This window comes from Leptospira kmetyi serovar Malaysia str. Bejo-Iso9 (genome assembly GCF_000243735.2).
GTDB classification, from domain to species: domain Bacteria; phylum Spirochaetota; class Leptospiria; order Leptospirales; family Leptospiraceae; genus Leptospira; species Leptospira kmetyi.
Genome location: NZ_AHMP02000001.1, coordinates 140,344 through 255,686 on the forward strand (window position 1 = coordinate 140,344; position 115,343 = coordinate 255,686).

109 protein-coding genes (2 of these 109 only partly in view) are annotated in these 115,343 nt (G+C 44.6%); 48 read left to right on the forward strand and 61 right to left on the reverse strand.

The features are described 5' to 3' along the window. The 12 genes from LEP1GSC052_RS00680 to LEP1GSC052_RS00735 form a co-directional block, all read right to left on the reverse strand. Positions 1 to 236: the 5' end (the start) of a hypothetical protein gene (locus tag LEP1GSC052_RS00680; protein ID WP_020985406.1), read on the reverse strand. The gene continues 403 nt to the left of window position 1, outside the view; the window shows 236 of its 639 coding nt (coding positions 1–236); the start codon lies at positions 234 to 236; its stop codon lies off the left edge, out of view. Positions 237 to 238: 2 nt separating this feature from the next. Then, entirely contained in the window at positions 239 to 961 is a 723-nt protein-coding gene (locus LEP1GSC052_RS00685; protein WP_010572428.1) for an LA_1694 family PerA/PerB upregulated protein, read from the reverse strand. Next, a complete protein-coding gene (locus LEP1GSC052_RS00690) occupies positions 952 to 2,373 on the reverse strand; it encodes an LIC10707 family hydrolase (RefSeq protein WP_010572427.1) in 1,422 nt (473 codons plus the stop codon). Before LEP1GSC052_RS00690 ends, LEP1GSC052_RS00685 begins: the two co-directional genes overlap by 10 nt. Positions 2,374 to 2,391: 18 nt before the next feature. Further along, positions 2,392 to 2,991, reverse strand: a complete 600-nt coding sequence (locus LEP1GSC052_RS00695; RefSeq protein WP_010572426.1) for an LIC_10705 family lipoprotein — start codon at positions 2,989 to 2,991, stop codon at positions 2,392 to 2,394. Positions 2,992 to 3,028: 37 nt separating this feature from the next. Then, a complete protein-coding gene (locus LEP1GSC052_RS00700) occupies positions 3,029 to 3,574 on the reverse strand; it encodes an LIC_10705 family lipoprotein (protein WP_040912679.1) in 546 nt (181 codons plus the stop codon). 26 nt (positions 3,575 to 3,600) lie between these two features. Next, entirely contained in the window at positions 3,601 to 4,266 is a 666-nt protein-coding gene (locus LEP1GSC052_RS00705; RefSeq protein WP_010572424.1) for an LA_3478 family PerA/PerB upregulated protein, read from the reverse strand. 16 nt (positions 4,267 to 4,282) lie between these two features. Beyond that, on the reverse strand, positions 4,283 to 5,008 hold the full coding sequence (locus tag LEP1GSC052_RS00710; protein ID WP_010572423.1) for a hypothetical protein: 726 nt from the start codon (positions 5,006 to 5,008) through the stop codon (positions 4,283 to 4,285). Further along, positions 4,999 to 5,313 (reverse strand): hypothetical protein, encoded by a 315-nt coding sequence (locus tag LEP1GSC052_RS21560; RefSeq protein ID WP_010572422.1) that lies wholly within the window; start codon positions 5,311 to 5,313, stop codon positions 4,999 to 5,001. The genes LEP1GSC052_RS00710 and LEP1GSC052_RS21560 overlap by 10 nt, the downstream gene beginning before the upstream one ends. A 243-nt stretch (positions 5,314 to 5,556) precedes the next feature. Then, entirely contained in the window at positions 5,557 to 6,507 is a 951-nt protein-coding gene (locus LEP1GSC052_RS00720; protein ID WP_020985373.1) for a bile acid:sodium symporter family protein, read from the reverse strand. Between the two features lie 197 nt (positions 6,508 to 6,704). Continuing rightward, on the reverse strand, positions 6,705 to 7,862 hold the full coding sequence (locus LEP1GSC052_RS00725) for an aminotransferase class V-fold PLP-dependent enzyme (RefSeq protein ID WP_010572420.1): 1,158 nt from the start codon (positions 7,860 to 7,862) through the stop codon (positions 6,705 to 6,707). A gap of 9 nt (positions 7,863 to 7,871) precedes the next feature. Beyond that, a complete protein-coding gene (locus tag LEP1GSC052_RS00730) occupies positions 7,872 to 8,729 on the reverse strand; it encodes a ferritin-like domain-containing protein (RefSeq protein ID WP_020985407.1) in 858 nt (285 codons plus the stop codon). A 62-nt stretch (positions 8,730 to 8,791) separates the two neighbouring features. Then, the gene (locus LEP1GSC052_RS00735) at positions 8,792 to 9,418 is read right to left on the reverse strand and encodes a lysoplasmalogenase (protein WP_040912680.1); all 627 of its coding nucleotides are present in this window, start codon (positions 9,416 to 9,418) and stop codon (positions 8,792 to 8,794) included. Positions 9,419 to 9,507: 89 nt separating this feature from the next. Here LEP1GSC052_RS00735 and LEP1GSC052_RS00740 point away from each other — a divergent pair, with 89 nt between their 5' ends. The 14 genes from LEP1GSC052_RS00740 (at position 9,508) to LEP1GSC052_RS00805 (ending at position 25,257) form a co-directional block, all read left to right on the forward strand. Further along, entirely contained in the window at positions 9,508 to 10,497 is a 990-nt protein-coding gene (locus LEP1GSC052_RS00740; protein WP_010572417.1) for a TerC family protein, read from the forward strand. Positions 10,498 to 10,587: 90 nt separating this feature from the next. Then, positions 10,588 to 12,474: a methylmalonyl-CoA mutase family protein gene (locus LEP1GSC052_RS00745; RefSeq protein WP_010572416.1), complete on the forward strand. Its 1,887-nt coding sequence runs from the start codon at positions 10,588 to 10,590 to the stop codon at positions 12,472 to 12,474. After that, positions 12,471 to 14,669 (forward strand): methylmalonyl-CoA mutase, encoded by a 2,199-nt coding sequence (scpA, locus tag LEP1GSC052_RS00750; protein ID WP_010572415.1) that lies wholly within the window; start codon positions 12,471 to 12,473, stop codon positions 14,667 to 14,669. The genes LEP1GSC052_RS00745 and scpA overlap by 4 nt, the downstream gene beginning before the upstream one ends. 14 nt (positions 14,670 to 14,683) lie before the next feature. Next, positions 14,684 to 15,736, forward strand: a complete 1,053-nt coding sequence (gene meaB, locus LEP1GSC052_RS00755) for a methylmalonyl Co-A mutase-associated GTPase MeaB (protein ID WP_010572414.1) — start codon at positions 14,684 to 14,686, stop codon at positions 15,734 to 15,736. 306 nt (positions 15,737 to 16,042) lie between these two features. Next, on the forward strand, positions 16,043 to 16,420 hold the full coding sequence (locus LEP1GSC052_RS00760; RefSeq protein WP_020985379.1) for an LIC20211 family lipoprotein: 378 nt from the start codon (positions 16,043 to 16,045) through the stop codon (positions 16,418 to 16,420). Continuing rightward, positions 16,392 to 16,988, forward strand: coding sequence for a hypothetical protein (locus LEP1GSC052_RS00765; RefSeq protein ID WP_010572412.1), 597 nt, complete (start codon positions 16,392 to 16,394; stop codon positions 16,986 to 16,988). The genes LEP1GSC052_RS00760 and LEP1GSC052_RS00765 overlap by 29 nt, the downstream gene beginning before the upstream one ends. 1 nt (position 16,989) lies before the next feature. Further along, positions 16,990 to 17,376, forward strand: a complete 387-nt coding sequence (locus LEP1GSC052_RS00770) for a hypothetical protein (RefSeq protein ID WP_010572411.1) — start codon at positions 16,990 to 16,992, stop codon at positions 17,374 to 17,376. Positions 17,377 to 17,384: 8 nt separating this feature from the next. Further along, the gene (locus LEP1GSC052_RS00775) at positions 17,385 to 19,913 is read left to right on the forward strand and encodes a TonB-dependent receptor plug domain-containing protein (RefSeq protein ID WP_084492185.1); all 2,529 of its coding nucleotides are present in this window, start codon (positions 17,385 to 17,387) and stop codon (positions 19,911 to 19,913) included. Beyond that, positions 19,913 to 20,431: a hypothetical protein gene (locus LEP1GSC052_RS00780; RefSeq protein WP_010572408.1), complete on the forward strand. Its 519-nt coding sequence runs from the start codon at positions 19,913 to 19,915 to the stop codon at positions 20,429 to 20,431. Before LEP1GSC052_RS00775 ends, LEP1GSC052_RS00780 begins: the two co-directional genes overlap by 1 nt. A 93-nt stretch (positions 20,432 to 20,524) precedes the next feature. After that, entirely contained in the window at positions 20,525 to 21,139 is a 615-nt protein-coding gene (locus LEP1GSC052_RS00785; protein ID WP_020985448.1) for a MotA/TolQ/ExbB proton channel family protein, read from the forward strand. A gap of 22 nt (positions 21,140 to 21,161) precedes the next feature. Further along, positions 21,162 to 21,566, forward strand: a complete 405-nt coding sequence (locus LEP1GSC052_RS00790; RefSeq protein ID WP_010572406.1) for an ExbD/TolR family protein — start codon at positions 21,162 to 21,164, stop codon at positions 21,564 to 21,566. Positions 21,567 to 21,586: 20 nt separating this feature from the next. Next, positions 21,587 to 22,225: an energy transducer TonB gene (locus LEP1GSC052_RS00795; protein ID WP_010572405.1), complete on the forward strand. Its 639-nt coding sequence runs from the start codon at positions 21,587 to 21,589 to the stop codon at positions 22,223 to 22,225. 161 nt (positions 22,226 to 22,386) lie between these two features. Then, positions 22,387 to 22,845, forward strand: a complete 459-nt coding sequence (locus tag LEP1GSC052_RS00800) for an LIC_20196 family exoprotein (RefSeq protein WP_010572404.1) — start codon at positions 22,387 to 22,389, stop codon at positions 22,843 to 22,845. Positions 22,846 to 22,857: 12 nt separating this feature from the next. Beyond that, entirely contained in the window at positions 22,858 to 25,257 is a 2,400-nt protein-coding gene (locus LEP1GSC052_RS00805) for a C1 family peptidase (protein WP_010572403.1), read from the forward strand. 141 nt (positions 25,258 to 25,398) lie between these two features. Here the strand turns inward: LEP1GSC052_RS00805 and LEP1GSC052_RS00810 are convergent, their stop codons facing one another. The 3 genes from LEP1GSC052_RS00810 to LEP1GSC052_RS00820 all read right to left on the reverse strand — a co-directional run bounded on the left by LEP1GSC052_RS00810 (position 25,399) and on the right by LEP1GSC052_RS00820 (position 28,671). Then, on the reverse strand, positions 25,399 to 26,757 hold the full coding sequence (locus tag LEP1GSC052_RS00810) for an EAL domain-containing protein (RefSeq protein WP_010572402.1): 1,359 nt from the start codon (positions 26,755 to 26,757) through the stop codon (positions 25,399 to 25,401). Between the two features lie 100 nt (positions 26,758 to 26,857). Further along, positions 26,858 to 28,276 (reverse strand): UTP--glucose-1-phosphate uridylyltransferase, encoded by a 1,419-nt coding sequence (locus LEP1GSC052_RS00815; RefSeq protein WP_020985439.1) that lies wholly within the window; start codon positions 28,274 to 28,276, stop codon positions 26,858 to 26,860. Next, positions 28,264 to 28,671 carry a hypothetical protein gene (locus LEP1GSC052_RS00820; RefSeq protein ID WP_010572400.1) on the reverse strand — a complete coding sequence of 136 codons (408 nt, stop codon included), beginning with the start codon at positions 28,669 to 28,671 and terminating at the stop codon, positions 28,264 to 28,266. Before LEP1GSC052_RS00820 ends, LEP1GSC052_RS00815 begins: the two co-directional genes overlap by 13 nt. Positions 28,672 to 28,722: 51 nt before the next feature. Between LEP1GSC052_RS00820 and LEP1GSC052_RS00825 the strand changes: the two genes are divergently transcribed. Then, on the forward strand, positions 28,723 to 29,697 hold the full coding sequence (locus tag LEP1GSC052_RS00825; RefSeq protein ID WP_010572399.1) for a lipase family protein: 975 nt from the start codon (positions 28,723 to 28,725) through the stop codon (positions 29,695 to 29,697). 61 nt (positions 29,698 to 29,758) lie between these two features. Here the strand turns inward: LEP1GSC052_RS00825 and LEP1GSC052_RS00830 are convergent, their stop codons facing one another. Genes LEP1GSC052_RS00830 through LEP1GSC052_RS00845 form a run of 4 tightly spaced genes read right to left on the reverse strand, consistent with a single transcriptional unit; the run spans position 29,759 to position 34,672 of the window. Next, positions 29,759 to 30,673 carry a hypothetical protein gene (locus LEP1GSC052_RS00830; protein WP_010572398.1) on the reverse strand — a complete coding sequence of 305 codons (915 nt, stop codon included), beginning with the start codon at positions 30,671 to 30,673 and terminating at the stop codon, positions 29,759 to 29,761. Positions 30,674 to 30,717: 44 nt separating this feature from the next. Next, the gene (locus LEP1GSC052_RS00835; protein WP_010572397.1) at positions 30,718 to 31,293 is read right to left on the reverse strand and encodes a FlgO family outer membrane protein; all 576 of its coding nucleotides are present in this window, start codon (positions 31,291 to 31,293) and stop codon (positions 30,718 to 30,720) included. Further along, positions 31,293 to 33,449: a 7TM diverse intracellular signaling domain-containing protein gene (locus tag LEP1GSC052_RS00840; RefSeq protein WP_010572396.1), complete on the reverse strand. Its 2,157-nt coding sequence runs from the start codon at positions 33,447 to 33,449 to the stop codon at positions 31,293 to 31,295. Before LEP1GSC052_RS00840 ends, LEP1GSC052_RS00835 begins: the two co-directional genes overlap by 1 nt. Next, positions 33,446 to 34,672 carry a TraB/GumN family protein gene (locus LEP1GSC052_RS00845; RefSeq protein WP_010572395.1) on the reverse strand — a complete coding sequence of 409 codons (1,227 nt, stop codon included), beginning with the start codon at positions 34,670 to 34,672 and terminating at the stop codon, positions 33,446 to 33,448. The genes LEP1GSC052_RS00840 and LEP1GSC052_RS00845 overlap by 4 nt, the downstream gene beginning before the upstream one ends. A gap of 189 nt (positions 34,673 to 34,861) precedes the next feature. Here LEP1GSC052_RS00845 and LEP1GSC052_RS00850 point away from each other — a divergent pair, with 189 nt between their 5' ends. The 4 genes from LEP1GSC052_RS00850 to LEP1GSC052_RS00865 all read left to right on the forward strand — a co-directional run bounded on the left by LEP1GSC052_RS00850 (position 34,862) and on the right by LEP1GSC052_RS00865 (position 37,774). Beyond that, on the forward strand, positions 34,862 to 35,368 hold the full coding sequence (locus tag LEP1GSC052_RS00850; protein WP_020985435.1) for a chemotaxis protein CheD: 507 nt from the start codon (positions 34,862 to 34,864) through the stop codon (positions 35,366 to 35,368). Between the two features lie 7 nt (positions 35,369 to 35,375). Beyond that, entirely contained in the window at positions 35,376 to 36,227 is an 852-nt protein-coding gene (locus LEP1GSC052_RS00855) for an HDOD domain-containing protein (RefSeq protein ID WP_010572393.1), read from the forward strand. Then, positions 36,224 to 36,763 (forward strand): shikimate kinase, encoded by a 540-nt coding sequence (locus LEP1GSC052_RS00860; RefSeq protein ID WP_010572392.1) that lies wholly within the window; start codon positions 36,224 to 36,226, stop codon positions 36,761 to 36,763. The genes LEP1GSC052_RS00855 and LEP1GSC052_RS00860 overlap by 4 nt, the downstream gene beginning before the upstream one ends. A gap of 114 nt (positions 36,764 to 36,877) precedes the next feature. After that, positions 36,878 to 37,774 carry a tyrosine-type recombinase/integrase gene (locus tag LEP1GSC052_RS00865; protein ID WP_010572391.1) on the forward strand — a complete coding sequence of 299 codons (897 nt, stop codon included), beginning with the start codon at positions 36,878 to 36,880 and terminating at the stop codon, positions 37,772 to 37,774. A gap of 9 nt (positions 37,775 to 37,783) precedes the next feature. Here the strand turns inward: LEP1GSC052_RS00865 and LEP1GSC052_RS00870 are convergent, their stop codons facing one another. From LEP1GSC052_RS00870 to LEP1GSC052_RS00890, 5 genes are all read right to left on the reverse strand, one after another. Next, positions 37,784 to 39,241 carry an MFS transporter gene (locus LEP1GSC052_RS00870; protein ID WP_040912628.1) on the reverse strand — a complete coding sequence of 486 codons (1,458 nt, stop codon included), beginning with the start codon at positions 39,239 to 39,241 and terminating at the stop codon, positions 37,784 to 37,786. A 31-nt stretch (positions 39,242 to 39,272) separates the two neighbouring features. Further along, positions 39,273 to 40,079 (reverse strand): SDR family NAD(P)-dependent oxidoreductase, encoded by an 807-nt coding sequence (locus LEP1GSC052_RS00875; RefSeq protein ID WP_010572389.1) that lies wholly within the window; start codon positions 40,077 to 40,079, stop codon positions 39,273 to 39,275. 16 nt (positions 40,080 to 40,095) lie between these two features. Then, complete coding sequence (locus tag LEP1GSC052_RS00880) at positions 40,096 to 41,199, reverse strand: MBL fold metallo-hydrolase (protein ID WP_010572388.1); 1,104 nt, start codon at positions 41,197 to 41,199, stop codon at positions 40,096 to 40,098. 82 nt (positions 41,200 to 41,281) lie between these two features. After that, positions 41,282 to 41,650, reverse strand: coding sequence for a hypothetical protein (locus tag LEP1GSC052_RS00885; RefSeq protein WP_010572387.1), 369 nt, complete (start codon positions 41,648 to 41,650; stop codon positions 41,282 to 41,284). Between the two features lie 154 nt (positions 41,651 to 41,804). Next, on the reverse strand, positions 41,805 to 43,982 hold the full coding sequence (locus LEP1GSC052_RS00890) for a 7TM diverse intracellular signaling domain-containing protein (protein ID WP_020985381.1): 2,178 nt from the start codon (positions 43,980 to 43,982) through the stop codon (positions 41,805 to 41,807). Between the two features lie 179 nt (positions 43,983 to 44,161). On the opposite strand from LEP1GSC052_RS00890, the gene LEP1GSC052_RS00895 reads away from it, so the two are divergent. After that, positions 44,162 to 44,641 carry a peroxiredoxin gene (locus LEP1GSC052_RS00895; protein WP_040912681.1) on the forward strand — a complete coding sequence of 160 codons (480 nt, stop codon included), beginning with the start codon at positions 44,162 to 44,164 and terminating at the stop codon, positions 44,639 to 44,641. Beyond that, positions 44,642 to 46,363: a M61 family metallopeptidase gene (locus tag LEP1GSC052_RS00900; protein WP_010572384.1), complete on the forward strand. Its 1,722-nt coding sequence runs from the start codon at positions 44,642 to 44,644 to the stop codon at positions 46,361 to 46,363. Between the two features lie 103 nt (positions 46,364 to 46,466). Here the strand turns inward: LEP1GSC052_RS00900 and LEP1GSC052_RS00905 are convergent, their stop codons facing one another. Both LEP1GSC052_RS00905 and LEP1GSC052_RS00910 read right to left on the reverse strand, forming a co-directional pair. Next, positions 46,467 to 47,006: a DUF1564 domain-containing protein gene (locus LEP1GSC052_RS00905; RefSeq protein WP_010572383.1), complete on the reverse strand. Its 540-nt coding sequence runs from the start codon at positions 47,004 to 47,006 to the stop codon at positions 46,467 to 46,469. 293 nt (positions 47,007 to 47,299) lie between these two features. Then, complete coding sequence (locus tag LEP1GSC052_RS00910) at positions 47,300 to 48,055, reverse strand: SDR family NAD(P)-dependent oxidoreductase (protein ID WP_010572382.1); 756 nt, start codon at positions 48,053 to 48,055, stop codon at positions 47,300 to 47,302. Positions 48,056 to 48,130: 75 nt separating this feature from the next. Here LEP1GSC052_RS00910 and argB point away from each other — a divergent pair, with 75 nt between their 5' ends. Together argB and LEP1GSC052_RS00920 are read left to right on the forward strand one after the other, a co-directional pair. Continuing rightward, positions 48,131 to 49,003, forward strand: coding sequence for an acetylglutamate kinase (argB, locus tag LEP1GSC052_RS00915; RefSeq protein WP_020985441.1), 873 nt, complete (start codon positions 48,131 to 48,133; stop codon positions 49,001 to 49,003). Positions 49,004 to 49,112: 109 nt separating this feature from the next. Next, positions 49,113 to 50,861, forward strand: coding sequence for a GAF domain-containing SpoIIE family protein phosphatase (locus tag LEP1GSC052_RS00920; protein WP_040912682.1), 1,749 nt, complete (start codon positions 49,113 to 49,115; stop codon positions 50,859 to 50,861). 72 nt (positions 50,862 to 50,933) lie between these two features. On the opposite strand, the gene LEP1GSC052_RS00925 is transcribed toward LEP1GSC052_RS00920, so the two are convergent. Further along, positions 50,934 to 52,229, reverse strand: coding sequence for an ATP-dependent 6-phosphofructokinase (locus LEP1GSC052_RS00925; RefSeq protein WP_010572379.1), 1,296 nt, complete (start codon positions 52,227 to 52,229; stop codon positions 50,934 to 50,936). Between the two features lie 107 nt (positions 52,230 to 52,336). Between LEP1GSC052_RS00925 and LEP1GSC052_RS00930 the strand changes: the two genes are divergently transcribed. Beyond that, positions 52,337 to 53,281 (forward strand): LIC_20087 family outer membrane protein, encoded by a 945-nt coding sequence (locus tag LEP1GSC052_RS00930; RefSeq protein WP_010572378.1) that lies wholly within the window; start codon positions 52,337 to 52,339, stop codon positions 53,279 to 53,281. Positions 53,282 to 53,380: 99 nt separating this feature from the next. Here LEP1GSC052_RS00930 and LEP1GSC052_RS00935 read toward each other — a convergent pair whose 3' ends face one another. The 5 genes from LEP1GSC052_RS00935 to LEP1GSC052_RS00955 form a co-directional block, all read right to left on the reverse strand. Further along, complete coding sequence (locus LEP1GSC052_RS00935; RefSeq protein ID WP_010572377.1) at positions 53,381 to 53,710, reverse strand: hypothetical protein; 330 nt, start codon at positions 53,708 to 53,710, stop codon at positions 53,381 to 53,383. Positions 53,711 to 53,755: 45 nt separating this feature from the next. After that, the gene (metH, locus tag LEP1GSC052_RS00940) at positions 53,756 to 57,502 is read right to left on the reverse strand and encodes a methionine synthase (protein WP_020985455.1); all 3,747 of its coding nucleotides are present in this window, start codon (positions 57,500 to 57,502) and stop codon (positions 53,756 to 53,758) included. 52 nt (positions 57,503 to 57,554) lie between these two features. Then, a complete protein-coding gene (locus LEP1GSC052_RS00945) occupies positions 57,555 to 57,854 on the reverse strand; it encodes an indolepyruvate ferredoxin oxidoreductase subunit alpha (protein ID WP_040912630.1) in 300 nt (99 codons plus the stop codon). A gap of 80 nt (positions 57,855 to 57,934) precedes the next feature. Next, the gene (ahcY, locus tag LEP1GSC052_RS00950; RefSeq protein WP_010572375.1) at positions 57,935 to 59,245 is read right to left on the reverse strand and encodes an adenosylhomocysteinase; all 1,311 of its coding nucleotides are present in this window, start codon (positions 59,243 to 59,245) and stop codon (positions 57,935 to 57,937) included. 1 nt (position 59,246) lies between these two features. After that, positions 59,247 to 60,224: an ArsR/SmtB family transcription factor gene (locus tag LEP1GSC052_RS00955; protein ID WP_040912683.1), complete on the reverse strand. Its 978-nt coding sequence runs from the start codon at positions 60,222 to 60,224 to the stop codon at positions 59,247 to 59,249. A gap of 272 nt (positions 60,225 to 60,496) precedes the next feature. Between LEP1GSC052_RS00955 and LEP1GSC052_RS00960 the strand changes: the two genes are divergently transcribed. The 8 genes from LEP1GSC052_RS00960 to LEP1GSC052_RS00995 all read left to right on the forward strand — a co-directional run bounded on the left by LEP1GSC052_RS00960 (position 60,497) and on the right by LEP1GSC052_RS00995 (position 67,809). Then, positions 60,497 to 61,111: a TetR/AcrR family transcriptional regulator gene (locus LEP1GSC052_RS00960; RefSeq protein WP_010572373.1), complete on the forward strand. Its 615-nt coding sequence runs from the start codon at positions 60,497 to 60,499 to the stop codon at positions 61,109 to 61,111. An 11-nt stretch (positions 61,112 to 61,122) separates the two neighbouring features. Continuing rightward, a complete protein-coding gene (locus tag LEP1GSC052_RS00965; RefSeq protein ID WP_020985404.1) occupies positions 61,123 to 61,548 on the forward strand; it encodes an acyl-CoA thioesterase in 426 nt (141 codons plus the stop codon). A 258-nt stretch (positions 61,549 to 61,806) separates the two neighbouring features. Then, on the forward strand, positions 61,807 to 62,799 hold the full coding sequence (locus LEP1GSC052_RS00970) for an LEA/WHy family protein (protein WP_020985408.1): 993 nt from the start codon (positions 61,807 to 61,809) through the stop codon (positions 62,797 to 62,799). Between the two features lie 163 nt (positions 62,800 to 62,962). Then, complete coding sequence (locus tag LEP1GSC052_RS00975) at positions 62,963 to 63,478, forward strand: LB099 family protein (protein WP_010572369.1); 516 nt, start codon at positions 62,963 to 62,965, stop codon at positions 63,476 to 63,478. Between the two features lie 20 nt (positions 63,479 to 63,498). After that, positions 63,499 to 64,065: a tetratricopeptide repeat protein gene (locus LEP1GSC052_RS00980; RefSeq protein ID WP_010572368.1), complete on the forward strand. Its 567-nt coding sequence runs from the start codon at positions 63,499 to 63,501 to the stop codon at positions 64,063 to 64,065. Positions 64,066 to 64,223: 158 nt separating this feature from the next. Next, complete coding sequence (locus LEP1GSC052_RS00985) at positions 64,224 to 65,621, forward strand: polysaccharide deacetylase family protein (RefSeq protein ID WP_243397132.1); 1,398 nt, start codon at positions 64,224 to 64,226, stop codon at positions 65,619 to 65,621. Positions 65,622 to 65,665: 44 nt separating this feature from the next. Further along, positions 65,666 to 66,412, forward strand: coding sequence for a class I SAM-dependent methyltransferase (locus tag LEP1GSC052_RS00990; RefSeq protein WP_010572367.1), 747 nt, complete (start codon positions 65,666 to 65,668; stop codon positions 66,410 to 66,412). Beyond that, complete coding sequence (locus LEP1GSC052_RS00995) at positions 66,409 to 67,809, forward strand: chromate transporter (protein ID WP_020985421.1); 1,401 nt, start codon at positions 66,409 to 66,411, stop codon at positions 67,807 to 67,809. The genes LEP1GSC052_RS00990 and LEP1GSC052_RS00995 overlap by 4 nt, the downstream gene beginning before the upstream one ends. Here the strand turns inward: LEP1GSC052_RS00995 and LEP1GSC052_RS01000 are convergent. Beyond that, entirely contained in the window at positions 67,800 to 70,739 is a 2,940-nt protein-coding gene (locus tag LEP1GSC052_RS01000) for an adenylate/guanylate cyclase domain-containing protein (protein WP_010572364.1), read from the reverse strand. The two genes, LEP1GSC052_RS00995 and LEP1GSC052_RS01000, sit on opposite strands and share 10 nt — an antisense overlap. A gap of 194 nt (positions 70,740 to 70,933) precedes the next feature. Here LEP1GSC052_RS01000 and LEP1GSC052_RS01005 point away from each other — a divergent pair, with 194 nt between their 5' ends. The 4 genes from LEP1GSC052_RS01005 to LEP1GSC052_RS01020 all read left to right on the forward strand — a co-directional run bounded on the left by LEP1GSC052_RS01005 (position 70,934) and on the right by LEP1GSC052_RS01020 (position 75,581). Next, on the forward strand, positions 70,934 to 72,655 hold the full coding sequence (locus tag LEP1GSC052_RS01005) for a sensor domain-containing diguanylate cyclase (RefSeq protein WP_010572363.1): 1,722 nt from the start codon (positions 70,934 to 70,936) through the stop codon (positions 72,653 to 72,655). A 108-nt stretch (positions 72,656 to 72,763) separates the two neighbouring features. Next, positions 72,764 to 74,701, forward strand: coding sequence for a long-chain fatty acid--CoA ligase (locus LEP1GSC052_RS01010; protein WP_040912632.1), 1,938 nt, complete (start codon positions 72,764 to 72,766; stop codon positions 74,699 to 74,701). Between the two features lie 174 nt (positions 74,702 to 74,875). Then, positions 74,876 to 75,289 carry a DoxX family protein gene (locus LEP1GSC052_RS01015; protein WP_010572361.1) on the forward strand — a complete coding sequence of 138 codons (414 nt, stop codon included), beginning with the start codon at positions 74,876 to 74,878 and terminating at the stop codon, positions 75,287 to 75,289. A 52-nt stretch (positions 75,290 to 75,341) separates the two neighbouring features. Then, a complete protein-coding gene (locus tag LEP1GSC052_RS01020) occupies positions 75,342 to 75,581 on the forward strand; it encodes a hypothetical protein (protein ID WP_010572360.1) in 240 nt (79 codons plus the stop codon). Here LEP1GSC052_RS01020 and LEP1GSC052_RS01025 read toward each other — a convergent pair. The 16 genes from LEP1GSC052_RS01025 to LEP1GSC052_RS01105 all read right to left on the reverse strand — a co-directional run bounded on the left by LEP1GSC052_RS01025 (position 75,578) and on the right by LEP1GSC052_RS01105 (position 90,915). Next, complete coding sequence (locus LEP1GSC052_RS01025) at positions 75,578 to 76,120, reverse strand: DUF6817 domain-containing protein (protein WP_040912687.1); 543 nt, start codon at positions 76,118 to 76,120, stop codon at positions 75,578 to 75,580. The two genes, LEP1GSC052_RS01020 and LEP1GSC052_RS01025, sit on opposite strands and share 4 nt — an antisense overlap. A gap of 13 nt (positions 76,121 to 76,133) precedes the next feature. Further along, positions 76,134 to 76,586 (reverse strand): EamA family transporter, encoded by a 453-nt coding sequence (locus LEP1GSC052_RS01030; protein WP_010572358.1) that lies wholly within the window; start codon positions 76,584 to 76,586, stop codon positions 76,134 to 76,136. Between the two features lie 42 nt (positions 76,587 to 76,628). Beyond that, entirely contained in the window at positions 76,629 to 78,188 is a 1,560-nt protein-coding gene (locus LEP1GSC052_RS01035) for an NAD(P)/FAD-dependent oxidoreductase (protein WP_010572357.1), read from the reverse strand. A gap of 46 nt (positions 78,189 to 78,234) precedes the next feature. Then, positions 78,235 to 79,416: an MFS transporter gene (locus LEP1GSC052_RS01040; RefSeq protein ID WP_010572356.1), complete on the reverse strand. Its 1,182-nt coding sequence runs from the start codon at positions 79,414 to 79,416 to the stop codon at positions 78,235 to 78,237. A 136-nt stretch (positions 79,417 to 79,552) separates the two neighbouring features. Then, positions 79,553 to 80,689: a hypothetical protein gene (locus tag LEP1GSC052_RS01045; protein ID WP_020985429.1), complete on the reverse strand. Its 1,137-nt coding sequence runs from the start codon at positions 80,687 to 80,689 to the stop codon at positions 79,553 to 79,555. A 118-nt stretch (positions 80,690 to 80,807) separates the two neighbouring features. Then, positions 80,808 to 82,046, reverse strand: a complete 1,239-nt coding sequence (locus LEP1GSC052_RS01050) for an RNA polymerase sigma factor (protein WP_010572354.1) — start codon at positions 82,044 to 82,046, stop codon at positions 80,808 to 80,810. Between the two features lie 42 nt (positions 82,047 to 82,088). Beyond that, the gene (locus LEP1GSC052_RS01055; RefSeq protein ID WP_010572353.1) at positions 82,089 to 82,445 is read right to left on the reverse strand and encodes a YciI family protein; all 357 of its coding nucleotides are present in this window, start codon (positions 82,443 to 82,445) and stop codon (positions 82,089 to 82,091) included. A gap of 4 nt (positions 82,446 to 82,449) precedes the next feature. Continuing rightward, the gene (locus tag LEP1GSC052_RS01060) at positions 82,450 to 83,394 is read right to left on the reverse strand and encodes an alpha/beta hydrolase (RefSeq protein WP_010572352.1); all 945 of its coding nucleotides are present in this window, start codon (positions 83,392 to 83,394) and stop codon (positions 82,450 to 82,452) included. A gap of 134 nt (positions 83,395 to 83,528) precedes the next feature. After that, positions 83,529 to 83,960 carry a hypothetical protein gene (locus tag LEP1GSC052_RS01065; RefSeq protein ID WP_010572351.1) on the reverse strand — a complete coding sequence of 144 codons (432 nt, stop codon included), beginning with the start codon at positions 83,958 to 83,960 and terminating at the stop codon, positions 83,529 to 83,531. A 121-nt stretch (positions 83,961 to 84,081) separates the two neighbouring features. Next, complete coding sequence (locus LEP1GSC052_RS01070; RefSeq protein ID WP_020985399.1) at positions 84,082 to 84,678, reverse strand: dihydrofolate reductase family protein; 597 nt, start codon at positions 84,676 to 84,678, stop codon at positions 84,082 to 84,084. 621 nt (positions 84,679 to 85,299) lie between these two features. Beyond that, entirely contained in the window at positions 85,300 to 85,521 is a 222-nt protein-coding gene (locus LEP1GSC052_RS21565; protein WP_010572350.1) for a FlgO family outer membrane protein, read from the reverse strand. A 183-nt stretch (positions 85,522 to 85,704) separates the two neighbouring features. Next, positions 85,705 to 87,282, reverse strand: coding sequence for an ATP-binding protein (locus tag LEP1GSC052_RS01080; protein WP_010572349.1), 1,578 nt, complete (start codon positions 87,280 to 87,282; stop codon positions 85,705 to 85,707). A gap of 511 nt (positions 87,283 to 87,793) precedes the next feature. Next, on the reverse strand, positions 87,794 to 88,180 hold the full coding sequence (locus tag LEP1GSC052_RS01090; RefSeq protein ID WP_010572347.1) for a type II toxin-antitoxin system death-on-curing family toxin: 387 nt from the start codon (positions 88,178 to 88,180) through the stop codon (positions 87,794 to 87,796). Beyond that, on the reverse strand, positions 88,177 to 88,389 hold the full coding sequence (locus LEP1GSC052_RS01095) for an AbrB/MazE/SpoVT family DNA-binding domain-containing protein (protein WP_010572346.1): 213 nt from the start codon (positions 88,387 to 88,389) through the stop codon (positions 88,177 to 88,179). Before LEP1GSC052_RS01095 ends, LEP1GSC052_RS01090 begins: the two co-directional genes overlap by 4 nt. A gap of 321 nt (positions 88,390 to 88,710) precedes the next feature. Then, positions 88,711 to 90,135 carry a hypothetical protein gene (locus tag LEP1GSC052_RS01100; RefSeq protein WP_010572345.1) on the reverse strand — a complete coding sequence of 475 codons (1,425 nt, stop codon included), beginning with the start codon at positions 90,133 to 90,135 and terminating at the stop codon, positions 88,711 to 88,713. Between the two features lie 561 nt (positions 90,136 to 90,696). Beyond that, complete coding sequence (locus LEP1GSC052_RS01105) at positions 90,697 to 90,915, reverse strand: helix-turn-helix domain-containing protein (RefSeq protein WP_010572344.1); 219 nt, start codon at positions 90,913 to 90,915, stop codon at positions 90,697 to 90,699. Positions 90,916 to 91,168: 253 nt separating this feature from the next. On the opposite strand from LEP1GSC052_RS01105, the gene LEP1GSC052_RS21740 reads away from it, so the two are divergent. The 3 genes from LEP1GSC052_RS21740 (at position 91,169) to LEP1GSC052_RS01120 (ending at position 93,157) form a co-directional block, all read left to right on the forward strand. Further along, positions 91,169 to 91,339, forward strand: a complete 171-nt coding sequence (locus LEP1GSC052_RS21740) for a hypothetical protein (RefSeq protein WP_341853227.1) — start codon at positions 91,169 to 91,171, stop codon at positions 91,337 to 91,339. 629 nt (positions 91,340 to 91,968) lie between these two features. Then, the gene (locus LEP1GSC052_RS01115) at positions 91,969 to 92,265 is read left to right on the forward strand and encodes a helix-turn-helix domain-containing protein (protein ID WP_244265261.1); all 297 of its coding nucleotides are present in this window, start codon (positions 91,969 to 91,971) and stop codon (positions 92,263 to 92,265) included. Then, on the forward strand, positions 92,237 to 93,157 hold the full coding sequence (locus tag LEP1GSC052_RS01120; protein WP_010572341.1) for a reverse transcriptase family protein: 921 nt from the start codon (positions 92,237 to 92,239) through the stop codon (positions 93,155 to 93,157). Before LEP1GSC052_RS01115 ends, LEP1GSC052_RS01120 begins: the two co-directional genes overlap by 29 nt. A 369-nt stretch (positions 93,158 to 93,526) precedes the next feature. On the opposite strand, the gene LEP1GSC052_RS01125 is transcribed toward LEP1GSC052_RS01120, so the two are convergent. The 9 genes from LEP1GSC052_RS01125 to LEP1GSC052_RS01175 all read right to left on the reverse strand — a co-directional run bounded on the left by LEP1GSC052_RS01125 (position 93,527) and on the right by LEP1GSC052_RS01175 (position 102,354). Then, a complete protein-coding gene (locus LEP1GSC052_RS01125) occupies positions 93,527 to 94,225 on the reverse strand; it encodes a toll/interleukin-1 receptor domain-containing protein (RefSeq protein WP_020985366.1) in 699 nt (232 codons plus the stop codon). Positions 94,226 to 94,747: 522 nt separating this feature from the next. Next, positions 94,748 to 95,164: a hypothetical protein gene (locus LEP1GSC052_RS21570; protein WP_010572339.1), complete on the reverse strand. Its 417-nt coding sequence runs from the start codon at positions 95,162 to 95,164 to the stop codon at positions 94,748 to 94,750. Positions 95,165 to 95,513: 349 nt separating this feature from the next. Continuing rightward, positions 95,514 to 95,960, reverse strand: a complete 447-nt coding sequence (locus tag LEP1GSC052_RS01140) for a hypothetical protein (RefSeq protein WP_010572338.1) — start codon at positions 95,958 to 95,960, stop codon at positions 95,514 to 95,516. Positions 95,961 to 96,390: 430 nt separating this feature from the next. After that, on the reverse strand, positions 96,391 to 97,389 hold the full coding sequence (locus tag LEP1GSC052_RS01145) for a tyrosine-type recombinase/integrase (RefSeq protein WP_020985400.1): 999 nt from the start codon (positions 97,387 to 97,389) through the stop codon (positions 96,391 to 96,393). A gap of 465 nt (positions 97,390 to 97,854) precedes the next feature. Beyond that, positions 97,855 to 98,859, reverse strand: coding sequence for a patatin-like phospholipase family protein (locus tag LEP1GSC052_RS01150; RefSeq protein WP_010572335.1), 1,005 nt, complete (start codon positions 98,857 to 98,859; stop codon positions 97,855 to 97,857). 347 nt (positions 98,860 to 99,206) lie between these two features. Beyond that, positions 99,207 to 100,622, reverse strand: coding sequence for a high affinity choline transporter 1 (locus tag LEP1GSC052_RS01160; RefSeq protein WP_020985497.1), 1,416 nt, complete (start codon positions 100,620 to 100,622; stop codon positions 99,207 to 99,209). A gap of 138 nt (positions 100,623 to 100,760) precedes the next feature. Next, positions 100,761 to 101,096: a hypothetical protein gene (locus tag LEP1GSC052_RS01165; RefSeq protein ID WP_010572333.1), complete on the reverse strand. Its 336-nt coding sequence runs from the start codon at positions 101,094 to 101,096 to the stop codon at positions 100,761 to 100,763. 100 nt (positions 101,097 to 101,196) lie between these two features. After that, positions 101,197 to 101,550, reverse strand: coding sequence for a hypothetical protein (locus LEP1GSC052_RS01170; RefSeq protein WP_010572332.1), 354 nt, complete (start codon positions 101,548 to 101,550; stop codon positions 101,197 to 101,199). 102 nt (positions 101,551 to 101,652) lie between these two features. Then, positions 101,653 to 102,354, reverse strand: coding sequence for a nitroreductase (locus tag LEP1GSC052_RS01175; protein WP_010572331.1), 702 nt, complete (start codon positions 102,352 to 102,354; stop codon positions 101,653 to 101,655). A gap of 107 nt (positions 102,355 to 102,461) precedes the next feature. On the opposite strand from LEP1GSC052_RS01175, the gene LEP1GSC052_RS01180 reads away from it, so the two are divergent. The 9 genes from LEP1GSC052_RS01180 to LEP1GSC052_RS01220 all read left to right on the forward strand — a co-directional run bounded on the left by LEP1GSC052_RS01180 (position 102,462) and on the right by LEP1GSC052_RS01220 (position 113,009). Then, positions 102,462 to 103,046 carry a TetR/AcrR family transcriptional regulator gene (locus LEP1GSC052_RS01180; RefSeq protein ID WP_020985495.1) on the forward strand — a complete coding sequence of 195 codons (585 nt, stop codon included), beginning with the start codon at positions 102,462 to 102,464 and terminating at the stop codon, positions 103,044 to 103,046. Positions 103,047 to 103,140: 94 nt separating this feature from the next. Then, a complete protein-coding gene (locus LEP1GSC052_RS01185; RefSeq protein ID WP_010572329.1) occupies positions 103,141 to 103,410 on the forward strand; it encodes a metal-sensitive transcriptional regulator in 270 nt (89 codons plus the stop codon). A 173-nt stretch (positions 103,411 to 103,583) separates the two neighbouring features. Then, positions 103,584 to 103,808 carry a YgaP family membrane protein gene (locus LEP1GSC052_RS01190; RefSeq protein ID WP_010572328.1) on the forward strand — a complete coding sequence of 75 codons (225 nt, stop codon included), beginning with the start codon at positions 103,584 to 103,586 and terminating at the stop codon, positions 103,806 to 103,808. Next, positions 103,805 to 105,229, forward strand: coding sequence for a TolC family protein (locus tag LEP1GSC052_RS01195; RefSeq protein WP_010572327.1), 1,425 nt, complete (start codon positions 103,805 to 103,807; stop codon positions 105,227 to 105,229). The genes LEP1GSC052_RS01190 and LEP1GSC052_RS01195 overlap by 4 nt, the downstream gene beginning before the upstream one ends. Next, positions 105,219 to 108,395 carry an efflux RND transporter permease subunit gene (locus LEP1GSC052_RS01200; protein ID WP_020985362.1) on the forward strand — a complete coding sequence of 1,059 codons (3,177 nt, stop codon included), beginning with the start codon at positions 105,219 to 105,221 and terminating at the stop codon, positions 108,393 to 108,395. The genes LEP1GSC052_RS01195 and LEP1GSC052_RS01200 overlap by 11 nt, the downstream gene beginning before the upstream one ends. A gap of 274 nt (positions 108,396 to 108,669) precedes the next feature. After that, positions 108,670 to 110,160 carry a SpoIIE family protein phosphatase gene (locus LEP1GSC052_RS01205; protein ID WP_010572326.1) on the forward strand — a complete coding sequence of 497 codons (1,491 nt, stop codon included), beginning with the start codon at positions 108,670 to 108,672 and terminating at the stop codon, positions 110,158 to 110,160. After that, positions 110,157 to 111,611, forward strand: coding sequence for a tetratricopeptide repeat protein (locus tag LEP1GSC052_RS01210; RefSeq protein ID WP_020985485.1), 1,455 nt, complete (start codon positions 110,157 to 110,159; stop codon positions 111,609 to 111,611). Before LEP1GSC052_RS01205 ends, LEP1GSC052_RS01210 begins: the two co-directional genes overlap by 4 nt. After that, the gene (locus LEP1GSC052_RS01215; protein WP_010572324.1) at positions 111,608 to 112,600 is read left to right on the forward strand and encodes an LB_137 family protein; all 993 of its coding nucleotides are present in this window, start codon (positions 111,608 to 111,610) and stop codon (positions 112,598 to 112,600) included. The genes LEP1GSC052_RS01210 and LEP1GSC052_RS01215 overlap by 4 nt, the downstream gene beginning before the upstream one ends. Positions 112,601 to 112,610: 10 nt before the next feature. Further along, complete coding sequence (locus tag LEP1GSC052_RS01220) at positions 112,611 to 113,009, forward strand: STAS domain-containing protein (protein WP_010572323.1); 399 nt, start codon at positions 112,611 to 112,613, stop codon at positions 113,007 to 113,009. A gap of 104 nt (positions 113,010 to 113,113) precedes the next feature. Here the strand turns inward: LEP1GSC052_RS01220 and LEP1GSC052_RS01225 are convergent, their stop codons facing one another. The 3 genes from LEP1GSC052_RS01225 to LEP1GSC052_RS01235 form a co-directional block, all read right to left on the reverse strand. Further along, the gene (locus LEP1GSC052_RS01225; protein ID WP_010572322.1) at positions 113,114 to 113,506 is read right to left on the reverse strand and encodes a hypothetical protein; all 393 of its coding nucleotides are present in this window, start codon (positions 113,504 to 113,506) and stop codon (positions 113,114 to 113,116) included. Positions 113,507 to 113,590: 84 nt separating this feature from the next. After that, a complete protein-coding gene (locus tag LEP1GSC052_RS20635) occupies positions 113,591 to 114,541 on the reverse strand; it encodes a DUF1554 domain-containing protein (protein WP_167593872.1) in 951 nt (316 codons plus the stop codon). A 463-nt stretch (positions 114,542 to 115,004) separates the two neighbouring features. Beyond that, positions 115,005 to 115,343: the end of an EAL domain-containing protein gene (locus LEP1GSC052_RS01235; RefSeq protein WP_040912637.1), read on the reverse strand. It continues 1,260 nt past the right edge of the window; only the last 339 of its 1,599 coding nucleotides appear in the window; its start codon lies beyond the right edge, outside the window — the gene reads right to left on this strand; the stop codon is at positions 115,005 to 115,007.

The following is a 115,343-nucleotide window of genomic DNA, read 5'->3' on the forward strand; positions in this document are numbered from 1 at the left end:
TCGAGATGCCCCACTCCCGGACCGGGAACGTTGAGAAAACCCGCTTTGACGTCCTCGCTTGCGTCCGTAAAATTCCAAGAACTTGTAGAATAAGGAACGGGATTGCAAGGAAGGTCGGCCGTCGTTAAAAATAAAAGTTTCGTATAACTTTCCGTAAGCGGTTGATCCGATTTCCCGGGCGAACATCTCAAAAGAAGGAAGAGAATCAAAATATAACTAAGAAAATTTTTGAACATTCTCATTTCCAAGGACAAATCGGATATCCGCTTCCGTTTTGATAGGCGCAGGTGATTCCTCTTACCAATGAACCGTTTTGTATGTTCTGCGTCAGCGCGATTAAGTTCGGATTCAAATTCAAATCGTTTTTGCAAGTCGCGCTTGTGGTCGGAATGAGCGCAAGCTCCGCTTCCAGGCCGTCGAGCTGTGACATTTCTTCGGAACTGAGCAATCGATTGAACCCGCCTCCGATAAACGGCGTTGTTTGTAATCCGAGTTCTTTACAGCTTTTCTGATTTGTGAATTGAAATTGAGATTCCAAGTTTGCTCCGTCGAATCCGAAAGAATCTTTCCAAAGCATGGACGCGGGCGTTTGTAGATTGGAATATTTTATGAATAACGGACCGGTTGCGGCCGCACAATTGGAAAAGTTGATACTGATAAAGTTCAAATCGTCTCTTCGATTTTGTAGGATAGTCGGCGTTTTGATGTTGTTGAAAAAGTCGAGATTGCATCGTTCCTTTTCCAGCTCGTAACAAGTCGTGATTTTGCCGCTTGCAATCTGTGTGTTGACAAGGCAAGCCTTGATGACGGGGATTTCCGGCTTGGGTGTTACGTGTAACTGTCCTTCGATTAGGGCGAGCTGCAGATTCGGATTGGATGCGTTTTCCTGAATACAATGAAACAGGAATGCGCAAACCAAAAGCGAAAATCGCTGAATGCGGAACTTGAAGTTTACCAACATTTTCCCGTGAATAAACAGATCAGAAGCAAAATGTCGATTGGAAGCGGATCGACTTGGACTGGTTGTGGAGCTTGTTCTTCCGGTAAAGAAGTTACAACAGTATCGTCTCCGGGAATCGAAACCGCTCCGTTGTAATGGGGAGGACCGTTCTTAAGAGAATTGTGCCAATCGAGTTGAGTGACTTTGGAAGCTAAGGCGCCCGCCCACACCGTATAACCGATATAGTTCAAATGGCCGACTTGGTCCTGATACAACCAAGGATTTGCAACCCAACATTGGCCGAAATGGAAACAATCATTTTGACGAATGAATAAGTGATACATGGGGAGAAAATGAACTTTGCCGTATTTTGCATTCACTTCCTCAGCGGTCTGTTCGAGCAATCCTTGCGAGAAGAGCATCCCTAAACTCGTAACCATACTGATATTGTTTTTGATCGTATGCAACCAGAGCCAATACCATTCGTCTTGGTTTGTGGGCGAAATTCCCGTGTTTTTGATTTGTATATGCAGTATTTCTAATTCTTCAATACCCGTTTGGATTTGAATTGTCGCCAAAGCATTATTATACGCTTGTTTGATTCCGATGATCGCCTGGACAAATTCTCCGTGCAGCTCGTTCATATCGATCGGCATGAATAACAACCCGAGCCACCCGTACGGAAGCAAAGCGACCGCAGCGGCTTCCGCATCTTGCAACATGGCTTTTTGCTGCTCTTCGTGTAGCTTGTCCATATTGTATGAGAACAAACCGTCGGGATGAGTCGCTAAAGGCACAAAGTAATTGTTTATATTTCCGAGCGTTGGACTGTAGGAAAGGTTGGGAAAATTACCCATCACCAAAACGTTTTTGTCTCTTCTCGGGTTTCTCAATTGATAGAGAATGGATTTCGTATTGAACGCGACTCTTCCGACTACGGCGCTGAATTTCCAAGGCATAAAGGTAAGCATGATCGAATTGTGCCAGAAGTCATTGCCTCCGATTTCGAAGGCAACATTCGGCGCTGTTTTGAAGTTGATTCTGCGTTCGTATGAATAAGCACAATCTCGAATGAAGTTGTAAACATTTTCTGTTGTATATCCCCCAATTGCAAGATTTTGTACATTCCAAGCAATTCCGAAGTTCATTAAGGTTAGATATTTATCCCAGCCGAAATAACCATACAATCCTTCGTTTACAAAATCGCCTAAACTGTCTCCATACATAGTTAAGAATGTTTTATCTGGTTCAAAGGACTCTGGGTTTAAGTCGTCGAATTGTGTATTACAATTTGTTTGAACGAGAAAATGATCAAACGTGTGACTTTGGTCAGGTAAAAGAAACGTAAAGCTATTTTTATCCGCAAGTAGAGGTTTATTTAATAAACCAAATAATATCAATATGAACGAATACTTAATTCCAAGTTTCTTCATTTAAAAATTCTCCTTTGGTTATTGTGGCGGATCTTGCGCCGTTGGTGTTGTGAGAGTAATTGTGCCAGAACCTGAAAGAGCTGTTAACTTTGTAAAAAATCCAAATCTTCGAGGTGGCAAAAGAGGGACTTTTAGATTAATTCGAAGTGTTTCAAGTTGTCCCGAAAGCCCAGAATCGCCGTCTGCTTTATAATCTAGCGAACTATCTCCGCAATACGGACTTGTTAGTTTAATATTTTGTCCTGTATTCTCTTGTATTGTAAAAGTAAAATATTCTGAAGAGCCGCTATATGATTTTACAGAATTCAGTCTCGCCCTATTATCAAAAAGATAAGTATCTCCCGCTTGCATGAAGCGCATGTAGGTTCCCGGCTCTAAAATTGGAATTTGATCCGTGGGTGGACAATATTGATTAAAATCTAAGTTCGGAGCGATAAAGAAAAAACCATAGGTGAGTAAGAAATTATTATCTAACCCTGCGGTAGTTCCTCGATTTGAATCTTCGAGTTTTAAGTTGTCACATTGTATTGCTAGGAAACCTGCAATTACTACGAACAGAATTTTCTTTAGCATGATCATCCCTCTCAATTTGATTGTAACGGTATTTAATAAATTCATAATTCTTTTTTCCTTGTTCAATTTTCGTTTTAGAATATCAATGTGGCGGGTCTGGCGCAGAAGGAGTTGTGAATGTAATTGTTCCCGATCCAGATAATGCTTTCAGTTTTGTGAAAAATCCCAATCTTTTTTGGGGTAGAGGAGGTACAGTTAGATCAATAGATACTGTCTCCAGTTGACCCGACATTCCTGAATCGTCATCGGCACTATATTCGTTGGGATTATCTCTACAATAAGGACTAACGAGTCTTATTTCTTGCCCTGTGCTTTCTTGAATGGTGAACGTAAAAAATTTTGATGAGCCGTAAGTATCTTGGAGTGCGTTTAGTCTTGCTCTATTATCAAAAAGATATGTATCCCCTACTTGCATAAAACGTGAGTACGTTCCCGGCTCTAAAATTGGAATTTGATCCGTGGGCGGGCAAAATTGATTGAAATCTAAATCCGGAACAATAAAAAACAATGAGTAAAAAGCAGTGAACTCCCGATGGTATTGAGCAACGCCATCATTACCATCGTCCATAGGATTACAATTGAGCCCCATCCAACATGTAATTCCCATTAAGAACAGTTTATGGAACATTCCCTTCTTGCTAAAATGAAACCGTTTCATAAGGAAGTAATTCCTCTCCGAATCAACTCTTCGTTCACCTTTTGGCGGATCGCCACCGCCTTGGTTCGACTCATGTTGAGAATCGAAATCGGAATTCCGTTCGCGTTGCTACCGTAATCGATCATAAATCGGATCATTACTAGACTTAGAGTAAAATTCTCCCGTACCTTGATCAGCTGGGGAACAGTCATGTTTTTGAGATCGCTTTCGATCCTGCCGTAAAACGCGTCCGCAGCGAGACTTTCTCTTTGTAAAACTTGTTGTTCGGTGCTTGCAACCGAAACGTTGTAGGATTGTCCTTTGATTTCGGTTTCCACTTTCGCTTCCAGTTCCGCATCGGTGAGTTCTCGATTGAACAACACATCCTTAGATGCGATTGAAGATTCTTGCACGAACTTTTGATCGAGTTGTCCGTTTTCGTTCATCATTCGAAACGATTCTTCGATTGCGGCTCTTTCGTTGTCCGAAATGGCGGGTAAGGTTGCGAGAGGAGAACCCGGCGGCGGCATAGGAATTCCAAGGTCTTCCGGAGTATACGGGGTTACGTTCGCGTTAAACAAAGGGGGCAGTTTTCCCGAGTTCGATTTGATACAATTTGCGGCGACGGATAAGAATATTATAAAAGCTATATATTTTAATTTGAGAATGTATCGTTGATTCATGTTTGTCTCGGTCCTTTTAAAAGTTATGGGTAATGCCGAATTGGATTGTGGGAATTCCGGAAGAAGATCTTAACTGCGGCGCTTCTCCGATCGGTCTTAATTCCCGATTCGGAATTTGCAAATCCTTGTAATTTTCGTTTCTACCAAAACGAACGAAAGCCTTGATGGTGGTGAAAGCGAAAAAACCCGCCGTGACGGCCGCTAGGGCCTGATATCTCGTATAAGAATTATGGAATGCGTTTTTTTCCTTATCGTTAAAGCCGGAATAAGAATTCTTTAACGATTGGTTTTGCTGATTTGCGTCGGCATACGCCGCGGCCGTGAGTAGAACGAGTCCGATTTTAATCCAAAGCGTATAAGAATCTTCGAATTGTCCGTTTGTCGAAACGCCTTCTTTCGGAAATCCTCTCCACTGAGTGTCCGCAGATGCGTTCCAATACAATAAGGATTGTCCGGCGCTGCGGATCGCGGAACCATTCTTTATCTTTTGATAATATTCTTCGGAGACAAAATCGATTACTTGTTCTTTTTGGATTTTTTTCCCGACCTTGGAATTTCGGATGAAGTAGTAGTCCGAAAATTCTCCCACTTCTCCCGACAAAGCCGAACCATCTTTTAAGATTAGAATTCCGTTTCGAAAGCGGGTATTCTCCCCAACATTCTCTCCGAAGAGGTTTGTCGCACAACCGACAACAAGTACAATCAGAATGACAACGGGTCCGAAGGCGTTTTTCAAAACCATCGGATCGCCCCCGCGTCCACTCGGGTTTCTTTGTAGCCGTTGTTCGTTTTTTCTTTAAAGAGAATCCATTTCTTTCCGTTTTCCGCTCGCGTCGTGTAAGAAAGGAATCGAATCTTTTTTCCTTCTAAAAAGTCGGGCGGATGTGGAAGAACGAAAACGGTGGAAACGAACTCTTGAGGATCTTTTGTGCTCTCTTGTTTCTGTACAATCGGGAGAGTTACAGCTGTTTCTTGTGTTTCCTTAAGGATTGTATAGCCTAGAAAAAAATTGGCAAATATGGAAACGAGGAAAAATATATTTAGCAAGATTGTCTTTTTTTTCATAGGGGTGCAAGCAAAACTAACGTTTTTGCATATATTTTAAAATATATATCCTTTTCACAGAGAAATTAGGACAAATATGTTGAAATTGTTCTATTGCTTGGTTGGTGAAACTAAGTGTTTCGAGCTAAGGGGACGAAATAGCTGCTAAGTTGTGCGAGATGTTTTGAGGAATGGAACGTTAGTTGCGGTTGGGATCGTAAAAACGAAGAGAGAATTCTTACTCGCTTATTCCGCTTCTTCTTTCGCCGATCGTCTCCAAAAAGCCGCGAGCAAACTTCCGATAAGAGAATGAACCAAACTGGAAATCGCCGCGGGAACGGCGACTAACGGATCCGGAAAATTATTTCTGGAAAGAACGACGCCCAAACCGGAGTTTTGCATTCCCACTTCGATGGAAATCGTTCTTGCGGTTTTTTGTTTTTTAATGAGAAGCCATGAAAGCAGATAACCGAAAAAGAAACCCGACGCGTGTAAGCTGACGACTGCGACGATCAAAATTCCCGCGGATTGAAGAATCTTATCCCGACTCGCTCCCAAGATCGAAGAAACGATCATCGTAATCAAAAGAACCGCAATCAAAGGAGAAACGATCTGAATTTTTTGGGAAACGTCGGGAAGATAAAAGTTCAGCAAAACTCCCAGAGCGACTGGAAGAATGACGACTTGAAACGTGTCGAAAAAAAGTCCGCTCGCGGAAGCCTCCACTCCTTTTCCGATTAAAAAAAGAGTGAGAAGCGGAGTCATAAACACGGAAAGAATCGTGGAAGAAGCGGTCATCGAAACGGATAAGGCCAAATCTCCCTTGGCGAGATACGTAATCACGTTAGACGCCACACCTCCGGGGCAACAGGAAACCACGATCAATCCCGTCGCAAACGGAGCGGGAAGATCGAGCAACACCCCGATCGCCCAACCCGAAATCGGCATTACGGTATATTGTAAAACGACTCCCGCAAAAACGGGAATCGGAGTTTTGAAGACGTCCTTGAAATCTTGAGGTAAGAGCGTGATTCCCATGCCGAGCATAGTAAACCCGAGTCCGTATGTGATCCAAGGACCTTTAAACCAAGTAAACCAATGCGGAAAGAAAAAGGAAAGAATCGATCCGGTCAAAACCCAGACCGGAAAGAGTAAGGTACCGATTTCTCCGATCTTTTGCACTTTGTTCGTCTTCATCGAGTTTAAGGATTAAAAGGAAGAATTTCCGTAGATGTTCCGACAAGAATCAAAGTTTCTACTTGCAAAAAGTATGATTTTCTGATAAAGAAAAAACTCTCGTAATTTTTCCACCACCCACCCCTCCGCCCAAAGTAAGGGTGGGGCCGCACTTTTACTAAAAATTGTTGGACAACCGACAAATTGGTCCTCGAGAATCAACCGGAGAAAGAACCGAGCAGTTCTACGACCCGATCAAGCTGGTCTTTGCGATTGTAAATATGAGGGGAGAATCTTACCTTTCCGAGACGAAGCGCACACATCACTCCGTTCTTTTTTAGATAGGTTACGAGTTCGTCCATCGGGATTCCTTCTTTGTGACCGACTACGATTCCGGTTCTATTGTCCGGAAAATGATCGAGTTCCATCTGAAATCCTACATTCTTCATTCCTTCCGAAAGATAATCGGCGAGTTCGTAGATTCTTTCCATAACGGAATGAAATCCGATCTTTTGAAGCATCTCTAACGTGGATTGAAAATAAACCCAGTCGATAAAATTTCCCGTGGAAATCTCGTAACGGTCGGCTCCGCTTTTCAGTTCGGCGCGATATGGAAGATAAACCTCGTCATTGATCACGGACCCGGTTCCCTTAAACGGAAAGGAAAGTGTGTCGATTCGGTCTTGTTGGATGTACAACATTCCCAAACCGAGAGGACCCAAAAGCCATTTCCAAGCCGGAAAGGCGATGTATTTCAGTTTCATCTTACGGACGTCGACGGGAACCAATCCGATTCCCTGCGCTCCGTCTAAAACGAATTCGATTCCTTTGGAATCCAAGAACGTTCCGATTTCTTCTAAAGGAAAAGGCATTCCTGTACACCAGTGAACCGCGGAAAGAGCTACGATTTTCGTTTTAGGGCTGATCGAAGATTTTAGATTCTCCAGAAACTGATCCGGAGTCGATGCCATTGGAATGAATCCTAACGTAACGCCTTTGTCTTTCCAGTGCTCCCAAGGATAAATATTACTCGGATATTCGTTTTCTAAAAGGAGAATCTCGTCTCCGCTTTTCAGTTGAAAGCCGAGGGATAAAAAGTTCATCCCCTCGTTCGTGTTGTGGATGATACAAAGTTCTTCCACGTCGCAGTTGATGAGTCCCGCCACGATCTTACGAATCGCGTGTTTGACGGAAGCGTATTTGCGCACTTCCGTAAGGCCTCCTTTTTTGGAGTAACCTTCCATGTATTCGCCGACCGCTTGGATCGTATCCAAATTGCAGGGAGTGGTCCCGCAATTGTTCAACCAGATCATCTCCTGATTTACGGGATATAGATCTTGGATTTCTTTCCAATCGGTGATCGTGGTGGATTGCATTCTTACCGATTACCTTTTTTTCTTGGCCTTTTTTGCCGCGACTTTCTTTTTAGGCGCCGCTTTTTTCACTGCTTTCTTCACCGTCTTTTTCGGTTTTGCGGCCGCCTTTTTGACTGCGGCTTTTTTCTTCGGAGCCGCCTTCTTCGCTACCGGTTTGCTCGCGGATTTTTTAGGCGCCGCTTTTTTTGCAGTGGCCGTTGCGGCGGGTTTCGGAGCGGGCGCTGGTTTGGAAGCGGCCGCCGGTGCAGGTTTTGCGACCGGGGCTGCCGTCTTCGGCTTCTTAGGCGCCGCGGAAGTTTTTGCGGGTTTGGATTCCGCTTTCGCAACTTCTTCGGCTTGTTCGTCCCAGAAAAAAGTTCCTTGGCCGGAACCGGATTGATCCAATCCGTTTAACTCGGTTTCCAAAAGAGATTGATAGTTGTGATTGTAGTCTTTCAGTTTTACGAAAAGGGATTTGATGTTCACGTCGTCGAACTTGTTCGCGAGTTTTTCGTAGAAGGAAACTGAATTCTCCGCTTCGCGAATCGCGAGCTCAAGAGCTTCGTGCGCGTCCTTGCTTCCCGGACCTGCGATCGTTCTTTCCACTTTGTTCATCAGTTTTTGAAGAGTGGAATCGTGAAACTTATGAATCGCGGTGAGTTGTTTGAGGTTCGGGAGTTCCGATCCTTCCGCTTGCTCGTACAATTCCGTGATGAATTTGATATGATCGTCGACCTCTTCCGCCAATCTTTCGAAAAGCTCTTTGGTGTTGCCGGGAGAGAGCTTTTCGTAAGTGCTCATATAAAATTCGAAGTAATCTTTTTCGTGCTGAATCGCGGCGGCGACAGCTTCTAAAAATGTGGTTTCTTTTAAGGGTTTAATATTCATATAAAGATTTCTCCCGATTTCTTTGCTATCTTAGTTATGTTACGGACTGAATCAATAATTATTTAATTTTCTTCCACGGATTCATAGATGAGAAACTGCGCGGCGTAATACGTGGACATGATCCAAATTCCGAGAAGCGGAATCGGAAGCGCGGCGAATTTTCCCATCGCGATAAAACTGTCCGATAAAATAAAAAGAGAAGATCCCGCAAAGGATTTCCAAAACTCGGGACGAGGACATTCTCTCGAAGCCGCTCTCCAACCCATCACGCAGATCGCGCTCACATACGCCGCCACGGGAACGTAAAGAGAACTTCCGATTCCGGGAAGAATCCAAGTGTAAAACGAAATTCCGAACGCGAAGTAAGGAATCAATCGTACGAGGTTGACCGGGTTTCCAACGGAGAATCCGATCGAATACAAAATCTGAGCCACGAGAAACGAACCGAGTCCGAAGACGAAATAATTTCCCGGAAGACCCAAAAACGTATCTCCGAATAAAGAAAAGATCAAACCCGCAAAGATGTATTTTCCGGCTCTGTCCTTCCATTTGCCTTCGAAGAAAGAAAAGAAAATCAGAATGAGAATCGGAATTACTTTGGTCGCCAATTTGAGAGCGATTTCTCCCGGTAAAAAATAGGTAACGAGCAACTGGATCACTGCGGTAACGGAAAATAAGAGTAAAATCATCTGAGCCTTCTTTCTGGGAATTGGGATTGTAATTTTGTTCGGAGCCGGGAGTTTTGTCATCAAAGAATCGGGAAAAATAAAGAGGGAATATGGGATATTGGAGTTCTGGAGAATCGATCTTAGTCGTTATCTTTACGGTGGTTTTAGGTCTTCTCGTCTATTTGGATCTCTTTGTTCTTAATAAAAGAGCGCACAAAATTCCTCTCCGAGAATCGGTCTATTGGTCTTTATTCTGGTTCAGCCTCGCGATTTCGTTCAGCATTTTGATCTACGTTATGGACGTTTCTACCGAAGATCCTTCTCGCGGAAAAACGAAAGCGCTCGAGTTTATCACCGGTTATCTTCTGGAATATTCCCTTTCGGTGGACAATCTTTTCGTCTTTATCATGATCTTTCAGAAGTTTCGGATAACGCCTCAGTATCAACCTCTGATTTTGAAATGGGGAATCATCGGCGCGTTGATCTTCCGCGCGATCATGATTTTTATCGGCGCGGGTCTCATCTCTCAGTTCAACTGGATTCTTTACTTGTTCGGAATTCTTCTTCTTTACACCGCGGTGAAGATGTTCGTTCACGAAGAGGAAGAGGATTTTCATCCCGAGTCTTCTCCCGTGATCAAGTTTGCGAAGAAGATTCTTCCCATGAGCCAGAACCATCATCCCGAAAAGTTCGTGGTGACCGAACACGGAAAATATCTTTTCACTTCCACGTTCATCACTCTTTTGATCGTCGAGTTCAGCGATATCATGTTCGCGCTCGATTCGATTCCCGCGATCTTTTCGATCACGACGGACGCGTTCATCGTTTATACTTCCAATATCTTTGCGATCCTCGGACTTCGTTCCCTTTTCTTTATGCTTTCCGGAGTGATGGAACTTTTTATCTTTTTGAAAAAGGGAGTTTCGATTCTACTCGCCTTCGTGGGAATCAAGTTGCTTCTTCCTCTTTTTTCTCCCTATGTTTTCGGGCATGAGATTCACATTCCGATCGTGATTTCTTTGGCGGTGATTGTGGGAACTCTAACGCTTTCGATTTTGGCCTCGGTTCCCCACTATCTCAAAACCAAAAATGAGAACTGAAAGAGGGTTTTTGACTTTACACCGGAGTCTTGCGAGGTTCCCTAGAAAGAGAACCTTGTAGAAGCCTCTCAAAAAAAGAGAAAAATCAAAATGGCAGACCAGAAACTATTTACGGATTTCCCGCCGGTCAATCGGGAAGCCTGGATTGCACTCATCCAAAAAGACCTCAAGGGCGCGGACTTTGAGAAGAAGTTAGTTTGGGAAACCGGAGAAGGATTTAAGATCCAGCCGGTTTATACCAAAGACGATATCGCCGACAAAGAATGGCTCACATCCAATCTTCCCGGAACCTTTCCGTTTGCGAGATCCACCCGTAAACTCGTTCAAGACTGGAGCGTCCGTCAGGACTTCGATTCTTCGAGCGTGGCCGAAGCCAATCGATTGGCAAAGGAAGCCGCGAACAACGGCGTAACCGCGATCGGATTTATCATAGAAAACAAAACCTCTCCGCAACGCGGAATTCCGGTGAACTCCGCAAAGGATTTGGAAGCGCTCATCGACGGACTTCCCTTCGATCAAGTCACGCTTCACTTTATCGCGGAAGAACGTTCTCCCGAAATTTTTTCCTGGCTTCCGAAGGGCAAGGTGCTTGTGGGCGGACTCGGATACGATCCGTTTCGGATTCTTCTCAAACATGGAAAGTCCGGAAAACATTCGATCCGATCCTTGAAAGAAATTTTGGAAACCTTCGCGTCTTCTTGGCCGCATTACAGAGGTTTGTCGATCTATTCTTCCACGTTCCGGGACGGCGGCTCCACGATCTCCGAAGAACTCGCGTTTACGTTGGCCGCGGCGGCCGAGTATGTGCAACAACTTCGAGAAGCGGGAATGTCCGTGGACACGATCTCTTCCCAGTTGATGTTCGAATTCTCCATAGGACCGGATTACTTTTTGGAAATCGCAAAGTTCCGCGCCGCGAGAATTCTCTGGGCCGAAATTCTAAAAGAGTTCGGACCCAAGGAAGAATCTTCTTCGCACGCGTTCTTAAGCGCGCAAACTTGCAGATACAATTACAGCGCCTACGATCCGAACGTAAACATGCTTCGCGCTACGACGGAAGCGATGTCGGCTGCGATCGGAGGTTGCGAAGTCATCAGCATTTCTCCATACGACAGCGTTTTGAAAACGGGAGATTCCTTCTCTCTGAGAATCGCGCGTAACATTCAACTTTTGATGAAACACGAATCGCATATCGACAAGGTCGTCGATCCTTCCGCGGGTTCGTATTATCTCGAATCCCTCACCGATTCGATCACGAAAAAGGCTTGGGAAATTTTCTGCGAAATCGAATCTGTCGGTGGGTTTTTGGAAGCGGTTCAAAAAGGAATCGTTCAAAAAAAGATTTCCGAATCCAGAAAGAAAAAGGAAGAAAACTTCGCGAACCGTAAGGAGATTCTTCTCGGAACCAATCAATATCCGAACGGAGAGGATAGAATTTCCGTTCCCGAGTTGAATCTGCGTAACGCGTTAGGCGACATCGAAAGCATTTCCGGTGAAATCACCTGCGAAAGAATTTCGGAATTCCGCGCCGGCGCGGGAATCGAAGAGATCCGTTTGAAAACCGAAGCCGCCGCGAAAAAATCCGGTAAAACTCCGACCGTTCTTCTTTTGCCGATGGGCGATCTCAAAATGAAAAAAGCGCGCGCGATCTTCTCGCAAAACTTTCTCGCATGCGCGGGAACGAAGGTCGTCGATCCGGGAAGTTATGCGACACCGGAAGAAGCGTTGCAAGGTTTGAAAGAAACGAACGCGGACATCGTCGTTTTCTGCACGAGCGACGAGGAAGTGGCGGGTTTTGTGGATTCTACGTTCGCGCTTTTGAAAAGGCAGAATTCGAACCTTCTCGGAATCGTTGCGGGAAATCCGACCGAACAAATCGATTCTCTGAAATCTAAGGGAATCGAATTTTTTATCCACGTCAAATCCCAACATTTAGAAACTCTGAAGTCGATTCAGAAAAGGCTGGGCATCCAATGAAACGTCCGAGTTTTGATTCAAAACGTTATGCGTCACAGAGCAACGGAAAAATTTCCAAATCCGATTGGGAAAAATCCGCGCTCGGGGATCTGGGTTTAAGTTCCATCGAACAAACCCTTTGGAATACTCCCGAAAAAATCCCGGTCAAACCGGTTTATACCGCGGAAGACATCGCGAAGATGGAGCACCTCGACTACGTCGCGGGAATTCCTCCTTACTTACGCGGACCGTATTCCACGATGTATGTCCAACAACCTTGGACGATTCGTCAGTACGCGGGCTTTTCCACCGCGGAAGAATCGAACGCATTCTATCGTAGAAACTTAGCCGCAGGACAAAAAGGTCTTTCGGTCGCGTTCGACTTGGCGACTCACAGAGGATACGATTCCGATCACGAACGTGTGGTCGGCGACGTCGGTAAGGCCGGTGTTGCGATCGACTCGGTTCTCGATATGAAGATTCTTTTCGATCAGATTCCTTTGGACCAAATGTCCGTATCGATGACGATGAACGGCGCGGTGATTCCCGTGCTCGCGTTTTATATCGTCGCCGCGGAAGAACAAGGGGTCAGCGCGGATAAACTTTCGGGAACGATTCAGAACGATATTCTCAAAGAATTTATGGTGCGGAACACGTATATCTATCCGCCCGCGCCTTCGATGAAGATCATCGCCGACATTTTCAAATACACTTCGGACTTCATGCCTAAGTTCAACTCGATTTCGATTTCGGGTTATCACATGCAGGAAGCCGGAGCGACTGCGGACATCGAACTCGCCTACACTCTCGCGGATGGTCTGGAATATCTCAGAACCGGGATCAAAGCGGGAATGGACGTGGACACGTTCGCTCCCCGTTTGTCCTTTTTCTGGGCGATCGGAATGAATCACTTTATGGAAATCGCAAAGATGAGGGCCGGTCGTCTTCTCTGGGCGAAACTCGTAAAACAATTCAATCCTAAGAATTTAAAATCCCTCGCGCTTAGAACACACTGCCAGACTTCGGGTTGGAGTTTGACCGAACAAGATCCGTTCAACAACGTCGCGCGGACTTGTATCGAGGCGCTCGCCGCGGCTCTCGGCCACACGCAGTCGCTTCACACAAACGCGCTCGACGAAGCGATCGCGCTTCCGACCGACTTCTCCGCGAGAATTGCAAGAAACACGCAGATCTTTTTGCAGGAAGAAACGAACATTCACCGTGTAGTCGATCCTTGGGGCGGCTCGTATTATGTGGAAGCCCTCACACATTCTCTCGCGCACCGCGCTTGGGAACTGATCGAAGAAGTCGAGAAGTTAGGCGGAATCGCAAAGGCGATCGAAACCGGAATTCCAAAGATGAGAATCGAGGAAGCCGCCGCCCGTAAACAAGCAAAGATCGACTCGGGAAGAGACGTGATCGTCGGAGTCAACCGATACAAGGCCGTCGAAGAAAAACCCTTAGACATATTAGATATCGATAATACAGCCGTCCGCGAATCCCAAATCCGCAGATTGCAGGAACTGAAAAAAAATCGAAACAACGCCTACGTGACCGCCGCTCTGGATGCGATCACAAAATGCGCCGCAGGGGGAGAAGGAAATCTTCTCGCGCTCGCGGTGGACGCGGCCCGCAAACGAGCTACGTTAGGCGAAATTTCCTACGCTATGGAAAAAGTATTCGGAAGATACCAAGCTACGATCCGTTCGATTTCGGGGGTTTATTCTTCCGAGATCGAAGACGATCCCGATTTCAAAAGAGCGAAAACTCTTTCGGACAAGTTTGCGACTCTGGAAGGACGTCGTCCGAGAATCATGGTCGCCAAGATGGGACAAGACGGACACGACCGAGGTGCGAAGGTGATTTCGACCAGTTTCGCCGATATGGGATTCGACGTCGATATAGGACCTTTGTTTCAAACTCCTGCGGAAGCCGCAAAACAAGCCGTGGAAAACGACGTGCACATTCTCGGAGTTTCGAGTTTGGCCGCGGGTCATAAAACCCTCGTTCCACAAGTGATCGGCGAACTGAAAAAACTCGGAAGAGAAGACATCATGGTCATCGCGGGCGGAGTCATTCCGCAACAAGACTACGACGTTCTTTACAAGGCGGGAGTGACGGGGATCTTCGGACCGGGAACTAAAATTTCCAAAGCGGCCGCGGACATTCTCGAACTTCTCATCAAAGATTTAGAAAATTCTAAAGTAAACGCCTAAGGAAGAATCGTCCCTTGAGCTCTGGAGAACAATCCGGGATTCCTTCCGGCGGAGGAATCCGATCGACTGGAATCTCCAGAAAGGCATTGCCTTCCGCGGAAGAATTCGTAAAAGGAATTCTTTCCGGAGATAGGGTGATGCTCAGTCGCGCAATTACGTTAGTCGAAAGCGCGCGTCCCGATCACAAAGAACTCGCCGAAAAGATCGTAGACGCTTGTCTTCCGCATTCGGGCAATTCGATTCGAATCGGAATCACGGGAATTCCCGGAGTCGGCAAAAGTACGTTCATCGAATCCTTCGGTATGAACGTGATCTCTCATGGCAAAAAACTCGCGGTGTTGACCATCGATCCTTCGAGTCAGATTTCGGGAGGAAGTATTCTCGGAGATAAAACGAGAATGTCCGAGCTTTCCAGAAACGAATCCGCGTTCATCCGCCCTTCTCCCTCCGGAGACTCGTTAGGCGGCGTTGCGCGTAAAACGAGAGAAACGATCTATCTTTGCGAGGCGGCCGGTTTCGATACGATCTTTGTCGAAACGGTCGGAGTCGGACAATCCGAGACGGCGGTTCATTCGATGGTCGATTTGTTTTTGCTTCTTCTCATCGCGGGCGCCGGCGACGAACTCCAAGGAATCAAACGGGGAATCATGGAAATGGCGGATCTGTTCGCGGTCACCAAAGCGGACGGAGACAACAAGATGCGCGCCGAAAGGACGAGAATCGAAACACAATCCGCGATTCATTTTTTTCCCGCACATGAAAACGGATGGATTCCGAAAGTTCTTTCTTGTTCTTCCCTCAACGGAGAAGGAATCGGAGAAATCTGGAATCAAATTTTGGAATATGAGAAAACCTTAAAGTCCAACGGGCATTTCGAAATCAGAAGAACGAACCAGGCCAAGTATTGGCTGGAAGAAACCGTCTCCGAACATCTCATCGGCGATTTTTATACCCGTATGAAGGATCTCTACGGCGACATGGAAGACAAAGTTAGTCGTCACCGCATCAGTTCTTTTCAAGCCGCCGAAAAACTCATTCAAGAATACAGAAAACGCATTCAGGAATAGATCCTTTCGGACCTGTAGAAACCGGAATTCGTTCCCCAAAACCTAGTTTCCCGCCGAACGAAACGGATTTTTCGAACCCTATTTTTTCCCGAATTGGAACTTTTTTTCTATGAGATTGTCATTCCTTTTCCAAAATGAAGAATACAATTTACATAGAAGGAATCGATCCGTTTAAGCCGGTAAAAAATTTATTCTTGCATGTATATCTGACAGATACTATCTGGTAGATATACTGCTTCCGAAAACAATATAGATATAAAACTATTCGGAAGTAAATCGGACTTAACAGGGTTGCAGGCAGGTACCGTGAAAGTTATTCAAATTCTCTCCTTATTCTTCGTTTCATTAACGTTGTTTCATTGCGCTACGTCTTCTGCGGGAATTGCGACGAGCAATATTCCCGTCGCGGATCGCAAATACAAAGTGATCGGTCCCGTGGAAGGTCACAAAACCTGGAATACTTTCGACATTGCAATCGTGGGAGTTCCCCTCTCCGAGCCCCCGATCGACAAGGTGGTCACGACGATGTTGACCGAAAAGGAAGCGGACGCTCTGATCAATATCCGCTATTGGACGGACAAATACATTCTTCTTTTTATCACCATCAACAGACTGCATATCAATGCGGAAGCGATCAAATTCGAGGATCAACTCAATGACCAGAACGGTAAAAAAAGAAAATAAGCGCATAACGTTCTTTGCGATCATTCTCTTTTTCGTTTTGGGAAATTGTATGGGTGCGACTCTGTTCGAACCCGGTGGAAGAGTTCGCGGTCCGGCGCTTTACGAATCGGCGACGATCATCCGTACTTCCGGCTACGACATTCTGGAAGAATCGGAAGGAGAATCCTCCACGTTCTTCTTATTCGGAATGATCCCGGTCACCAATCCGATTAGCATCGATTATGCGCTGAGTCAGGCGGTTCAAAAAGTTCCCGGCGGAAGAAGTCTCGTGGGAATCAAGGTCTGGCACGAAACGCACGTTATGTTTCCTCTCGGCACGGTTTCCGTTTTGAAAGTGAAGGGAAACGTGATCGGCAACAAGGAAGAATCGGAACGATTGAAGCTCGAACTTCAAAAGAAAGAAGCCGCGGAAGCGGCGGCCAAAGACGGAAAACAAAACGTGGAATCTTCTCCGTCGTCTTCCCCTTCCTCTTCGGGAGGAATTTCGGTGGGCGGCGGCAAACGTTCTTCGGATTCCGGTTCCCAGGAATCGGGCGGCATTTCCGTCGGCGGGAAAAAGAAGGATTAGTATGTTCTTATATCGTTCATTCCATTCTTTGAATATTCTAAAAAGAAAGAATGTTTTCTTCGTTTTGTTTTTGCTCTTCGGCTTCGCGTTTTTCAACTGCGTGAGACCGGAGGTCGTTTCGCCGAGCGATTCTCAGAGTCAGATTTATGCGGCCGCGAGTTATCTCGCAAACAAATGCGGAACCCCGATTCCCGCTCCGTTTCCGGTCGTTTTAGAGGACGTTCAACAAAAGAACCTGGATCTTTGTACGATCGCGATCACAAGATCGGAATGCCCTTTCGTTTCGTATCCGTTCGCATGTGTTCTTCTTTACGTGGACAAACCTCTGGACGATATTCCCTGGTATCTCAACTTTCAGGAAACATTCGTAAAAACTAAAATACAGTAAGGCAGATGATGAAACTTATCAGAAACATATTGATCATTCTTCTCGCCGCTCCTGCATCGGAACTCTTTGCGGAAGTTTCCTTTCGCGCTCGGGTTTATTCCCGTACTAAGAATTCGGGAGAAGCCAACATCACGGTTCGACTTTCCGAAACCAAAAAATTCTATCAAACCGATGCGGAAGGTTATTTCGAAGCCGTGCTTCCTTCCGCCGGGACTTATACCTTTCGGATTTTGAGAGATACGGGTATGCAGGAGATTCGTCAAGAAGTCGGAGACACTTCGGAGACGGTCGTTCTTTATACGGACAAGTCCGTTTCTTCGAGCGGAATTTCCAAAGGCGGAATCAACGTAACAGGTGAACGGGAAAAACAAACGATGTCCCGTACTAAACTTCGTTTCGAGGAGATCAAACGGATGCCCGGTACTTTCGGCGAACCTCTTCGTTCCATCGAAACGATTCCCGGCGTGGTTCCCGTTTCTGCGTTCGGCGGGGGCGCGAGCAATTACGTATTCCGAGGCGCGGACCCGAACACGAACCTTTATCTTTACGACGATCTTCCGATTTTGTATCCGTTTCACTTCGACGGTTTGACGGCGACCATCAACGGGAACCTGATCAAATCCATGGACGTTTATACGGGAGTTCTTCCCGCGAATTTTAACAACGCACTCGGGGGGGTGATCGAAATCGAATCTCCCGATAAGGTGGAACGTTCCCAGGGAAATTTTTTGACTTCCCTTTGGGCGGCTTCCGCGAACTATCAAACCACGTTTGCGGGCGGGAAAGGTTATATTCTCGGCGCGGTGAAAGTCGGTTATATCGATAAGACCTTCGAAACGTTAGGCAACCTTTCCGGCGGAAGTCTTCTTCCCGACGGCGTAAGGCTTCCTCGTTATACGGATTCTCAAGTGAAGATGGTCTATAACTTCAACGATCATCATCAGATTTCGTTTTATTCCTTAACCGCAAAAGACGACTTCGCATTAAATCCTCCCGCAAAACCGCAGAACGATCCGACCAAGGATCCTTTCGCGGCGTTTGCGGGCGGGAATCTTTCCGCGGGTCAAGGATATCGTACACAAGCGTTTCGTTATATTTGGAGACCGACCGAAAAATTCTCCAATCGAATCACGTTTATCAGTTACGATCCGTTCGTCGATTTTAACGTTTCGCTCGGTTCGGTAAAAGGAAAACAACGCGGAAGCGGGGCTTACAACGGAATCCGACAAGATGCGTATTGGGATCCGAACAAACATTTCACGTTGGAGTTCGGTTCCGAAATTCGTTTTCTCAACTACAAAACGACGGGAACCACGATCCAACAAACCGATCCGAACAACCCGGACCCGAACCCGTATGATACGGCGACTCCGGATTTTAGAACCGTTCCCGATACGAACCGAGTTCAGAGCAAATACTACAACGCTTATACGACGATGAAGTTTAAGTTCGGAGGTTTGCTCATCGAACCCGGCGCGAGATACGATTACATTCCTTATATTAAGAACGGAGCGCTCGGTCCTAAGACGCAGGTTTCTTATAAGTTCGAAGGAATCGGAAAAGGAACGACCGTTTTCGGGGGCGCGGGAGAACACTATAACTTTCCGTTGACGACTCAATTCTCCGAACAAAGCGGAAATCCTCACTTGAAGTTTCAAAAGGCGTTTAAATACGGCGGGGGGGTCGATCAACAGGTCACTTCCGATTGGCAGGTAAAGGGAGAAGTTTTCAAACAGGAATTTTCGAACCTGATCGTGGACGATCCTTACATCACGAGTTTTATAGGAACCAATCCGGATCAGTACGGAAAAGTAACTCAGCCGTACATTCTCAACAAACCCCTCAACTATTCCAACAACGGAACGGGTCATTCTCGCGGTTACGAATTGTTGGTCCGTAAGACAGCCGCTCCGGGAACAAGAGATTGGTTCGGTTGGATTTCTTATACGTGGTCTCAGACATTCAGAAATTCTAATATTTATAAACCGGACGCGATTATGGATCCCGTTGCGACCGGACCGGAACAAAGATTGCTCGCGCAGTCCTATCACAACTCGAAAGAAACCCTTTATGCTTACGATCGCACGCATATCATCAACATGGTTTTCGGTTGGAGATTCAGTCAGGATTGGCAGTTCGGTGCGAGATGGTCTTACTTGACCTCGACTCCGATTACTCCGATCGTGGGAGACGACGGCGGTAGATTCTCGAATCCGGCGAACAATCAAACGATCTGGGTTCCCGTTTCCGCAAACAACCCGTATCTTGCGGATTACACAAACACGAAACGACTCGCGGATTATCATAGATTGGATATTCGGATCGACCGGTTTATCAACTACGAATGGGGTTACGTGAACACATTCTTCGAAGTCATCAACGTTTATATGAGGCAGAACGTTTCGGGTCAGGACTTCGACGTTACGCGTCCTTTCTCGGCTACGAACCCGAAACCGAGTCAGACGTTCGGAACTCTTACGTTGCCCGGAGGAACGGTCATTCCTTTCTTCAACGTAGGGATCGAGGTGAAGTTCTAATGAAAAGAAATCGATTCAAGATCGCAAAAGAATGGATCGGAAATCTTTCGTATTTGCTGATCGTGTTGTATCTTATCGGAAACTGTAACAATCTTCCGAACGAAGACGACAGTTATAACCGCGACAACGAAAAAAGGGTGATTCTTCAGTATCTTCTTTTGCCTCCTACGGATGCGCTTCAGTCCTGCGTGAATTCTTTACAGGCGGCGCAAACCTGTTTGAACAAGGCTCCCGATTTACCCACTCCTCTTTCGGAAGTCGCGATCGTAACCTTATTCAGCGGAGGAGACGCTTCGATCGGAACGTTTCAAAATTTTTGTACGGGTTTGTTGAATTCTTCCACGTTCGTAAAATTTACGAATCGCGCCAAAGCCTGCGTGATGGATTGCAATCGTTCGTATTGGGTAAGTAAGAATTCTGCGGGAACCTGCGGTGAAAGCGGGCTTTCTCAGATATCGGGGTTGTCGAACGGAACGTTTTCTTGTACGAAAACATGCGTAAGCATTTCGGGACAATAAAGGATGAAAGAATCGTTCCTAAAGAGAACTCCTGAAAACTGAGTGACTTCGATGTCGGTTTTAAAAAATAAAGAATATTAGAGGATCCAGATTATGACTATGTTTTTGGTTGAATACGGCGAGACTTTCATTTTTGTCGTTATGCTCGTAGCAAGTATCGTTGCTCTCGCGGTAGGCACTGAAAGAATTTTGATTTTTCGCAGAAACCTGAGAAACACGGACGCCATTCTTCCCATCTTAACGTCCGAAATCAGAAAGGGCGATTGGAACGCGTTAAAAATAGTCGCGTCCGAAAATCCTGGAAACATCTACGCAAAATTTTCACAATTCTCGGCGGAACACTACGAGGTCGGTCACGACGCTCTTTCCGAAATGCAGGAAGGAAAAATCATCGGAGAAAGAGTCGATCTCGAAAATCACCTTCCGATTCTAAATACTCTCGGTAACAACGCGCCCTTTATCGGTCTTCTCGGAACGGTTCTCGGGGTCATCAAAGCGTTCTACGGTTTGGGAACTTTGGGAAGCACCGGAGCGGAATTCGTGATGAGAAGTATTTCCACCGCCCTTCTCGCAACCGCCGCGGGTCTCGGAGTCGCCATTCCGGTCGTAATGGCGAACAACTATTTTACGCGAAAGTTGAAAGTGATTCAGGCGAATTTAGAGATTCTTTCCAAAGAGTTTCTTGCAACTCTTTCCCGCAAGAAATAGACTCATAAGGAGAACGTGAATTATGGCAGGCTCTGCTCCCTCCGGCGACGGAGAAGAAATAGGCAATATCAATATCACTCCGATGGTGGACGTGATTCTGGTTCTTCTGGTGATCTTTATGGTGACCGCGAACTTCTTAAAGAAAGAATCGATCAACATCAATCTTCCGAAGGTGGAAGCGGCGGATCCGAACGTAGCACAATCGGTTCAGGTCGCGTTGACCAAGGACGGAAAAATTCTTTTGGAAGGATCGGACACTTCCATCGAAAAATTGAAGGCTCATTTGGAACGCGATTCCAAAATCAGGCCGAACATGCGTCTGACTCTTTCGGCGGATTCTTCCCTGCCGTATGGAAAGATCGCGGAAACGATGGGCGTCATCCGCAAAGCCGGAGTTACGAAGATCGCGCTTTCGGTTAAACGTTAGGCGAAATAGGTAAGGTTTTCATGGTAAGCGTTCCCGAAATCAAACAGAAGATCGTCCAATTCGGATTGTTCCGTTTTTGTCTGATCGCTTCCTTCGTTTTACATTCCGTAACGATCGGAGCCTACTTCATCGCGACGTATATTCCCGACGCGGAAATTTCTTCCGATGATCTGGAAGCTCAGGACGTGGAAGTGGATCTGGAAGACATTCCCCCCGAATTGATCGGTGGAACTTCTTCTCCCGCGCCCGTTGAAAAACAGGAATGGGTGGAAGGTTCCAATCAGAACGCGGACGATCCGATCGACGAGGATCTCAATCCGAACGCCCTTTCCGGGAACGGAACCGATAAGGACGGATTCTTATTTTCTTATAACGGAGATAAAACTCCGACTCCGATCATCGATTTCGATCTTCGGGACTTTTTTCCTCCGCAGGCCAAGTCCGCGGGAATCGTTTCCAAACAGGTTGTGGTCATCGTTCAGATCGACGAACAAGGAAACCTACAAGGCGCTAAGATCGCCTCCGGAAAAGCGGGATTCGGTTTTGACGAAGCGGCGATTAAGATCGTCAAACTCGCTCGTTGGAGTCCCGGATACGTTCAGGGAAGACCGACCAAAATGTCGCATCGGGTTCCGATTTCGTTCAATTTGGAAGATTGATCGTTTCGATTTTTGAAAGTTCCCTCTTTGCGAATTTTTTTTCGTTTTCCGATTCAAGAAACGAAACGGGACTCGTTTTCAAAATTAAAAAATTTCTTGCGGTGAAGATTTAAAAGTTCATACTTCATTCTTGGTCGAAAATCGACCAGCTGGAGACAAAGATGAATTTGAAAGCGTTTGCTTGGATCGGTTTATTATTTCTTACTTTGCCGATTCTATCGGTACCCACTCCTCCTTCCTTGGAAAACCAAGTTAAGAATTCCGATTATATCGCGTTGACTCGCATCACGAACGTCCGCGAGAAAAAAATTTCCGAAACTTCGATTTCGGTCACCGCCACGGTCGAAGTTTTGAAACCTTGGAAAGGCGCGGAAAAAATTCCCGCTAAGTTCGAAATCGGTTTTATGATTTTCCCCGAGCTTTTGGGAAAATGGCTGAAGGCCGCTCCTCCCGAAGGAGATTACATTCTATTCTTAAATCAAAAAACCGTAAAGGACAGCAAGGGCAACGAGTCCTCTTTGATCGCTTTATACGAACCGCATCCTTTCGCGTTTAAGGAATATTCCAGAGAAACGGAAGACAAGATCCGCGAAGTCATTCAATCCCAGAAAGGGAATTAAGAGAATTAGTATATGAGAATTTTAAAATATTCTATTTTATCGTCGGTTTTACTTTTTTGCGTTCATACTTCGATCTTCGCACAACCTTCCTTGCGCGGTCTCGGAATGAAACAGGAATCGTCCGAACTTCTTTCTTCCTTAAAGGAAACGAATCCGTACGGAATCTCTCACAGAGGACTCGCTTCGAGCGTGGATCTTTCTTCTTCCATGCCTCCGGTCGGAAATCAAGGAGAACAAGGCAGTTGTGTCGCTTGGTCCACCGCATACGCGACCAAAAGTTTTCAGGAGTACATCGAACGTAAGGGTTCCAAGGATTGGTCTTTGAGAACTTCGGACGGCGCTCCGAATTACGGAAAAATATTCTCCCCCGCGTTTATCTACAATCAGATCAACGGCGGACGCGACAACGGATCCTTGATCTCCGACGCGATGCGCGTGATGGTGGAAATGGGAGCGGCTCCTTGGGAAACGATGCCTTACAACGCCGCCGATTATAGAACTCGTCCTCCGCAAGCGGCGATCGACGCGGCTTCCAAATACAAGGCGAAGGAATTCTTACGCGTAAAAACGACCGATATGAGCGAGGTCAAGGCCCAGCTTGCGGAAGGGAAACCGGTGGTTGCGGGAATTTTGGTGTATGAAAATTTCTTCAATCTCAAGGGAGATCAGATCTACAAAGAAGGTTTGGGGAAAACCTACGGAGGTCATGCGATCGCGATCGTCGGTTATGACGATTCCAAAAACGCGGTGAAGTTCATCAACTCTTGGGGAACCGATTGGGGCGATCAAGGTTACGGTTATATCGATTATCGTTGGTTTACCCGAATCTGCCAAGGCGCGTTCGTAATGATCGATCAGGTGGAAACCGTCAGCGATCAGGGAAAACCGGATTCCAATACTCCCGAACCTACGAGTGTCGCGAGTGATTCCAATCCCGTCGCGCCGTCTTCGATCACGGCTTCTCAGGGAAGTTTTACGGATAAGGTTTTGATCAACTGGGAAATCGTTCCCGGCGCGATCGGTTACGAAATACATAGAAAGGGTCCGGGAGATTCCGACTTTGCAAAGGTGGGACTTTCGGGAACGAACAGCTTTAACGACGACGGGGTTCAACCCAATCTCGCGTATCGTTATAAGATTTTGACTTTGACGGATTCTTCCTCTTCCGATTTGTCCCAAGGAGAAGTGATCGGTTTTGCAAAAACGGAAGAATTAAAACCTCCTCCCAAAGTGTTGGGCGTCAAAGCCACTCAGGGTCAATACGACAACAAGGTGGAACTCGCTTGGGAACCGGGCGATTCTTCCTCCGAATATCAGATTTTTAAATGGAATAAAACCCAGAAGAGATACAACCCGATCGGAAATTCCAAGATCAACAGTTACGTGGATAACTCCGCCGCGAAAAAAGGCGTTGTGGAAATCTACGTCGTGTCTGCTAAGCTGAACGGCAAAACCGGAGAACCTTCCGATGCGGCGAGCGGTTTTACGGCTCAACCGAAAACCCCGCCTGCAAAACCCCTGGGACTGATCGCGAGCCGAGGCTCTTATCAGAACAAGGTGGAATTGAAATGGCAAAAAGTTTCCGGCGCTTCCAAATACTACGTGTTCCGATACGTTAAGTCCGGTTGGATCGGCGGCGGAGCTTGGGAAAAAATTTCCGAAACGGGAACGGAAGAATTCATCGATGAGAATCTTCCCGCACGTTATGCGTATTACTCCGTAACCGCCGTGAACACGGACGGAAAGAACGGACCGTTCTCCAGTTTTGCGTACGGTTTTACGGACCCGAACAAACAAAGAGGAGTAAAACTCGCTTCCCCCGAAAATTTGAAAGGGGTTTTGGACGCGAAGACGGCCAAGATCAGTTTGACCTGGGATAAGATGAAAGAAGCGTCCGAATATTACGTTTTTCGCAAGAAGAGAGGAGAATCCAAATGGACCTTCCTCGCCTCTTCGGGTAACAAAAATTCTTTCGTAGCCGACGTTCCCGAAAAGGAAATTCTCTTTTTGTATTCGGTGACTTCCAAAACGGATCTGGGCGGTGAAAGCGGAAATTCTCTTCCCGTTTCCGCAGTGCTTTCGACGGCGGTGACCGCTCCGAAAAAAAGAACGTTCGGCGGAGATTCGAGTCTTGAAAAATTCAAAGGTCCTTGGACCGCGATGGCTTGGGACGGAAACAACGGAGTAAGTCAGGTTCTTTTGGAAATCGAAAGTTCGGATAACGTCAATTACACGGTGAAATTCAATAAGAAGAAGATCTTCGAAGGAAAATACGTGGAAGAATCCCCGATCATCGACAAGGACGGAAAGTTCAAAATCGAGATCGAAAAAACGGGAGACGCCCTTTCGGTTACGATGAAGGATCCTTCGATCGTAAATCAGAAATCCAATCTTTCTTTCTTAAAAGAATAATCGAACTATACGATTCGCTCGGTTGCAAAAGCCGAGCGGATTCGATTCGAAAGTTTCGAGTTGATTGTCGTCGATCGATTGAAAACCGAAACTCGCTTGCAAAAAAGATAAAGGCCTCGTTCCAAACACGGGGCTTTTGATTTAAGGAACGAGCCCGAGTTCCTTGGCGAGTTTAAAGATATTTCCCTTTTCTTTCAATTTCAACAGAAGTTCGTCCGAATTCAGAATCTTATTCACGACCGATTCGGGAAGATTCTGCATATCCATAAAGATTTCCTTATATTCTTCGATCGAAATTTTCGTACAGAAAAGATTCGCCTGGAAATAATAAACCTGGTGGGTGATTAAAAAGTTCAAAGAATCGATGTCTTCCAAGGCTTCCGCGGTGATGATCGCTTCCCTGTTGTCCGAAAGTCTTCTGCAATAATCGATAAAGGCGAGGTTGTCCAAAAATTTCGTAAGATCCTGATCGGCCTTGAATTTAAAACTGATCGGATCGAGTTTGAATTCCTTGATCATTTCTCCGAGATCCAAAACGATCTGGTGGCTCTGACTTTTGACTCCGAAGTCGTCCGCGGCGAAACTGATTCCGAAATTCCAAAATCTTCTGCACACGCTTTTCAGAGTGATCTCCGCTTCCTCATACGGTTTTTCGATCAGTTCCATTCTTACGAGAGCCGGGTTAAGGTTTTGATTGAGAAGAAGATTGTGAAAACGAGTCACCTTTTCGTCGGTATCGAACGTATCGATCAGGGTTTGCGGCGATATGTTGAATTTCAAAAGACCGGGAGCTCCGTTGCAGCACATGGTCAGTTTTTCCAAAATTAAAAGTTCGATTCGGTTCAAATCCTGATCGTGAGGAATGTCCCGAATGAGATCCGCATAACCCGCGTAAGCTTCTCCGCCCACAAAAACCTCTCCGCCCTTCATCGAATACATATGGGTTTTGTGATTGTAGTGGATGATCGGCTGGATCACCGCGTCCGCTTTTTCGCCCGCGAAATAATCGTTCACACGATTGAGATACGTCCAACTCCAACGGATGAGATTGTCTTTGAGATTTTTGAGAGAAGAAACTTCCAACTCGTGAAAGATTTCGTCGACATAAGAGATAAAATTACACTGGGTTCTTGCGATTCCGAAATCGAAGTTCATCGATCCGTTTTTGATCGAAACTTCCCGGAATCTTCCGAGAACCGAATCGAAGTTTAAAAATCCGTTTCCGTTCGAGCCGTTGACCTGAACGGGCGCGACTCCGATCAGAAGATTCTTCTTATCTCCGTAACAGTAATAAGAATAATGATTCTCCGCGCCGGGATGTAGTTCCGAAATTTTGATCGGAACCAGTTGAAGAAAGTCGAGAAAGGATAAGGATTTGATGTCTTGAAAGCGAAGTAGAACGATCGGTTTGCCCCGATTCTCGTTGATAAAGACGTTTTTAAATTGTTCAATTTCTCCTTCGTCAAAGGAGCGGATCTTCGGACTTTTAGAAGTTGTCATTTTAGCCTTTGTTATGCAAAAGATCCGTTGGTTATCGGATGAACGTCCGTTAAGGAACGTCTCGATTAAAAGATCCGATGAACGAATTTCTTTGTAAAGCCTAAAAGGAATATTTTCCGGATTCCAAAGTTCCCATTTTCAAATCTGATATTTTCTTCAGTGTCGAACCCGTGTTTTGAACGACAACGTTACCCACGATTGTGACCTTTTGATCGAATAATACCTCGCCCTGGACGGTCAACGAGGTGCATTGCACTAAAGAAGGAATCTCAGGAAAGAGTCGATTGAAGTCTTGGATCTTTTTATAATGTTTCTCGTCCAGGGTAATCAACACTTCGCCTAACCCCGATTTCTTTCTCTCTTCGGACATCGTGATCGAAAAGTTTTCCAGAAGACGATACGCGTCCGATCTTCGCACGAGATAGTCTTCGCATTTTTTTACGGGAGCGAATCGGTCCCGAGGAATGATGATTCCTTTTACCTTGTTGAAATTTCGGATCGCGGAGCCCATCGCGGTTTCGAGTTGTAGGACTTCCTTTCCGTCGATCGTTTTCGGATTTACGATCAACGAAAGTTCGAAGTTTCCTTGAAGAATTCTTTCCCGAAGGGCGACCAGATCGATCCATAGATTGTTCGTAGAAAACGTTCTAAACTTGCCGAGTCCCTCGAACTCGTGCATATGATCCTGCGGAACCTGAGCCGTTTCCAACAATTGATAGTTTTCCGGTTTTCCGTTTACGATTCTTCTGTAAATCGCTCCGCCCTTTTTATCGGCGAGAGTTTTCGGAGTCATCTCCATACAGAATTCCAGTTTTTCCTTCAACATATAGGAAAGAATTCCCGGATGAACCGTTGCGCCTAAGTTATCTCCGTTGGAAACGAAAGCGATCTTATATCCGCTTTCGATCAACGTGTCCAGAAGTCCGGTTTCCAAAAGCGAGATCCAAATGTCTCCGTGACCCGGCGGACACCATTCTTCATCCGGATTTTTGCACGTAATCGGTGTTAGGTCCTCTTTCAAAAGACGGGGCACCTTATGTTGTAAAAAGGACGTGGGAAATTTCTGCACGAATCCGATCCGTTTCAATTCCGCCTGACTTTCCTTTTGTGTGTTAAAGCTGTCCATCAGGATCAAAGGAACGGAAACGTTATACTTCTTTTGAATGACTTCGGATTGTTTCGCGAAAATTTCCAGAAAGGACATTCCTTCCTTAAGCGGTATGAGGGATTTCGGACCCGAAAGTCCCATCGAGGTTCCGAGCCCCCCGTTGAGTTTGATGACCACGAGATTTTTAAGAATTTCCGGACCGGGAGAATTCTCCGCTTCGATTTGTTCCAAGGTGATTTCGTCCGAAGCCGGATCGAGGTCGCCCACTTCTTCCCAACGAACCATTCCGGTTTCGCCGTTTCGAACCTGATCCGTTTTTTTCAAAAAGTCCTGGATGAAGGTGGAAGACATACCTTCGGAAGACATTTTTTTTAAGATCGATTCTTCCGATTTTGCTTTTATCGAATCCATCGCACCACCGATTTGCTGTTGTATTGTTCGTCGAACTCGGTGAACTCGATCGAGAATTTCTCGGAAGGGTTCGATGGTTCGTAAAAAAGTTTCGCTCTTACTTCTCTTCCTTTGCCGGGAATTTCCTTGGGAGCCTCTTCGCTTTCCGCATATAAGGGAAGAAAAACGAGATACGTATAAATGTAAACGGTTCTATCCGAAGTTTTTTTATAAACCAAAACGCCTTTTCCGGTCAGATCGCGTTTTAGAAGTTTCGTATAGGCGACGGGAAATAACTTTCCCCAGGCTTCTTTGAAATTTTTCTCCATACCGGAATGGGTCGGGATATTTGAATAGACAGCCGAAGGCAGGATGAAAAAAATCCAAAGGGAAAGAATCAGCTTCTTTGTTTTCATGAAAGACTCTGACAGTCTTGTCTTTTCACCCCATAACTTCAAGCCATTCTCATGAAAAAAATCATATCCGCTCTTAGAACGTTTCTCTATTTCCTTTCGGAAATTTTAGAATTTATCCTTTCCGTAATCTCGTCCTTTTTTCCATCCAACGTAGATCCGAACCTTTCCCGAGGCGATCTCTACATCGTAACCGGTTATCTTTCGGGGACCCTATTCTATTCCAAACTTCGCAGAGCCTTGGAAGCCAAGGGTTATCAGCCGAGAATTTTGAAAGTTCCCTCCCTGTTCTTCAATACGAAAAAGGCCGTGGAAGTTCTTGCGAAACAGATGGATCAGATTCCGTCGAAGTCGGTTTTACTCGCGCACAACACGGGCGGGCTTTTGACCTTGCTTCTTCCCGATCGAAGCCGTCAAAAAATCCGCGGACTTGTCACTTTGGGAACTCCGTTTCGAGGAAGTCATTTGTTTTCCGTTCTTCCCGTCGGCGGGTTTCGTTACGGTTCTCCGTATTTGAAAGAACTCTTCAAAACGTTTTTGTTTATGGACCGATTTCATCCGCTCGCGCCTTTGAAAGAATTTATTTTTCTTCCCGCTTCTTCTTCCGTTTACGGTGAAGAACGGGATCTTTGGTTCGATATTCCGGGGAACTACAATCAGGTGCGTAAAGCGGAGAATATTCGTACGATTCTGGAATTTTTAGTGTTTCATTATCCGAGCTACGCAGCCAAAGAATCGGAAAAGACCGCCGCCTTAGCGGCGTTAAATGCTTCCAAATCGCAGACAAAACGGATTACAAATGCCGTGGAAACTGTGAACGGCAAAAAAGGAATCGTTAAGACTACGACTGCAAACTCGGCAAAGGTTCGGTCGAAGAAATCGGTTTCCAAACAAAAAACGAAGTCTGTCGCAAAACAAAAGTCGGGCCTTTCTGCGAAGAATCCACCGAAAAAGAAACCCCCTTCCGTTTCGGCAAAAGGGAAACCCGTTCATTCAGGTGCATTCGCTAAAAAGAAAAAGAAACGTTAGACGAAATTAAAAAGTTTGCTGCTTCGATCTTGAACAGAGATAGGAGACGAAGTTATGCGCGTCACAAATCGCCAATTTGAATACATTTAAATCTGGAAGAATCAATATTCATAACTTTTGAAAGAAAGCTGACTCGATCAAAGCATCGCGGATCCAAAATGATTACTTCCTCAATTGAAGTATTTTTTGCTACAAAAAGTATGCTATTAAGCTCGCAATCATATTCATTAAAATTGACTCCCCAAATAAAAAGTCTTTTAACATTTTCGAGCCAATTGACTGCTAAATGATGATTGTGATTTAATTCATTGTAAACATTAAGCTTTCCAACGATCAAATGATGTTCGTTGGAAATGTCATAGACTTTTTTCCTCTGAAGTATTTCCAATATGTTCTCATCTATTGATAATTCAGTAGGCAAAATCAGACTATGAGGAAGCCCAACTCTTCCGTGCAGTTGGATTAGATTAGGAAATTCATTTTTTCTGCTCCAGAATAACTCATCCCAGTTTAGAGTTATATAACCTGTATTAAAAAAAGAATTCTCCGTTCCAATGTGATCAAGTAAACTTTTTAAATCTTTCCTTAAGCTAATTGATCTATCATTTTCGGCTTCCTTAAAGTTTCTGCATAGCTCGTTCTTAAATTCATTAATTTCTTCAAGAGTAGGCAAGAGATAAACTTTTTCAGGGCTTCTTAAAAATCCATTACGTAAAATTCGGAAAACAAAAGATATAACGGATAAGCAATACGAAGCGGTTGATGACGTTGGGTTCCTGAATAATGGTGATTGAAATTCGCTACTCAGCCATTTATGTTCACGCAAGGTCTTTAGAACAGGTTCCCAACCGTTCATTACTGCTCCATTCCCTATGATTACGAGATGTTCATATCCTTTAGGTTTAAAATCTAGATCTTCAGGAGATTTTAGAAACCTTACCAAAGGAAATTCAGATAGCGGATATAGATTTTCCATACTTTATAATGGCGCCTAATGTAACTTCCGCGTTGATCGGCGTTTTACTTCGAGGTTTTTGGAATCGCAAGCCGAGATTGATCATACAGAGTGTCGTCCGAATCGAAAACGGATTCGGATACGGCGAGAATTTCGCCGGACCGGAGAGAAACCACTCGAATCTGAAGCAAGAACGTCTGATCGTTAAACTGAACCGTTCCCAAAACCAGAAGATCCACACCCGCTAACTTTCCGATTTCCAAATTCTCATCCGAAAGAACGAGCCCCGTCTTTTGAAAACTTTGCTCGTCGATCAATCGGTTGAGTTGGGATTTTTCCACGAGGACTATTTTTCCCGGTTCGGACATCTGCGGCAAAAGTTGAGAAGCGATCGTAACACCCAAAACGGTGGAAGCGCCGACTTCGTTTAACAACGGAAGAATGGCGAGTTTCAAAGCGTTCTTTTTATCCGGGAAGGAATTCTCACGATTGGCCGCGATCTGTTTTTTTAAGCTGGAAGAAACCTCCGCTAAAACCTCGTTCAAAGGTTTGGGAAGATTTCGTTTAGATCCGCGTCCTGCGCTTGCGCAATCCACAAGCAGAATCAAAGATAGAAATATAATAAAAATTGAATGTTTCATTAGAAATATTTCACCAAGGTGACTCGGTTCCCCGTGGAATTAAACTTAACGACGTCGAATGTGGAAAGAGCGAACGCGATTCCCCTGGTTTGCAAAGAAGTGGTTTCGTCCGTTTTGGAAAGCGCCTTTCGAACGATTCTCGCGTGATTGAATCCCTTCCCTTCGTCCGTGATTCTATAACCTACTTTCTGTCTGGAAAGAAAATATTCCACGAGAATTTTTTTATCCCTATAATACGGATCGTTTTGCCGGGTAAGAATAAACTGAAAGTAATTTCCGTTCTTTAAGGATCTCGCTTTGTCCTCGTTGGATATGTTTAGGTTTCCGTGTTCGATCGCGTTGATGAGCATTTCCCGGAGACTGGTTCGGATGGAAAGTGTGATCGTCGGATCGGTAAATCGTACTAGGTTGAACGTAAGTCTTTGGCTGAGAAGTTCCGCGTTTTGCAAATAGTTGTTCATGGAAAAAACGATTCGTTCCTCGTCCAAAAATCTTCCCATCAGATCCTGATCGGGTTCGAACGCCCTCCCCAAAATGTCGCGTCCCGATTCGTGTTCCAAAATCTGAAGACGAACTTGGAGTTCCTTCGGTTCCTTCAGATATTTTTGAACGAAGTCCGCACGAAAATAAACCGGTTTTCCCGTGGAGGACAATTCCTCCATTCTTTCCATCACATACAGTTTTTTGAATGCGTCTTCGAGTCCGCCCGTGTTGTACATGAGTTCTAAAAAATTCTTTCCGATCACGTCCTGGGGTTTGAATCCCAAAAACGTGGAAATGGATTTGTTGCTTCCCGTGATCGTTCCGTTGGAATCGAGATCGAAAAGAAAATCCTCTTCTCCTTCGTAAAGATTCTTGTATTGAACCGCGGATTGTTCGTGTCTTTGTTTGAGAAGATTCAACGTAGTCGCTTGGGTTTCCAAGTTTAAGGAAAGTTGTTTGATCCGATCCGCGAGTCCCAACGAAAGAAGAGCGACCTCGATCGCCGAACCGATCTGCAATCCCCACTGCGTGAAAAAATTATCCGGAAAAATTCCGAACGCCTTCATCGCGTATAAAAAACTTCCCAAAATCAAAACGAACCAAGCCGTTAAAAAGAATCTCGCGGGGCGATGTCCTTTCCAAACGCATTGAAGGCTGTTGACTAAAATCAAAGCGAGAACGATCAACAAAACGAGAATGCTCGAAACCACGCTGAACGTATAACTGAAAAAGGTCAAAGAACCGATACAGCCGAACGCGCAGATCGCCATGATCGGATAGTAGAAACGGTTCGTGATCGGAGTGATCTTGGCGGATTCCAAAAACGATTTTCCGAAAAGACAGGCCGCCAAAAAAGCGGAGAACATAAAAAACGGAAGGCTTACGTTTCCCCACTGCGGGTTATTCGGCCACAAAAATTGAAAGGACAATCCGTTCAACGTAAGCTGAAACAGAATATCAAAAAAGATGAATATACTATAGTAAAGATAACTTCTATCCCGAGTCGTCAGCAAAAGAAACAGATTGTAGATGAACATCACGGTCATGGTTCCGTAATAAAAACCGAGCGCCGTGTATTCTTTCGCGGTTTGTTCCAAAAACTCGGTTCTGGAATACGCGGACAAAGGAACGATGATCGAACTTTTCGATTCGATCCGAAGGTAATAATCGTTTTTGGAAAGCGGAGGTTCGCTCAACTGAAACGGAAAGTTTCGATTCTCCGCAAGCCGGGAAGAAAACGGAAGTTCGTCTCCGGAAACAACCAAAGGCTCGTTCCCGTTTCGAACCGAATAAAATTGCAAAGAATCGATCAAACTGTATGAGAAAAGAAGAACCCAGTTCCTCGTTCCTTTTTCGGGATTGGCGACCGGAATCCTTACCCAAATCGCCGCCTCCGAATATCCAAGACTGTTGTTAAAAAGAGGAATGGATTTTCCGGAACGAAACACTTTTTGAATTTCGGGAAAGGAAAGTTTTCCGGACTTGTCCTCGTAATACGTTAGATACGGTTGAAGATCCCAGTCTTCCATCACAACGTTCGGTTCGAACTCGGAAGAATGCGCTCGATCGGTTTCGTTTTGGGAAACGTCCTGAGAATGGACAACGGAAAGAACTCCGGAAAAAGCCAACGTCAAAAAGAAGAAGGCGATTTTTTTCCGGAGTTTTAAAATCACAACAAACCTTTGAGAAAGCGGAAGAAGTCCGCGGTTACGATAAACGTTCCGATGCTGCTTCCGATTTGAGGAAGCATAAACACGAGAAAGATACGGATCACGTTGTTCTTCCAATATCCTTTCCAGTGTTCCGAATCCTGGGCGATTCTTTCGAAATCCTCCACAAGAGGTTTACGAAGCCAAGACTCGCATAACGCGGCGACCCAACCCGGTTTGATGATCGGGTTGAAGTTTCCGACGGGAGCCGCCAAAAACGCGAGAATCACGGACAAAGGATGTGCGAGAGAGATAATGGCGCCTAACGCGGCCAATCCGCCTTTGACGAGAATCCAACGAAGAACGAAATCTTGTCCTTGTTGTCTTCCTCCGAAATAAAAAACGGTCAGGATCAAACCGAGAAAAATTCCGGGAACCAGCAGTCCTTTCCAACGGTCGAGCGCGGTTTTTTGAGGAAGATGGTCGAGTGGAGCGATGTCCCGTTCTTCCTGGATCTGATTTACGATTCCTTGTAAATGACCCGCGCCGACAACCGCGAAAATTTTCTTTCCTTCCTTTGCGGAATCCCGGATCTTTTGAGCGAGATAAGAATCTCGTTCGTCGATGATAACGTTCTTAATGGATTCATAACGTTTCGGAAGTTGGGAGAATAGATCCTTGAGGACGTCTTCCGATTTCATCTCTTCGATTTTTTCCTCGGAGATATCCTCTTTCACGAACAAGGAAGTCAACAGAGCGGAAAGAAGAAGCATACGATTGAAAAATCCGATGTTCCACCAGGCTCTTTTTAAGGTTGTCGAAACTTCCCGATCGATCGGAACGATCTTCGCTCCGATTTTTTCGCCTTCGAAGATCGCCATTCTCATCTCGTCGCCGGGACGGATGGAACCCTTGCCGAGTTTTTTCTGAAACGCGGAAAGAATCAGACTCGAAAGAAGAAGATACATTTTTCTTTCTTTAAAAACTTTGAATATATCCAGTTTCTTCCAGTGTTCGCTGTCCTTTACGGAACGCATTCTGGAATTACAGAGTTCGACGCAAACCGTGTCCGGCTTTTCTTCCCGGATGATTCTTTGCACCTCGTCGATACTTTTTTGGCTGATATGAGCCGTCCCGAGAATCGTAACGGTCGCCTTGCCGAGTTTGATCGTTTCGATCGGTTCCGAACCGGAAACTTTTTTCTTACGTTCGGGTTTTGTCTTTTCTTTGAGTGATGTTTTTGCCATTCCAAAAGCAGTGTATGAACCGAGACCGAGGGAGTAAAATGAAATTCTACCGTTTCGGATCCGAAACTCGGTTCCGTGGTAATCGCTTCTTTCGAACGTCTCAAAAAAGTATTGAAGAATTCGAGACGATCCAATATTGTCTTGTTACTCTTTTTAGAACTAGAACTAATACCGGGATATCTGGATCAAATGCTCGCAAAAGGATCGAAAGTAGTCAACGTAGGAATCGCGGACATACAAGCCGCCCAATCTCCGGAGATTTTAAGAACCACTTTGGGTTCCTGCATCGGAGTCGTGTTTTACGCTCCCGAGAAAAAGGTCGGGGCGATGGCTCACTTTATGCTCTCCAAGGATCCGGGAGGAAAAGACTCCCAAAAGAATCCTTTCAAATACGCCGAAACGGCCATTCCCTTATTGATCAAAAAGATGAGCGAAATGGGTTGTAATCCCGGAGATTATTCCGTGAGACTCTTCGGCGGCGCCTCCATGTTCAAGGGGGTTCAATCAAGTTTTCTACAAAATATCGGAGAGCAGAATATTCTTACCGCGAGAGCCATCTTAGAACAAAGTAAAATTCCATTGATCGTAGAAGACGTCGGCGGCAACGACGGAAGGACCATCAGTTTGTACTTGGACGACGGTCGCGTTCTTTTAAAAAAAGGCGGGTTTGAAAAGTACCTCTATAAGGTCAGGTAAGAAAAAGATGAAAGAAAAAATAGACCAGCTCTTTTTAAACGACGCTCAACTTCCTAGAATCTCATCCGTAGTAACGAAAGTGATGCAGATGGTTCAAAAACAGGACGTGGCGATTCCCGATCTTGCAAAAGAAATTTCGAACGATCCCGGACTTACCACCGAAGTGATCAAACTTTCCAACTCGGCTTATTACCGGGCGGCAAAGCCGATCAAAACCGTACAGGAATCCTTAATGACCTTGGGAATCAAAACGGTAAAGGATATCATTCTTCTTACCGCGGCGAGAGGGATCTTAAAAAAAGATCTCAAAGGATATCAAGTAGAAGCGGAAGACAACTGGATTCATTCGTTGACGGTCGCCGAACTTTCCAAAAGAATCTGCGAACAAAAAAAACTCAAAGTAGGATCGGATCTCGCGTTTACAGGCGGACTTCTGCACAATATCGGCAAGGTCATTCTCGCGGATTTTTTTCCCACGGTCATCGTCAATCTCAGGGAAGAATTAAAAGCACATTCCTCTTCCTTTGAAGAATTGGAACGAAAACATTTCGGTTATTCTCACGAGGAGACGGGCGCTAAACTATTAGAAAAATGGAATTTTCCAAAAGAATTAGTTCACGTCGCTCTCAACTATGGTCATCCCGAAGACGAGAATGAATTTCCCGAATTGGTTGCGGTGATTCACGTATCGCATTCCATTTCGGTTGCGGCCGGAGTGGGAATCGACATCGCCGGTTTGTCGACTCCGATTTCCAATAAAGCTTTGCAGATTTTAGGAATCACCGATTCTGACTTGCAGATGTATTACACGGTTCTTCCGGAAATACAGAAACATATCCGTGAGTTAATCCAGGCTTGAAAAAAAATTTCGCTTTGATCGGCCCGAGAGGGGTCGGAAAATCCAAGGTCTCTCGCAAACTTTCCAAAATAACGGGAATGCCCGTGGTTTCCACCGACATGATCGCCGTGTATGAGATCGGCGGGATTTCCATTCCGGACTTCATCCAAAAAAACGACGGAGATTGGAGAGCGTTTCGCGATTTAGAATTTAGAATCTTAGAAAAACTAAAATCTTCGCAAGGAATCATTCTCGATTGTGGAGGCGGGATTTTATTTGATTTGGATGCCAAAGGAAAAGAAATTCTCAGCACTCGAAAAACCGAACTTCTAAAATCGATCGCGACCGTTTTCGGTTTGTCTCGTCCCGTTGAGTCTTTGGTTGAAAAAATCCAAAATGATCCTACCCGGCCTCCGCTCAGCGCCGTAACTTCCTACCGAAATATCCTCGAAAGCCGTCTTCCATTCTACCGAAATGCCTCCGATTTTTATCTGGATATAGATGATTTGAAGGTCGAAGAGATCTGTTCTAGAATTCTGCAGAAAATCGAATATTGAATTGACACATTTTAGCGATATTTGGTTCCCTTTTTTCAAAGCTTTTAGAAAAAGAATACAAAACCGTAGAAAGGCAACTAACGAGCCTCAAAACGGGATTAACAGGGAAGAAAGATGTCAGAATTGGAAGTTCCAAAAAAGAACAAAAACTCGATCGAAAGACTCACGAAGATTATCCGCCAGAGAAACTATAAAAAAGCTACGGCTTATACTTACCTAAAATATAATATAGATTTTCTGCATTTTGCGGATAAACCCGCGGAAAAGATAACCTTAAAGGATCTGAACCGTTATATGGATCACTTAAGGAAGAGAAAAGTGTCCTCTTCCACCATCCAAATCAACGTAAGCTCCTTGAAAATGTTCTTCGAAGACGTGATGAAGATGGATCTGTTCCGCGATTTTCAAAGACCGGTGCGGGAATACAACAACCCGAACGCGATCACTTATAAAGAAATGCAGAATATTCTAAGAACTGCATCTATCAACGCGAAACACGAACTGATGTGCGGTCTCGTATATTTCGGAGGACTTCGCGTCGGAGAATTGATTTCGCTTCGATGGGCGCATCTCGATTCCAAAAGAAAATCGATTCAGATCAAATCGTCCGCGCTCGCGCAACCCAGAACGGTGGAGATCCCGGCGGAACTCGGAGTTCTCATCAAAAAGTATGAAAGAGAGGCTTTGACTTCGGCGAATTCCTATCTGTTTCCGGGAAAGAGTATGGGATCTCATACCACTTCGAGAAACGTGGAAAGAATCATCTCCGAAATCGGAAGAAGCTCCGGAATTCCGAGCCCGGTCACCGTATTTACTCTGAGACACAGCAGAGCCTTACATTTGATTGCGGACGGTTCTTCCTTAAATCACGTAAAGGATTTTCTCGGTCATAAAACTCTGGCGAGCACGGAGTCTTACATTCCGGTTAAGAAAAATCTCAGAGCCTCGGTGCGGGAAAAATCGAGACAAGACGCTTTGAAGAACATCCGTAAAAAGTTCAGAACCGGTTAAAAATATATATTAGAAATCTTGAGTGAGTTCCTTCCGCGTCGACTTGATCCTTATCTCTCTTCTTTTTAAAAGGAGAGATTGAATTCTTTGATGTCTTTCCTTAGTAAGAGGCATTCCTAAAAAAACAAAAGCTCCCAATATAAAAAAACTTCCCACAACAGGACCGAAAAGAATCGAAAGACGAAAACCGAGTTCCGGGATCTGATCGGCGGAGCCTTCCTGATATCCGATGCCGCTCAAAAGAATTCCTCCCAAACCGAGACCGAGCGCTCTTGCGACCTTCGTCGCCATTTTCCAAAGCCCGAAGAACCACCCTTCCCTCTTTTCCCCGGTGATCAGTTCGTCGTAGTCCACGATGTCCGCGACCAAGGAATCAAAAAGTAAAATCGCACCCGCAAAAAAACCGCCGAACACCGCGACGAACAAAATCGGAACGATTCCCCTTTCCGGAAATAAGGGATAGACGATCATGGTCATAAGTCCCAAAAGGAAAACTCCCCAAAATGCGGGCCATTTTTTCCCGAACTTTCCCGCTAAATAAACCCAAAGAAGAATGGAAAGAATCAAACAGATCACGAACGGAACGAGGATCATCAGACCGATTTCGGCTTCGGTTAAACGAATTCGATATTTGTAATATAGATTCACGATCGAGGAATTGAAGGTTCTTCCGAACGTGGCGATGATAAACGCGCCGATCAAGGGTAGAAAATAACGGTTTTTGAATACGCTTTTTAAACCGGAGAATCCGATTCGTTCGTTTTTGCGAGGATCGGTTCCGGCTTTAACGGACTCGGGACTTTTTTCGAAATCGGAGACGGTTTGATCCCTTCCTTTGGTTGTGAAAAAAGCGATCGCGCAGGTTACGATCAAAATTCCCGCGATCGCGATCGAAGTATAATTTCTCGTGATCAAAAGGCGGGACACTTCGTCTTGTACGGGGAACAAAGCAGAAAAAACGGAGGGTAAAATCAAAACGAGGATAAAACCCACGTTGCTAAAAAAGAATCTCCATCCGAAAATTCGGGTTCGTTCGCTCGGAACGAAGGTCATCTCTCCTCCGAGCGCGATATGCGGAACCGCAAGAATCGTCATCGAGGTGTTTACGAGAAGATATACGAACAAAAGAAAAAAGAACTTCCGGGTTTGGGTTTCCAAAGAAGGCGGAGAAAACATTAGAAAAACGGAAAGTGCCAAAAGGATTCCGCCGCTTAGGATATACGGTCTTCTTTTTCCGAGTTTGGTTCGAGTATGATCGGAGATATAACCCATAAGCGGGTCCGAGATCGCGTCCCATAAGACCGCGATTGCAAGTGCGATTCCGGCTAACGAGGCCTTGAGCCCCACAGCCGTTACGAAAAATTCTAAAAGATAAATCTGCGCTAAAACCTCTACGGCGGTGATTCCGATTTCGGCCACCGCGTATCCGGCCATAATTCGTGTGGGAACAGACTGGGAAGTCCGCATGGTAAACTCCGGAAGAATTCTTACTAAGCGGTTAGCCTTTCGTATAAACCGCTTGTTTTTTTAGACCTTTTTTGCGAAGCAATGGTCCGAGGCTTCCGGTCATTGCCGGAAATAAATTTCCGATCTTTGCGAGAATTCCTCTGCTTCCCGGAATCAAAACCTCGAGCGGTTTTTTCGTAAGAACTTTCCCGAGAATGATTTTGGAAACCTCTTCGACGGTAAGAACCTTGTTCCCCGAAAAAGTCATCGAAGCTTGTTCGTAATCTTTTTGAAGATCGAGCATCGGAGTTTTGATTGCGTCCGGACAAACCACCGTTATGTGAACGTTCTTTTCCTTTAACTCTTGCGCGATCGCAAGGGAGAATCCTCGGACCGCGAACTTAGAAGTGGAATACAAGGAAATTCCCGAAATCGGAGCCACTCCGGCCAAGGACGCGATGTTTACGATATGACCCGCACCGTCCGCGACCATACGAACCGCGGCTTCTCTCGTTCCATACATAACGCCCTTCGCGTTGATATCCATATGACGGTCGATCTGATTTGCCGGAACCTCGTAGATATAACCGGGTAAAAGATAACCCGCTACGTTTAAAAGCGCGTCGATTCGTCCCCATTTTTTATAGGCGAGATCCATGACTTTTTTCCAATCGGAAGGAGAAGTAACGTCGAGTTTGGAAACGAGAACTCGTTCTTTTTCGTTTTTCCAAGGAGTCGAGAATTTTTTGAGTTCCTTCTCGTTGATGTCCGTGATTAGAATCGAATGTCCAGCGGCGAACGCTTCTTCGGCTAATTTTTTTCCGAGTCCTCCCGCGCATCCGGTGATGAATAAAATCATATTCTATTTTCCTTATTTAGGTTACGGGAGAACCGAACGACAATCTTCCGAAGCTGAAAGTCGGAGCCGTTCCGGGAAAAAGCCAATAGCTCGTCATCTCCGAAGAAGGCATAACGTTGTAAAAGTCGGGGTTGCGCGAGGAAATTCCCGCCATTTCCTTTTCCTGAACCATGGAAATATATTGTTCCAATCCGATTTCGAGGGTGTTCCCGTTTAAGATCACTTCCATACCGGTTGCTTTCGCGTATTTTTTAACACCCGGAATGCGCGACTTCAAAGGAGAATAACTATCGGCGCTCACTCCATTCTCGCTTGAAACAAAAATCCCTTCGGGCGTATGAGCCACCAAAGAATGATTGCCCGCGGTATGTCCCGGCGTGCGGATCAGCGCAACTCCTTGTCCGAGTTCGACGTCTCCGTCCAGAACGACGATTCGATTGCTCGCCACTCCTCCGGTTCCGTTCGGACAATACCAATCGGATTGTGGAGGAAGAAGTCCTTGTACGGAATCCCATTCCTGTCTCATCACCAAAAGTTTTGCGTTCGGGAAATATCCTTTTTCGCCGTTGGCGCCCAACCATTTGCGGATGTCTTGTGTATGAAGATGATCGTAGGAGATGTAGTCCACTTTCTCGGGAGAAATTCCCGCGTCTTGCAGACATTCTTCCACGGTGTTTAAGATCGGTGCGATGATCTTTTTACCGATGGATTGAAGCGGTCCGAAACTTTCGGAGAGTCTTTTGAAAAAAGGAGTTTCCGCGTTTCCGTCGAGATCCGAAGGGGAAAACAAAAGTGTTTTGATTCCTTCGGAGGTTCTATACTGAACGATAAAAAGCCGGTTCAGTATGTGCATGTATGGAGTCGGAAGGCTGTAAGCGTTCAAGAGCGCATAACGTGTAGGATACGGAACTCGTACCAGATCGTACGACCTGTAAAAAACCACCTGGGAACCGGATAACATCTTCTCTCGAAACTTGCGGGCCCGGCGACGAACGTCTTCCAGACGGTCCACGGGATGTGGTAGATCCCTCGATCCTAAAAAGTCGTGAATCGGTTTCAGCGAAGAATCTTTTTTTGTCTTGGAAGCGGAAGCGGTTTTAGTTGCGGAAGCTTTAGCCATCTCTTTTGGTTCCTTCGGATATGCGATTCGTATCCTACTGTTTTATTTTTTGAAAGTCAATTCAATCGTTCCAACGAAACGATTAGAAAGGTTTGTAGAGAACGATATACGAAACTACGACACCTAAAAGAGGAAAGCCGAACCAGAAGACCTTTCCCAAGCTCGGTTTTTTATAAACCGCGGTTAGAAGTCCGCCGTATGCGAGCCAGATCACGAATTTCGCGATCACCCAACCCGGCCAGGGCCAAAGGATTCCGAGTCTTGCGAGCATTCCGAATCCGCCTAACAGGATTAAGAAGAGACCGATCCCGTGTGTGATTGCCACGATTTTTCGATTGGAGAATTCTCGGCCGCCTCCGTTAAGAACGTGAAGCGTCACTCCTCCGAGTGCGGTGAAAAGCAGAAGGATTCCGAAAATGTGGACCATTTTATAGACTGTGTAAGAAATCATAAACCAGCGTTTCCTTTTTGAAAGTCGTTGTTTTCAATTTTAAAATAAGAGTCCGCCGCGCTTGCGCGGCGGTCGCAGAGTCGGATGTCCGCTCGCGGCAATCCAATCTTTCGGGGAGAATGGACTTTGGCAACGATTGTTTCGGAGGAATAGTTTACTTTTCGAGGAGATGTTGAACTCCGATCCAGTTTCCGGTCGGAGGCGAGGCGATGTATTCCTGACAACGTTTGCGATACAAAATCGAAACGATATCCTCGGGAAAAACCTTTAGGGCTTGTTCGAAGTTGATCAGCGCCTCTTGAAAGTCGGCGACTTTGTAAAGAATGATCCCTCTCGTAATCAAAGGAAGAGTCGTGTCCTTGAGTTTACGGATATGAGGCGCGTCCGCTTCGTACACTTCGTAGATGATGATCGGATCGGTTTTTCCTTTGACCACGACGGAATCGATTTCACGGATCGCAAGACCATCGGCGATCGTCATCGAAGAAAGAGTATTCTTCGTAATGAGGATATCGGCGCGGTAAAGGTTCGTTAAACTTTCCAAACGAGAAGCCACGTTAACCGTATCACCGATCACGGTCGTATCGAGTCTGGAACGACTTCCCACGGTTCCAAGCATCAGATTTCCCGTGTTGATCCCGATTCCGATTTTTAAACCTCTAAAGTGAGAATCTTTTGCTTCCGCGTTGATCGCCTGCACTTTCTTTTTCATCTCGATCGCCGCAAGAATCGCCTTGTCCGCCGAGGTTTTACCGTGAAGGTTCGGGTTCATCGCTTCGCCTTCTCCGGAAAAAAGCGCGAGAATTCCGTCTCCCATAAACTTATCCACAAACCCTTCGTGTCTTTGAATCACGGGTTCCATACTCGCGAGATAATCGTTGATAAAACGAAAGTTTTCTTCCGGAGTCATCTGTTCCGAAATGGTGGTGAACGAACGAATGTCCGTAAACAAAACACTCATCTCTTTTAGAACAGAATCTCCCAAATTCACTTCCACCGCGGAATCTTTTCCAAGAACGTTTAAGAATTGAACCGGAACAAAACGAAAGAATGCGTTCTTCTGTCTCGCGAGTTCGAGTTTCTGTTGACTGAGTTCTATGTTTAAGTCTTCGGATTGACGATACAAAGAGATAAAACGGTTCGCGAGAATGGTGGTCAACGCGACTACGAAAAGAAAATACGCGAACTGAGTAAAACGAATTCCCGATTGAAAGAAAACGGAATCGATCACGTCGTAAACCGCGATAAACACGACCGTAAACATGCTCGTCGCCAAAAGAATCGCGTCCTTCTTTCTCAGATAAACCGCTTTGCTCATAAAATACAGAAGATACAAAAGCGTGGGAAGAATGGAAATCTGCCAAAGACGAAGACTTGTCATCGTATAACGGAACGGTTCCACGAGCGTAACCGCCGCGATGATTAGGTTTAAGATGAGAATTCCGAAAAGAACCTTCGAAAACTTGGCTCTTCCGTAAAAATAATCCTGCATAAACAGAAGAAACAAAGGAGATAAAAGCGAAACGGTCGCGTATTCGATTCTTGTAATCCAGGTCGTATCGTGGATCACGTCGAACGCGATGTTCGATCTTGAAAGGGAATATAGCGCCATAAAAACGCTGAAAATTCCGAAGTACAGATTGTATCGATCCTCTCTTCGTTTTGCGTAGATCAAAAGATGATACAAGCCGAAGAAAACGTAAATCGTATTCAAGCAAAGGTTGACTAACGTTGAAATTTCGCCGGAAAGTTTTTGTTCGGTCGTGATCGAATAATCTCCGTCGATATAAAAACCCAAGTCCACGTTTTTGGAAAGTGCCGAAGCCGGAACGTCGCCGATCAAACGGAAGGTCAGAAGATTCTCCCCCGGTTTTAAAAGACTCGAATCGACCGGAAGACGAAAACTTCGGATCGTTCTCCGCAGAAGCATTTCTTTTCCGGAAGAATCCAGATGAACTTCCCGAACGAGAGAATGTCCGTTCAGAAAAATCTCCCAGTTTTCGCCGATGGATTCCAGATATAAAAAGATGGGTTTGTAGATTTTGGTTTTGGAAAGATCTTCTCGGATTTGAAACCGGGTTTGAAGCGTAAATTCTTTCAAACCGACTCCGACCGGAGTTTCGAAAATTTCGTTTAAGACGATCGGAAAGTTCGAGATTTTTTTTGCGTTCGGAAGGGAAGAATCGATTCCGTTCGGATATTCTTTTTTAAAATCGTCGACCGCGATCCAAATTCCTTTTCTTAAGTCGATGGGCTTCCAGGATTCTTCGTTTTCGGAAAAAATCAAAGAAGGAACAATGAGTACACAAAGGAAGAATAGGATCGTTTTCAAAGTAAATGTTTTCCGTTTGGGGAGAATCTCGTTCTCAGAAGAGAAGTATATGGATTAGAAGTTTAGATTGTCTAATTTTCAACATTTTTATTCGAATCCGCTCCAAATCTTTTATTTCGAATCGAAAAGCGGTTGCAACACGGTCGAATTCTATATTTTTACATTCGGAGGAAAATGGAATGTCAGATTCAGTATTAGGAACAAATCTTCCCGCGCTCAGCTTGGAAAGTACGGAAGGAAAGAGCGTAAAACTTCCGGACGATATCGCGGGTTCTTGGACTCTTCTTTATTTTTATCCGAAAGACGATACTCCGGGTTGTACGAAACAAGCCTGCAGTTATCGGGATCATATCGGAGAATTCAAAAACATCGGAGCCAAGGTATACGGAGTCAGTTTGGACGACTTGAGTTCTCATGAGAATTTTATTCAAAAGTATTCTTTGAATTTCCCGCTTTTATCCGATCCGGATCACAAGCTCAGCGAAGCGCTGGGAGTTTACGGAGATCAGGAATGGAGAGGAAAAGTTTTTAAGGGACTTTCTCGGGATTCTTTTTTGATTTCTCCGGAAGGAAAGGTTCAAAAGGTTTGGAGAAAAGTTGACCCGACGACAACGGTGGAAGAAACTCTCCAAGAGATTTCCAAAGTCAGCGGTAAATGATTGTCTAAACTTAAATTTTTAGTTCAGGAATATCAACTCACAGGACACTATCTTCAAGTCGAATTGGAGATAGCGTCCGCTCAAAAAGAAACGATTCTTTCTCTTCCCGTTTGGTCGCCCGGTTCTTATATGGTTCGGGATTATTCCAGACATGTCCACAAAATGGAAGCGTTCGTTTCGGGAAAGAATGGAAAGAGTTTGGAAGTGGTTCCGATCGGTCTCGATTCTTGGAGCGTGAAATCCGAGGGAGAATCCTTTCGCATCCGTTACGTGGTTTACGGTTACGATTATTCGGTTCGTTCTAATTACTTCACGACTGAATTCTGTCTTTTACATCCGCCCGCCTTGTTTTTATATCCCCGAGACCTGGAAGTTTCGGAAATTACATTAGAAATTTCGAATGCTCTTCCCTTTGAGTTTTGTCATTCCGGTTTGGCCGGTAAGGGGAAGAAGCGCGGTTCGACCGATCTCGACGAGTTTTTGGACGCACCGATTCTTTTGTCGAACCGCGCGGCGATTCCGTTTCGGTCCGGAGAATGCGATCACGAAATCGTTCTCGAGGGAGAATTGTCCAAATCCGTCCAAAAAACTTTGATCGCGGATCTTCAAAAAATTACGGAAGAGCAGATCCGCGCGTTCGGCGGATCGCCGAACGCGCGTTACTTGTTTGTTTTGATCTTATCCGAAGGGGCTTACGGGGGTTTGGAACATCTCAATTCTTCCGTAAACATGTATGATCCGTTGAAGGCGCTTTCCAAAGACGGTTATTTAAAACTTTTGGAGCTTTTATCGCACGAATACTTTCATCTTTGGAACGTAAAAAGAATTCGTCCGATCGCTCTCGGACCATTCGATTATCAGAAGCCGAGTCTTACGAAAGAGTTGTGGATCGCGGAAGGAATCACTTCGTTTTACGACGCTTACTTTTTGGTAAGAACCAAACATTTGAGCGCGGAATCGTATCTCGCAAAGGTAATGGAAGATCTCCAGAGTTTGGAAAAGTCCGAGGGAGAATCTTGGATGAGCTTGGAAGATTCTTCCTTTACCGCTTGGACAAAATTTTACAACCGTCCGAATGATCCGAACGCGAACAACACGGGAGTTTCGTATTACGTCAAAGGCGGGATCTTGGCTCTTGCTATGGATCTTTATCTTTTGTCCGAGACCTCGGGAAAATTCTCCCTTTTGGATGTGATGAACGAGGTCTATCAGACTTTTTTTGTCGGTAAAAAACGGGGTTTTACGAAAATCGAATTCTTTGAAGCGGCTAAAAAGAGGACCGGTGTCGATCTTAAGTTGGAATTCGGGGATTATTTGGATAAGCCGGTCGTGATTCCGATCGAACGGTATTTCCACAAAATCGGTGTGAAACGATTGGATTCTAGTCCGGGTGTGGAACTCGGTTTTACCACGAGAGAAGAAAGAGGAAATCTGATTCTCAGCAAGGTGGATTGGAAAGTTTTGGATCCTTCCGTCGATTTAAGTCAAGGCGACGAATGGATCGCGTTAAACGGTAGTCGAATTCATTCCGGAAATCGTAAGGATCTTTTGAAACAATTTAAGGCGGGGGATAAGGTCGAACTTTTGATCGCTCGCAGAGGTAAAATTTTGAAACGAAAGTTGAAACTTTCGAAACGTTTCCAATCGAGTCAGTTTAAGTTCGAGGAACATCCGTCGGAAGATCAGGTTCGTTTGCGGAATTTATTTTTCGGGCTTGGTTGAATTTGAAAATCGGATCCAACCTTTTTTTGGAGTTTGTGATTTCGTAGCGTTGCGTTGAACGCGTGGTTGTATATCGGGACTTTGTTGTGTTTCTTCCGTTTTTTCAGGAAGGATACCAATCTCTATAGTCCAATGTGCGGAAAATTCCGACCGGTTCGCATTGTAATCGTCTTTTGACTCGGTTGTTGAGTAGATCGAGGTGGAGAATATATTTGTAGTCTCGGTGAAACGCGGGAACTCCCGCATTCATAACGCCAACGATAGAATCCGCGACCTCTAACTCCTCCAAAGACAAAAGAAAATTAAAAAGATAACAACGAGACACCCCGTGCACCTGCGCGAGCGTTCCTAAAAAAGCCCAACTACCTGTGCTCAGTCGAACGTTGATCCTTTTCATCTTTTCCTTTCCCAAACTCGGTTGATACAACGTGGTTCGGGCATTCCTCCCCAATCTTGGGAGAGTGGTCAAATACTTACCGTAACGCTGCAACAACTGAGGAAGTCTTTTGGGAAGAATTCTCGCAACCTCGGGACTGTAACGAATCCAAGTCGCTTCAGGAATCAAAAGAGTCGCGGTAATCAAAGTTCGCTGTTGCATCGGAGATTCGATTTCTTGATTCGAATCTAAAATCAGATAACCCATACAAGATACGGTTTTGAATCAAGTTCGGAAACATCGATTTTCAAAACGAGAACGCGGATTTTCAAAGAAAAATATTACAAAAAATTAAAAAAGCCGATTGGAACGAAGGGAAACAAAACGATAAATCGCAAACAGCGGAAAAAGAATCAATGCTCAATAACAAATCAAAGAACGATGCAAACGAATCGCAAAAAAGAATTCAGGCTTCTTAAAATTTTAAAGTTCATATCGAACATATCCGGCATAGGCCCGGCCCTGACCGCTGCCCATACCCGGAACACCCCAAGTCCGGTTTAAATCGCAGTAATTCCGCCATCAACGGCCCAATTCGCACCATTGATATAAGAAGATTCTTCTTTTAACAAAAACGAAACGACTCGCGCGATCTCCGAAGGCAACGCGATTCTACGAGAAGGAGTCATATCGATGATCTTGTTTCTATGATCGGAAACCTGATCCTCCTGAATCCCCATCGAAGTTTCCATATAACCCGGACTGACCGCGTTAGACGTAATCCCGAAGGAACCCCATTCGTCGGCGAGAGAACGAACAAAACCGATCAAGGCGTGTTTGGAGGAAGAATACGCCACGGAATTCGCGGCTCCGATCAGGGACAAGGAAGAAGCGACGAACACCATTCTCCCTAAATTCAATTTTTTGAATATAGGCAAAAGTGTTTTGGAAATCAAAAACGCGGATCGGATATTGATCGAAAAAATGCGATCCCATTCCTCCGAACCGACTTCGATGATCGTATGATAAGGACCGCCGTAACCCGCACAATGAATAAAACCGTACGGAACCCAACCCTCGGAAACGACCGAATTCTCCCATTGAAGCAAAGAAGAAGAAAGGTTTTCATCGTTCGTCAAATCCGTTCGGATAAAAAATTCTCCGGAAAGAATTTGTTTCGGAGCCTGAACGTCGAAGTTCGTAACGGAGTAACCTTCGGTTACGAGAGATTCCACAAGAGCGCGTCCGAGTCCTCCGCTTCCTCCGGTGAGAATCACATTCTTCTTTCCGATCGTTTCCTGATTTTTCGAAGACACTCTATAACCCCTTTGTAACCTTCCGTTCCGTATTTCTGGATGACAGAGGGACACACAAGAATTCTTTTGTTTCTCATGGAAAAACTTTTAGAAAGAGTCAATCATATCCTCGAAGCCCTACCCTATATCACGAAGTATTCGGGCAAGACGGTTGTGATCAAATACGGCGGGGCCGCAATGGCAAAGGCCGATCTAAAAGAATCTTTCGCAAGAGATATCGTTCTTTTAAAATACGTGGGAATCCATCCGGTGATCGTACACGGAGGCGGACCCGAAATCAATCGTCTCTTGGAAAGTTTAAAAATTCCCACCGAGTTCGTACACGGACATAGAGTTACGGACGCTCAAACCATGGACGTCGTCGAAATGGTTCTTACCGGAAAGGTGAACAAACAAATCGTTTCTATGATCAATTCTCAGGGCGGAAAGGCCGTGGGAATTTCGGGCAAGGACGGAAATCTTGCAAAGGCCGTAAAAACTCCGATCGAGATCGAACTGGAAGGAAAGGAAAAACAACTGTTCGACGTAGGACTTGTCGGCAAAATCGAATCCGTTAATCCGGAAATTCTTCACAACCTTCAGAAGGAAGGATTTATTCCCGTAATCTCCCCCGTCGCGGAATCCGCCGAAGGAGACAGTCTCAACATCAACGCGGATACGTTCGCCGGTGAAATCGCGGGCGCGTTAAAGGCGGAGAAGTTGATTCTTCTTACGGATACGGAAGGAATTCTCATCGACGGAAAACTGGCCACGGGTCTGAACCGAGGCAAAGTGAAGGATTATATTCGAAAGGGAGAAATTTCCGGCGGAATGATTCCGAAAGTGGAATGTTGTCTAACCGCGATCGATCAGGGCGTGAGAAGAACCCATATCATCGACGGAAGAGTTCCGCATTCCATTCTCATCGAGATTTTTACGGATCAAGGAATTGGTTCTTTAATCGAATAATTTTTTGCAAATTTTCGATCTTTCAATTGTTATCGAAACTCCTTGACAGGGAACACTTTCTTGTGTCCAATGATTGAATTCTTCTTTTTACGGTCCGTTAACCCCCTTTATGAGTGAAAGGCAACTATCCTTATCCCTAATTTCAGATATTACGGCGAGAATCAATTCGACCGACGACCTGGAAGAACTTCTCGGCATCATCATTGAAACAACGAAGGACGTTCTCAACACGGAAGGATGTTCGCTTTTGTTGTATGATCGGGACGAAGACTGTCTCGTTTTCAACGTAGCCAAGGGAACCAAGGGAGAATCCTTAACGGAACTGAAAGTTCCCCGAGGAAAGGGAATTGCCGGAATGGTTTTGGAAACTCTGGAACCCGTGATCGTAAACGACGCGGCGAACGATCCCCGCATTTATAGAAACATCGACGAAACCGTCGGATTTGTTACGAACAACCTGATCTGCGTTCCGATGAGCACCCAAGGGGAAATCCAAGGAGTTCTCGAAGCGGTCAATTCTTTGGGAAGAAGCGAATTCACGAACAAAGACATTAAGGTTCTTCAATATCTTTCCGACCTCGCCGCCATCGCGATCAGAAACCGAAGATTGATCCGCGATTTAAAAAGCCGTGCAAACGAATTGGATTGTTTGTTTCAACTCAGTCAGGCGATTTCAAACATCGCGGAGATGGATCAATTTTTAAATCTTACGGTTCATTCCATTTCGGAAGTAATGGGCGCGGAACGGGTTTCTCTGATCTTCTTCAACTTAAAGAGCGGAAAATACGAACTCAAAAAAAGCATAGGCTTTAGTCTCGAAGACGAAGAACATTTCATCAACGAGAAAGAAGGTGTGATCAAAAAGATCATCGAAACCGGCGCTCCTTTGCTCGTTCAAAACAATTCCAACATCATGGAAGAATGGGTTCGTCCCGAACGATACAAAACGAAATCCTTCATTTCGGTTCCGATCCGTCAGGACGGTAAGATCATCGGAATTCTGAACTCCGCCGATAAAAAATCCGGGGACAGTTTCAACAACGCGGATCAAAACGTTCTCAGTACGATTTCGAATCAAATCGCAGAAGCGTACAATTCTCTTCTTTCCAAGGACCAAAAGGAAAAACTCAATTCGATTCGAAGAGATATGCAGATCGCTTCTCAGATTCAGGTGAATTCTTTACCGAATATTCCGAAGAAGATCCAAGGTCTCGAACTCGAAACGAGTTATATCGCGTCGAAAGAAATCGGCGGAGATTTTTACGATCTGATCTATCACAACCCCGACGAAGTGAGCGTGTTGATCGCGGACGTTTCCGGTAAAGGAATCGCCGCCGCGCTTTTTATGGAATTTTCCAAAACGATCATCGCCGGAGAGGTTTCCCGGAATTCTTCGACGAGCATCAGTTTGATGAGTGCGAATCGGATCATTCAGGAAAAATCCGGTTACTTTATGTTCGTTACCGTGATGCTCGCGAGAATCAACATGGCGAAACGAAGAATTCGTTATTCAAGCGCGGGTCACAACGAACAACTTCTTTACAAGGCCAAAGAAAAAAAGGTAGTAAGTCTTTCCGGAAAAGGAATGCCTCTCGGAATCAAAGAATCCGAAATTGACGAACACGAAATCGATTATTCTCCCGGCGATCTTTTGATCCTTTATACGGACGGGGTCAGCGAAGCGATGAACGAATCGAACGAGATGTACGGTCTTGAAAATCTTACGAGACTGATCGAACGAAACGGGGAGATGCCTCTCGGAGCTTTGAAAGAATTGATCATCGATACGACCGACGCCTTTCGTGGAGAAGCCGATCCTCACGACGACTATACCCTCTTTATGGTTCGTCTTCCTTAAATCTTTCCGAAACGAAACGTTGCGTCGTATGATCGCCGCCGCACACTTTGGAAACGCGGCGGCGGCCCCGCATCAACGAGCTTCCATATGCGCCGGTTGTCCCGTCGAAGCCAAAAGAGATCTCCACAAAGTACTCCGATCGGGTTGTAAGACTTTTCTTTCCTGAATCGCCACCGAAATCGGAAGATGCGTGAACACGTTATTCCACATTCCCACGACCATATCGGTTTTACCAGCCATCGCCGCGTGAACCGCGTTCTGCGCCAAAAATCCGCAGAACACGGAATCTTCTGCGTTAGCCGGAATCGATCGAATGATATAACTCGGATCGATGTACTTTATGTTTACGGGAATATTTTCCTTTTTGAAAAATTCTCCCATCGTGTTCTTTAAGAAAACGCCGATGTCTCCGAGTTTTAGATTTCCGGACGCGTCGCGTTCCTCGGTTACGTCAAAAAATTTTTGACCGGCTCCTTCCGCTACGATGATGACCGCGTGTCCTTTCTTTTGGATTCGTTTTTTTAAGTCGTCCAAAAACGCTCCGTTACCGTTTAGATCGAAGTTCACTTCTGGAATCAGACAATAGTTTACGTTTCTCGACGCGAGCGCCGCGTTCACCGCGATAAAACCGGAATGACGACCCATCAGCTTGACAAGACCGATTCCGTTCGGCGCCCCTTTGGCTTCCACGTGCGCGCACTCCACGGCTTCCATCGCCTTGGAAAACGCGGTCGAAAAACCGAAGGTTTTTTGGACATAGTTGATATCGTTGTCTATGGTTTTTGGAATTCCGATGACGGAAATTTCTTCTTTCCTTTTGGCGATCTCGTCCACGATTTCCCGAGCGCCGCGTAACGTGCCGTCTCCTCCGATACAAAAAAGCATCTTCACGCCGTAGAGGCTCAAGTAGTCCACCATCTCCGAAGCGGATTGGTTTCCTCGGGAAGAAGCGAGCATGGAACCGCCTTCTTCCACGATATGCGCCACCTTCTCGGGCGTAAGTTCGATCGGTTTATGCGAATATTTTTTTACAAGACCTTGATAACCGTACGGAAACCCGAGAATTCTCGAAACCCCGTACCGATAGTAGAGTTCCATCACGACGCCTCGAATTACGTCGTTGATTCCGGGACAAAGACCGCCGCAGGTCACGATTCCCGCGGTCACTTCCTTAGGATGGAAAAAAATTTTTTCCCTCGGACCTGCCTGTTCGAAAAAATCGGGACCGTTTTTGACGTAAGAATTCCAATCTTCCTGCGATTGAAATACCGTTCTGAATAAAAGCCTGGAAGAATCGCTAGTATAGTATTCGTAATCCGCCGGACTTGGGATCGTACATTCGCCGAAGTTTTTTATTTCTGTTTCCATCTTCTTTGCGGAAGATATTTCAGGAATTCAGGGAAAAATCACCTCATTTTGCAATTTTATACTGACAGTTCTGTTCTATTTCTATAGTCTTACAGACAGAACCGTTTATGAACAAAAAGAGATCCCTCATTCTTTCTTTATTTTTGTTTTTATTCGGGGTTTCGATTTTTTCCGTCGAGGACCCTACTTTCAGCCCGTTCGAACCGTATCATCTTTCCCGGGACTTCGATCTCAATCGTCAAAAATATCTGCAGGTTGTCGCGATCCCGTATAAAGATCCGATGGAACTCAAACTCGGACCGGAATACGATACCGCGCCCGAAAAAAAATCTCCCGAACCGACGTTTATCAAAACTCCCGGTCTTTCCTTTTCGGGAATGTTTCAACCGTTTTTATTCTCCGTCGTTCCGCACGGAAGCGTTCAATTCTTACCCGTTTCCGAAACCGTTTTTGTAAACGACTCTCCGTCCCGAAACGGAAAGCTCGTATCGGGCGCATTCTCCGAAAAAAGAACGATGGATCGTATCACGGATTCCAGAAACCAAATCCAAGGATTCGGTCTGATGAGCTGGAATACCAATCCGCTTCAAAACGGAAGTAGCTCCGGCGTTATGTTTCTTTATATGAAACGTCATGCGGGTTTGGAAATGGATTTTAACGCGAGAATGATCGGTAACCAAGCCGGGCTTGCGGTTCTCGAATCCGCAAAGTCCACGATTGCGTTCAACTACTCCGTATTTCCCGAAATCGGAGAAAGTTCCAAGATGAATTTCTTTCTTCAATTCTCCAGTATCAAACGGTTTCAGGATAGAAACCTTGGCTACGCGGGAACGACCGATCTCGGCGCGAACAACGCGCGCGGTTTAAAATCCTACGAGTACTACTTGAACCCTGGGATTTCGTTTTCTTCCAGAAACTTGAGTCTGGAAGGAATGGTAAGAGTTCCGGTTCCGACCGCCGCTCAACTCGCGGGAGAACAACACCAGTGGATGCAGGACGTTCAGGGAATTCTCGGAATCAAGTATAGCTTCTCGGAAACTTCTTCCAAATAAAAACGAAACAACATCGTAGTTATTACGTGGGCTTCGCCTCGCCGATCCCGTTTCCATCTTCCGATATTGCGCCGAATACGGCTCGTCGACAAACGACTGTTAGTGGATGATTCCCTGTTTCTTGAGGGAGAATGCAAGATCCATCTTACTGATTAAATGTTTCGCTCTTCCGAAACGGATCATTCGTTTCGGTTCGTTGTCCTGTTTCGAAGCGAATACTTCGAGACAGGTTTCGATCACCGGACAGGAGTTATCCGTACAACCGATTTCGGTTAACTTTAAAACTTCTTTCCCCGTAAGTTCGAGAGGAGCTTTGAGCCATGAAATTAGCGTCGGGTGAAAGGAGAATTCTTCCGTAGCGTTTCTCGTCTCCGAAAAAACGGGGCCGTGATTGTGCACGGAAGAATGATTTGGAACCGCCGGTTTCATAGTGTTCTAGTTAGACGAAAAATCCCGAAAGAATCTCATAACATTTTATCGAGCCACGGAAACCGCAAGAGGATCGTACGCAAGATTCGGGGCGAGCCAACGTTCCACCGCTTCCACGCTCATTCCTTTGCGAGTCGCGTATTCTTCGACTTGATCTCGGTTGATTTTTGCAACGGCGAAATACTTCGAATTCGGATGCGCGAAATAAAGTCCGCTTACGGAACTCGCGGGCCACATCGCAAAATGTTCGGTAAGAGTGATTCCCGTATTCTTTTCCGCTTGGAGCAAATCAAAAAGAACTCGTTTTTCGGTATGATCCGGCGAAGCGGGATAACCTGCAGCGGGACGAATTCCTCGGTAACGTTCGCGGATCAGATCTTCGGGTGAAAGATTTTCATCCTTATCATATCCCCAATATTCCTTACGAACCTTATAGTGCATATATTCCGCAAAGGCTTCCGCGAAACGATCGCCTAAGGCCTTAGCCATGATCGAGTTGTAATCGTCCTGGTTGTTTTCGAATTCTTTCGCGAATTCTTCCACTCCGTGTCCCGCGGTGACCGCAAATCCGCCGATGTAATCGATTCTTCCCGATTCTTTAGGCGCTACGTAGTCCGCCAAACAGTAGTTAGGTTCCGTTTCGTCCTCTTTCTGAATCTGTTGACGCAACGTATGAAACACGGTAAGAAGTTTGGAACGTTTTTCGTCTTCGTAAACTTCGATATCGTCTCCGACCGAGTTTGCGGGAAAAATTCCGATCACACCCTTGGTTCTGAAAAGTTTTCCATCCACGATGGTCTTCATCAGTTTTTGAGCGTCCGCGAAAAGTTCTCTCGCTTGTTTTCCGGTGGTTTCGCTTTCTAAAATCGCGGGATATCTTCCTTTGAGTTCCCATGCGGTGAAGAACGGCGTCCAATCGATAAAAGGAATGAGCGTCTCCAAAGAAACTTCCTCGTCGAAAACGCGAACTCCGGTAAACGAAGGTTTGTCGATCTGCGTCGTCGCCCAATCGATCTCTTCGCGATTCTCCCTCGCTTGTTCCAATGTAACCAGTTTTCTTTCGGCTCTTGTGTTGAAATAATTCTCGCGAGCGGCTTTTTGATCTTCGCGGACTTTCCGGGAATACGCTTCGTTTAAATCGGGATGAAGAAGTTGATTGACCACGTTTACTACGCGGGACGCGTCCACTACGTGAACGACCGGTTGATCGTAGGCGGGCGCGATCTTAACCGCGGTATGTGCGGAACTCGTAGTCGCGCCCCCGATCAGCAGAGGAACGTTGAAGCCGGTTCGTTTCATTTCGGAAGCTACGTGCACCATCTCGTCGAGCGAAGGAGTGATCAGACCCGAAAGTCCGATAATGCTTGCGTTATGCTTCCTTGCTTCCTCGAGAATCTTATCCGATGGAACCATCACGCCTAAATCGATCACTTCGTAGTTGTTGCACGCGAGAACGACGCCTACGATATTCTTTCCGATATCGTGAACGTCTCCCTTTACCGTTGCGATCAAAAACTTAGGACGCGCCGCGGCCGCTTCGGCTTGGTTTTTTTCCTCTTCCATAAATGGTAAAAGATAAGCCACGGATTTTTTCATCACGCGCGCGCTTTTGACGACCTGCGGTAGAAACATCTTTCCGGCCCCGAACAACTCGCCGACGATTTTCATTCCGTCCATCAAAGGACCTTCGATGACGGTTAACGGACGTCCGTATTTCACGCGCGCTTCTTCCGTATCCTGATCGATGTATTCTACGATTCCTTTTACGAGTGCGTGTGAAAGTCTTTCTTCGACGGAAGTTCCTTCTCTCCAAGCCTCTTCTTTTTTCTCGGCCTTGTCTCCGGTTCCGGCTTTGATGTTCTCGGCGAATTCCACAAGACGTTCGGTCGCGTCCGGTCTTCTGTTTAAGATTACGTCTTCCACATATTCTAATAGATCTTTCGGGATCTCTTCGTAGACCGCGAGCATCCCCGCGTTTACGATCGCCATGTCCATTCCCGCTTGGATCGCGTAATACAAGAATACGGAGTGCATCGCTTCTCGTACGGGATTGTTTCCTCGGAAAGAGAAGGATACGTTGGATAAACCGCCCGAAATCTTGGCGCCCGGGCAAACCTTTTTGATTTCGCGAACGGCCTCGATGAAGTCCATTGCGTAGTTGTTGTGTTCTTCGATACCCGTTGCGACCGTGAGAATGTTCGGATCGAAGATGATATCGGTCGGACTGAAGTTCGCTTTCGTTACGAGAAGATCATACGCCCTTTTGCAGATTCGAACCTTGTCGTCTTTGGTCGCGGCTTGTCCTTGTTCGTCGAAGGCCATCACGATCGCCGAAGCTCCGTATCTTTGGATCTTCTTCGCGTATTCCAGAAATTTTTCCTCACCTTCCTTTAAGGAGATGGAGTTTACGATCGGTTTTCCCTGAATACATTTCAGACCTTCTTCCAAAACGCTCCATTTGGAAGAATCGATCATAAACGGAACCTTTGCGATATCCGGTTCGCCCGCGATGAGATTCAAAAAGTGTCTCATCGAAGCCTCGCCGTCTAACAACGCTTCGTCGAAGTTGATGTCGATGATATTCGCGCCCGCTTCCACCTGTTGTAAGGCTACGGAAACCGCTTCCTCGAAGTTTCCTTCGATGATGAGTTTTTTGAACTTAGGAGATCCGGTTACGTTGGTTCTTTCCCCCACGAGCAAAAATCCCTTATCGGGCGTGACGTTCAAAGGTTCCAAACCGGAAAGACGTGTGAGTTCTTCGATTCGGGGAAGAATTCTCGGCTTTTTACCGCGTACGGACTTCGCCGCCTCGGCGATATGTTCGGGAGTGGTTCCGCAACAACCGCCCGCGATGTTCAACCAACCGGAACTTGCAAATTCTTGAATATACTTTCCGAATTCTTCCGGAGTTTGATCGTAACCGCCGAACGCGTTCGGAAGACCGGCGTTCGGATAACAGCTGATATAACAGGAGGAAACTCTCGCAAGTTCCTCGATATAAGGACGCATTTCATCGGCGCCTAACGCGCAGTTGATTCCCACGGAAAGAGGATTACAATGTGCGATGGAATTGTAGAACGCTTCCACGGTTTGTCCGGAAAGGGTTCTTCCCGAAGCGTCGGTGATCGTCACCGAAAGACTAACGGGGATTCTTACATTCAAATCTTCGAATACTTGTTCGATCGCGTAGATCGCCGCTTTTAAGTTGAGAGTGTCGATGTTCGTTTCAGGAAGAAGAAGATCCACTCCCGCTTCGACGAGCGCGCGTACTTGTTCGTAAAACGTCGCGACTAAATCGTCGAAGGTCACCGCTCGAAACGCGGGGTTGTTTACGTCCGGGGAAAGTGTCGCGGTTTTAGTCGTCGGTCCGATCGCTCCCGCAACAAAACAAGGTTGGTTTGGATTCGTTTTTTTGAATTTTTCGATCGCGTTCCGCGCACATACGACCGCGGCCTTGTTCAGATCGGCGACTAAGAATTCGGTTTTATAATCTCCTTGGGAGATCTGATTCGAACTGAACGTGTTGGTCTCGAGAATGTTCGCGCCCGCTTCGAGAAATTTCAGGTGAATCGCTTCGACCACGTCCGGTCTCGTCAAACACAGAAGTTCGTTGTTCCCTTTCAGAGGATGTGCGTGGTTTTTGAGAATTTCTCCCCTGAAATCCTCCTCTTGCAATGAGAATCTTTGGATCATCGTTCCCATCGCGCCGTCGATGACCAGAATTTGTTTTTCGATGAGCGAAAGGATTCCCTTAGCGGCCGGATTTGTATAGTTCTGAACTTTATAAGTCATGATAAACTTCTTCGATTTTTCTAAAAAATAGTATAACGTTATATTCTAATATTCAAAAATTTGGATCGACACATCCCTCTTTTTTTAAGGGAATCTTCACGTCCAAAATCACGGGAGAATGTTTCGATTTCACAGCATTCTCCGTCGTCCAGCGACGCCAAATCGAAGGAACCTCGTAGTCGGGGTAAATCGCTTCGACCGGACATTCGGGTCTGCACTTGTTGCAATCGATACAAACCTCCGGATCGATATAAAGACAATCGGTTCCTTCTCGGAAGGCTTCCACCGGACAGACGGCGGCACAGTAAGTGTATTTACAGTGCCTGCAGGGTTCCGTTACTACGTAAGCCATCGTTTCCGAGAAGGCCGACCTTCCGAGACGGACCATCGAACTTAAGTCGTCGGTCCGCGCTCGAAAGTCTGCGGATCAGATCAATATCTGTAATGATCCGGTTTGAAAGGTCCTTCTACGGGAACTCCCAAATAGTCCGCTTGTTTTTGGTTCAGTTTTGTTAAACGAACTCCCAACTGTTCGAGGTGAAGAGCCGCAACCTTCTCGTCCAAATGTTTCGGAAGAGTGTAAACTCCCAACTCGTATTTGTTGTTGTAAAGTTCGATCTGAGCCAACACCTGATTCGTGAAAGAACAAGACATCACGAAAGAAGGGTGACCGGTCGCACAACCCAGGTTTACAAGACGACCTTCCGCGAGAACGATGATGGATTTACCGTCCGGGAAAGTGTATTTGTCCACTTGAGGTTTGATTTCCTTTTTAGTTACGCCTTTTTCTCCGTTCAATCTGGACATTTGGATTTCCGTATCGAAGTGTCCGATGTTACAAAGAATCGCTCCGTCTTTCATCGCTTTCATGTGTTCGAGAGTGATGATGTCGTCGTTACCGGTTGCGGTTACAACGATGTCGACTTGTTCGATGATGTCTTCCACGCGAAGAACTTGATAACCTTCCATAGAAGCTTGAAGAGCGCAGATCGGATCGATTTCGGTTACGATCACTCTAGAACCGAAGTTTCTAAGAGAAGCCGCGGAACCTTTACCCACGTCCCCGAAACCGCAAACGAGAGCCACTTTACCGGCGAGCATAACGTCGGTCGCTCTTTTGATTCCGTCCGCGAGGGATTCGCGGCAACCGTAGAGGTTGTCGAATTTGGATTTTGTTACGGAATCGTTTACGTTGAAAGCGGGAACCTTCAATTCTCCCTTTTTGAGAAGTTTGTAAAGACTCTTAACGCCCGTGGTCGTCTCTTCGGAGATACCGCGGATTTCGCTTAACAATTGAGGATATTTTTCGTGAATGTAAGCGGTAAGATCTCCTCCGTCGTCCAGGATCATGTTCGGTCCTTTATCTCCGAAGAAAATGGTCTGTTCGATACACCACCAGTATTCTTCTTCCGTTTCGCCTTTCCATGCGAAAACCGGAATTCCAGCCTTAGCGATCGCCGCAGCCGCATGATCCTGAGTCGAAAAGATATTGCAAGAAGACCATCTAACTTCCGCTCCCAATTCCGTCAGGGTCTCGATCAGAACCGCAGTTTGGATCGTCATGTGAAGAGATCCTGCGATTCTTGCTCCCGCTAAAGGTTTTTTACCTTTGTATTCCTGTCTTATCGCCATAAGACCCGGCATTTCTTTTTCCGCCAGGATGATCTCTTGTCTTCCCCATTCTGCTTGGGAGAGATCTTTTACTTTATAGCTTAAGCCCTTTTCTTGTGTTGTTGCGGACATTCTAGTCCTCCTTTTTCGTTGCTTGAATGATCAAAATTTTGAAAACGTTGCCCGTATCGAATTCTTCGTGGGCGCTGACTCTAAAACCGGAAAGTTCCAACCAATCCTGTAACAGGGAATAATCGAAACCCAACCAAAGATCCGAAAAGTTATCCCTCATAAACTCTTGGTTGTGTTTTTTCAAATCGACGAGGCAGAAGGTTCCGCCGGGCTTTAGAATTTTATAAATTTCGCGAATCACCGCCGGAGGATTGGAAAGGTGATGGAGTACCATCGACGCGACCACTGCGTCCGCTTTCATCGTAGACGAAGAGGCCACATTCTCCAACGGAGAATGGATCAAAGAAACGTGCGCGTTTCCGGCGAACGCAACCTGAGCCTCTTCCACCATTTTCGGGGAAGAATCCACGCCGATCACCTGATCGGACTTGGTCAATAAATACGGAATCAAACCGCCGGGCCCGCAACCCAAGTCGTAAATCACCGAAGAAGAATCCGGCAAATAGGAAAGAATTTTTTTACGATAGATCGCCGGATCCAAAACGTCCTTTTGAATCGATTCCCAATCCTGTGCTACATTATTAAAATAGAATGTGTTTTTCTGATCTCTTCTGGAAAGAATTTCCGAAATCTGAACTTGATCCTCGGCTCGAAACGGAAGGTCCTCTTTATACGCCAAAAGAAGATCGGTGACCTCTGAAGAAAAATCGGGACTTTTCTTTTCCTCCGGAATTCGGTAATAAACCCAAGAACCTTCGCGCTCGGGGATCAAGAACCCCGCGTCGGTTAAAATTTTGAGATGTCGGGAAACCCGAGATTGGCCCATTCTCAAAACTTCCGTAATTTCTTGTACGTTCAAAGGGGATAAGGAAAGAATGTGGAGAATCCGAACTCTCGTTTCGTCGGAAAGCGCTTTGAGGGCGGAAAGAATTTGTTTCGGACCAATGCCCGAATAGATTTTCGCCTCTAAGGTTTCCACGAAGGATACAATATCAAGATATCTTGATATCTGCAAACCTTTTATTCTGAAAATCGTAACCTTTTCCTGGGAATTTGTATGAGTTCCCACAAAAGTTTTCTACAGAAAGTGCTTTTGCCTCGTTCCGAGCCCTCCCACGACCTCAGAGCTTCCCTTTTTGTGGCAGTTCCCACAAATTTCCCTTGACATTAATATGACCAGTCGCTTTAAATAAAAAACAATCCAAAGAAATCTCGGCAGACCTTTCTACAAACAACGGATTGAAACAAAGAATGAAAATTTCCCAAAAAGAATCAGAAACCAAACGAAAAACAATCCTCGAAGCCGGAATCCGATTGGTCCGACTTTATGGCCCCGACGGAATCGGAATCCAAGAAATCGCGGATGAGGCCAAAATCCCCAAAGGTTCTTTTTACAACTACTTCCCATCCAAGGATCAATTCTTAATCGAAGCGCTGGAAGAATACACAGAGAACGCGGTTCTCTGGAACGAAAAAACGATCGAAGCCGGTGGAAGAGGATTTTCATCCCTAACCTATCTCTATGAACAAAAGATTCTTTTGGAAAAGGAGCTCCTACAAGACGGACTTTCCTGTTTGATCAACGTGCTGGCACAACATTCCTCCTCGAAACGAACGGAACTGAGAAGTCGATTGAAGGTTTCTTTGGATCGAATCTCGAATGAAATTCTGAATTCTATTCAAGTGAACCGAAACGAGAACGACAAACGGAAAGACGGCGGCCTCGGATCGAACGAAAACATTCTTCATCACATTCAATTTTTGGAATCTTCTTGGAGAGGCGCGATGTTACTCGCAAGAGCGACGGGAGAAGTCTCGTATTTGGAACGGTTTCGTTCCTCGATTTCTGGAAACGGATTTTTTTAAAGAGGTAAAGAATGAAAACGGAAGAATGGAAGGAGATCAAGAAAGGTCATTTGACCCAAATCGGAGTTCGCTGGGATGAACTCGATCCGAACAACCACGTAAACAATAAAAATTTTCAAGGTTATCTGGACGAAGCTCGTATGAGAGCGATGCGCGATTGGGGATTCTCCATGGAAACGTTAAAGAAACAAGGTTGGGGTCCGGTCATTCTTTCGATCGGACTCGAATTCAAAAAGGAAATCGGTTATCCCGAAACGATTACGATCCAATCCGATCTTTTTTTAAAAAGCCCTACCCGCGCGGTTTTTGAACAAAGAATTCTCTGCCAAAACGAAACTCTTTCCTGCAACGCGAGTACGGATTGGGTGATTCTCAACTTAAACTCGAAAAGACCCGCAAAATTTTTGGAAGCGATCGGACTCGGACAATTCGTTTAACAATCTACTTTAGAATTTTTTAAAATTTAGAATCGATTTAAACAAGATCCAAGTCGATTCTAAATAAAAATTCGATCTATAACATTCTTTATAACGTTTTCACTTCTACGTTAGGCGTAATATCCGAGCATTCGCTCATGTTTAACGCGATTTCAGCGTATTTTTTCGGTTAGAGGAGGCCCTCGCTCTTCAAAATCTTTCTTTTCAATCGAATTCCATTCTTCTAAATCAGTATTTACTCAAATTGGAGGATCCTTCTTGAAATCAAAAATAACCCTTCTCGTATTCTTCTTTCTTTTGCCGATTCTAAGCGGTTGTGCGGAACTGCAGACGTTAAAAGGAAAGATCAAAACCCCCGAAATTTCCTTTGAAAAAGTGGAAATCGCCGAAATCACTCTCGAAGATATCAAACTCATCATTCAAACCGAAGTTAAAAATCCGTATCCGATCGATCTTCCCGCTTCCAGTTTGAATTTGGACGTTAAGATCGAAGGAACTCAATTCAGCAAAGTGCAACTGAAGTTGGACGCCGTGCAAGGTTCCTCCAAAAAACCGCTTCCGATCGAAGTAAAATTGAAATACTCGGATCTTGCGGCCTTGTATAAAAAGGTTCCTGGCAAAAAAGAACTTCTCATTCGTGTAGAAGGGGAAGCCGCTCTTCCGATTCCGGAGAAATATGCGATGATCGCGGGTACCGATTCCTTAAAGTTCCCGTTCCAGGATGAAAGATTGATTCCTGCGGTTCTTCCGAACATCGAAATCAGAAACTTTAAGATCATCAAACCGGACGTTGCAAAGATTACGGAATCCGCAAATAGCGAAGAACTGGCTAAGAAAGCCGTTTCGTTTTTGGACGCTCTTCTTTCACCTAAGAATAAAAAGTCGCCGGGTTCGGCTTTGAACGCCGGATTGGACGCTCTGGATATTTCCATAGACACTCAGTTCGAACTCGTCTTAAACAACAAGGCTGCTTCCGATTTACAATTCCAAGATTTGAATTTCGAACTCTTTCTTGAAAACGATAAGTTCTTAACGGGTTCTCCCGTGAACATTACGAATAACGGTAAGGAATCCATTCTTACGATTCGTACAAGCTTTCCTTTGAAGTCGGTTTCGAACTCGATAGCAAACGCGGTTACTAAACGGAGTTCTTCTTTTCGTTTAACGGGTAAAGCCGCAGTTGTATGTCCGGGAGTTTCAAGTGATCCGATCGGCTTTGGTTTTATGAAAGAAGGAAACTTTCGCTGGTAAGTAAATGATTACATCGGATGTACTTGCGATGCTTACAAATACATCCGAGAAATTCTTTTTCGTTTCGGAAAAATGTTTTCAAGTTACACATATTGTGATAAGAATAGTTCCTGAATTCGGAGAATCGAAATTCTCCGGATAGGATAAATGAGCGTAAAACAATATGGAAATCTACGAAAAAGAAAAACGGAAACTACTTTCAGCATCGACACCGGAGCAGTACATCGAGTTATCGATTAAATCGAAACTGACCGGCCCTAAAAAATCAAGTATCACTTCGGAATGGTTAACGTCCACCGGGTATACGATTGATGATATCAAGTATGCGCGTAACCGACATCCCTTCTGGAGAAAGAAGAGAAACCAAGGTTCATACGAGCGCAACAGCAAACGTCTGGAACAACACAATTATTACCGAACGGATCAGAAAATCGTTTGGGATAAAGACAAGCTCGGCAAGTTCTTCGACCTCAACTCGAAAGGTCTAACGGACCATGAGTTGGCGAGAAGTTTCAAAACTTCGATTCCGGCTGTGAATCATATCCGTAGAAAGTTCCGATTTGCTTCTCAACTTTTGGAACTCGACAGACAAAAACCGGCAAAGGGCGGAATTTTGAAACTCTGTTCCCACAGTGAATCGGTCTTAAAGAGATTGATCCGGGAGAAGGAAGGGAAATAAGCTTCCTCCGGAGGCTTTTTATGGTCCCTTTCGATCTTAGATCGAGGCTTTTATCGATTTTTACTTTTTGCTTAACGATTGCGTTGTTTTCTTCCTGTTCTTCCGAACAGGAGAAAACACAAGAGCCGATTTCCACTCGTAAACCCGAACCGAATCCCTTTCAACTGGGGAATTCCAAGTTTAAGAGCGGAGAATATTTGGAAGCGATCGAGTTTTATTCAAGGGATCTGGACGTTAATCCGGACAACCCCGTTTCTCTCAACAACAGAGGACTTGCAAAGAGCAAATCCGGAAACGAAGCGGGTGCGATCGCCGATTACAGCCAAGCCATTGAAAAACGGGAAGACTACGCCACGGCTTACAACAACCGGGGTTTCGCAAAAATTAAAACCTCCGATTATCAAGGAGCGATCGAAGATCTTTCTTCCGCGATCCGATTGAGACCGACTTATACGAACGCCCTGAACAACCGAGCGGTCGCAAACTGGGCGATCAAAGAAAAACAAAAGGCGTGCGCGGATTGGAAGACTGCAGAGATCATAGGCCATAAAGAAGCGGAAAATTCGTTCGAGAAATTCTGCAATTGAAGAACTCCGGGAATCGCTTGCCGGGGAAAGAGGCTCTAAAAGACTAACCGAAGACTCTTTTCCCGGAACTCGGAATGTACACAAAAAAACTTATTTCCAATTCAACAAGAAAAACCACTTCAAAATCCTTTTTTAAAACGCGATTCTCCCTTACGACCATCGCCCTTCTTTGTTTTGTCTCTTTTTCGATTGCGGTCGCTTCTCCCGTGGACGACTTTCTCAATCCGGAAAAGAAAAGAAAGACCGCAAATTCTTCCCCGAAAAAAGAATCCGAATCGAAAGAACCGAAAACAAACGGATCGAAACTTCCGACCGCTACGGAAGAATCTTCTAAAGAAACCGTTTCTAAAAAGAATCAAAAAGATAAAACGGAAGTAAGCGATTCCGGCTCGGGCGCTTCCAAATCGGAAGAAAAAACTTCCGAAGCTCCTTCCAAAACATCAAAGATCAAAAAAGAAAAGACGGATAAGAATTCTTCGATTTCCAAAAAGAAAAAATACGAGGACGCGCTTCCGACGGTTAAGGACGATACCCCGTCTACTCCGAGTTATGCGACCCAAGGCGTCGAATCCGTTTCCGGAGGCGGTGTTCCCGTTCTTTGTTATCATCACTTAGCCGCGGAAGGCGGTCCGATGGGCGGTTACAACCTTCATCCGAATCTTTTGGAGGAACAGTTTAAGTTTCTCAAAGCGGCCGGTTATCAAACCGTTCGTTTGGATCAGTTCTATGCGTATATCAACGGTAAAAAACCGTCCGACTTTCCCGAAAAACCGATTCTTTTGACGTTCGACGACGGTTCCAAAACGCATTTGGAAGTGTTGGTTCCTCTTTTGAAAAAATACGGTTTTACCGCTTCGATTTTTATTTATCCTTCGATCATCTCTTCCGGAAAGAAATACTATCTGACTTGGGATCAGTTGAAAAGCGCGCTCGACAGCGGCGTTTTGGACTTGGGTTCTCATACGTTGTATCATCCGAAACTTCCCACGATGAGCCGCGCGTTGATCCGCAAACAACTCTTGGAATCCAAACAGATTTTGGAAACCAAAACGGGAAGAAAGGTAGTGGATCTCGCGTATCCGTTCGGTCTTTTTGATCCGAGGGTCATCGAAGAAGCGAAGGCGATCGGTTATAGAATGGCGTTTACGGTCAACCCGGGGAAGAATCTTCCGGGAACTCCCGTTTACAACGTTCATCGTTCCTTGGTTCCTTGGGGACAATCTCAATCCGCGTTCAACTCCATTCTTACCATGGCGCCTCCCCCCAAAATTTCCATTTCGATTCTGGACGGTTCTTGGGTTAAGACCGGTCAGGAATTTAAGATTCATCTGGAAGGAGTTCAACCCGATTCGGTGAGCATCAAAATCAAAAGCAAGAACGTGATCGAACAAAATCAATCCCCCGATTATACGGTGAAGATTCCGGATTTTGCGAAAAAATCGACGTTCCTTCCTTTGATGATTCAAGCGAAGACGAAAGACGGAAAACAAATCCAATATCAATATCTTTTTATCAATCAGAAAGAATTTAAGAAACATCCCGACGGAGCGTTTTAAATTCTTACTTGAGTTCGCACGACGATCTCTGAAAGCATGGGCCTATGAGTTTCAGAGATCATTTTTCCTCCCATTCCTCTTCTTACTCCGAATTTCGCCCGGGTTATCCCGATGAACTTTTTTCTTATCTCAAAAGTCTCGTTCCGAACGGAAACGTCGTTTGGGATTGCGGAACCGGAACCGGTCAAGCCGCCGTTTCTCTCGGAGAAGTTTTTCAAAAAGTCATAGCGACCGATCCGAGCGCGAATCAGATTTCCAGCGCGGAGCCGCACAAAAACGTAGAATATCGAGTTTGTAAGGCGGAGAATTCTACATTAGAAAATCATGAAGTGGATTTGATCACGGTCGCACAGGCGTTTCACTGGTTCGATTTCGAACCCTTTTATAAGGAAGCGATCCGAGTCGGGAAGAAAGGCGGAATTCTCGCGATCTGGGGCTATAACATGCACAGAATCACGCCGTCCGTGGACGGGCTCGTGGACAAACTCTACGGAGAAATCGTAGATTCGTATTGGCCTCCCGAAAGAAGATACGTCGAAGAAGAATACAAATCGATCGCCTTTCCGTTCGAAACGATCACGCCGCCCTACTTCGCTATGAAGGAAGAATGGACCGTGGAACACGTGTTAGGTTATTTGCGGACCTGGTCCAGCGTTCAGAAATACATTCAAAAAAACGAATCCGATCCGGTTCTACTCGTGGAAAAGGAAATCCGAAACGCTTGGGGTTCCGTCTCTTCCAGAACCGTGGAATGGCCTTTGTTCTTTAAGATCGGAAGGCTTCCGGGTTGATTCCTTCCTTCGGAGAAGCGCTTCGATTTTGGTTTCAGCTCGGTTGGTCCAGTTTCGGCGGTCCCGCGGGACAGATCGGCCTGATGCACAAAACCCTTGTGGAGGAAAAGAAGTGGATCTCCGAAGATAAGTTTTCCCACGCTCTCAGTTATTGTATGATTCTTCCGGGACCGGAGGCTCAACAACTCGCAACCTATCTCGGTTGGATTTTGCACGGGGTTAAGGGAGGAATTTTCGCGGGTCTTTTGTTCGTTTTTCCGTCCGTTGCGATCTTTATCTTAATTAGTATATTCTACTTTTCTTATGGAACTGTTCCGTATGTGATTTCGTTTTTAAACGGGGTCAAACCGGCGATTCTCGCCGTGATTCTTTTGGCGTTCGGGAATCTCGTTCGGAAAAGTCTGAAATCCGACGGACAAATTCTTTGTTTTGCGTTATCCGCAATCGGAATCTTATTTTTTGAAATTTCCTATCCGTATCTTCTTTTGGCCTCGGCGTTGTTCGGCGCGATCGCTTTTCGTTTCGGCAGAAAGAAATCAAAATCGAATTCGGATGCGAACTCGGACTTTGCGGAAACCTCCGATCCAAAAACGGAAAGCCCGAAAACAAGGGAAACGATGGAAACCGGAACCTCCGCCTCGGAACGAATCGATCTTCAAACCTCGTTCGACGAAGAACGCGAAAAAAGTTCCGAACTTTTAAAAAACCTAGGACGAACCGGAAGCGTCGGTTTGATTCTTTGGGCCGCTCCGTTTTTGGGAATATTATTCTTTTTGAAAGTGGAATTCGTTTTCTGGAAGGATTTGATCTTGTTTTTCACCAAGACCGCCTTTCTCACGTTCGGCGGCGCGTACGCCATTCTCCCTTCGGTCGCGGAATTCGCGACAAAACAAGCGCGATGGATATCGACGAACGAAATGTTGGACGCGCTCGCTTTCGGCGAAAGCACGCCGGGACCTCTCGTGATGGTTTTGACCTTCGTCGGATTTTTAGCGGGAGCTCACCGGTTCGGCGGAATCGGCTCCGGTTTGTTCGGACTTTTTTTAACGGCTTATTATACGTTTCTTCCTTCTTTCGTTTTGATCTTGGGAGGAGCGAGCCTTGTCGAAAAGACGCAAGAATCGGAATGGATTCGAGTTTGTTTTCGTTACGTGACCGCCTGCGTATGCGCGGTGATTCTTTATCTCGGAGTTTATTTCGCCAAATCCATTCTGATTCTTCCGCAAACGTCCGCGGCGGATTGGATTCGAAACCCGATCGGAACGACACATTGGCTTTCTTTATTCTGGACGATCCTTTGTGTCGTATTCCTCAAGTTTAAAAAAGAATATTCGATTTTTATGATATTCTCAAGCGGCTTTTTGTTTCTCGGAATCGAAACGTTTTTTCATTTGTGAGTTCTGGTATAAACCCCGTCCCAGGTTTTTTCCGGGGGATTGTGTTTGTATTCCTCGCAACGTTCGATCAAAAGAACCGCGGCTTTGTCCCTGCTACCTCTCGTGATCTGCGAACTTTCGAGAAGTTCCTGCGCTAAGGACCATTCTCGGTTGAGATACGCTTCGAATCCTTTGGAGAATTCCAAAACGGACGCTTCCAGTCTTTCGGACACGTTATCCGGTCTTCCGATCAATTCGTAAAGTCGAACGGGTTCGTTCTTCCCTTTGACCCGGACCACGTCCAACAATCTCGTAAAAAATTCGTCCTTGATCTCGTGTTGAACCGCTTCGCTCACGAGAATGCTTACGCCGTAATCTTTTCCAGCCGCTTCGAGTCTTGCAGCGAGGTTGACCGTATCCCCCATCATCGTATAAGCCGAAATGGAATCGGTTCCCATAAAACCCACCTTTGCAAGTCCGGTGTTGAGTCCGATCCGAATCTGCATTTCCTGAGCCTCGGGGATGTAAGCCTTTTTGGCCTTCCATTCCTGTCTGAGTTTTTCGAGGGTTTCGATCATTTCCACCGAAGCGGCAGCCGCCTTAAGACAGTGTTTGTCCACTTCCACGGGAGCGTTGAAGATTCCCACGATCGCGTCCCCGATGTATTTGTCCAAAACACCCTCGTGTTTTTTCAGAATCAAGGTCATCGCGGATAGGTATTCGTTTAACAAAGACGCTAATTCGACGGAAGTTAACTTTTCGCTAATATTCGAAAAACCTGCTACGTCCGAAAAGAACGCGGTGATTCTTTTTTCGCTTCCTCGTTTGAGGGCGGCGAGATCCACCATCGCTTCGCTGACTACGACCGGATCGATCATGGTCCCGAGAATATTTTTGATCTTTTCTCTTTCCTTAAGACCGGTCACCATCGAGTTCAAAGCGACCGTAAGAGTCCCGAGTTCGTCCTTTCCGCCTTGTTCGAACTGAACTTCCAGATTTCCCTGACCGACTTCCCTCGCGTGAAAGATGATCCGTTTGATCTTTTGAACCACGAATCCGGAAATCAAAACCGCAAAAACGATCGCGGCCAAACAAATCAAAAGCGCGGTTCCGATCGCGGAATTCTTATTCTTCTGAATCATCTCGAGACCTTCGGTGCGGTCCACGATCGTTCTGGAAATTCCGGAAAGGTTTATGGAAAGAATCGCGGAGCTGACCTCGTCTCCCGAATCTCCGAGAAGAGGTTTGGAATCCAGATTCCAAAGAATCTCCTCCGCCTCTCCTCTCGAGTTCGCTATGATTCCGTACGGAATCAGTTTTTTCAACTGAGGAGTCGGAGTTTCGCTTTTGCCCGAGTAAATCCATTCTCGGATCGCGTCCCATCTTTCCTTGGAAAGATTTTGTTCCTTCGGATCTCTCAGATAATCGGAATAATTACCCGAACTTTGACTGAAGCGCAGGACGATCAGATCCTCCAAACCCGCGTTTCTAAGCTCGCCTAACGCGTCTATCAGAACGTCGGTTTCGCTCTGAATCGGAAAAGCGACCCTGGTTTTTACGGGATGTTTTTGTTTTAAGACCTTGAGTTTTTGCGCGGCCTCGACGAAATCCTTTTTATCTTCGGAGAATTCGTTGCGGAACGTTTCGAACTGCGCGTCCCTTTCCTGGATCAGTTTCGCATAACGTGCATAAAGATCCCGAAACGTTTTATCCTGAAAGGGAGGAACCGGAGGTTTTTTGTCCTTGAGTTCCTGGATTCTTTTTTTCAACGGAACGACCAAGTCGCGGATCTGGGCCGCAAAATTCGCGTCCTGTTGCAGATAACGTTTCGCGAAGTCCGGCAATTCCTCGCGGAGACGATTGGCTCTTTCGGTCGAACTTTGATTTCTAAAAATCGGAGAATACAACGTCTGCAATTCCATCGCTCCGATCGTGTATGAATTCTGATCCGTATTCTGAGAAAAATCCAAGGAAAGAATTTTGGAAAAGGAATCCTTTAGGTTCGAGTCGATGTCGCGGAGAAATATGTTCGAATTGATCGAAACGTCCTGTTTGAAAATTTTCGTATCGAAAGAGGGAGTAAGATTCTCCTTGATCTGATTGGAAATCACGGGAAAGGTCTGGATTCTATACTGGGACATGTTGAGTCCGAGTTCCTCGATCTTTCTATGTTGTTTCGGAAGGGACAACTCGAGAATGGAATGGTCCAGATGATTTCTGGCCTTTTCGATTCCGTTCTTTAAGTGATCCATTCCGTGTTCCGCGTCTTGTTTGTCCTTTTCCGAACTTTTTTCCTGAGAATGAAGTTCGTCCCATCTTTGTTTTTGTTCGTTTAAGTCCGCTTCCAAAACGGCGACTTGATGCGCCATATTTTTGAGTTTTGTGTACATCGCGTCGGAGATCGCAAGCCCGTTCGGGTCCTTCAGTAAAAACTTGGTGTTCTTTTCGAGTTCTTCGATGTCCGCCTTGGAAAGATAAACGGAATAATACGTGTCCTTAATGGACGACTTACGTTCCTTTCCCAAAACTCCGAAAAGTTTCGTCTTAAATCCGAAAAAGCTGACCTCTTTTGTTTCTTGAGTCACGACCCTCGTTCTGTATTTACGAAGGGCCTGGCTTTGACGTTTTACCCGTTCCCGAAAGGATTCGACCCGGATCAAACTGCTCGAAAGATTCTCCAGTTCGAGAACCAAACTCGAGATATAATGTCTGGAAATTGCGGCTTCTTTTTCGTAACTTTGCGTAAGAATTTCCGTCTGTTGATGAACGTCGATGGCGGAAAGAATCATCACCGTAAGAGCGATCAAGGCTCCGGTAAAAAGCGCGAGTTTTGCCCGGATTCCAAGGTAAAAAAGATTTTTAAGATTTATAAAAAATCCGAATCTCTTCTTCAATAGTTCGCCGAGAACGCCCGTTTTAGATTCTTCTGATTGGATCGGATCTGTAGCCACCTGCGGTTCCTTTTTTTAAGTCTGCTCCAGCCATTTTGGAAAATAACCGATGTGAGAGTCACGAAATTAAAATTCGAGTATAATGAATTTTCCGAGTTCGGTAAATCCGATTTTTAGAAAATAATTTCTTTTCGAAAATCTTTGACAAATCCTTTGGAGGACTCAACTTGTTCCGAATGCGAAATCCCGTTCGAATGAAATTTCCGCTTTTTATTTTCGGAATATTCCTTTCCGTTCATTCGTTATTCGCTCTTGATCCCGCGGTGATCGTCAAACCCGAGTTCCCCGGTAAACAACCTCTTATCAAATCCGTTTATCTGATACGGGATCCGGAATCCCGTTATCTTCCCGAGAATTTTTTCAACGATCTCGAAAACATTCCGGTTCGAGAGATTCAAAACTCCACCTTCGGTTTCGGATACGATCCGGTTCCGTATTGGCTGGTTTTCGACGTGGAAACTCCGGAGAAAGTAAATCAAGAATTCTCCCTCGCCTTACACTATCCTCATTTGGATCAGGTCGATCTTTACTATCAAACCTCGGCGGGACTCAAGGGAGAATATAAAACCGGAGACTCGCTTCCGTTTCGTTCCAGACCGATCGAAAACAAATTGTTCGTGTTTCCTCTGCCGATCTCTAACAAGGGTAAGGCGAGAATTTTGGTTCGGGTGTTTTCGGAAGGCGCTCTCAGTTTGTCCATGACCCTCTACGAGAACAAGGAAAGAATCCGCGAAACGAAGGTGGAACTCGCCAAAGATTCGGCCTTTTTCGGCGCGTTAGCCGTAATGGCGCTCTTCAACCTGTTTCTTTACGTCGGAATCCGCGAACGATATTTACTATATTATTCTTTTTTAATTCTCGCTGTGCTTCTGCATCAGATGATCCTTCCGGGATACGCGTTCGAATGGTTTTTTCAAAATCAGCCGATCTTTATCAATCAGCTTCATTTGGAAGCGATCGCCCTGATGATGATCTTTATGGCCTTGTTTCTCGCTTCGTATCTGGATACGAAAAAGAATTATTCCCTTCTCAATCTGTTTTTAAAAGCGTCCCTTTGGGCCGGGGTCGCCTTGGGATTTTTGATTCCGATTCTTCCCGGACGTTATCTGATTCCGTTCACTTCTTTGTTTCCTCTTTTGCAGATGACCGTGATCTTTTTGATTTCCTTTTTCAGGGCGATCAAAGGGGATCGTAAGGCGATCATCTTTTTAACGGCTTGGTTCTTCACTCTTTCGGGAGGAATCATCTTCGCACTGAGTCGATTCGGATTCTTTTTAAAGGACGCGCCCGCGATTCCGTTTTTACAAACGGGGATCATTCTCAGCGTGTTGTTTTTATCTCTCGCGCTTTCGGAAAGGATACGAACGATTCGAAAGGAAAAAGAGGAAATCGAAGAATACGCTGGCAAACTCGAAGAACTTTCGTATATGGATCCTCTCACTCGGATTTTCAATCGGAGATATTTCGACGAACAAATCCGGATGGCGTGGAGCCGTTCTTCGAGACACCATTCTCCCCTTTCCCTTCTGATGATCGACGTGGATTTTTTCAAACAGTTCAACGATACGTACGGTCACGTGGAAGGAGATCGCGCCTTGATCCGGGTAGCAAGGGAGATCCGCGCGAGTCTGAGAAGATCGCATGATATGGTCACTCGATACGGCGGGGAAGAATTCGCGGTGATCCTTCCCGACACTCCGATCGACGGGGCGGTCGTTGTCGCATTAAATATTCTCGAGAAAATCGAAGCGATGGAACTCACGCATATCAAAAGTCCGTTCGCGAAGATTACGGTTTCGATCGGGATCGCGTGCACCGTGGAATCGGACGCGGCTTCGGTTCAGGATTTGATTTCCATCTCGGATCGCAATCTATACGAGGCGAAATCCTCGGGAAGGAACCGAATCCAACACTAAAGACTCGGCGTTTTCATTCTTGCAACGATTGCGGCTTGATTCGGAATTTCTAAAGAATCAAAAATTTTCTCGACTGAATGAAAGGTTTTCTTAGAATCCTTCCCTGCTATGAAAACCAATCCCATTCCGAAAATCCAATCCAAAACCCTATACCATGTTATGAAAGCTTCTGCGGAAACGTTCGCGGATCATACGGCGCAATATTACAAACCGGACGGTAAGAATTATCAGGCGAATAGTTTCAAAAACCTTTATGAAACGGTTCAACAAATCGGCTCGGGTCTTATCTCTTTAGGGCTGGAACCCGGAACTCCGATCGGTCTGATCGCGGACTCGGGCGCGCGTTGGCTTTGGTGTAGTATGGGAATTACGAACATCGGATGTGTGGACGTTCCGAGAGGAACCGATTCCACGGGAGAAGATCTTCGTTATATTCTCAACCACGCGGAATGTTCGATCGCGTTTTTGGAAAACGAAGTCGCATTAAAAAAGGTGCTCGCGCAGAAATCGGAATTTCCGCATCTCAAAAAGATCGTTCTGTTCGATCAGAAGGGAACTCTCGAAAACACGGAACCCTTCGAAATCATTTTGTTAAACGACTTGATTCAGAAAGGAAAGGCTTGGATCCAAAGCAAGGGAAAGGACGAGTTTCACAAAAGAGGTTCCGCGATCCGCGAAGAGGATCTCGCGACCATCGTGTACACTTCGGGAACAACCGGAAAACCGAAAGGCGTGATGTTGTCCCATAGAAACATCGTGTTCAACGTCGACAGCGCGTTGTTAGGCGACGACCTCAACGTATATCCGACCGATCGAAGTATGGCGTATCTTCCCCCTTGGCATATCGCGGAACGATTGGTCGAAACCATCTGCGTGCGCGCCGGAGGAGCCGAGGCTTTCACTTCCATCTCCACGCTCAGTCAGGATCTGTCGGATATTAAACCGACATTGCTTCTTTCGGTTCCGAGGGTTTGGGAAAGTCTTTACAACAAAATCCACGATAAGGTCAGAGGAGCTTCCCCCGTTCAACAGGCTTTGTTCGGAGCGTTTAAGGAAATCGCGATCACGTATTACAAACATATCTCGCGCTTGCAAGGTTTGGAATATTCGTTAACGGAAGAATCCACGTTCGCTTCTCTTTGGCAGAAATTCATCTCGCTTTGGATCGTGATTCTTCTTTGGATTCCGAATCAGATCGCACAACTCGCGTTCAACAAAATCAAACAAGGATTAGGCGGAGAATTGAGATTCGCACTTTCCGGCGCGGGCGCATTGCCTCAATACATCGATACGTTCTTTAACGCGATCGGAATTCCGATTCTCGAAGGATACGGAATGACCGAGTTGTCCGGTATTTCCACCCGAAGAATTTTAGGCGAGATCACGGTGGGAACGCTCGGACGTTGTATCCCCGGAGTTCAGATCAAACTCATGGACGAAAAAGGAAAAGAGATCACCAAACCCGGAGTCAAGGGAATCGCTTGGCATAAGGGCGATCACGTCATGAAAGGTTATTACAAGGAACCGGAAAAGACGAAGGAGATTTTGAGTTCGGACGGATGGTTGAACTCGGGAGATCTTTTGACTTGGACGACTTCCGGAGAATTGAAGTATTCCGGAAGAGCCAAGGATACAATCGTTCTTTTAGGCGGGGAGAATTTGGAGCCCGAGCCGATCGAATTCGCTCTTGTTCGAAGCCAATTCATCCATCAGGCTATGGTGGTGGGACACGATCAGAAAACTCTCGGAGCGTTGATCGTGCCGAACGAGGAAGCTTTGGAAAAATATCTGAAGGAACTCCGCTCCAAAATGTTAAGCGAAGTCCGAAATTTGAACGGAGACGCGGACGTGATCGCACTTTTCAAAAACGAGATCAAGAACCTAGTCTCGAGCGAAAACGGTTTTAAAAATTTCGAAAAGGTTTCCAACTTCCGGATTCTCGATAAAAAATTCGAACCCGGAGAGGAACTGACACAAACCATGAAAATCAAACGGAACGTGGTGGCGGATAAGTATAAAAACGAGATCGAAGAGATGTATCGTTGAACTTTCACTCGTCTTTTTAAAAAAAGAGCGAAGTGTTTCGAAAGGATAGCCCGTTGGAAACCTTGGTTTTCATCGGGCTTTTTTAATACGAAGCGCTCGTAAAATTCTTTCCTAAGTGTAACCCTTTTCGAGAAAGACTCGAAGAACTCCGAAGAATCCTAAGGAGAAATATTCTTGTTCCAATCCGAGTCCTTTCCCAAAAAATTCTTACTTTATATTCCACGCGCCGCGGTCGCATTCATATTTTTACAAACCCTATTCTACAAATTCACGGGCGCGCCCGAATCGGTTTTGATCTTCACGAAACTCGGTATGGAGCCTTGGGGAAGAATCGGCACGGGCGTTTTAGAACTGATCGCGGCGGTTCTTTTATTCGTGCCGGGATTCAACTGGTTCGGTTCCCTGCTCGGACTCGGGTTGATGTCGGGTGCGATTCTTTCCCATCTATTCGTGATCGGGATCGAACAGGAAAACGACGGAGGCCTTTTATTCTTCTTGGCTCTTGCAAGCGCCGCGATTTGCGCCCTTCTCCTTTGGACGGAAAGAGAGACCCTAACATCCGTTCTGCGGAAACGATTTCAAAAATAGCTTTCCGAAATTCTCAAACCGGTTAAACTCTCGCAAAAGCACGGAGGTTTTTATGGGAGAAGAACAGGCGAAGATTCACGCGTTGAATAAGATCGTCTCCATCATCGACGAAAAGGCTTCGATTTACAGAAACGAAAGAAAGTCGATGCCTTCCGCGAGAGCGATCGCCGAAAAAAAACTGATCCTCGATCTGATCGACGACGGAATGAAACTCGCAAAAACGATCCAACCCAAACCCGCCGATTTGATTCGGGATTTGGAAACCCTGAACAAACAGTTTATGAATCTCTAATATTCCAAAAAAACGGATTTGCACAGATTCGAGGCGTTTTTTGAAAGATAAGGATCCATTCTTTCGAACAAATCCTTGAGTTCCGATCCGTATTCTTTCAGAAACACATCGTCTGTAGTTGCGAGTTGAAGTTCGTTGGCCGCCGTTAATTCGCAGAGTTCGTTTAACATTCTTCCTTCTAAAACCCGGACTTCGTCCGTAATCCGATTCTTATGTAGAATCGGTTTTCCGTTTCCGAATTGAGCGTAAAGATGATTCCGATCGCAGGTTCCATAAAGATAGACTAACGTTTCCGCTTTGCTTCCGATCAAGTTCTCCACTTCTTTACGAGCGGTCGTTTCCAAAAGAGAATCCTGAAAGGCAAACGTTCCATAAACAGCGTGATAGAGACCGGCATTGCATAGATCGATTGAGGAACCCCACTCCTCCAAGATGTAAAAGGTCCCGATCAGATGGGTCAGAAGATCACCGTGTAGATGTTCTTTCCCCTGAGCGTGTAAACTTTTGAGTTGATCCAGAAGGATCGGATCCGGTTCCATTCTCATTCAAAAATCATTTCGAAACGTTTTGTCCGAGGTTAAAAAGAAGAATCGCCGCGAACGCGGCCAGGATCGAAAAATAATGATACAGGTTTAAACGTTCCGAAAAGAGAAACGCGCCCACGAAGATCGAAGTCGTCAAGATCGACAAAACGGCGTATAAAATATAATACGAAGTTCCGTATCTGCTATAAAGAAGATAAAATCCCAAGAACGTAAAGTAAAGCCCCGCTCCGCTCAACCAAAAATAAATCCGATTCTGAGAAAGATAATTCTTCCAATCCCCGGGTTTGTAAAAGAACAGGGATACGATCAAAAGAAAAATACAAACGATCAACGTGGGAATCAAAAACAGAAACGGCCCCGCAGTCGGCGCGGATTTTTTCTGACCATACGCGTAGAATGCGTTTCCGATCGCGGCGATCAAGGCGAAAAGAAACGGAAGAACCGCGGAACTCAATTTCATATTAGAATCTCCTCATATACCCCGAAGGTCAGAAACGTTTCGTCAACTCGCCTTCGCGGAAGCGCAGGCCGTCGCAGATCGGATTCCATCCATGGCGGCGGAAACGATTCCTCCCGCGTAACCCGCGCCTTCTCCGCAGGGATACAAACCTTGAATCCGAATATGTTGTAAGGTTTCTCCGTCCCGCGGAATACAAACCGGAGAAGAGGTTCTTGTTTCGGGAGCGTGAACGATCGCTTCGTTCGTAAGATAACCTTTCATAGAACGATCGAATTCCCGAAAACCTTTCCGTAAAGATTGATAAACGAAGTCCGGAAGAACCTCTTTCAACTCGACAGAAGTGATTCCGGGCGTATAAGAAGTTCTCGGAAGATCGGAAGAGATTCTTCCTTCCACAAAGTCCGTAAGTTTTTGAGCGGGGGCTTTTTGAGTACGACCCCCGGCGATCCAAGCCTTATGTTCGATGGCCTTTTGAAATTCCATCGCGGCCAAGGGACCGTGTTTTGCGAACGGTTGAAAGTCCTCCATTCTCAACTCGACTACGATCCCCGAGTTCGCGGAAGGCCGCGCCCGTTTAGAAGAAGACCAACCGTTCGTAACGATCTCTTCCGGTTTCGTCGCACAAGGAGCGACAACTCCTCCGGGACACATACAAAAAGAATAAACCCCTCTCCCCTCGACCTGTTTCACCACGCTGTAAGGAGAAGGAGGAAGATAAGGATCGCGCACGTCGCAACGATATTGAATCGAATCGATCAAGGACTGTTTGTGTTCCACTCGAACGCCGACCGCGATCGGTTTGAGTTCGAGTTCGATTCCTTTCCGATACAACAACTCGAAGATATCTCTCGCGGAATGACCGGTCGCAAGGATTACGTTTTTTGAATGGAACTTGTCCCCATCCTTCGTAACCACACCTTGCATCTGATTTCCGTTTAATAAAAAGTCGGTCACTCTTTTTTCGAAATGAACTTCACCGCCCATCTCCACGATTTTTTCGCGGATTCGTCTTACGATCTTAGGAAGTTTATTGGTGCCGATATGAGGATGCGCTTCGACGAGAATATCCTTGTCCGCTCCGAATCCGACGAGCCACTCGAGAATCTGCCGAACGTTTCCTCTCTTTTTGGATCTTGTGTAAAGTTTACCGTCCGAGTAGGTTCCCGCTCCGCCTTCTCCGAAACAATAATTGGAATCCTCGTTTACGTTGTGATGAATATTCACTTCTCGTAAATCGAAAGGTCGTTTGGAGACGTCTTTTCCTCTTTCCAAAAGAACCGGTTTTAAACCGGAAAGAATCAATTGAAGACAAGCGAAAAGCCCCGCTGGTCCGGCGCCGATCACGATCACCTCTTCCGCGTTCGAAACATTCGGAAAGTCCGGAAGAAGAATCGGCTTCTCTACGAAGTCCTCTCGGATAAAAACCAAAACCTTAAGATTGTAATAAACCGTTCTTTGTCTCGCATCGATGGAACGTCCGAGAACTTCGATGTGACGAATCTCACTCGAATCGATTTTTATCTTTTTCGAAACGTAGTTCTTAAGCGCCTCGTCTTGTCCCGCAACTTCCGGGACAACGCGAAGCTGAAGTTCCTGGATCATAATATACTTGTTTTCGATCCGACGACTTCAGAACAATCTCAATTTCTCAAGGTTCGGGCAACTTAGGCAGGAAAAGTAAAATCAAACAAGCCGCCAAATGCAAACAACCCGCAAATAAACTCAAAGCGAAAAGGCCGTAGTTCAAAAACGGAGCGATGAGCGCGGTTCCGCCCGAAGTGACCGTAATGATCGAAAGAAGAATCAGGGAAGAAGCCCGGTTGTCGTCTCCGTTCGCGGAGATGATTCCTCTTAAAAATCCGGTCGGTCCGCGAAGTCCCAAGCCGACGTTCATCAAAGGAAAAATCATAAGAACAACATTCGGATCGTTGTTTCCAAAAATTGAATATACTACCAAAAGAATCGAAGAGATCAAAGAACAAAAGGTTCCGATCGTAATCAAACTTTCCGGTTTGAGTTTTCGACTCAGAACGGAAGGAGATAAAACCGCGCCCGCGATAAAAAACGCGACTCCGATCGTTTGCATCTGCGCGAACTTGGAGATATCCGAGTGCATCGTTTTCACGATCACAACCGGAGCGCCGAAAACGAAAACCAACAAACCGCCTAAGTTCAAGGCTTGGCTGAGAGAATATCTTTGAAAGACGGGGGATTTTAGTAAGGAAAGATAAGATCCTCGTTTTCCGTTCGATGGAACGCCGACGCTGTCGATGCGAATGAACAAAAAAACAAGCGCAAGAAGAATGGAAAGAGATGCGGTGAGAAAAAAAGAATACTTCCAAGTCCCGAAAGTCAAAAGCCAAACTCCTAAAATCGGAGCCAGCGCGGGAACCAAAGATTCCACGCTTCCCAACATTCCAAGAGCCTTGGTCGCTCCCTTTTCGTCGTAAAGATTTTTTGCGATCCCCGGAGCCAGAACGGCGGGTGCGGAAGAGAAAAGCCCTTGAAAGAATCTGCAAAGAATCAGAACGTCCAGATTCTCCGCAAAGGAACAAACAAAGGAAGCAATGGCGTATAACGTAAGCGAGAAAAAAAGAAGAGAAGAAGTTCCGATCTTGGACGAAACGTTTCCGAAAAGAATCATCCCGAAAGCGGTTCCCGCGATAAAGGACGCGATCACAAACTGGGAACGCGTCTGATCGCCGCCCAAAATTTCGGGTAAGGAAGGAATGCTCGGAAGAACCAAGTCGATCCCGGAAAGTCCCAAAACGGAACCGAGTCCGAGGAGCATACAAATCAAAAATGCGTTTTTATTTTTTACGGCGTTCATTCCGACAATTATCCTTCTCCGATGAATTCAAACCAAAGATTGAAATCTTATCGGAGAAAGCAAGAACTTAGAATGAATTAGCCTTCTTTGTTTTTAATCGTCTTATAAAAACGAATCGATTCGAAAAAGAAGGGGTTTAGGAAACGGAAAGTCTGACCGCGGCCTTGTCCATTAGCAGTTTCATACATTGATTGTCGTTATCGATCGCCAGTAGCCAAGAACAATTATTTCTTCCCGTTTTAGAAACAATTCTTTTACAAAGCGGACAGGTTTCCAAATTCTCATTCTCAAGTATTTCAAAAGCGGTAGTTTTTTCAAAAAGTTCTCTTCTCGGAGGAGAAGTCACTTCATAGACTTCCTTGAGTTCGTTGTTCTCGTTGAATTCAATTGAAATGATTCCAATCTCGTTCGCGCTACAGAGTTGTTTAAACGTTTCAAAACGATCCTTATCGTGGAAGAGTTCATAATCAAACATCGGAATGATAATATACGAATAATTTGAAAAAGATTTATAATTGATCGCCTGACTGATTGCTTTTGTGATCGAGTCGATCGAATTCGAAGCCTTCAATTCAAAAGTGTAAACCGAAAGAGTGTCGAAATTCAGATCCGATTCGATCTTATATCCTACGAAATCATAATTCTGAAGTTTACCGCCTCCCCGATCGAATTGAGCGTCTCTGACTTCCAAAGAAAGACATTCCGCGAGCTTAGGAAGAATTAATTTTCCAAGACCGATCTCGTCTTGTTTGTTCTCGTTTCCATAATAGACGAATTCGTTTTTCGTCTTATAAAAATAATTTCCCTTGCCTCTCTTAAACTTATAGGTGCTGTTGTTGAAAACATAATCCTTAAAACCTTCTCGCACCGCCGAGAGGTTCAAAATCGAAGGATCGTTTTTTAAGTAATTCATCATATTCGGAAAAATGAAAGATAAGGCCTCTCCCAATTCTCCGTCTTGTATCGTATCAAAAATTCGCTTCGCAAGAAGAGTTCCGATTCCACGAGGAAGATACACCTTAGTCAATTTCATCGGGCCACCTTGGCCTTGCGATGGCTTCCATTCAAAACCCAATTTGGATAGATAAGAAACAAGATCCGTCTTAAAGGATTGCCAACTCTCGCTCTTTTTACCGATAAGAATTTTCATCAGATGTTCTTTGGACAAACACGCGGTGTATTCCTTTATGGAAATTTGATAGTCCTGTTTGTCTGAATCCAACTCGATCAAAGCCGAGAATATATCATCAATATCTTTTAGGGAAAGTCTCAATTATGTCCTCCATAAATGTCGCTGACTTAGTATAAAATCGTTATCTATGGTTTTTAAGTCGGTTTAAAATATTAAAGGGAAACGGAAGGTCTGACCGCGACCTTGTCCGTCAGCAGTTTCAGAAGCGATCTATTCTTTTTTGAAGAGCAGACCGGTCGGATTGAGTCTTTGCAAGAGAAAGGGCCTTTTCAAAACTCGCTTTCGCTTTTACATCGTCAAAATTCGAGTAGAGTTCTCCTAAAAGCGCATGATAAAAACGATTCTCGTTGAGTGAGAGTTTTTTCGCTTCGAGGAGCGCGGCTTCCTTTCCGTTCACTTTGGAAAAAACGTAGATCCGATTCAAATCGGCAAAGGAAGAATATTCAATTTTTAGCAAGCGATCGTAGACCTGCAGAATATTCTCCCATTTATTCCGAGAATCTTCTTTTTGAGTATGCCAATACGCTATTTCCGCTTCCAGATGATATTTAGAAATATGATCTCCCTTTGCCGAAAGACTCAGAAAATATCCGCCTTGAACGATGAGATTCCGATCCCAAAGATCCGGATCCTGATCTTCGTAAAGAATCGATTCTCCCCTTTCGTTTTGTCTCGCGGCAAATCGGGAAGAATGAAAACAAATCAGGGATAAAAGCGCGTTCGTCTGAGGAAGGTTTGTGATTTCGTTTTCGGCGAGAATGCGACACAAACGAAACGCTTCCAGACAAAGATCCTTCCGAAGAATCTCGTTTTGACTCGCGGAAAGATATCCTTCATTGAACAAAAGATAGATCGTTCGCAAAACAACGTTTAAACGATCCTCGATCTCGGAGGAACTCGGAAGTTCGATCCGAATCTTTTCCTCTTTCAATTTCTCTTTGGCGCGAAACAAACGTTTGTTGATCGTTTCCTTATTCGTCAAAAACGCGTCCGCAATCTCCTCGATTCCGAAACCGCAAAGAATACGAAGCGATAAACCGATCTGCGCTTCCTCCGAAATCGAAGGATGACAGATCGTAAACATCATCTGAAGTTGACTGTCCAGAATGTTATGCGAAGTAAGATCTACATCCTTTTCACAAGAATTTTCCAAGGACGTAGTATGCGCCCTTTTGAGTTCGGGAAGGATCTTATCCGAGTATAAGGAATCGCGTTGTAGAAAATTTTTGGCCTTATTCTTCGCGACGTTATACAACCACGCGCTCGGATTTTGAGGAACCCCTTTGATTCCCCAAACCTGAGACGCGGTTAAAAAAGTTTCACTCGCGATGTCCTCCGCAATTTCCATACGATCCAGACCGAAACGTTTGGAAAGAACGGAAACGATCTTTCCGTATTCCGTTCGAAAAAGATGCGGTATTAATTCTCCATTCTCCATCGTAAAATCATTCTTCCTTGGATCAAAAGAAGAATCGGTTTTCTATTTGTTCTCGTGGACACCCATGACCTTTCTGACTTCCACGCTGTTCCCTTCTCCGTTTAAGATCGGACATTGTTTCGCGATGTTCGTTGCTTCTTCGAAGTCCTTCGCTTTGATTACGATAAAACCCGCGATCGATTCTTTGATATCCACATAAGGACCGTCGGTTACGATGCCGCCCGATCGGATCACTTTGCCTTCCGTCGATAAGCCCGTTCCTCCGGAGAATTTTTGATCGGAAATGATTTTTCCCACCCAATCGTGATATTGTTTCATATACGTTTCGAGTTGTTCCGGAGAAGGTTGGGCTTCCTTTGTCAAAAGATCCAGTCGCATTAAAATTAAGAATTCTTCCATAACGTTACTCCGTTCGCATTAAAAAGTTCGAAAGTTTTTGTTCATACTCGGCCGGGTTCGTTTCTCGAATGGTTCCGTGATCTCCGAAATCGGGAAGCCAAATCGTCTTAGGCCCCGCATATAAGTCGAACAATTCCTGCGTTTGCCGATAGGAAACGACTCGATCTTTTCGACTGTGAACGAAATAAATCGGAATTCCATTTGCAAGCGGCAAAGAATTTTTCGGGCTCAACAATCCGTCGAACTTACCGCGTAACATCGATAAGTCGATCATCGCCTGAACGAACTTCTTCGGCGCAGATTGCGCTTCGGGAGAATCCGAGATCAATCTTTGAAAACTCTCCATCGGATTCTCGACGATAACTCCATTCAACTTCGGCATTTGAGGCAATGCGATCAGAATCGAACCCGCTCCGATCGAAGAACCCATTGCGTAAACTTTTTGATATTTTTTCGAAAGATAAAGATAAGAAGAGAATACGTCCCGCGATTCTCTTTGCCCGTACGTCAATCCTTCTACCGGACAAGGCGCTTCTCCGTGACAACCGAGATCAAAGGTCAACACATCGAGTTTGTTTTTTAAAAAGAATCGAAGATGTCGCGTCATTTCTCTTCGATCGCTTCCGCCCCCGTGAACCAAAACGATCGCTCCTCTTGCTCGAGCAAATCCGTTCGGTTCAGTTTCGATCATCCAACCCGGAAGTCGGTAACCGTTTATGGAAAGAATTTGAACCTCTTTGAATTCGTATTCTTTCGTCGTTCTTAAATTTCCGCAGTTCTTACCCCAATGTTTTTCCGCATCTTGGTTACAAACGGAAAGATCCTGAACGACTCCGTGCCAAGACGGGAATAAAAGTTGATTGCTCGCGGACCAAAGTCCGGCACAAACGATCAGCAAAACAAGAAACGGAAGAATTAAGATCGGCCAAACCCACCGTTTCCGTATCATAAATCGACTCCGTTGTCTATGTCCGAATAACATATTAATGCGAACAGGTTCATTTTTTGTTCTCCAATTTGTTTAGATGTTCGCCTCTTTATCAATCGAGTTGGAGAAAATTGGACATCGGATTCGGATTTTTTTCAACTATGAAGGATTACTTGTACGCAAATTTGTTCTCGATTCTCCGCTAAAATTCGATGCGACGCGATCGCCCATTTCTTCCAGGCCTCATCGTTTTTGGTCGAGGGTTCCCGGAGCATCTTCCAGCCGAAGTCTTGAAGGTCGATCCAAGATCCGTCCAAAAGAATGATTCCGGAAGTTGAATATTCTTCCGGCAGATTTCGGACGTAACTTGAATTTTCCAATATTTCCGTTGATGAATCCGCGTGGCTCGTTCTGAATTCTTCGTCGAAAAGAATCGGTTCGTTCGGGAAATACCAATAGTCCCAATGATGAGAGCGAATCGATGCGACGTTGTCTTCATCCAGTCGATGCGGCTCAAGAATTTGTTTTAAAGATTTATCGACGTCTTTTGTTGAATTACGGATTAAAACGGTGATATGGGATTTCATTTTGGGCGTTGGAGTGAGGAGAATCGGCGGGATGCATTGTGGAGATTTTTAATCTATGTCGGTACGGTTTACGGGGCGCATATCTCTTTATGATACGGAGTTATTTAGAATAACATAATATTCAAAATCTTCCCGTTTGAACCTCGCCTGCGCGTTCGTAATTTACGATAATGATTCCGTTCGGAGAGATTTGACTTTCCGTCACTTTGAATGCAGCAGGGATCGTGCCGTCGACAAACAAACGTTTTCCGCTCCCCAAGGTAATCGGATAAATTTTTAACCAGAACTCATCGACTAAATCGTGTTTCATAAGCGTTTGCACGAGATTGGCGCTTCCGTAAACGTGTAAGTTCGGACCCGATTCTTGTTTCAGTTTTTTTATTTTTTCAAGAATGTCTCCGCTTAAAAACGAAGACCGTTGCCATTCACTGGAAGTCAGCGTATTCGAGACTACGTATTTGGTTGCCGACATGACCTCCGGCCAAAAGTCGGAATGTTTCGGCCAGTACGGTTCCCAAATTTCGAAAGTCTTTCGCCCTAACAACAGATCGAACGGAACGGTCATCTGCTTTTTCATAACCGTTCCGATGACTTCGTCCGAATATGGAACCGACCATCCGCCATATACAAAGCCACCGCTTGTATCTTCGTCCGGTCCACCTCCGGCTTGTATAACACCGTCCAGAGTTAAAAATTCGAGTACGATTATTTTTCTCATGACGGTTCCTTTTGCGATGCGATTGAGTTTAGTTTAAAGGATAGGATTGTAATTGTCAACGGCGGGAGTTCCCTCCTTCACCGCTTCATCTCACTTTTTTCTTTTTGAACTGACGTAACGATCTGTAAATCGTCGTTGTTCATCGCTATTTATGATTCGAAGCGAAAAAGGAATCTAAGAAACGCAATGAGTCAAATCAGGATCAGGCAGACCACGAGCGAAACCGTAGTCTTCAATTCCTTAGAAATACTATGATGATGAATCATAACTTTAAGCGAACCGGTATTGTTTTGCAAATCTTCGTCATTGATTCGACATTCAGGATATCCATCCACAGTAAATTCATATTCGCCCGTTGAAAATAGAAAATCCTTCTCAGTGTTGAATCTACGAACCGATTGTCCGTGACTTAAATGACTGTAAAGCCTATAGTCACCCGACTCCGACGGATTTTCTTTTACTCATCTTGCTCCAAACGAATATTTATCGTTAGTCATAGACCAACTTCCTTCCGCTTCTATACTTACGAACGAATTGGGTTCGACAAACGTATCCAATACTTGCCATTCTTCATTCGAATGAATTACTCCTATATATTCTTTTTTATTATCTGGATAATCGTCATACAACTTTAATATGTAAGGATTGGCGGCGGATTGCCGAAATCGCAACGGAAAGAATTTTTCCATCCACGATATTGACTATACGCGCATCAAAACGAATCGTGTTATTTCGTTTTTGAATAGTGCCTAAAACTAAGAGTTCAGCGCCCGATAGTTTAATACTCTCGATCGTATTTGCATCCGCTAAATAGACACCTAATTTAGGCGTAACGGAATACATTCCGAAGTCTTTTATTACAATTGCTGCTAATGGGTTATACTTGGCCTAGTGACGGGCATGTGATTCGAGTGACCTGAGTCGGATCTTGCGAACGGGAGCAGTAAGTGATTTGTGAAGCTGAAGTGAGAATCGCAATAGCGATTCCGAACGAAGCGAGGAGCCGAAGTTAGGCGAAGTATGCGCTTATTTAAACTTAATTCCAAATAAGATAGACAAAATATTTTTTGCAAGCTTTAGGAATTGTATTATCTGTCTATCAGTGACAGTCGTATCTGCTCGACTATGTACAAGATCACATCGCAACCGATAAAAGTAAGTGATTTTATCCCAATCTTCTTTTTTTATCTTACCTTTGATATGTTTTTGAACTTCTTTGACTACTTCAGATCTATTCTTAAAGAGATCTTTTAATCTAACTTCTGAATACGTTTCACCCGACTCATTCAATAAATATTCTTTGAAACCGATTTCTAAATTACTATCAGTTACGATTAGTGCAATTCTATTTTTTTGATCTAACCTTTGCTTAAATATAGATTGCGCTGCAATAATCGATTCATATAAACCAACTGTCCAAGGCTTTAAAGTTCCTAAACCTGCGTTGACTTTTTTTATTAAATCCGCTTCTCTTGGTTTAGTTTTAGGTAAAGGAGTTAGATTGGTACTATCAATTTCTCCTATTGAATCAATCTTAAGCTTTTGAATCTTGCCCTCTTTGAAAGGAAAGACCTTTGCTTCTCGTTCAGAATTTAACCTACGACAAAGTGATGCATGATAGGTGAGCATTTCTATTATTTTATCGCGGGTTAGAAGAAATAGCTTATGTTTCGTATCAATGCCAGATTTACTACTATTCCATGGCATATGATTTGCTTCTCCATTAAATTCAATAATCACACGAACTAATGATATTGAACCGTGAGGCACTCCGACTTTCCCTTGCGTAAAACCAACTTCAAAACTCTTTAAAGCTCTCGCGATTAAACGATCGTTACAATAAACGTATAGCCCATAATCACCATAACCAGCATCCCCACCTTCAGAAAGTAATCCGGCCGTTAATGTAAAATTGACCGAACGATCTTCCATTTTTATGACTGTAGAATATGCTTTTGGAGAGAAATCTGGATTAAAGGACCACTTATTATCAAAATAACTTGGCTTAGCTTTCTCTTTATTTATAACTATTTCAAGATTCTGGTTTTTTAAAAATTTTCCGTATGTAGCACTTATATGAGATTGTATATTTCCAATGTCTGTTTTGGATACGACTTCCCTTAGTTTAGTTAGTTCGATAATTGTCGTTCCATTTTCGATTTTTTCTATAATATAAACAGGCAATTCCCAAGATTCATCTTTCAACCAATCATCATCAAATTCAATTTGGTATGTGTCCTTATCCCGATATCTTGATTTTATAGTAACATGTTGAGCTAATGCAACTACTGCTCTTTTTGACCCGACACCAAAAATTCCAATTATTTGCTCTTCAGGTAAGTTTCCAGAATGTCCCGGACCAACGATTAAAGATAAATCTTCTTTTTTAATGCCGCCAGAATTGTCACGAACTCTAATCAACTGCTGATCGATTCTAATCTCAATATCAATTAGAAGTTTATACTTTTTATCTTTCTTTACCCATAAATCGATCGCATTATCAATTAATTCGCAGATTGCAGTCTGTGCATTATAGTCTGCTATTATTGATCTAAAAATATTCTTTTTAGGAGTTACATCAATGGAATCAATTTCTTTTTTCATAATTAATTACCGCACATATTTCGGCTAACGACAAAGCTTCCCGACGTCGCTGATCCCGAAGGGACGCGAAACGATTCTTACTAAAATACTTTTCTTTTACTTTTTAACTTCGTGAGCGAAGCGATGTGGTGGAACCCGGAGCGAGGATCGCATTGCGATTCCGAGCGGAGCGGGAAGCGTTAGTTATGCGCTGTTCCGCAAGCCAAAAAAAGGTTATAAATTGCGAGCTAAGCCTTAAAGCGGAAATACGCGCAATTCTCTTTTACCAAACTCGACTAAACCCAAATAAAAGCGAAGCGGAATGGCGCATAACGAAAGAGTCTCCTCGACGTTGCGTCTCCGAGCGCCTGTGCGCGAAGGAGTTGGCACGAGGTTCGGTGCGCCATAGCGAACGGCTCGCGAACCGAAGTGACAAAGCAATGTGCGGAGCCGGAGTGAGAGTTTGCGAAGCAAATCTCGAACGAAGCGAGGAGATGAAGTTATGCGCTGAAGCCCCTTTAGTATAAATGAATTAAGACTTTAATTTTTCAAAAGTCTTAATAATGCTCTCTAATGAAACACTTCCATCAGCAACTCCGATCGTAAGTTCATACAATGAATCTTCTTCATCTTCTATTTCAACTCCGTTTAAATCTAGGAAAATCAGAGCTGACGCAAGTGCGACTCGTTTATTTCCATCTATAAAAGCGTGATTTTTACAAAGATAAAATAAATATGCTGCTGCTTTTTGTGTTAGGCCAACGTGAAACTCTTGATTATCAAATCCTGACTGTGGTTGCGCGATCGCGGATTCAAGGAGATTCTTATCTCTAATCCCGTAAGAACCGCCGTATTCTTCTATTTGGTTCTTATGGATGTAAAGAATCTCTTCATAAGATAAATATCTAATAGAACTCATTCAGCAAGTCGTTTTAGCGTCTTGCCATGTTTCTTATTTATTTTTCCAAGACTTGTTTCTAATTTTTTATCGATAGGCGTGATAATTAAACTTTTACCATCAGTACTAATATCCAAAGAAGTATCTGAAGTAATATGTAAAAGTTCAAGAATTGGTTTTTCTATAATTAATGCAGAACTGTTGCCGTGTTGAATTAGCTTTTTGACCATGTTTTAACTCGTTACAACTTAGTGTATACAATGATGTTACCAAAGTCAAGCCTTATTTCATTAACGATTGAGACTTGTGCCTCTTATCTTAGATCTTGTATTCAAAATTATTTTTGGGGCTTTTGCGCATAACGAAAGAGTCTCCTCGACGTTGCGTCTCCGAAGCGCTTAAGCGCGAGGAGTTGACACGAGGTTCGAGCGAGCCATAGCGAGCGCCCGCGAACCGAAGTGGCAAAGCAATGTGCCGGAGGCCAGAGTGAGAGTTTGCGGAGCAAATCTCGAACGGAGCGAGGAGACGAAGTTATGCGCAGTCAGCATCACCTAATTTCCATTTATTAATCTTTGAAATCGAATATGACCATTTTTCATGCTTTGGTAAATTGCAAGAAGTCGAGCATCTATAATTGATTCTTTATTGGTTTTATACTTCTTTTTCGAGGTATTTAATATACTATAATGCTGTTGTGTATATCTGAGCGAGCGCATATCCATAGAGGATTTAAGAACTTGAAATGCTTCGCTTTCAGGAAGTGCGAAGAATTCATAAATTGAGGAAAAACGACTGTAGATATTTGCACTGGCACTGTCAAGTGCACGCATTTCAATGGAAATTAAAGCTAAGCCTTTGACATAGTAGCGAAGCGGCAACCTTTGAATAATTCTTTGAAAAGTTATCTGATCAGTAGAATTTAGTAGTTCTTTACCTATATCAACACCGGTAGAAAAGCGCCTGTTCCCAGTTTTGAAAAACAAGAATTGCCTTAAACCTTTGACAAGAGAATTTGTATATTTGATTTGAGTTCCAATGTGTATATATGAAGAATCATAAAAAACTGAAGCTATTACAAGGAAAACTTGTTCAATATCTCCATGTCTCTTAGAATACTCCGCCGCGATTGCTTTGAATAATTGCTCTGCACTACGATAAAATTTTGGAGGAATAAACAGATAGATGAGAACATTGCCTCCTTTGATAGCTTCTGGAAAATTAGCATAACCAGATGCGCGAATTGGTATAAAAGGGTTAGCAGTGACCCATTCTGTAAGAATGCTGCCAATCGCTTGAATATTAGCAAATTTTCCAAGAATAAGATATGGCGTATTTAAATCAAACTCGCGAGAGCGGAAAATATTTGCAAATCGAAGACTAACCTCTTCCGCCTTAATAAACTCACGTAAATCTTGAACCAGTTTAGCATTTGATTCTGCGCGTTCCGCAATTTCCGAGTATACAGAAGTTCTATCATACTTTCTTCTCCATTTACCTTCAGGATCTTCTGAGACAAGAAAAGTTCCAATTGTCACCTTATCTTCCTCCGAAAGAGTTGAAATCTCATCACGAAAGAATGCTTCAAATGCAGCAGGGTTATCAGCAAAGAAGTGTGATCTTACATAGTCGGCAACTTTTACCATAGACGCATAAGCTTTAGGTTTATCAGATGACTTTCCAAGAAGCCGCGCCCAAAAACTATATAAGCTATCAGTCTGCTCTATATCTGGAAGAAATCCAAGCATTCCTTTCATTTTTCTAGCAAGGTGTAGTAAATCCAGATATACCTTAAAACGAACAAGGAAGTGACCGACGAATCCCCCAATTAACGAAAATAAACCTCCGGTTATGACAAGTAATACATTTCTCGTTACTTCATGACTCACCAAGAAAGCTATAAGCGTTTGAACAACCAAAACAATGATAACATAAGCTACGTAACGTTTTATCGGAATATCTAAAAATGTTTCTTTCATTTATCTTTTAGTTCCTTTGCTGATTGCGCATAACGACAAAGCTTCCCGACGTCGCTGGTCCCGAAGGGACGCGAAACGCTTCTTACTAAAATATTTCTCTTTTACTCTTTAACTTCGTGAGCGAAGCGATGTGGTGGAACCCGGAGCGAGGATCGCACCGCGATTCCGAGCGGAGCGGGAAGCGTTAGTTATGCGCTGTTCCGCGAGCCAAAAAAAATTTATAAATTGCGCGCTAAGCCTTAAAGCGGAAATACACGCATTCTCTTTTCCAGACTCGACTAAATCCAAATAAAAACGAAGCGGAATGGCGCATAACGATAGATAATTGTCGAAGTTCCGCGCGTCCGAAGGACTTGGCGCGAGGCTTGCTTTGCAAGACGAGTGACAAAGCGGAATTTGGCGAAGCCCAAGCAAGGGTCGCGAAGCGAACCCGCAGCGCCGCGACAATTTTTAGTTATCTGCTGTGCCGCGCCCCGAATGTCTAACCGGCGTAGCCACGGAAGGCGAAGCCGGTTAGGGAACGCCAATAGATTTACGATTTAAGACTTAACGATATGCTCTTCAGATATCCAATAAGTCTTTGGGCTTAACTTTTAATCGTTTAGAAAGCTTGAAAATTGAGTTAGCAGTAAAATTAGCCCTACCCGCTTCAATGTCTTGTAAAGTTCTTACAGGAACTGCGTAATCGCCTTCATCCATATTTTCCTGAGTTAGCCCTTTTTCCTTCCGAACTTTCTGAATATTTTTTCCGACTTTTACTAAAAATTCTTCGAAATCCACACACGGTATATTGCGGCAGAGTTGACAAAAAGTGAACGCAGTATACCGTGGGGCGCATATTCTTTACTAATCTCTGTTCGAAAAGGTTCCTTTTATGATAGGAAAGTCCAAAAACAAGTCTCAAAATTTTGTCCGAAAATGGCCTAAATCGGAGATCATTAGGAGAATTTCCGAGGAAGAGAAGAAAGCTTTCTATCATCAGCTTAAAGTAGCTAGGATAGAAGCGAACCTTACTCAGGCGCAAGTTGGTAAAATGATCAAAAGAAGCAGAAGCCAGGTTTCCAAGATAGAATCTGGCAAATGCAGATTATACATGGATGAATTCTTAAAGTTTATGAAGATCTATAAGAAATCTCCATTCTTCTTTTACTCTGTATTTACGACCAATGAAATCATTAAATCACCAAAGAGAGCCCGAGTATAATCTGCGAAGCAGTTTTAACGAGGGCTATTAGTAAGAGTAAAGCGAGGACTCCGCGTCCCGATCGCGAAGCGTTCGGGTGAACCGGTTCAAAAAACCGGAACAAGCTTTTCTCCATAGGATCGCAGAATTGCGAAAAAAATTCGCCACTAGTAAATTTTATGGTTGCTTTTTAAAGGAGACATATTCCAATCATCCTTAGCTAAGCAAACCGGCTACTCGGTGCGAAAGCACTTGGGGATAAATGCCAACCTCTATGTCATTTATCTGGGGTTCCTTTGGAACTAAACTTTCCCTGGCTCTAGCGGGTCCGGGAGGCGGCGCACGAGGGACGCGCCAGCATGAGAGTAGCAAGCGGTGAAAAACGTTGTTGTGCCGTAATCTCCTACACGAGGGCAGAATCTATGAATTCTGAATTTAAGGAGAAATAAGATGATTAAACCATCTCGTAAAAAGCCTAGTAAACGACAGCGTGTTTCGGAAAAGCTACTGAACTGGCTTTGGAAAAATAAGAAAGGAGTCATTAGACTCCTACTTTTGATCATTGAATTGATCGGGAAGCTATTGAAGTAAGGACGCAAGATCTGAAACTAACCGCTTACTAACTCGGTAAAATAAATTGGGGGCAAATAATGCACGAATTTCTGCGGCTGTTACGCGTATTCAACGACTTTAAGGCCAATGAATTTGCAAAGAAACTAGAGATTTCCACAAGTTATCTCTCAGAAATTGAAAAAGGAAAAAAGAAAGTCACATTAGATATATTGAATAAATATGCGGAGGTCTTAAATACAAAAACTTCAACACTAATGTATATCGCAGAAGGTTTTGAAAAGGATAGTAATAAGTTTCGCAAAATACTTTCCACTAAGATAGTCGAATTTTTGTATAAAATAGAAAATGAAGCATCAAAAGTACCACTCGATTAAAAATAGTCCTTTCTTTCGATTAAAAAGCATTGATAAGCTTGCCGAATATTTAAATACAAAATCAAAAAGACTAATATATCTAGAAAATATGCCGCTTACAGAAAGATATCGATGTTTTCCGCAAGGAACAAGGGATATACAACAACCAATTGGTTTTAATAGATTCATTCACAACAGGCTTCATACTCTTCTATCTAGAATTCTTTCACCAGATTTTGTTTTTTCAGGGAAGAAAGGATTTTCGCATGTAGACAATGCCTTGGCTCATCTAAATAGCAAGTACGCTGCCTTGATGGACATCGAAGGATTCTACAGAAATAGCAAAAGAGAATATGTATTTCGGTTTTTTCTTAAAAAATTAGAAATGGCTTCGGATATAGCAAATATTTTAACAAACATAGTATGCTTTAATGATTTCATTCCGACCGGAAGCCCATTAAGTCAATTAATAGCTTACTGGGCATATTCAGATATGTTTGAAGAAATTGAAACGGTTGCAAGTTCAAACAACTTTATTTTCAGTCTTTTTGTCGATGACTTAACATTCTCCTCACAAGATCGAATACGGCATGATTTTCATTTAGAAATTAATGCCATACTAAAATCGTATAGACTGAATATAAAACGCAAGAAACTTCAATATAGATCAAAAAATCAAACGAAAATTATAACTGGTTGTGCAATCACTCCAGATAATAAAATCAAAGTTAGAAATAAGCATCGCGTTAAGTACATTAACAATTTGCAACTATTGTTAGGAAGTCACCAGAACCGCAAAGATGAAAAACTAATAGATTCAGCTCTGGGATTAATTTCTAGTCTACAAGCAATCGAGCCTCAAATATTTATGGAATCCAAGAGAATCCTAAAACAAAAAATATCTTTTTCTTAAATTCATTAAAAGATTAAGCCTGCCACGGACGGCAGGCGTATAATTGCGCGGGGCGCGGCATGGCAGATAACGAAAGAGTCTCCTCGACGTTTGCGGTTCTGAAGCGCGCTAAACGCGCGGAAGAATTGGCACGAGGTTTGAGCGAACCTTAGTGAGCGTCTTGCAAACCGAGTGGCAAAGCAAATGTGTCGGAGACCGAAGTGAGAGTTTGCGGAGCAAATCTCGAACGAAGCGAGGAGACGAAGTTATGCGGCGTTGCCTGTCTCTTTTAAGATTCAATTTTAGAGCTAGTTATGAAATTTAATGAAAAATCTAAGCAAGCGGTTGCTTACGCATAATAGATCAAATAGATAATAGTTTCCGCTTAAGCTAAACGCTAACCAGCTCAGCGACTTTTGCTACAATGTTGGCCATCGAATCTTCGTAAGTGCTCAAGCCACTTCGAGATCCAAGTAAAGGACTAACATCACGAAGTGCATCGTAGGTTGTCTCATGGACAATTGGTACAAGCAGATCACGCGCGAGAAGTGCAGAAAGTTCTTTGTCAGCAATCCCCTCTCCTTTTAGGCGGAGTAGCAAAGCAGGAGTTACTAACACAATCCCGACTCGCGACTTCGCCAGGCCCTTGTCTATTTCACGGAGCAACGATGTACCGAGGGGAACATCCTTTTCGCTAAACCAAACGGATACACCTTGCGACTCAAGCTGGTCATTAAAATCCTTGGCGATCCCTTTCCGGTCGTCCCACGCATGACAAAGAAAGACATCTCGAAGGTCCGGTAAGGAAGCTCGCTTTTCAATGTTGTCTCGGACAGGCGTGAGTGCTCGCACCTCAGCAGACGAATAAACAACATGTGAACCTGCTCGTGACCACCTTGGTCTTATACTACTGCTTGACCCACTACCACTGACGGTGCTTCCACTTCCCTCCGAACTCCCCGAACTGGAGTAGGAAGAGTAATCATAACTACTACTGTATCGATATCTGGAACGACCACCGCATGCAGGGCATGCTGCTTCTGCACTTGCTGAACGATGACCTTGAACTGGTGCTGTGCATCTAGCCATATAACAACCTACCTATTTGTAATTATTGCTTCGTGCAGTAGATTAATCACTAGTTGGTATATAAATACACATACATTATCTAACTATACGCCTACTTTATGAATTTCGATTATAATAAGTTGTCAAGAAAAGTGTGAAATTTTTATAAATAAAATTATTGATAATACCTTCAGGCATAATTTTGCATGCAATAGTCAGAGACAGATTCAAGATTTACTTATTATTAGATAACAATGAAAGGTTAACATGGATGGCAATTAAACATTAAAATTTAATTCATTTCAAAAAAAGTCGGGTAATGCCGCATAACGAAATAGGCTTCTCGACGTTTGCGTTTCTGTAGCGCGCCTAAAGCGCGCGGAAGAATTGGAACGAGGTTTGAGCGAACCTTAGTGAGCGTCCTGCAAACCGAGTGACAAAGCAAATGTGCCAAAGGCCAAGCGAGAGTTGCGAAAGCAATCTCGAAGCGCCGCGAGAAGCCGCAGTTAGGCGAAGGAACGAAATTCACAACTAATGCGTTACTTATTTGTTCAATATAATAGAGTTAGAATAACTTTCGTAAGCACTTTTAAGAAGTAAATCTGTAATAAACTCGCAAAAATTTACTTCATCAATTAACGGAAATTTATTTCGATTAGAATTTAAGTTCTTTAGCATAATGTCAACCCTAGAGAATTGACCGCCTTTTGATTTATTGAATTTTTCAAAGATCGCTTCAGCAATTTCTGAATATGAGATAGTTTGATTCTTTAATAGCAATAAACCTCTCTTTTGAACTTTAGTTAGACCTTCAACGACTTCATTTCTTTCAAATATGGCATGATTTAAATAATCTCCGGCGCTAATTAAGTTGCGCAGATTAAGTTCACTTCCGTCTTTCGTTGAATAATAGAGTGCAGTAAAAACCCAAGCATCTGTCCAATTAAAGTAATTATCCATTTTAGTTAGGGAATATCACGGTTAATAATCCCGCTTTAATATTTTTTAGTCGTTATAATTTTTAATGGCTAAGAATACCTTCGTTCTTTCGCCTAACGAAATAGGCTTCTCGACGTTTGCGGTCCTGGAGCGCGCTAAACGCGCGGAAGGATTGGAACGAAGGCTTGAGTGAGCCATAGCGAACGATCACAAGCCGAGTGACAAAGCAAATGTGCCGAAGGCCAAGCGAGAGTTGCGGAGCAATCTCGAAGCGCCGCGAGAAGCCGCAGTTAGGCGATCGGTCGCTACTTACAAAACCCTAATAAATATTATTTATAAGCAATATTTAGTTGAGTTATATTCAATGATTTTAATCTTCTAACCATTCTTCAGTAGTTCGAAATCGATTCAAGCCGACTGCTTCAAATTCATCTGAGCTCCCGCTTTCAACAACTATTCCAAAATACTTCAACCCGTCGTTTATCGAGCTTTTATTTTCCGAATAGACAGATATAGTTTTTCCGTTTTCAAAAACTTCGCTACACTGCCCTCCGGATCCACCAAAGTATTCAGTTTCAAAATACATCACTTTGCCAGAAATTGAAAGATCCTTCAAAAACGTTTGAATCATTTCATTATATAAGTAAGCCTTACCAATTTCTGGACTTTCAGAGGAGCTAATCTTATTTAATAATACATCTGAAAGTGGAATAAACTTCAAATCACTTTCTAAATCAATAATTTTGGCTTTTGAATTAAATTCTTTGAATTTTTTAACTGATTTTTCAGTTATTAAGAATCCTTGTACAATATGCATCGAATACTTCTTTTATTTACGTTATCTATATTTGTCGTTTCAGTATAACTTGAAGCGACTGTCGCCTAACGACAAAGCTTCCCGACGTCGCTGTTCCCGAAGGGACGCGAAACGCTTTTTACTAAAATGCTTCTTTTTACTAATTAACTTCGTTGAGCGAAGCGATGTGGTGAAACCCGGAGCGAGGATCGCATTGCGATTCCGAGCGGAGCGGGAAGCGTCAGTTAGGCGTCCGTTCCCGCGAGCATCTTGAACCATTTCAAATAAACCCTTACAACTGAATGAAACAAGCAACGCACCCATCTTCTCAAACTAAGCCAAACCCTTCCGAGGAAAGCGCAGCGGGTATGGCGCCTAACTCCAACTCTGCGAGTTTCGTAAAAACGTTAGCAAACCCAGAATAGCCGAAGGGCGTAAAAACGCACAAGGGCTAATCCAAATTTCGGCCGAGGAAGTCGAGAGGACTTTCGATTTTGGTAACGCGAACTTGACTGACTCGAGCGTAAATTTCCGTGGTCCGAACGTTTTTGTGACCCAAAAGAAATTGAATGTGTTTGATATTCGTGCCCGCTTCCAACAGATGAGTCGCGAACGCGTGACGAAGACTGTGAATGCTCACGTCTTTTTGAATGCCCGCCTTCTTCTTCGCATTTTCAAAAATCTTTTCCGCGGACCGAATGTGAATCGGCTTCCTCGGATCTTGACCGGGAAAAACCCATTCTTCGTAGGGATGGGAGAATCTAAATTCCTCCCAAAGAGTTTGGCAAGTTTGAGACAACATCGTGAAACGATCTTTTTTGCCCTTCCCTTCCCGGATTTTTACCGTTTGTCTTTTGACGTCGATGTCCTTCGATTTCAGATGAACCAATTCACTCACACGCAAACCGCTCGCGTAACAAAAAGCGAGAAGCAGCTTATGTTTCGGATTCTCAAGAGCGTTTAGTATTTTATAAACTTCTAAAGTAGAGAGGATGTCCGGAAGTTTCTCCTCCCTTTTGGGACGAGGAAGATCCTTGAACCACGGTTTGCCTAAAAAAATTCCGAAGTAAGAATTGAGAGCCTGGATCCTCGCCGTAACGGTCGCCGAACTCAGCCGTTTTTCCAAAAAGGAAAACTCCAAGAAAGAATAAAGATCCTGTTTCGTGATCTCCTTCGGGTTTTTACCGGACCATCTCAAAAAAGAAAGAACGTTCGAATGATAAGAACGAATCGTTTTTCGAGACGCGTTAGTCAGCTTTAATTTTCGAATCCAGTGGAAAAGTTCCAACTCGCCTTCGAGTTCTATATGAGCGTTTCTTAAACTTAAAAAATTCTCGAGAATCGATTCGGAATAAGGAAGAATCCAAAATTTCTTCTCCGGATTCCATTTCGCATTGGGAATCGATCGGACCCATTCATACTCGGCTCGACGATACGGAAACCGAATCAAAAGGAATCTCCCATTCCGTTTTAGGTGAAAGTGCATGGGAGAATTTTGCGAAAATACTAAATGTTTGTATAGCTTATTTTTGGAAGGGTGTAGCTATAGCTTCGCCGCGTTAGTCACAGGGTGTGGAAAAAATAAAGCTCCGCAGTATACGGTCAAGGAGATTCTGACATATTTCCTCTGAATGATTCTTATTTTTCATAGATTCGAGTTTATAATTCTTTTTGACTCAAAATAAATCGGAATCGTGTCAGGGCAAGAGAATGTGGAGAATTCTTCCCAGCTTTCGAACGAAGGTGCGTTGTGCACGCTTCTCTTTTGCGCGGAATTTGTTGTCTTGATTTTTTTGCGCGCGGGTTTTCACGGCTTCGCACTTGCGCGGTTTCGTGCCCTCTCGGTTTTCACGGGCTCGTGCGATGCGTGGTGAATTGAGTGTGAAGCGCGCGAAACTTATGAGGAAACGCGAATCTACTTGGATCGAAACGAAGAAACGGCCTTGGCCCAATCTCGTTTGAGATATTCGAAAATTTTATCCTTATTCATACGAGCGTCTTGTTTGCCGAGTTCATACGCCCTTCTCACTCCGATCGGATCGGTGTAATCGAAGGAAGTGATCGGCAATGGCTCCGATGGAGTTTGTAAAAAACATCTTTCCAAAAGTTTCGGATCCTTTCCTACGATCGTAGTCGGCTCGTAGTAAATTCCGATCGTCTTTTTGTCGGGTGGAAACGCTTCCAGAAGGAGATTGTTCGTCAATCCGCCGTCGAAGTAATATTCTTTCCCGTGACTTTGAACCGATACGATCGGAGGAACCGAGGAAGAATTGAGAATGATCTGCTCCACGGCCTGTTCGTCTTCGAAGTCCTTTTCCGTAAATAAGACTTCTTTCATATTCCAATTTCTGAGTACTCTTTGCATTCTTTCGGTGTTCAATCCGCGAAGGCGATCCCTTTCGTCCTCGAGAAAAGCCTTTGCGGTTTCCGCGATCAATCTCGCGAGTCTGAACTTATTCTTAAGCGAATCCTCTTTTGGAATGGCGCGTAACGTATGAATGAAAACTTTCGTTCCGGACTTCATGATCTTTTGAAAGTCCATTCCGAATCGGATCGTTTTGCGATACATGTCTTCGTGAGGGAAGGCCCGTTCTCCCTTGAAAAGACGACTGAAGTAAAAGTTGGCGGGATTTTTTCGGACGATGTTTTCGAAGGATGCGACACATTCTTCCTCGTCTCCGCAGATCAAACAAAGAACCATCGCTGCCCCGGCGGAAACACCGGATACTTCGCGGAATTTTAATCCCCAGGATTTCATTTCGTGCCCGAAACCCAATCCGTAAAACGCCTTACATCCGCCTCCGGCGATCGCAAAACAAATCTCGTCTTCGAGCCAAAGTCCTTGAAAGGCTTCGCCGATTCTATTCTGAGTTTCTTGTTTTCTTTCAAATGCGATGGAATCGTCTAAAACGGGAGGCATTCTTTTCCTTTTTTCAAATCGGGGGATTTTACCATCATCGAACAAAGTCGCCTTTTAGGGAAAGAAATTATTCACGCGGAAGAATTCTCCCTCTTTTGGAATCGGAGTTTTGGAAGAATTCTTCGCTGAAAACGAACGGAGTTCGTAAGCCTTCGATTCTTCCGATGTTCCGACAACTTTTTAGTAAAACGGCCCGGGCCCCACCCGCGTTTGGGTGGAGGTGGAGAGGCGGCGGGAAATTTTCCCCGAAAAATCTCCCTATCACGAATCCCCTTTTCTCACAACCAAGAAATCATTCTCGATTCTGTCGGAACTCCGACAAACTCGACCGATTTTCCGCTTGCTCTTCAAAGATTCCTTTCTACGGAAAGATCTTCCTTATTTTTAAATCCGTATCCTCTTCGTTCCAAAACGTCGCCGATCACAAGAGCGATCCAGCTCGCCGTAAGTCCGGGAATCGAGGCGGGAGTTTCAAAATTCATTATATTCCAAAAAAGCCATACGATAAAACCCACGATCATGGACAAAACCGCTCCGGTCGAAGTGGATCGTTTCCAAAAAAGTCCGGCGACAAGCGGGACGAACAAGGAAACAAGACTGAGCGCCGAAGCCTGCGAAACGAGTTCGTAGATATTACTTTTTGTAACGGCCATCGCAAGAGAGACTAACGTGATCGTCACGACCGAAATTCTCAGAATACGAAGCAGAGTTTTTTCGTTCGGATCTTTGAGAAAGGGCCGGACCACATTCTCGCCTAACACCGATGCAGGTGCCAAAATCGCGCCGCTCGCCGTGCTCATCACCGCGGATAACAAGGCTCCGAAAAAAAGAATCTGCGTAAACAAACCGGTATGCGCTAACACGGTTTTGGGAAGAATCATCTGCGCGTCTTCTCCCGCGATTTGCGGATAAACCTTTCTCGCACAAAGCACCGCGAGCAAAGGAAGAAGAGCCACGCTTAAATAAAAAAACGCTCCGAGCAGGGAAGAATACACGGCGACCTTTTCGGATTTCGATGCCATCACCCTTTGAAAGATATCCTGTTGCGGTATCGATCCGAGTCCGATCGTCATCCAAGCCGCGATATATACGAGAATACTTTTCGGTTCCGCTTCGGGTATAAATCTGAAAAATCCGGGTTTCGTCGACGCAAGAACGACGTCCAATCCGCCCGCTTGGGAACTCAGATCCCAAACTAAATAAGCAAGTCCTAATACGATTAGAATCGTCTGTAAAAAATCCGTGAGCGAGATCGCCCACATTCCTCCGATCACAGTGTAGATCAATACGACTCCGGCTCCGATAAAAATTCCGGTCGATACGGGAAGATCGGTTAACGAGTGTAAGATGATTCCCAAGGCGACGAACTGAGCCGCGATCCATCCGAAATACGAAGGGATCATAAAGATACTCGACACGATTTCCGCCCTTCTTCCGAATCGATTTTTATAAAAATCTCCGAAGGTGAGAATGTTCATTCGATACAAAGGTCTTGCGAAAAAAAGTCCGACTAAAAAAAGACAAAGCGCGGCTCCGAACGGATCTTCGATGACTCCCAAAACTCCGTCTTCTACAAATCGGGAGGAAGCTCCGAGCAAGGTTTCCGATCCGAACCAGGTCGCGAACAACGCGGACGACGCAAGAAAAAGCGGAAGCCTTCTTCCCGCGAGAACGTAGTCCTTCGAATCGCTTACAAAACGAGAGGCGACCGCTCCGATAAGAATCGTCGTGAGTAGATAAAGAATGACCGATATTCCGAGCAATGAATTCCCTTTGATATATTCTTTCCAATTCTTCTCTTAGAAAGGCAATCAATTCTTGCCCGTCTTCCTCGCTCGGACTTCGGTTTAAAATTCGGAATCCAATCCGTTCTTTTTCGGCGCGGAATTTGTTGGACCGGATTATTTTTTAAGAACTGCTTTTTTACAAAGATCCGCGAGTTCCGTAGGATTTAAACCCTTGGTTTCGCCCAGGTTTTTAGGAGAATTCTTAACCGGAAGTCCGTAAAAACCGCCGTCCGTTTCGGAAAGATTGATCAAACATTCGCGGGAAGGTTCGTTTCCCTTTAAAGAATTCATCTTATCGGACGCACGGGAAAAACCGCTCTTCGTATTTTCAAACGCAAACTCAGTTTTGCCTTCGGAATGGCCGGTTCTCACGTTGATCTTTTCGGAAATCAATTTCAAATCGTTCGGAGAAAGAATAAGAAGCGTAAAGATTACGAGAAATTCGGACATAAGATTCTCCTGAGCTGAAACACGACGATCGCGGATTGATAAGCGACATTCTCAAAAATCCTTTCGATAAAAATCAAAGCTCGGTTTCCCGCAAGCAAAATTAGAGTCCGTGAATTCTTTTACAAAGATCGGCGAGTTCGGAATGACTTAAACCTTTGATCATAGACTTGTCAATTTCTTTCGGATAATTTCGAAACATGCGATCGTAGTAATACCCGCCCGCGCTGTCGGCAAGATCGATTCCGCATTCTTCTCGAAACTCTTTTCCTCTCAGTTCCCGAATCTTATTTTCCAAAAGCCGGTCCCCTTCTTTCGTATTCGAAAAAAGAAATTCGGTTCTCCCCGAGGAAACTCGTTTGCCCGCGTTGAGTTCGGTTTTTTCGGCAATCAATTTGAGCTGAGTCGGAGAAAGGACTAAAATCGTAAAGATCCAAAGAATATTGATGATGGCCATGCTCTTTCAAAACATGAGACTTCTTTTTTTGAAAACTTTTCTTCGAATCTTTACGCGCTTCTTCCTTTCTTCACAAAAACAAAAAGAAGAAGTGATCCTTCTTTAGTAAAAACGAACCACACCCGAAATCGACTCTCTCGGAGTATGATACGCGTTTAAGTTCGAATCAGCCTTCGGATAACCTAAGCTCAAACCGCAAACCACTTTTTCCGTCGGCGGCAAATTCAATTCGCTGCGAACGACTTCGGGAAAGGCGGATAACGCGGCTTGAGGAACCGAACCCAAACCGTAACCTCTGGCGAGAAGCATCAACGTATTCAAGTAACAACCTATATCAAGCGCGATGTAAAAATTTAATTCGAAGTCGGTCGTGATAAAGACCGCGGTGGGCGCTCCGAAAAATTCGAAGTTCCTCAACATAAAACCGTCTCTCGCGTCCTTGTCCTTTCTTTCGATGCCCGCGACCCCGTAAATCTTCATACCGAGATCGAACATTCTTCTTTTGGCGTCGGACGGAAAACCCGTGGGCCATATCGTATCGGGAACCGGCTCTCCTTGTTTCGCTCTTTGAACGAGAAGTTCTGCCATTCGATCTCTTTTCGTTCCGCTTACTACGTGGACCTTCCAAGGTTGACTGTTCTTCCAGCTCGGGGCCCGCAAAGAATTCTTAAAAAGTTCGGAAAGAATCTTTTCGTCGATCGGAGCGGATTCGAAGTCGCGAATGCTATGACGCGTATTGACCGCCTCTTCCACGGTTTTGGCCGCGCCGGTGATAGTAATAAATTCTGTTTCGGTAGATTCCATAAATTCTCCAAAATGACTTGCGTTTTCGGACTTTCTCGGGTCTTATGAAAGAAGAAAGAATCAGAACAGACAAGTCTGTCTACCTATTTCATCAGAAAGGAAGAAAAATGTCAAGCAGGGATTCGGGACCAAAGGATAGAATTTTAGAAACGGCGGTTCGATTATTTCAATCTCAGGGTTACGGAAACACCGGAATCAATCAGATCATCCAGGAATCCAAAACCGCAAAGGCGAGCTTTTACGATCATTTCCCCTCGAAAGACGATTTAGGAAAAGCTTATATAGAATTTTACGGACAAGGACAACTCGTTCTTTTGGAAAAGTTGAAGTCTAGGTCCGGCAACCCGAGCGAGTTCATTCACGCATGGGCTCAAATATTAAAGCGACAAACCAAAAAAAGCGGATTCGCCGGTTGTCCGATGGCAAATACGGTCGCACAAATCGCGTCGACTTCCGTTTCGATTTCGGAGGAAGCCAAAAAAGTTTCCTTAAGAACGATCGAAATTCTAAGCGATTATCTATCGGAATGGCAGAATGAAGGACTTGTTCCCAAACACACGGAGCCGAAACTTTTGGCGCGAAGAGTATTCGCCTGTTACGAGGGTGTGATTCATACTTGGAAACTCACCGGAAAAATCAGCGCGCTCGACGATCTTCCGATTCTTGTCGAGGCGATCTTTCGATATTCCTAAGATTCATTTTGAAAGGGAGAATGGATTCTCACTTTTAAAAACGAATTCGATTTCACCATTGACCGAATTATATACCCCTTGGAGTATGTTACCTATGAGACAGGACAAGGAAAATACCACAAAATTATTGATCAATCGGATCCATAGAATCAAGGGCCAGCTCGACGCGGTGGAAAAAGGCCTCGCAAACGATACGATGGATTGCGAAAAAACGCTTTTGATTCTTAAGGCCGCGAGCCAAGCGATCAAAAAATTCGGAGAAGCATACGTTCAGGAATATATGGATCGTTGTGTGATCGAAAATAATAAAAAACTGGATCTGAAAAACGTCAAAACGGCGATCAAAGCCGCATTCTTCTTCTGATTTTAGAATATTTCCTCTTCCTATAAACCTAAGCGGGTAGTTACGCCCTTTCTAATCGCGTCCAAAACCGATTCCGATTTTCCGATCCGGAAAGGAATTTTGCTTTCCTTTTTATAATACCATACGGGGTATTGTATTTATATACCCGCAGGGGTATATAAATAGGAGGAAAAATGAACCGTTGGTATTTGGAGAGAATGTTGTTTTTGATCGCTGGTTTCGTTTCGCTTTTAGGACTTACCTTGGGTTTTTATTTCAGTCCGTGGTTTTTGACCCTAAACGTTTTGGTAGGAATCAATCAGATCGTTTTCGCGCTTACGGGATTCTGCCCTATGGCCTTAATCCTCGGCAAACTCGGAATTCCTTCCGCCGCGGAGGTTTTCGGAGGAAAAAAATGAAATCTCATTCGAGTTTTCTAATATTCTTATCTTTGATCTCGCCCTTTTCGGGCGAGGTCTTTGCCGAAAACGTTCTCGAGTTCTCCGAAGTCTGGGAAAAGATCCGAGTCGAATCCGCGACTCTACAAACGAAGGCTTCCGAGGTCAAAACGAACGAGATCGTAAAAAACAGATCCTCCAAACACTGGCTTCCCAAAATTTACGCCGACGCACGCGCGTTTAGAACCGACGACCCCACTCTCAACTTTATGGGAAAACTCGGACAAAGATCCGCAAACGCCTCCGACTTTTCTACGGAAAGTCTTCGTTATCAACCGAGTAATTTTTTGGATTCGAGTAATCAGCCCTACAACGGCGTCAATCCGAACAACGCGAATCTGTTCGCAAAAGACACGCTCAATCATCCCGGAAACAATTCTTATTCGAAAGGGACATTGGGGATAGAACTTCCGCTTTTTGAAGGAGGCGGAAAAGTCGCGGCTCATATGATCCGGGAAAAACGGCTTCACGCGGTTTTATCCGAGGGCAAATACATTCGAATTTTAGAATATTCAAAAGCGGCTTTGTCCTATCAGTCGATTGTTCTCGCGGAGGAGAACCTGGCACACATCGAAAATTTATCGGAACAGATTCGAAATTTTTTGAATCGTTATAGAATCGGAAACCGTTCCAACCCGGTCGGATTTTCGGGTCATCTCGCTCTACAATCCTTACAACTCCTATTGAATGTTTCTAAAAAAGAATTTGAATCTCTAAAAAAATCCGCCGAAGAAAATCTATTCTTAGGCGCTTCCGGTTTGGATGAAAATTTTCGGCCCAAGAAAAATACGTTATTCTCCTTTGCAGATCGATATCTTCCCATTCCCAAAGAGAAGGATTCCCTTCACACTCCTCTTTCCGAGGCCTATCGATTTCAATCCGAAGAAGCACAGGAAGGGATCGAGGCGGAGAAAGCGAAGTTTCTTCCCAAGATCGCGGCGTATGCGGAGACGTACGCATACAACGGCGCGAGAAACCAGGCCAATTCCTACAACGCAGGCGTTTATCTTCAGATGAATCTTTTGGATCCGTCCGACCTCGGGGCCTTGGACGAAGCCAAGGCAAAAGCGGAAACTGCCAAGAAAAAATCCAAAGAAATCAGACAGAACGAGGAGAATCGTTTTAAGATTCTCGTTTCAAGAGAAAAAATCATATTCGATAATTTGAATTCGATTTACGAATCGATGCGACTTCAAGAGGAACAACTTCAGGTTTCCCAAAAACTTTTTCGAAACGGAACGATACAAGCCCCTCAGATGGCGGAATCCTTTTCGGCGATGGCAAACCTACTCAAACTCAAATCCTCTTCCGAACTCGAATATTTGAAAATCAGATCCGAACTTTCACTCTATTCAGCACACGAGAATTCTTATGAAAAATAAAATCGAATCCGCCGGTTTCGCGGGAAAGTTAGCTTCCCTATTCGTTCATTCCAAGATCACGCCCGTAATCGTTTTCGGAAGCATTCTTCTCGGTCTTATTTCCGTTTATCTGACTCCGAAAGAGGAAGAACCTCAAATCTCGGTTCCGATGATAGACATTCGGCTTTCGGCTCCCGGCTTTAACGCGCACGAAGTCGAACGCAAAGTCACCGAACCCGTGGAAAGGGCCGTATGGGGTCTGGAAGGCGTGGAATACGTTTATTCTTCCAGCACGGATCACGGAGCGATCGTGACGGTTCGATTCGAAGTTGGTCAACCATTGGAACCTTCTTTGGTGAAAATTCATCACAAACTTTTGGAAATCCAGGGCGATCTTCCGCCTAACGTGTTCCCTGCATCCGTCAAGGCTCTTACGATCGACGACGTCCCCTTTTTGGCGCTCACGTTTAGCTCCACGACGAAGGACGATTATTTTTTAAGAACATTAGTCGCTCCTTTGGCGCGGGAACTTTCGGGTACGCCCGATCTTTCCAAGGTAGAACTTTTGGGCGGAAGAAAGAAAACCGTTCGAGTCGTCGCCGAACCGGCCCGTATGAACGGATTCGGAATCGGTCTTTCCGAATTGGCAAACTCGTTAAAACGAAATAGCACCGTTCTTCCGGCCGGAAAAAACTGGGGAAAGGAAAAAGAATACGACGTGGAAGTCGGTTCCTCTGTATCTACGTTAGACGAAATTAAGTCCTTGCCGGTCGCACAACGGGGAGGACGTGTGATTCTCGTGTCCGATTTGGCGCGGGTTATCGAAGGACCGAATGAAAGAACCAAAGAATCCTTGTTTTACGATAAAGGTTCGAACGAAAAAGCCGCCGCCGCTGTAACGATCAGTTTCGCCAAAAGAAAAGGAACCAATGTCGTTCCGTTATCCCGAGAACTTTTGGAACGCGCGGAATCGTTTCGAACCAAACTGCCTGAGGATATTCAAATGTCCGTCCTCAGGGATTATGGAGAAACCGCGGCTTCCAAATCCCACGAATTGATAGAACATCTTTTGATCGCTACGGTTTCGGTGAGTGTTTTGATCGCTCTTTGGATGGGATACAGGGCTTCGCTCGTGGTTTCGATTACCATTCCGGTTACTTTGGCTCTTACATTAGCTCTTTATTATTTTCTGGGATACACATTGAATCGAGTCACCTTGTTCGCATTAATTTTTTCGATCGGAATCCTCGTGGACGACGCGATCGTAGTAGTCGAGAACATAGAAAGACATTTTCACGAAAATCCCAAACTGGGAATTCTTCAGAACACGTTAAACGCAGTCGCCGAGGTAGGGAATCCTACGATCCTCGCTACCTTCACGGTGATCGCCGCCATTCTTCCTATGGCTTTTGTGAGAGGACTGATGGGCCCTTATATGAAACCGATTCCGGTCGGCGCGAGTCTTGCGATGATTCTTTCCTTGTTCGTCGCGTTTATCGTAACTCCTTGGATCGGAGTTCGGATTCTCAAAGAACAAAAGGTCCGCGCCGGAGCGGCCGAACCGAAAAAAAACTCCAAACTCGACCGGATCTATATTCAATTTGTGGAATGGTTGTTGAAGTCAAAATCCAATTCGCTGAAGTTCGCGGCCTGGGTCATCTTACTTCTTCTTTTATCGTTCGGGTTGGTTGCATTCAAAGCGGTGAAAGTGAAGATGCTTCCCTTCGACGACAAAAACGAATTTCAAGTGTTGATCGATTACGATTCCGGAACTCCTTTGGAAAAAAATCTTCAAAGAACCAAACGGCTCGCGGAATCAATTCTTCAAAACGAGAACGTGGAAAAAGTTCAGATTTTTGCGGGCGAAGCCGCACCCTTCTCCTTTTCCGGAATGGTAAAACACAGTTTTTTACGAAACACCGATTGGAAATCAGATCTGCATGTCGTATTAAAATCCAAGGATCATCGTAAAATCAAAAGTCACGAAATCATAGAATCGTTACGGCCGATCATCGCGGAATTCGGGAACAAAGAAAACGCGCTCACAAAAGTATTGGAAATTCCTCCCGGACCTCCGGTGCTCGCGACTTTCGTAGCGGAAATCTACGGACCAACCGAAGCTGAAAGAAAACACGCCGCCTTGCGGATCCGTTCCATTCTTTCCAAACAGGAAGGAGTCGTGGATTTGGATTCGAGTCTTCGAACCGATCGTCCTAAAATCGTTTATCCGTTCCGATCCACGTTAGGAGGAATTCTCGGCGTAAGATCGGAAACGGTTGCAAAGGACGCGCAGTTTCTTTTTTCGGAAACTCCCCTCTTTAGCCTTGCGGAAGCAGAGAATCCCGAAGAGATCACTGTGGATCTTTCCGTGAACGATAAGGCCCGTTCTTCCTCGAGGCCGTTTCAAAATCTCAATGTCTCTTCCTTGGAGAGCGGGTCAGTCGCGTCCGAAACAGTATTAAATTCTCCTTATATAAAAGAAAGTTTAACCTTAAATCGAAAGAATCTGAGGCCGGTCGAATACGTAACGAGCGAGTTCTCGGGCAAAGAAGAGGCGCCCGTCTATGGAATTCTAAAACTTTCGCCGAAAATCGATTACCCGACTTCAACTCTGGACACCCCTAGAAATGCAGATCAGGTTTTTATAAAATGGGACGGAGAATGGTTCATCACCTACGAAGTCTTTCGGGATTTGGGAGGAGCGTTCGCGCTCGTGATGATTTTGATTTATGTTTTGATTTTAGGATGGTTTAAAAATTATTTCCTTCCGCTTGTCATCATGATTCCGATTCCGATTTCCTTGATCGGAATACTTCCGGGACATTGGATCACGAACGCGTATTTCACGGCGACTTCCATGATCGGATTCATCGCGGGAGCGGGAATCATCGTTCGTAATTCAATTTTACTCGTGGACTTTATCGAATCCGAACTCGCTCTTGGAAAACCTTTGAAACAATCCGTCATCGACGCGGGTGTGATTCGATTTCGTCCCATGTTGTTGACCGCGTCCGCGGTCGTTGTGGGAAGTTCGATCATGCTCTTTGATCCGATCTTTCAAGGTTTAGCGGTCTCATTAATTTTCGGAGAAGTCGCCGCGACCATTCTCAGTCGTTTCGCCGTACCCGCGCTTTACTATTGGTTTTTAGGAAAAAGAAGAATGCAAGAGCTCAAAACCGGAATCTGATTTCATATTCAATCCACACAACGAGCGTTATGAAAACCATAAATCGTTTTTCTAATACGTTCGGATTATAGTGAATTCTAAAAAGACGAATTCAAAGTCTTTCCTCTATGAATTGTTGCGGATCTATGTCGGATTCTCTTGTCAAAAAGTTTTTTCTAATCCGAACTACAACGGTCTGCGTTTCGCAAGCGGATCGTTGAATCCGAAACAAAACGCATCACTTTATAGTACGCAATGATTTTAGTCCTTTAAAGAACGATAATCTATCTTGATCATGAAGAAATCGCTTCGATTACAGATTATCGTCATTTATACGATTTTAACCGTTGTCAATCTCACATTTGTAGCGGTCATGATTTTTGAAAATCAAACCGATCTTCTCATTTCCAACTTCACTCTGGAATCGGACCGAGTCGCGCGGGAGATTCTCAAAAAAGTGGAATCCTTCGGAAACATAGACTTCGAGGATTCTTCCCAAACAAACGACTTTCAAAGTAAACTTTTCAGCATCGGTCTCACCAATTTTTCCGTGATCGCCTCGGAAAACGATTCGTTTGAAAAGACGAAATCCATTCTTTCCAACGGAGTTACGGCGAACGTTTCCGATCTCAAAACGAAACTGAAGAATATAACGAGCGCCAAAGCGGCCCTCAACACGTCGTATGATATCGAACTCGACACCGATCATTTTATCGTAAACCTGATCTTTTATCTAAACCCGAAAACCTTTCTCATATCTCAAATCAAAATGAAGGAGATGGTCGATCGGCTTCGATCTCTTTACATTCAGCTCGGTTTGCTTCTCGTCTGGGGATTCGCGTTTCACATTCTTTTCGGAATTTTCCTCTATCGTAAGATTTTCGTTCGTCTCTTTCTCCTCAAGGAAGTCAGCGAAACGATGGCAACGGGAAATTTAAACGCGAGAATTTCATGGAACACGTCGGCCCACGACGAACTCGACGCGTTAGGCAACACATTCAACGGAATGGCGGAACAGATATCCTCCCAATTCGACACGCTTACTTTGAAGAACACGCAGATTCAAACCGAATTGGAAATCGGTAAAAACGTTCAGGAATGTTTTCTTCCGGAAAAAAGAAAAAGTTTCAATCTCATCGACGCGGAAATCGTGTATCAACCGATGCGGGAAGTCAGCGGAGATATCTACGACATCATCGAAATCAACGATTCGAGAACCGCGTTCTTTTTGGCGGACGCGACCGGTCACGGAGTTTCCGCGGCGCTCATCACTTCCATCATCCACTACAACGTGGAAAACATCATGAAGGAAACCGTAAACCCCGCGCATATCTTCAACAAACTGAGCGACAATCTTTTTGAAACCCTACAAGGAACGTTCTTCGCCACGGGAATTTTCATTCTCTTTGAGAAAGAAGGCGGTTACGCATACTTTTGTAGCGCGGGTCACAACCCGATTTACTACTATCGCAAAGCTCAGAACAAGATCGTCGTTTTGGAATCGACCGGTTTCGTTTTAGGAATCGGAATTCCGGACGAATACAGCGTTTTAAAAATCAAAACCTCCCCCGGCGATAAGATCCTCGTTTATACGGACGGAGTTTTGGACGCGACCAACGAAACGACCGAACAATTCGGAGACGATCGTCTGATGGACGCGTTTCAAAAATACGCGACTCTTCCCATGGGAGAATTAACGGAGAAACTCAGAAACGAAATCCATTCCTTTGCGAATATTTTTCCGGACGACGTCACTTTCGGAATCTTAGAGATCACTCAAAAATGAAAAAAAGTCTTTTGATCGCAATTCTAGGATTTCTATTGATCGTTTTTTTCGGGCTCGTCGTACTCGATACCAAACTCTACGAACTGAAAGTCACTCTGGAAAAAAGAAAACTTTTCAACTTCTCCTTCTCGAGCGAAATTCTGAGATCCAAGTTCGAAAGTATTCTTTCCAACCGAGATAACATCAAAGCGGAAATGAATCTGAACAATCTTCAAAGTTCTTTGATCGAAAGCAATCAACTCGAGAGTTTCAGCGTGGGAATTCTCCAGAACTTCGGTTCCGTTCTGATCAACGGAGTCCGTTTGATCACGGGCAAACCACCGATCGATTTCGAAATCAGTTCCACAAAAGTCCGCGCTCTCGAACGCGCATTCAGTTTGGAAAGAAACCAGGCGTACAAGGACGCGTATCAAGCCTACGGAGAAACGTTAGACATCTTTGCCAAGGGAACGGACGAAAGCGGATTCATTCTTCTGCACCAAGGTTTTTGCCTCGCCGTTCAGGGAGAATTCGATCTCGCACTCAAAGACTTGGAATCCGTTTTGGAACACAATCCCGGAACCGTTTTCGCGAACGACGCGGAAATTCTCATCGCAATCATCCAAAAATCAAAACAAAGTATTCAAGAAATCGAGGAGAATCTCGACTCGCCCGAATCCAGAGCCAAGGCGTTTTTCGCAAAAGGAAACTACGCGAAGGTTTTGGAAGAATTCGCAAAATCGAATATGACTTCCGCGGAGATGCGCTATATCCGCGCGTATTCTTTGGAAAAAACGGGAAATCAAAACGCGGCGATCACCGAATACGCGAAACTCGCATTCTCGGACACGGATAAGGAAATCGCGATCAAAGCCAATCGAAGATTGATGATGCTCGGTCACTATTACAACGCGGGAAGCGAAATCGCGAGAATCTCCGATAAGAACGCGGAACGATTGGGAGACGCAAGCGAGGCCGCGGAGATCCGCGCATCCTCCGAAAAATTAAAACCCTCTTCCGCGGATGAGAATTTTCGAAGTTTAAACGAAACCGGAAAGAATGACGAGAAAAAAGCGGCTCTCAGCGGAGAACTCCAGGAAATCGTAACGAAGTCGGACGCATTCTTAAAAAAAGCGGAAGACGAAGCGAAGGCCGAAGCTCGCAACTTCATCGCGGTTCAAGTCGTGGATTCGGTTCCGGTCTACGGAGACAAGATCGTCATCAACGGGGACGAAACGAAATTGTTCTCCGCGCACTTCCCCATCACTCTCGCAACTTATACGATCGATTCGATCAGTCTTACGAAGAATTCGACCAAAACTCCACGCAAACTTTTATTCGTTCAGAATCAGGAAAAAACTCCGTTCTTAAAGGCGGTGTTCGAAGACGATCAATCGATCACCTTAATCGAAAAAAAATCCAAGAAGAAGATCAACCTGAATTCTCCGATTCAGATCGAGTTATCAAAATGAAACGAACCTTGATCTACATTCTTCTTTTTACGTTTTTAAACGGATATCTCCAAGCGCACCGCGTGATTTTAAAATCCGGAGAACAACTTTCGGGAGATTTGAAGGAAACCGAAGGAGCCGCCGATCATATCATTCTTTCCACCGAAGGCGAGGACATAAAAATTTTCAAGAAGGACATATCGGAAATGTTTTTCGAAGAATCCGGAAATCATCTTTGTATGCACTTCAAGGGTCAACCGGAACCGAAATGCGGTTTGAAACTTCTGAAGATCAATTCGAGCACCGCGTTTTATGTGGACGAAAACAATCGTTATCTTCGGATTTCGTTTAAGGACTTGGAATCGATCACGATCGAAGTTCCGTCCACGAAAATTCTCGACCAACTTTCCAGAACCGGATTTCAAATCGTCATCAAGTCCAAGGATCAAACCGAAATCCAAGCTCCCATAGAAAGCGTAAACGAAAACTCGATTTTCGTACAGAACGAAACGAACGTAAACCCGATATCGATTCCAAGAGAAGAGATCGTATCCTTGTTTTACAAAACGACGGAGGATAAAAAGGATCCTTCCAAAGAGAAGGAACCGATCAGCCTCGTAGACTATTTGATCCCGGGTTATTACGTCAAAAGACAGGGATATACGAAAAGCGGAATCACGATGATGGGTTTGACCGGTTTCTTTATTGCGGGAAGCGTTTACGAATTCATCGCCGCAAAAAACGCGCAAGGTAAGAATCCGGTTTATATTCCGCAGAGCAACGGCTCCGTTTTATGGCTGGAACAGCCGAACGGAGAATTCGACAGACATAAACAACTCAATCAGCTTTTCTTAATATCTCTTGCCTGCACGTATTTATTCAACACGGTTCTCGTAAGCTTTCCGGTCGCGTTTTCGTATTTTTTTCAGGAAATACCTTCCGCAACTCCGAGTCTGCATTCTTTGGAAAAGGACCAAAAAATCGAAATGAAAATCAATATTAACTTTTAGGAAAACAAAAATGGAAGCAACAAACAATTCAAAAGACGAGTTATCGGTGGAGATTATATCCAATTCTCACGTAAACCATCTATTAAAACCGCATATTACGATCGTAAAGACGAACGGAGAAGTGAACATTTTCTCTTCGAAAAAACTCAAGGACCTTTTCAATCTGAAAATCGACGAAGGCACAAGAGTTCTTTTATTGGATCTTTCAGCGACGACGCATATCGATTCTTCGGGACTTGCGGTTCTGATCAGCACTCAGGCAAAATTGATGAAACAACTCAAGGGAGCTTTGATCGTATATTCGATTCCGAACTCGATCGGTAAGATTTTCGAATTAACACGATTGGACAAACTCATCACCTTGTCGATCGACTTGGACGAAGCCGTCGATAAGGCGATGGCCTACTAAAAAACATCGATCCTCTGGACTCGAAAAGAATTCGGGTTTAGAGGAAGTTCTCCCCTCTCAAAACGTCTTTCGATCCGGAAGAAAGAATTCCGATTTTCAAAAATTCAATAACCGTCTTTGATCAGATAATCCAGATGAAGTCGAATGTCCGATTCGTCGGTGGCGTCGTCCAAAAGAGTATCGTTGGAAATCTTATCGTTTAAAACGTGAGTCAATTCGGTTTCGTTCTTAGCCAGATAAACCCCGTTGAAAACGGAATAATTTTCGATCCACAATTCCAATTTCCTACATTCGGATAATATAATGCAGTTATGATTGACCCGGATCGAATCCGAAATCATCTTTCGGAAGTTCGTTAGATTGATGAACTCTTCGTTTTCGATCTTATTCAGATCCAAAATGTAGATTCCCGAAAACTCGTCTAAGATGGACAGGATAATATCACGAACATTCATAATGGAACGATTGTCGATCACTCCGGACAATCGAATCAACATAACTTTGGCAGTCGTTCCTTGTACATTAAATGTAACGAACTCATTACTAACCTGCATTTGCGGCCTCATACTTTAATAAATTTTTTATAATCGTACACATAAAATCGAATGCCGAACGTCGCAGCTGTTGTATGTACCGCTGAAAGATACGCCCGTCGTCAAAGCCCCAACAGTGTTCTGATTCGAAGTCCAACCCGCACAATCCATTCCGACCGTAAAAGAACTGTAATAACCCGCCCAGATACGAGCCGGACTCGGCGAAACCGAAGCGGGCAAATTCTCGGAAAGCGGAATCGAAAAAATTCCGGAAGAACCGTCGGAGTTTACGGGAACGGAAAAGGAAGTTCCGAAAAAATATTGAGAACGGGAAGAATCGTTACTGTGAATATAAAATCGTAAATTTCTAAGAACGGGCCAATCCATCCCACCGTCGTCGTTCAAACTCGGCTTTCTTTGATACTGTGCGCCCAAAAGCGCCCGATATTCGTTTTTATCGCCGGGAAGAAATTCGCCCTTCTCGCTTTGACAAATCCGATCCGCACCGGACACACCGCCCAAGTTTCCGTCGTATCCTGCTCCCTTGGCGGTGGCAAAGAACATACATTTATCGGAATCCAAGATGCGAACGTCCGCTTTACCGACAATCGAACCGTTTTCATCCTTCAGATTCAAAGTCAAATCCTCGTTTTCACAGTTCAAGTCCGTGTTTGCGTAGAGTTCTACGTTGACTTTCGTACCTTCGGAAGATCCGAAAACGTTCGCTTCTTCGGGAACGTAGAGAGTATTCATCACATTCGATTCTTTGAATATTTTAACTTTATTAAGATTGGAGTGCGAAGAAATCGGAATTGCGATCGAGTTCGTTCTTCCCTCTTCCAAGGAAAAAAAGGGAGAGTTTTCGGCAATGGACGATGATTTGAAAATCAACGCGTTTAAAATAAGTCCGATCTGACTGTGGGAAGAATCGAATTCAATCGGTTCCGCTTGCGCGCAGTTCATCACGATCAATCCAAACGACATAGCGAGTATACGCAAAGAATTCTTCCCATGAATTTGTTTCCGTATAAACCGAAATGAATGTTGGAATCGAAGATTCGAACGTAAACCGTTTGGCATGTCTATAGTTTATTCAATTCAAGGCTTCCATTCACAGCATACTATAAAAGGAACACTTTTTTATTAATGGCCTATTATCGTTTAAAAAACTATTCTCCTCTTTAGGATTTTATGTTTTTCTAACTTATCAATTCGAAAAGATGTTTTGATTTTGAATACTTTATTATGATAATTTCATAAATTGATTCGAATCGATTCAAAAAGAATCAAAGAATCTTTCTCTTTCGATACTTTACCAACTCGTTGAACCTAAAAAACGAAATCATTTTTCAAAGGAAGAATCACAATCTGAAATAGAACTCGTCGCGCACCCCAACTTGAAGAACGAAAACACATTCAAATTTGATTTCATACGAAATATGGAAACTGTTTGTAAAAGAATTTAGGATGGAAACCGAAAGGAAGAAAGATCCGTAATTTGCTTCGGCTTCCCATAGTGATATCCTTGCAGAAAGTTCGCTCCGTAATCGAGTGCGATTTGTTCGAGTTCCACGTTTTCGATTCCTTCAAAGACCGTTTTTTTGCCGAGCGATAAAAGAACCTGTGAGATCGCCTTCAACACGCTTCGTTTGCTCTGATTTTTATCGACTCCGATGATCAAACTCTTATCCAACTTTACGTAATCGCATTCTATCTTTTCGATTCTCGAGAAATTGGAATTGCCGATTCCGAAATCGTCGATCGCAATCTGAAATCCGAAACGTTTTAAAATCGACATCTG

Excerpts from the sequence above, each read along its gene's own strand:
- LEP1GSC052_RS00685 (WP_010572428.1), bottom strand. The coding sequence starts at position 961 with ATGTTGGTAAACTTCAAGTTCCGCATTCAGCGATTTTCGCTTTTGGTT.
- LEP1GSC052_RS00690 (WP_010572427.1), bottom strand. The coding sequence starts at position 2,373 with ATGAAGAAACTTGGAATTAAGTATTCGTTCATATTGATATTATTTGGT.
- LEP1GSC052_RS00695 (WP_010572426.1), bottom strand. The coding sequence starts at position 2,991 with ATGAATTTATTAAATACCGTTACAATCAAATTGAGAGGGATGATCATG.
- LEP1GSC052_RS00700 (WP_040912679.1), bottom strand. The coding sequence starts at position 3,574 with ATGTTCCATAAACTGTTCTTAATGGGAATTACATGTTGGATGGGGCTC.
- LEP1GSC052_RS00705 (WP_010572424.1), bottom strand. The coding sequence starts at position 4,266 with ATGAATCAACGATACATTCTCAAATTAAAATATATAGCTTTTATAATA.
- LEP1GSC052_RS00710 (WP_010572423.1), bottom strand. The coding sequence starts at position 5,008 with ATGGTTTTGAAAAACGCCTTCGGACCCGTTGTCATTCTGATTGTACTT.
- LEP1GSC052_RS00720 (WP_020985373.1), bottom strand. The coding sequence starts at position 6,507 with ATGAAGACGAACAAAGTGCAAAAGATCGGAGAAATCGGTACCTTACTC.
- LEP1GSC052_RS00725 (WP_010572420.1), bottom strand. The coding sequence starts at position 7,862 with ATGCAATCCACCACGATCACCGATTGGAAAGAAATCCAAGATCTATAT.
- LEP1GSC052_RS00730 (WP_020985407.1), bottom strand. The coding sequence starts at position 8,729 with ATGAATATTAAACCCTTAAAAGAAACCACATTTTTAGAAGCTGTCGCC.
- LEP1GSC052_RS00735 (WP_040912680.1), bottom strand. The coding sequence starts at position 9,418 with ATGATTTTACTCTTATTTTCCGTTACCGCAGTGATCCAGTTGCTCGTT.
- LEP1GSC052_RS00740 (WP_010572417.1), top strand. The coding sequence starts at position 9,508 with ATGGGATATTGGAGTTCTGGAGAATCGATCTTAGTCGTTATCTTTACG.
- LEP1GSC052_RS00745 (WP_010572416.1), top strand. The coding sequence starts at position 10,588 with ATGGCAGACCAGAAACTATTTACGGATTTCCCGCCGGTCAATCGGGAA.
- scpA (WP_010572415.1), top strand. The coding sequence starts at position 12,471 with ATGAAACGTCCGAGTTTTGATTCAAAACGTTATGCGTCACAGAGCAAC.
- LEP1GSC052_RS00765 (WP_010572412.1), top strand. The coding sequence starts at position 16,392 with ATGACCAGAACGGTAAAAAAAGAAAATAAGCGCATAACGTTCTTTGCG.
- LEP1GSC052_RS00770 (WP_010572411.1), top strand. The coding sequence starts at position 16,990 with ATGTTCTTATATCGTTCATTCCATTCTTTGAATATTCTAAAAAGAAAG.
- LEP1GSC052_RS00775 (WP_084492185.1), top strand. The coding sequence starts at position 17,385 with ATGAAACTTATCAGAAACATATTGATCATTCTTCTCGCCGCTCCTGCA.
- LEP1GSC052_RS00780 (WP_010572408.1), top strand. The coding sequence starts at position 19,913 with ATGAAAAGAAATCGATTCAAGATCGCAAAAGAATGGATCGGAAATCTT.
- LEP1GSC052_RS00785 (WP_020985448.1), top strand. The coding sequence starts at position 20,525 with ATGACTATGTTTTTGGTTGAATACGGCGAGACTTTCATTTTTGTCGTT.
- LEP1GSC052_RS00790 (WP_010572406.1), top strand. The coding sequence starts at position 21,162 with ATGGCAGGCTCTGCTCCCTCCGGCGACGGAGAAGAAATAGGCAATATC.
- LEP1GSC052_RS00795 (WP_010572405.1), top strand. The coding sequence starts at position 21,587 with ATGGTAAGCGTTCCCGAAATCAAACAGAAGATCGTCCAATTCGGATTG.
- LEP1GSC052_RS00800 (WP_010572404.1), top strand. The coding sequence starts at position 22,387 with ATGAATTTGAAAGCGTTTGCTTGGATCGGTTTATTATTTCTTACTTTG.
- LEP1GSC052_RS00805 (WP_010572403.1), top strand. The coding sequence starts at position 22,858 with ATGAGAATTTTAAAATATTCTATTTTATCGTCGGTTTTACTTTTTTGC.
- LEP1GSC052_RS00810 (WP_010572402.1), bottom strand. The coding sequence starts at position 26,757 with ATGACAACTTCTAAAAGTCCGAAGATCCGCTCCTTTGACGAAGGAGAA.
- LEP1GSC052_RS00815 (WP_020985439.1), bottom strand. The coding sequence starts at position 28,276 with ATGGATTCGATAAAAGCAAAATCGGAAGAATCGATCTTAAAAAAAATG.
- LEP1GSC052_RS00820 (WP_010572400.1), bottom strand. The coding sequence starts at position 28,671 with ATGAAAACAAAGAAGCTGATTCTTTCCCTTTGGATTTTTTTCATCCTG.
- LEP1GSC052_RS00825 (WP_010572399.1), top strand. The coding sequence starts at position 28,723 with ATGAAAAAAATCATATCCGCTCTTAGAACGTTTCTCTATTTCCTTTCG.
- LEP1GSC052_RS00830 (WP_010572398.1), bottom strand. The coding sequence starts at position 30,673 with ATGGAAAATCTATATCCGCTATCTGAATTTCCTTTGGTAAGGTTTCTA.
- LEP1GSC052_RS00835 (WP_010572397.1), bottom strand. The coding sequence starts at position 31,293 with ATGAAACATTCAATTTTTATTATATTTCTATCTTTGATTCTGCTTGTG.
- LEP1GSC052_RS00845 (WP_010572395.1), bottom strand. The coding sequence starts at position 34,672 with ATGGCAAAAACATCACTCAAAGAAAAGACAAAACCCGAACGTAAGAAA.
- LEP1GSC052_RS00850 (WP_020985435.1), top strand. The coding sequence starts at position 34,862 with ATGCTCGCAAAAGGATCGAAAGTAGTCAACGTAGGAATCGCGGACATA.
- LEP1GSC052_RS00855 (WP_010572393.1), top strand. The coding sequence starts at position 35,376 with ATGAAAGAAAAAATAGACCAGCTCTTTTTAAACGACGCTCAACTTCCT.
- LEP1GSC052_RS00865 (WP_010572391.1), top strand. The coding sequence starts at position 36,878 with ATGTCAGAATTGGAAGTTCCAAAAAAGAACAAAAACTCGATCGAAAGA.
- LEP1GSC052_RS00870 (WP_040912628.1), bottom strand. The coding sequence starts at position 39,241 with ATGCGGACTTCCCAGTCTGTTCCCACACGAATTATGGCCGGATACGCG.
- LEP1GSC052_RS00875 (WP_010572389.1), bottom strand. The coding sequence starts at position 40,079 with ATGATTTTATTCATCACCGGATGCGCGGGAGGACTCGGAAAAAAATTA.
- LEP1GSC052_RS00880 (WP_010572388.1), bottom strand. The coding sequence starts at position 41,199 with ATGGCTAAAGCTTCCGCAACTAAAACCGCTTCCGCTTCCAAGACAAAA.
- LEP1GSC052_RS00885 (WP_010572387.1), bottom strand. The coding sequence starts at position 41,650 with ATGATTTCTTACACAGTCTATAAAATGGTCCACATTTTCGGAATCCTT.
- LEP1GSC052_RS00895 (WP_040912681.1), top strand. The coding sequence starts at position 44,162 with ATGTCAGATTCAGTATTAGGAACAAATCTTCCCGCGCTCAGCTTGGAA.
- LEP1GSC052_RS00905 (WP_010572383.1), bottom strand. The coding sequence starts at position 47,006 with ATGGGTTATCTGATTTTAGATTCGAATCAAGAAATCGAATCTCCGATG.
- argB (WP_020985441.1), top strand. The coding sequence starts at position 48,131 with ATGGAAAAACTTTTAGAAAGAGTCAATCATATCCTCGAAGCCCTACCC.
- LEP1GSC052_RS00920 (WP_040912682.1), top strand. The coding sequence starts at position 49,113 with ATGAGTGAAAGGCAACTATCCTTATCCCTAATTTCAGATATTACGGCG.
- LEP1GSC052_RS00925 (WP_010572379.1), bottom strand. The coding sequence starts at position 52,229 with ATGGAAACAGAAATAAAAAACTTCGGCGAATGTACGATCCCAAGTCCG.
- LEP1GSC052_RS00930 (WP_010572378.1), top strand. The coding sequence starts at position 52,337 with ATGAACAAAAAGAGATCCCTCATTCTTTCTTTATTTTTGTTTTTATTC.
- LEP1GSC052_RS00935 (WP_010572377.1), bottom strand. The coding sequence starts at position 53,710 with ATGAAACCGGCGGTTCCAAATCATTCTTCCGTGCACAATCACGGCCCC.
- metH (WP_020985455.1), bottom strand. The coding sequence starts at position 57,502 with ATGACTTATAAAGTTCAGAACTATACAAATCCGGCCGCTAAGGGAATC.
- LEP1GSC052_RS00945 (WP_040912630.1), bottom strand. The coding sequence starts at position 57,854 with ATGGCTTACGTAGTAACGGAACCCTGCAGGCACTGTAAATACACTTAC.
- ahcY (WP_010572375.1), bottom strand. The coding sequence starts at position 59,245 with ATGTCCGCAACAACACAAGAAAAGGGCTTAAGCTATAAAGTAAAAGAT.
- LEP1GSC052_RS00960 (WP_010572373.1), top strand. The coding sequence starts at position 60,497 with ATGAAAATTTCCCAAAAAGAATCAGAAACCAAACGAAAAACAATCCTC.
- LEP1GSC052_RS00965 (WP_020985404.1), top strand. The coding sequence starts at position 61,123 with ATGAAAACGGAAGAATGGAAGGAGATCAAGAAAGGTCATTTGACCCAA.
- LEP1GSC052_RS00975 (WP_010572369.1), top strand. The coding sequence starts at position 62,963 with ATGGAAATCTACGAAAAAGAAAAACGGAAACTACTTTCAGCATCGACA.
- LEP1GSC052_RS00980 (WP_010572368.1), top strand. The coding sequence starts at position 63,499 with ATGGTCCCTTTCGATCTTAGATCGAGGCTTTTATCGATTTTTACTTTT.
- LEP1GSC052_RS00990 (WP_010572367.1), top strand. The coding sequence starts at position 65,666 with ATGAGTTTCAGAGATCATTTTTCCTCCCATTCCTCTTCTTACTCCGAA.
- LEP1GSC052_RS01005 (WP_010572363.1), top strand. The coding sequence starts at position 70,934 with ATGAAATTTCCGCTTTTTATTTTCGGAATATTCCTTTCCGTTCATTCG.
- LEP1GSC052_RS01010 (WP_040912632.1), top strand. The coding sequence starts at position 72,764 with ATGAAAACCAATCCCATTCCGAAAATCCAATCCAAAACCCTATACCAT.
- LEP1GSC052_RS01020 (WP_010572360.1), top strand. The coding sequence starts at position 75,342 with ATGGGAGAAGAACAGGCGAAGATTCACGCGTTGAATAAGATCGTCTCC.
- LEP1GSC052_RS01025 (WP_040912687.1), bottom strand. The coding sequence starts at position 76,120 with ATGGAACCGGATCCGATCCTTCTGGATCAACTCAAAAGTTTACACGCT.
- LEP1GSC052_RS01030 (WP_010572358.1), bottom strand. The coding sequence starts at position 76,586 with ATGAAATTGAGTTCCGCGGTTCTTCCGTTTCTTTTCGCCTTGATCGCC.
- LEP1GSC052_RS01035 (WP_010572357.1), bottom strand. The coding sequence starts at position 78,188 with ATGATCCAGGAACTTCAGCTTCGCGTTGTCCCGGAAGTTGCGGGACAA.
- LEP1GSC052_RS01040 (WP_010572356.1), bottom strand. The coding sequence starts at position 79,416 with ATGAACGCCGTAAAAAATAAAAACGCATTTTTGATTTGTATGCTCCTC.
- LEP1GSC052_RS01050 (WP_010572354.1), bottom strand. The coding sequence starts at position 82,046 with ATGGAGAATGGAGAATTAATACCGCATCTTTTTCGAACGGAATACGGA.
- LEP1GSC052_RS01055 (WP_010572353.1), bottom strand. The coding sequence starts at position 82,445 with ATGGAAGAATTCTTAATTTTAATGCGACTGGATCTTTTGACAAAGGAA.
- LEP1GSC052_RS01060 (WP_010572352.1), bottom strand. The coding sequence starts at position 83,394 with ATGATACGGAAACGGTGGGTTTGGCCGATCTTAATTCTTCCGTTTCTT.
- LEP1GSC052_RS01065 (WP_010572351.1), bottom strand. The coding sequence starts at position 83,960 with ATGAAATCCCATATCACCGTTTTAATCCGTAATTCAACAAAAGACGTC.
- LEP1GSC052_RS01070 (WP_020985399.1), bottom strand. The coding sequence starts at position 84,678 with ATGAGAAAAATAATCGTACTCGAATTTTTAACTCTGGACGGTGTTATA.
- LEP1GSC052_RS21565 (WP_010572350.1), bottom strand. The coding sequence starts at position 85,521 with ATGTATTCCGTTACGCCTAAATTAGGTGTCTATTTAGCGGATGCAAAT.
- LEP1GSC052_RS01080 (WP_010572349.1), bottom strand. The coding sequence starts at position 87,282 with ATGAAAAAAGAAATTGATTCCATTGATGTAACTCCTAAAAAGAATATT.
- LEP1GSC052_RS01090 (WP_010572347.1), bottom strand. The coding sequence starts at position 88,180 with ATGAGTTCTATTAGATATTTATCTTATGAAGAGATTCTTTACATCCAT.
- LEP1GSC052_RS01095 (WP_010572346.1), bottom strand. The coding sequence starts at position 88,389 with ATGGTCAAAAAGCTAATTCAACACGGCAACAGTTCTGCATTAATTATA.
- LEP1GSC052_RS01100 (WP_010572345.1), bottom strand. The coding sequence starts at position 90,135 with ATGAAAGAAACATTTTTAGATATTCCGATAAAACGTTACGTAGCTTAT.
- LEP1GSC052_RS21740 (WP_341853227.1), top strand. The coding sequence starts at position 91,169 with ATGATCAAAAGAAGCAGAAGCCAGGTTTCCAAGATAGAATCTGGCAAA.
- LEP1GSC052_RS01115 (WP_244265261.1), top strand. The coding sequence starts at position 91,969 with ATGCACGAATTTCTGCGGCTGTTACGCGTATTCAACGACTTTAAGGCC.
- LEP1GSC052_RS01120 (WP_010572341.1), top strand. The coding sequence starts at position 92,237 with ATGAAGCATCAAAAGTACCACTCGATTAAAAATAGTCCTTTCTTTCGA.
- LEP1GSC052_RS01125 (WP_020985366.1), bottom strand. The coding sequence starts at position 94,225 with ATGGCTAGATGCACAGCACCAGTTCAAGGTCATCGTTCAGCAAGTGCA.
- LEP1GSC052_RS21570 (WP_010572339.1), bottom strand. The coding sequence starts at position 95,164 with ATGGATAATTACTTTAATTGGACAGATGCTTGGGTTTTTACTGCACTC.
- LEP1GSC052_RS01140 (WP_010572338.1), bottom strand. The coding sequence starts at position 95,960 with ATGCATATTGTACAAGGATTCTTAATAACTGAAAAATCAGTTAAAAAA.
- LEP1GSC052_RS01150 (WP_010572335.1), bottom strand. The coding sequence starts at position 98,859 with ATGCCTCCCGTTTTAGACGATTCCATCGCATTTGAAAGAAAACAAGAA.
- LEP1GSC052_RS01165 (WP_010572333.1), bottom strand. The coding sequence starts at position 101,096 with ATGTCCGAATTTCTCGTAATCTTTACGCTTCTTATTCTTTCTCCGAAC.
- LEP1GSC052_RS01170 (WP_010572332.1), bottom strand. The coding sequence starts at position 101,550 with ATGGCCATCATCAATATTCTTTGGATCTTTACGATTTTAGTCCTTTCT.
- LEP1GSC052_RS01175 (WP_010572331.1), bottom strand. The coding sequence starts at position 102,354 with ATGGAATCTACCGAAACAGAATTTATTACTATCACCGGCGCGGCCAAA.
- LEP1GSC052_RS01180 (WP_020985495.1), top strand. The coding sequence starts at position 102,462 with ATGTCAAGCAGGGATTCGGGACCAAAGGATAGAATTTTAGAAACGGCG.
- LEP1GSC052_RS01185 (WP_010572329.1), top strand. The coding sequence starts at position 103,141 with ATGAGACAGGACAAGGAAAATACCACAAAATTATTGATCAATCGGATC.
- LEP1GSC052_RS01190 (WP_010572328.1), top strand. The coding sequence starts at position 103,584 with ATGAACCGTTGGTATTTGGAGAGAATGTTGTTTTTGATCGCTGGTTTC.
- LEP1GSC052_RS01195 (WP_010572327.1), top strand. The coding sequence starts at position 103,805 with ATGAAATCTCATTCGAGTTTTCTAATATTCTTATCTTTGATCTCGCCC.
- LEP1GSC052_RS01200 (WP_020985362.1), top strand. The coding sequence starts at position 105,219 with ATGAAAAATAAAATCGAATCCGCCGGTTTCGCGGGAAAGTTAGCTTCC.
- LEP1GSC052_RS01205 (WP_010572326.1), top strand. The coding sequence starts at position 108,670 with ATGAAGAAATCGCTTCGATTACAGATTATCGTCATTTATACGATTTTA.
- LEP1GSC052_RS01210 (WP_020985485.1), top strand. The coding sequence starts at position 110,157 with ATGAAAAAAAGTCTTTTGATCGCAATTCTAGGATTTCTATTGATCGTT.
- LEP1GSC052_RS01215 (WP_010572324.1), top strand. The coding sequence starts at position 111,608 with ATGAAACGAACCTTGATCTACATTCTTCTTTTTACGTTTTTAAACGGA.
- LEP1GSC052_RS01220 (WP_010572323.1), top strand. The coding sequence starts at position 112,611 with ATGGAAGCAACAAACAATTCAAAAGACGAGTTATCGGTGGAGATTATA.
- LEP1GSC052_RS01225 (WP_010572322.1), bottom strand. The coding sequence starts at position 113,506 with ATGTTGATTCGATTGTCCGGAGTGATCGACAATCGTTCCATTATGAAT.